At 32.7% G+C, this 115,343-nt stretch carries 122 protein-coding genes and 1 riboswitch (2 of these 123 running past the window's edge); of the genes, 119 read left to right on the top strand and 3 right to left on the bottom strand.

What is annotated here, in order from left to right:
• From CLOST_RS09000 to CLOST_RS08465, 109 genes are all read left to right on the top strand, one after another.
• A protein-coding gene (locus tag CLOST_RS09000; RefSeq protein WP_013361991.1) for a PhoH family protein crosses the window boundary here: on the top strand, positions 1-834 show its 3' portion. Its footprint begins 192 nt before the window's first position; the window shows 834 of its 1,026 coding nt (coding positions 193-1,026); the start codon falls outside the window, past its left edge; its stop codon occupies positions 832-834.
• Positions 835-1,308 carry an rRNA maturation RNase YbeY gene (gene ybeY / locus CLOST_RS08995; protein ID WP_013361990.1) on the top strand — a complete coding sequence of 158 codons (474 nt, stop codon included), beginning with the start codon at positions 835-837 and terminating at the stop codon, positions 1,306-1,308.
• Positions 1,309-1,323: 15 nt separating this feature from the next.
• Positions 1,324-2,025 (top strand): diacylglycerol kinase, encoded by a 702-nt coding sequence (locus CLOST_RS08990; RefSeq protein WP_013361989.1) that lies wholly within the window; start codon positions 1,324-1,326, stop codon positions 2,023-2,025.
• Between the two features lie 28 nt (positions 2,026-2,053).
• Positions 2,054-2,446, top strand: a complete 393-nt coding sequence (cdd, locus tag CLOST_RS08985; protein WP_013361988.1) for a cytidine deaminase — start codon at positions 2,054-2,056, stop codon at positions 2,444-2,446.
• An 11-nt stretch (positions 2,447-2,457) separates the two neighbouring features.
• Positions 2,458-3,375: a GTPase Era gene (gene era / locus CLOST_RS08980; RefSeq protein WP_013361987.1), complete on the top strand. Its 918-nt coding sequence runs from the start codon at positions 2,458-2,460 to the stop codon at positions 3,373-3,375.
• An 8-nt stretch (positions 3,376-3,383) separates the two neighbouring features.
• On the top strand, positions 3,384-4,130 hold the full coding sequence (gene recO, locus CLOST_RS08975) for a DNA repair protein RecO (RefSeq protein ID WP_013361986.1): 747 nt from the start codon (positions 3,384-3,386) through the stop codon (positions 4,128-4,130).
• 12 nt (positions 4,131-4,142) lie between these two features.
• Positions 4,143-4,649, top strand: coding sequence for a DUF4342 domain-containing protein (locus CLOST_RS08970; RefSeq protein WP_013361985.1), 507 nt, complete (start codon positions 4,143-4,145; stop codon positions 4,647-4,649).
• Between the two features lie 142 nt (positions 4,650-4,791).
• Positions 4,792-5,676: a glycine--tRNA ligase subunit alpha gene (gene glyQ / locus CLOST_RS08965; protein WP_013361984.1), complete on the top strand. Its 885-nt coding sequence runs from the start codon at positions 4,792-4,794 to the stop codon at positions 5,674-5,676.
• The gene (gene glyS / locus CLOST_RS08960) at positions 5,669-7,732 is read left to right on the top strand and encodes a glycine--tRNA ligase subunit beta (protein WP_013361983.1); all 2,064 of its coding nucleotides are present in this window, start codon (positions 5,669-5,671) and stop codon (positions 7,730-7,732) included. The genes glyQ and glyS overlap by 8 nt, the downstream gene beginning before the upstream one ends.
• Before the next feature lie 267 nt (positions 7,733-7,999).
• Entirely contained in the window at positions 8,000-8,644 is a 645-nt protein-coding gene (gene ccpN, locus CLOST_RS08955; protein ID WP_013361982.1) for a transcriptional regulator CcpN, read from the top strand.
• A gap of 17 nt (positions 8,645-8,661) precedes the next feature.
• On the top strand, positions 8,662-9,489 hold the full coding sequence (locus CLOST_RS08950; RefSeq protein ID WP_013361981.1) for a pyruvate, water dikinase regulatory protein: 828 nt from the start codon (positions 8,662-8,664) through the stop codon (positions 9,487-9,489).
• Positions 9,490-9,519: 30 nt separating this feature from the next.
• Positions 9,520-12,165, top strand: a complete 2,646-nt coding sequence (gene ppdK / locus CLOST_RS08945; protein WP_013361980.1) for a pyruvate, phosphate dikinase — start codon at positions 9,520-9,522, stop codon at positions 12,163-12,165.
• 128 nt (positions 12,166-12,293) lie between these two features.
• The gene (tkt, locus tag CLOST_RS08940) at positions 12,294-14,279 is read left to right on the top strand and encodes a transketolase (RefSeq protein WP_013361979.1); all 1,986 of its coding nucleotides are present in this window, start codon (positions 12,294-12,296) and stop codon (positions 14,277-14,279) included.
• Between the two features lie 336 nt (positions 14,280-14,615).
• The gene (locus tag CLOST_RS08935) at positions 14,616-15,050 is read left to right on the top strand and encodes an ACT domain-containing protein (RefSeq protein ID WP_013361978.1); all 435 of its coding nucleotides are present in this window, start codon (positions 14,616-14,618) and stop codon (positions 15,048-15,050) included.
• 82 nt (positions 15,051-15,132) lie between these two features.
• Positions 15,133-15,223, top strand: a riboswitch (THF riboswitch).
• Between the two features lie 79 nt (positions 15,224-15,302).
• Positions 15,303-15,872: an anthranilate synthase component II gene (locus CLOST_RS08930; protein ID WP_041487457.1), complete on the top strand. Its 570-nt coding sequence runs from the start codon at positions 15,303-15,305 to the stop codon at positions 15,870-15,872.
• Positions 15,872-17,227, top strand: a complete 1,356-nt coding sequence (gene pabB / locus CLOST_RS08925; protein WP_013361976.1) for an aminodeoxychorismate synthase component I — start codon at positions 15,872-15,874, stop codon at positions 17,225-17,227. Before CLOST_RS08930 ends, pabB begins: the two co-directional genes overlap by 1 nt.
• The gene (locus CLOST_RS08920) at positions 17,211-18,317 is read left to right on the top strand and encodes an aminotransferase class IV (RefSeq protein WP_013361975.1); all 1,107 of its coding nucleotides are present in this window, start codon (positions 17,211-17,213) and stop codon (positions 18,315-18,317) included. The genes pabB and CLOST_RS08920 overlap by 17 nt, the downstream gene beginning before the upstream one ends.
• Before the next feature lie 39 nt (positions 18,318-18,356).
• Positions 18,357-18,950 (top strand): GTP cyclohydrolase I FolE, encoded by a 594-nt coding sequence (gene folE, locus CLOST_RS08915; RefSeq protein WP_013361974.1) that lies wholly within the window; start codon positions 18,357-18,359, stop codon positions 18,948-18,950.
• A 15-nt stretch (positions 18,951-18,965) separates the two neighbouring features.
• Positions 18,966-19,766 (top strand): dihydropteroate synthase, encoded by an 801-nt coding sequence (gene folP / locus CLOST_RS08910; protein ID WP_013361973.1) that lies wholly within the window; start codon positions 18,966-18,968, stop codon positions 19,764-19,766.
• Position 19,767: 1 nt separating this feature from the next.
• On the top strand, positions 19,768-20,139 hold the full coding sequence (gene folB / locus CLOST_RS08905) for a dihydroneopterin aldolase (protein WP_013361972.1): 372 nt from the start codon (positions 19,768-19,770) through the stop codon (positions 20,137-20,139).
• Positions 20,133-20,621, top strand: a complete 489-nt coding sequence (folK, locus tag CLOST_RS08900; RefSeq protein ID WP_041487171.1) for a 2-amino-4-hydroxy-6-hydroxymethyldihydropteridine diphosphokinase — start codon at positions 20,133-20,135, stop codon at positions 20,619-20,621. The genes folB and folK overlap by 7 nt, the downstream gene beginning before the upstream one ends.
• Positions 20,611-21,384: a 3-deoxy-7-phosphoheptulonate synthase gene (aroF, locus tag CLOST_RS08895; RefSeq protein WP_013361970.1), complete on the top strand. Its 774-nt coding sequence runs from the start codon at positions 20,611-20,613 to the stop codon at positions 21,382-21,384. Before folK ends, aroF begins: the two co-directional genes overlap by 11 nt.
• Before the next feature lie 130 nt (positions 21,385-21,514).
• Positions 21,515-23,257, top strand: coding sequence for a DNA primase (gene dnaG / locus CLOST_RS08890; RefSeq protein ID WP_013361969.1), 1,743 nt, complete (start codon positions 21,515-21,517; stop codon positions 23,255-23,257).
• 53 nt (positions 23,258-23,310) lie between these two features.
• On the top strand, positions 23,311-24,441 hold the full coding sequence (gene rpoD / locus CLOST_RS08885) for an RNA polymerase sigma factor RpoD (RefSeq protein WP_013361968.1): 1,131 nt from the start codon (positions 23,311-23,313) through the stop codon (positions 24,439-24,441).
• A 154-nt stretch (positions 24,442-24,595) separates the two neighbouring features.
• On the top strand, positions 24,596-25,324 hold the full coding sequence (locus CLOST_RS08880; RefSeq protein WP_013361967.1) for a tRNA (adenine(22)-N(1))-methyltransferase: 729 nt from the start codon (positions 24,596-24,598) through the stop codon (positions 25,322-25,324).
• Entirely contained in the window at positions 25,290-26,075 is a 786-nt protein-coding gene (locus tag CLOST_RS08875; protein ID WP_013361966.1) for a Nif3-like dinuclear metal center hexameric protein, read from the top strand. Before CLOST_RS08880 ends, CLOST_RS08875 begins: the two co-directional genes overlap by 35 nt.
• A gap of 19 nt (positions 26,076-26,094) precedes the next feature.
• Entirely contained in the window at positions 26,095-26,820 is a 726-nt protein-coding gene (locus CLOST_RS08870) for a zinc ribbon domain-containing protein (RefSeq protein ID WP_013361965.1), read from the top strand.
• Positions 26,804-28,090: an ATP-dependent sacrificial sulfur transferase LarE gene (gene larE / locus CLOST_RS13780; protein ID WP_013361964.1), complete on the top strand. Its 1,287-nt coding sequence runs from the start codon at positions 26,804-26,806 to the stop codon at positions 28,088-28,090. The genes CLOST_RS08870 and larE overlap by 17 nt, the downstream gene beginning before the upstream one ends.
• A 15-nt stretch (positions 28,091-28,105) precedes the next feature.
• Entirely contained in the window at positions 28,106-29,236 is a 1,131-nt protein-coding gene (locus CLOST_RS08860; RefSeq protein ID WP_013361963.1) for a THUMP domain-containing class I SAM-dependent RNA methyltransferase, read from the top strand.
• Between the two features lie 29 nt (positions 29,237-29,265).
• Positions 29,266-30,726 (top strand): putative glycoside hydrolase, encoded by a 1,461-nt coding sequence (locus tag CLOST_RS08855; protein WP_013361962.1) that lies wholly within the window; start codon positions 29,266-29,268, stop codon positions 30,724-30,726.
• Positions 30,727-30,856: 130 nt separating this feature from the next.
• Positions 30,857-31,912: a spermidine/putrescine ABC transporter ATP-binding protein gene (potA, locus tag CLOST_RS08850; RefSeq protein WP_013361961.1), complete on the top strand. Its 1,056-nt coding sequence runs from the start codon at positions 30,857-30,859 to the stop codon at positions 31,910-31,912.
• On the top strand, positions 31,905-32,747 hold the full coding sequence (locus tag CLOST_RS08845) for an ABC transporter permease (protein WP_013361960.1): 843 nt from the start codon (positions 31,905-31,907) through the stop codon (positions 32,745-32,747). Before potA ends, CLOST_RS08845 begins: the two co-directional genes overlap by 8 nt.
• Positions 32,741-33,532 carry an ABC transporter permease gene (locus CLOST_RS08840; protein WP_041487169.1) on the top strand — a complete coding sequence of 264 codons (792 nt, stop codon included), beginning with the start codon at positions 32,741-32,743 and terminating at the stop codon, positions 33,530-33,532. Before CLOST_RS08845 ends, CLOST_RS08840 begins: the two co-directional genes overlap by 7 nt.
• Before the next feature lie 39 nt (positions 33,533-33,571).
• Positions 33,572-34,609 carry an ABC transporter substrate-binding protein gene (locus CLOST_RS08835; RefSeq protein WP_013361958.1) on the top strand — a complete coding sequence of 346 codons (1,038 nt, stop codon included), beginning with the start codon at positions 33,572-33,574 and terminating at the stop codon, positions 34,607-34,609.
• 255 nt (positions 34,610-34,864) lie between these two features.
• Positions 34,865-35,257 carry a flagellar basal body rod protein FlgB gene (gene flgB, locus CLOST_RS08830; protein WP_013361957.1) on the top strand — a complete coding sequence of 131 codons (393 nt, stop codon included), beginning with the start codon at positions 34,865-34,867 and terminating at the stop codon, positions 35,255-35,257.
• Positions 35,257-35,697 carry a flagellar basal body rod protein FlgC gene (flgC, locus tag CLOST_RS08825; protein ID WP_013361956.1) on the top strand — a complete coding sequence of 147 codons (441 nt, stop codon included), beginning with the start codon at positions 35,257-35,259 and terminating at the stop codon, positions 35,695-35,697. The genes flgB and flgC overlap by 1 nt, the downstream gene beginning before the upstream one ends.
• Positions 35,698-35,709: 12 nt before the next feature.
• A complete protein-coding gene (fliE, locus tag CLOST_RS08820) occupies positions 35,710-36,009 on the top strand; it encodes a flagellar hook-basal body complex protein FliE (RefSeq protein WP_013361955.1) in 300 nt (99 codons plus the stop codon).
• A 22-nt stretch (positions 36,010-36,031) separates the two neighbouring features.
• Positions 36,032-37,597 carry a flagellar basal-body MS-ring/collar protein FliF gene (gene fliF, locus CLOST_RS08815; protein WP_013361954.1) on the top strand — a complete coding sequence of 522 codons (1,566 nt, stop codon included), beginning with the start codon at positions 36,032-36,034 and terminating at the stop codon, positions 37,595-37,597.
• A gap of 12 nt (positions 37,598-37,609) precedes the next feature.
• Complete coding sequence (gene fliG / locus CLOST_RS08810; protein ID WP_013361953.1) at positions 37,610-38,632, top strand: flagellar motor switch protein FliG; 1,023 nt, start codon at positions 37,610-37,612, stop codon at positions 38,630-38,632.
• Complete coding sequence (locus CLOST_RS08805) at positions 38,616-39,422, top strand: FliH/SctL family protein (RefSeq protein ID WP_041487168.1); 807 nt, start codon at positions 38,616-38,618, stop codon at positions 39,420-39,422. Before fliG ends, CLOST_RS08805 begins: the two co-directional genes overlap by 17 nt.
• Complete coding sequence (fliI, locus tag CLOST_RS08800) at positions 39,419-40,729, top strand: flagellar protein export ATPase FliI (protein WP_013361951.1); 1,311 nt, start codon at positions 39,419-39,421, stop codon at positions 40,727-40,729. Before CLOST_RS08805 ends, fliI begins: the two co-directional genes overlap by 4 nt.
• An 11-nt stretch (positions 40,730-40,740) precedes the next feature.
• Entirely contained in the window at positions 40,741-41,181 is a 441-nt protein-coding gene (gene fliJ, locus CLOST_RS08795) for a flagellar export protein FliJ (RefSeq protein ID WP_013361950.1), read from the top strand.
• Between the two features lie 12 nt (positions 41,182-41,193).
• A complete protein-coding gene (locus tag CLOST_RS08790; protein ID WP_013361949.1) occupies positions 41,194-42,459 on the top strand; it encodes a hypothetical protein in 1,266 nt (421 codons plus the stop codon).
• A 17-nt stretch (positions 42,460-42,476) separates the two neighbouring features.
• Complete coding sequence (locus CLOST_RS08785; RefSeq protein ID WP_013361948.1) at positions 42,477-43,910, top strand: flagellar hook-length control protein FliK; 1,434 nt, start codon at positions 42,477-42,479, stop codon at positions 43,908-43,910.
• A 9-nt stretch (positions 43,911-43,919) separates the two neighbouring features.
• On the top strand, positions 43,920-44,306 hold the full coding sequence (locus tag CLOST_RS14255) for a flagellar hook assembly protein FlgD (protein ID WP_013361947.1): 387 nt from the start codon (positions 43,920-43,922) through the stop codon (positions 44,304-44,306).
• A gap of 37 nt (positions 44,307-44,343) precedes the next feature.
• Complete coding sequence (locus tag CLOST_RS08775; RefSeq protein WP_013361946.1) at positions 44,344-45,600, top strand: flagellar hook protein FlgE; 1,257 nt, start codon at positions 44,344-44,346, stop codon at positions 45,598-45,600.
• 11 nt (positions 45,601-45,611) lie between these two features.
• Complete coding sequence (locus CLOST_RS08770; RefSeq protein WP_013361945.1) at positions 45,612-45,821, top strand: flagellar FlbD family protein; 210 nt, start codon at positions 45,612-45,614, stop codon at positions 45,819-45,821.
• A gap of 3 nt (positions 45,822-45,824) precedes the next feature.
• Complete coding sequence (locus CLOST_RS08765; RefSeq protein ID WP_013361944.1) at positions 45,825-46,607, top strand: motility protein A; 783 nt, start codon at positions 45,825-45,827, stop codon at positions 46,605-46,607.
• Positions 46,607-46,738 carry a flagellar motor protein MotB gene (locus CLOST_RS14100; RefSeq protein WP_013361943.1) on the top strand — a complete coding sequence of 44 codons (132 nt, stop codon included), beginning with the start codon at positions 46,607-46,609 and terminating at the stop codon, positions 46,736-46,738. The genes CLOST_RS08765 and CLOST_RS14100 overlap by 1 nt, the downstream gene beginning before the upstream one ends.
• Positions 46,701-47,351 carry an OmpA/MotB family protein gene (locus CLOST_RS08760; protein WP_013361942.1) on the top strand — a complete coding sequence of 217 codons (651 nt, stop codon included), beginning with the start codon at positions 46,701-46,703 and terminating at the stop codon, positions 47,349-47,351. Before CLOST_RS14100 ends, CLOST_RS08760 begins: the two co-directional genes overlap by 38 nt.
• Positions 47,352-47,372: 21 nt before the next feature.
• Entirely contained in the window at positions 47,373-47,798 is a 426-nt protein-coding gene (locus CLOST_RS08755) for a flagellar basal body-associated FliL family protein (RefSeq protein WP_013361941.1), read from the top strand.
• A gap of 15 nt (positions 47,799-47,813) precedes the next feature.
• Entirely contained in the window at positions 47,814-48,812 is a 999-nt protein-coding gene (fliM, locus tag CLOST_RS08750) for a flagellar motor switch protein FliM (protein ID WP_013361940.1), read from the top strand.
• On the top strand, positions 48,802-49,965 hold the full coding sequence (gene fliY, locus CLOST_RS08745; RefSeq protein WP_041487167.1) for a flagellar motor switch phosphatase FliY: 1,164 nt from the start codon (positions 48,802-48,804) through the stop codon (positions 49,963-49,965). The genes fliM and fliY overlap by 11 nt, the downstream gene beginning before the upstream one ends.
• Before the next feature lie 19 nt (positions 49,966-49,984).
• Positions 49,985-50,347, top strand: a complete 363-nt coding sequence (locus CLOST_RS08740; RefSeq protein ID WP_013361938.1) for a response regulator — start codon at positions 49,985-49,987, stop codon at positions 50,345-50,347.
• On the top strand, positions 50,347-50,628 hold the full coding sequence (locus CLOST_RS08735; RefSeq protein WP_013361937.1) for a flagellar biosynthetic protein FliO: 282 nt from the start codon (positions 50,347-50,349) through the stop codon (positions 50,626-50,628). The genes CLOST_RS08740 and CLOST_RS08735 overlap by 1 nt, the downstream gene beginning before the upstream one ends.
• Positions 50,618-51,406: a flagellar type III secretion system pore protein FliP gene (fliP, locus tag CLOST_RS08730; RefSeq protein ID WP_013361936.1), complete on the top strand. Its 789-nt coding sequence runs from the start codon at positions 50,618-50,620 to the stop codon at positions 51,404-51,406. Before CLOST_RS08735 ends, fliP begins: the two co-directional genes overlap by 11 nt.
• Before the next feature lie 11 nt (positions 51,407-51,417).
• Positions 51,418-51,687, top strand: coding sequence for a flagellar biosynthesis protein FliQ (gene fliQ / locus CLOST_RS08725; RefSeq protein ID WP_013361935.1), 270 nt, complete (start codon positions 51,418-51,420; stop codon positions 51,685-51,687).
• 11 nt (positions 51,688-51,698) lie between these two features.
• Complete coding sequence (fliR, locus tag CLOST_RS08720) at positions 51,699-52,487, top strand: flagellar biosynthetic protein FliR (protein WP_013361934.1); 789 nt, start codon at positions 51,699-51,701, stop codon at positions 52,485-52,487.
• 3 nt (positions 52,488-52,490) lie between these two features.
• Entirely contained in the window at positions 52,491-53,582 is a 1,092-nt protein-coding gene (gene flhB, locus CLOST_RS08715; protein WP_013361933.1) for a flagellar biosynthesis protein FlhB, read from the top strand.
• A gap of 8 nt (positions 53,583-53,590) precedes the next feature.
• Entirely contained in the window at positions 53,591-55,618 is a 2,028-nt protein-coding gene (gene flhA, locus CLOST_RS08710) for a flagellar biosynthesis protein FlhA (RefSeq protein WP_013361932.1), read from the top strand.
• Entirely contained in the window at positions 55,618-56,844 is a 1,227-nt protein-coding gene (gene flhF, locus CLOST_RS08705; protein WP_013361931.1) for a flagellar biosynthesis GTPase FlhF, read from the top strand. Before flhA ends, flhF begins: the two co-directional genes overlap by 1 nt.
• A 1-nt stretch (position 56,845) precedes the next feature.
• A complete protein-coding gene (locus tag CLOST_RS08700) occupies positions 56,846-57,739 on the top strand; it encodes a MinD/ParA family protein (protein ID WP_013361930.1) in 894 nt (297 codons plus the stop codon).
• A complete protein-coding gene (locus tag CLOST_RS08695; protein WP_041487165.1) occupies positions 57,739-58,377 on the top strand; it encodes a flagellar brake protein in 639 nt (212 codons plus the stop codon). The genes CLOST_RS08700 and CLOST_RS08695 overlap by 1 nt, the downstream gene beginning before the upstream one ends.
• A 1-nt stretch (position 58,378) precedes the next feature.
• Positions 58,379-59,452 carry a protein-glutamate methylesterase/protein-glutamine glutaminase gene (locus CLOST_RS08690; protein ID WP_013361928.1) on the top strand — a complete coding sequence of 358 codons (1,074 nt, stop codon included), beginning with the start codon at positions 58,379-58,381 and terminating at the stop codon, positions 59,450-59,452.
• Position 59,453: 1 nt separating this feature from the next.
• Complete coding sequence (locus CLOST_RS08685; RefSeq protein ID WP_013361927.1) at positions 59,454-61,544, top strand: chemotaxis protein CheA; 2,091 nt, start codon at positions 59,454-59,456, stop codon at positions 61,542-61,544.
• Between the two features lie 20 nt (positions 61,545-61,564).
• Positions 61,565-61,984, top strand: a complete 420-nt coding sequence (locus CLOST_RS08680; RefSeq protein WP_013361926.1) for a chemotaxis protein CheW — start codon at positions 61,565-61,567, stop codon at positions 61,982-61,984.
• Positions 61,985-62,011: 27 nt separating this feature from the next.
• Positions 62,012-62,635 (top strand): chemotaxis protein CheC, encoded by a 624-nt coding sequence (locus CLOST_RS08675; protein WP_013361925.1) that lies wholly within the window; start codon positions 62,012-62,014, stop codon positions 62,633-62,635.
• Entirely contained in the window at positions 62,628-63,113 is a 486-nt protein-coding gene (locus tag CLOST_RS08670) for a chemotaxis protein CheD (protein ID WP_013361924.1), read from the top strand. Before CLOST_RS08675 ends, CLOST_RS08670 begins: the two co-directional genes overlap by 8 nt.
• A gap of 35 nt (positions 63,114-63,148) precedes the next feature.
• On the top strand, positions 63,149-63,460 hold the full coding sequence (locus CLOST_RS13975) for a hypothetical protein (RefSeq protein WP_013361923.1): 312 nt from the start codon (positions 63,149-63,151) through the stop codon (positions 63,458-63,460).
• A gap of 17 nt (positions 63,461-63,477) precedes the next feature.
• Positions 63,478-64,221 carry a sigma-70 family RNA polymerase sigma factor gene (locus CLOST_RS08660; RefSeq protein WP_013361922.1) on the top strand — a complete coding sequence of 248 codons (744 nt, stop codon included), beginning with the start codon at positions 63,478-63,480 and terminating at the stop codon, positions 64,219-64,221.
• A gap of 14 nt (positions 64,222-64,235) precedes the next feature.
• Positions 64,236-65,648, top strand: a complete 1,413-nt coding sequence (locus CLOST_RS08655) for a FapA family protein (protein ID WP_013361921.1) — start codon at positions 64,236-64,238, stop codon at positions 65,646-65,648.
• Between the two features lie 13 nt (positions 65,649-65,661).
• Positions 65,662-65,994 (top strand): hypothetical protein, encoded by a 333-nt coding sequence (locus tag CLOST_RS08650; RefSeq protein ID WP_013361920.1) that lies wholly within the window; start codon positions 65,662-65,664, stop codon positions 65,992-65,994.
• Positions 65,995-65,999: 5 nt separating this feature from the next.
• A complete protein-coding gene (locus CLOST_RS08645) occupies positions 66,000-66,614 on the top strand; it encodes a hypothetical protein (RefSeq protein ID WP_013361919.1) in 615 nt (204 codons plus the stop codon).
• Between the two features lie 177 nt (positions 66,615-66,791).
• On the top strand, positions 66,792-67,538 hold the full coding sequence (gene rpsB / locus CLOST_RS08640; protein ID WP_013361918.1) for a 30S ribosomal protein S2: 747 nt from the start codon (positions 66,792-66,794) through the stop codon (positions 67,536-67,538).
• A gap of 55 nt (positions 67,539-67,593) precedes the next feature.
• Positions 67,594-68,508 (top strand): translation elongation factor Ts, encoded by a 915-nt coding sequence (gene tsf / locus CLOST_RS08635; RefSeq protein ID WP_013361917.1) that lies wholly within the window; start codon positions 67,594-67,596, stop codon positions 68,506-68,508.
• A gap of 68 nt (positions 68,509-68,576) precedes the next feature.
• Positions 68,577-69,290 carry a UMP kinase gene (gene pyrH, locus CLOST_RS08630; RefSeq protein WP_013361916.1) on the top strand — a complete coding sequence of 238 codons (714 nt, stop codon included), beginning with the start codon at positions 68,577-68,579 and terminating at the stop codon, positions 69,288-69,290.
• A 2-nt stretch (positions 69,291-69,292) separates the two neighbouring features.
• Positions 69,293-69,850: a ribosome recycling factor gene (frr, locus tag CLOST_RS08625; RefSeq protein ID WP_013361915.1), complete on the top strand. Its 558-nt coding sequence runs from the start codon at positions 69,293-69,295 to the stop codon at positions 69,848-69,850.
• Positions 69,850-70,053, top strand: a complete 204-nt coding sequence (locus CLOST_RS08620) for a hypothetical protein (RefSeq protein ID WP_013361914.1) — start codon at positions 69,850-69,852, stop codon at positions 70,051-70,053. The genes frr and CLOST_RS08620 overlap by 1 nt, the downstream gene beginning before the upstream one ends.
• A 51-nt stretch (positions 70,054-70,104) precedes the next feature.
• Positions 70,105-70,833, top strand: a complete 729-nt coding sequence (locus CLOST_RS08615; protein ID WP_013361913.1) for an isoprenyl transferase — start codon at positions 70,105-70,107, stop codon at positions 70,831-70,833.
• A gap of 10 nt (positions 70,834-70,843) precedes the next feature.
• On the top strand, positions 70,844-71,620 hold the full coding sequence (locus tag CLOST_RS08610; RefSeq protein ID WP_013361912.1) for a phosphatidate cytidylyltransferase: 777 nt from the start codon (positions 70,844-70,846) through the stop codon (positions 71,618-71,620).
• A 34-nt stretch (positions 71,621-71,654) separates the two neighbouring features.
• Entirely contained in the window at positions 71,655-72,824 is a 1,170-nt protein-coding gene (locus CLOST_RS08605; protein WP_013361911.1) for a 1-deoxy-D-xylulose-5-phosphate reductoisomerase, read from the top strand.
• Between the two features lie 22 nt (positions 72,825-72,846).
• Entirely contained in the window at positions 72,847-73,842 is a 996-nt protein-coding gene (gene rseP, locus CLOST_RS08600; RefSeq protein ID WP_041487450.1) for an RIP metalloprotease RseP, read from the top strand.
• A gap of 11 nt (positions 73,843-73,853) precedes the next feature.
• Positions 73,854-74,900 (top strand): flavodoxin-dependent (E)-4-hydroxy-3-methylbut-2-enyl-diphosphate synthase, encoded by a 1,047-nt coding sequence (gene ispG, locus CLOST_RS08595; RefSeq protein ID WP_013361909.1) that lies wholly within the window; start codon positions 73,854-73,856, stop codon positions 74,898-74,900.
• 67 nt (positions 74,901-74,967) lie between these two features.
• A complete protein-coding gene (locus CLOST_RS08590) occupies positions 74,968-79,221 on the top strand; it encodes a PolC-type DNA polymerase III (RefSeq protein ID WP_013361908.1) in 4,254 nt (1,417 codons plus the stop codon).
• A gap of 202 nt (positions 79,222-79,423) precedes the next feature.
• Complete coding sequence (locus CLOST_RS08585; protein ID WP_013361907.1) at positions 79,424-79,882, top strand: ribosome maturation factor RimP; 459 nt, start codon at positions 79,424-79,426, stop codon at positions 79,880-79,882.
• Positions 79,883-79,906: 24 nt separating this feature from the next.
• Entirely contained in the window at positions 79,907-80,980 is a 1,074-nt protein-coding gene (gene nusA, locus CLOST_RS08580) for a transcription termination factor NusA (protein ID WP_013361906.1), read from the top strand.
• An 11-nt stretch (positions 80,981-80,991) separates the two neighbouring features.
• The gene (rnpM, locus tag CLOST_RS08575; protein WP_013361905.1) at positions 80,992-81,267 is read left to right on the top strand and encodes an RNase P modulator RnpM; all 276 of its coding nucleotides are present in this window, start codon (positions 80,992-80,994) and stop codon (positions 81,265-81,267) included.
• The gene (locus tag CLOST_RS08570) at positions 81,254-81,577 is read left to right on the top strand and encodes a L7Ae/L30e/S12e/Gadd45 family ribosomal protein (protein ID WP_013361904.1); all 324 of its coding nucleotides are present in this window, start codon (positions 81,254-81,256) and stop codon (positions 81,575-81,577) included. The genes rnpM and CLOST_RS08570 overlap by 14 nt, the downstream gene beginning before the upstream one ends.
• Positions 81,564-83,603: a translation initiation factor IF-2 gene (infB, locus tag CLOST_RS08565; protein ID WP_013361903.1), complete on the top strand. Its 2,040-nt coding sequence runs from the start codon at positions 81,564-81,566 to the stop codon at positions 83,601-83,603. Before CLOST_RS08570 ends, infB begins: the two co-directional genes overlap by 14 nt.
• Before the next feature lie 22 nt (positions 83,604-83,625).
• Complete coding sequence (gene rbfA, locus CLOST_RS08560) at positions 83,626-83,988, top strand: 30S ribosome-binding factor RbfA (RefSeq protein ID WP_013361902.1); 363 nt, start codon at positions 83,626-83,628, stop codon at positions 83,986-83,988.
• 4 nt (positions 83,989-83,992) lie between these two features.
• Positions 83,993-84,973, top strand: a complete 981-nt coding sequence (locus CLOST_RS08555) for a DHH family phosphoesterase (protein ID WP_013361901.1) — start codon at positions 83,993-83,995, stop codon at positions 84,971-84,973.
• The gene (truB, locus tag CLOST_RS08550) at positions 84,957-85,850 is read left to right on the top strand and encodes a tRNA pseudouridine(55) synthase TruB (RefSeq protein WP_013361900.1); all 894 of its coding nucleotides are present in this window, start codon (positions 84,957-84,959) and stop codon (positions 85,848-85,850) included. Before CLOST_RS08555 ends, truB begins: the two co-directional genes overlap by 17 nt.
• A gap of 18 nt (positions 85,851-85,868) precedes the next feature.
• Positions 85,869-86,801: a bifunctional riboflavin kinase/FAD synthetase gene (locus CLOST_RS08545; RefSeq protein WP_013361899.1), complete on the top strand. Its 933-nt coding sequence runs from the start codon at positions 85,869-85,871 to the stop codon at positions 86,799-86,801.
• Between the two features lie 106 nt (positions 86,802-86,907).
• A complete protein-coding gene (gene rpsO, locus CLOST_RS08540) occupies positions 86,908-87,171 on the top strand; it encodes a 30S ribosomal protein S15 (RefSeq protein ID WP_013361898.1) in 264 nt (87 codons plus the stop codon).
• A gap of 102 nt (positions 87,172-87,273) precedes the next feature.
• On the top strand, positions 87,274-89,373 hold the full coding sequence (locus CLOST_RS08535) for a polyribonucleotide nucleotidyltransferase (RefSeq protein WP_013361897.1): 2,100 nt from the start codon (positions 87,274-87,276) through the stop codon (positions 89,371-89,373).
• A 288-nt stretch (positions 89,374-89,661) separates the two neighbouring features.
• Positions 89,662-91,863, top strand: a complete 2,202-nt coding sequence (locus tag CLOST_RS08530) for an FtsK/SpoIIIE family DNA translocase (RefSeq protein WP_013361896.1) — start codon at positions 89,662-89,664, stop codon at positions 91,861-91,863.
• A gap of 29 nt (positions 91,864-91,892) precedes the next feature.
• Positions 91,893-92,936, top strand: a complete 1,044-nt coding sequence (mnmH, locus tag CLOST_RS08525; protein WP_013361895.1) for a tRNA 2-selenouridine(34) synthase MnmH — start codon at positions 91,893-91,895, stop codon at positions 92,934-92,936.
• The gene (rimO, locus tag CLOST_RS08520) at positions 92,937-94,265 is read left to right on the top strand and encodes a 30S ribosomal protein S12 methylthiotransferase RimO (RefSeq protein WP_013361894.1); all 1,329 of its coding nucleotides are present in this window, start codon (positions 92,937-92,939) and stop codon (positions 94,263-94,265) included. It begins immediately after the preceding gene.
• On the top strand, positions 94,262-94,780 hold the full coding sequence (gene pgsA / locus CLOST_RS08515) for a CDP-diacylglycerol--glycerol-3-phosphate 3-phosphatidyltransferase (RefSeq protein ID WP_013361893.1): 519 nt from the start codon (positions 94,262-94,264) through the stop codon (positions 94,778-94,780). The genes rimO and pgsA overlap by 4 nt, the downstream gene beginning before the upstream one ends.
• A gap of 76 nt (positions 94,781-94,856) precedes the next feature.
• Positions 94,857-95,909 carry a recombinase RecA gene (recA, locus tag CLOST_RS08510; protein ID WP_013361892.1) on the top strand — a complete coding sequence of 351 codons (1,053 nt, stop codon included), beginning with the start codon at positions 94,857-94,859 and terminating at the stop codon, positions 95,907-95,909.
• A 180-nt stretch (positions 95,910-96,089) separates the two neighbouring features.
• The gene (rny, locus tag CLOST_RS08505; RefSeq protein ID WP_041487447.1) at positions 96,090-97,631 is read left to right on the top strand and encodes a ribonuclease Y; all 1,542 of its coding nucleotides are present in this window, start codon (positions 96,090-96,092) and stop codon (positions 97,629-97,631) included.
• Positions 97,632-97,709: 78 nt separating this feature from the next.
• Positions 97,710-99,491, top strand: a complete 1,782-nt coding sequence (locus CLOST_RS08500; RefSeq protein ID WP_013361890.1) for a DEAD/DEAH box helicase — start codon at positions 97,710-97,712, stop codon at positions 99,489-99,491.
• 203 nt (positions 99,492-99,694) lie between these two features.
• Positions 99,695-100,378, top strand: a complete 684-nt coding sequence (locus CLOST_RS14095; RefSeq protein WP_013361889.1) for a hypothetical protein — start codon at positions 99,695-99,697, stop codon at positions 100,376-100,378.
• A gap of 30 nt (positions 100,379-100,408) precedes the next feature.
• Complete coding sequence (locus CLOST_RS08490; protein ID WP_013361888.1) at positions 100,409-101,299, top strand: thermonuclease family protein; 891 nt, start codon at positions 100,409-100,411, stop codon at positions 101,297-101,299.
• A 14-nt stretch (positions 101,300-101,313) separates the two neighbouring features.
• Positions 101,314-101,697, top strand: a complete 384-nt coding sequence (locus CLOST_RS08485) for a hypothetical protein (protein WP_013361887.1) — start codon at positions 101,314-101,316, stop codon at positions 101,695-101,697.
• A 241-nt stretch (positions 101,698-101,938) separates the two neighbouring features.
• Positions 101,939-102,679 carry a hypothetical protein gene (locus tag CLOST_RS08480; protein ID WP_013361886.1) on the top strand — a complete coding sequence of 247 codons (741 nt, stop codon included), beginning with the start codon at positions 101,939-101,941 and terminating at the stop codon, positions 102,677-102,679.
• Between the two features lie 106 nt (positions 102,680-102,785).
• A complete protein-coding gene (locus tag CLOST_RS08475) occupies positions 102,786-103,061 on the top strand; it encodes a hypothetical protein (protein WP_041487163.1) in 276 nt (91 codons plus the stop codon).
• A gap of 18 nt (positions 103,062-103,079) precedes the next feature.
• Positions 103,080-104,651, top strand: coding sequence for a lipase family protein (locus tag CLOST_RS08470; RefSeq protein ID WP_013361884.1), 1,572 nt, complete (start codon positions 103,080-103,082; stop codon positions 104,649-104,651).
• 25 nt (positions 104,652-104,676) lie between these two features.
• Complete coding sequence (locus CLOST_RS08465; protein ID WP_013361883.1) at positions 104,677-105,216, top strand: DUF2179 domain-containing protein; 540 nt, start codon at positions 104,677-104,679, stop codon at positions 105,214-105,216.
• A gap of 194 nt (positions 105,217-105,410) precedes the next feature.
• Here CLOST_RS08465 and CLOST_RS08460 read toward each other — a convergent pair whose 3' ends face one another.
• Positions 105,411-106,358 carry a metal ABC transporter substrate-binding protein gene (locus tag CLOST_RS08460; protein ID WP_013361882.1) on the bottom strand — a complete coding sequence of 316 codons (948 nt, stop codon included), beginning with the start codon at positions 106,356-106,358 and terminating at the stop codon, positions 105,411-105,413.
• Positions 106,359-106,506: 148 nt separating this feature from the next.
• On the opposite strand from CLOST_RS08460, the gene CLOST_RS08455 reads away from it, so the two are divergent.
• The 3 genes from CLOST_RS08455 (at position 106,507) to CLOST_RS08445 (ending at position 108,028) form a co-directional block, all read left to right on the top strand.
• Positions 106,507-107,232, top strand: a complete 726-nt coding sequence (locus CLOST_RS08455) for an energy-coupling factor ABC transporter permease (RefSeq protein WP_013361881.1) — start codon at positions 106,507-106,509, stop codon at positions 107,230-107,232.
• Positions 107,216-107,503: an energy-coupling factor ABC transporter substrate-binding protein gene (locus tag CLOST_RS08450; RefSeq protein ID WP_013361880.1), complete on the top strand. Its 288-nt coding sequence runs from the start codon at positions 107,216-107,218 to the stop codon at positions 107,501-107,503. Before CLOST_RS08455 ends, CLOST_RS08450 begins: the two co-directional genes overlap by 17 nt.
• A 96-nt stretch (positions 107,504-107,599) precedes the next feature.
• Positions 107,600-108,028: an exported protein of unknown function gene (locus tag CLOST_RS08445; RefSeq protein ID WP_013361879.1), complete on the top strand. Its 429-nt coding sequence runs from the start codon at positions 107,600-107,602 to the stop codon at positions 108,026-108,028.
• 133 nt (positions 108,029-108,161) lie between these two features.
• On the opposite strand, the gene CLOST_RS08440 is transcribed toward CLOST_RS08445, so the two are convergent.
• Complete coding sequence (locus tag CLOST_RS08440; RefSeq protein ID WP_013361878.1) at positions 108,162-109,892, bottom strand: phospho-sugar mutase; 1,731 nt, start codon at positions 109,890-109,892, stop codon at positions 108,162-108,164.
• Positions 109,893-109,984: 92 nt separating this feature from the next.
• Positions 109,985-110,899: a tRNA modification radical SAM protein MnmL/YtqA gene (mnmL, locus tag CLOST_RS08435; protein ID WP_013361877.1), complete on the bottom strand. Its 915-nt coding sequence runs from the start codon at positions 110,897-110,899 to the stop codon at positions 109,985-109,987.
• 121 nt (positions 110,900-111,020) lie between these two features.
• On the opposite strand from mnmL, the gene CLOST_RS08430 reads away from it, so the two are divergent.
• From CLOST_RS08430 to rapZ, 7 genes are all read left to right on the top strand, one after another.
• On the top strand, positions 111,021-111,494 hold the full coding sequence (locus CLOST_RS08430) for an NADH-quinone oxidoreductase subunit NuoE family protein (RefSeq protein ID WP_013361876.1): 474 nt from the start codon (positions 111,021-111,023) through the stop codon (positions 111,492-111,494).
• Positions 111,495-111,525: 31 nt separating this feature from the next.
• Complete coding sequence (locus tag CLOST_RS08425) at positions 111,526-112,014, top strand: MogA/MoaB family molybdenum cofactor biosynthesis protein (protein WP_013361875.1); 489 nt, start codon at positions 111,526-111,528, stop codon at positions 112,012-112,014.
• 32 nt (positions 112,015-112,046) lie between these two features.
• Positions 112,047-112,997 (top strand): GTP 3',8-cyclase MoaA, encoded by a 951-nt coding sequence (moaA, locus tag CLOST_RS08420; RefSeq protein WP_013361874.1) that lies wholly within the window; start codon positions 112,047-112,049, stop codon positions 112,995-112,997.
• Between the two features lie 22 nt (positions 112,998-113,019).
• Positions 113,020-113,451 carry an MOSC domain-containing protein gene (locus CLOST_RS08415; RefSeq protein ID WP_013361873.1) on the top strand — a complete coding sequence of 144 codons (432 nt, stop codon included), beginning with the start codon at positions 113,020-113,022 and terminating at the stop codon, positions 113,449-113,451.
• A gap of 98 nt (positions 113,452-113,549) precedes the next feature.
• Entirely contained in the window at positions 113,550-114,458 is a 909-nt protein-coding gene (gene murB, locus CLOST_RS08410) for a UDP-N-acetylmuramate dehydrogenase (RefSeq protein WP_013361872.1), read from the top strand.
• Complete coding sequence (locus CLOST_RS08405) at positions 114,448-115,182, top strand: PHP domain-containing protein (RefSeq protein ID WP_013361871.1); 735 nt, start codon at positions 114,448-114,450, stop codon at positions 115,180-115,182. Before murB ends, CLOST_RS08405 begins: the two co-directional genes overlap by 11 nt.
• A 3-nt stretch (positions 115,183-115,185) precedes the next feature.
• On the top strand, positions 115,186-115,343 hold the beginning of the coding sequence (rapZ, locus tag CLOST_RS08400) for an RNase adapter RapZ (protein WP_013361870.1). 700 nt of this gene lie beyond the right edge of the window; 158 of the gene's 858 nt are visible here — the first part of the coding sequence; it begins with the start codon at positions 115,186-115,188; its stop codon lies beyond the right edge, outside the window.

Genomic DNA, 115,343 nt, shown 5'->3' with positions numbered 1-115,343 from the left:
AAATTAGTTCAAAAAGGTGAAAAACTAAGTCCTCAGACTATATATTATTCTATGGATTTGGTGTCCACTAAATCCGAAGAAAAGCTATCGGATTTATCTGATGATGTAATAGTACTTTCTGCAAAAGGAAATCCTATAAAACCTAAAACTCTAGGTCAAAAGGAATATATCTCTAATATAAGAAATAATGATATCACAGTATGTATCGGACCAGCTGGAACTGGAAAAACATATCTAGCTGTAGCTATGGCAGTAATGGCTTTTAAAAGAGAAGAAATAAGCAGAATAATACTTACAAGGCCAGCAGTAGAAGCAGGTGAGAGCTTAGGTTTTTTACCAGGAGATTTAAAGGACAAGGTAGATCCATATCTTAGACCTTTGTACGATGCTCTTTTTGATATAATGGGAGCTGACAAATTTGCAAAATACATGGAAAGAGGTATGATTGAGGTTGCTCCACTTGCCTATATGAGAGGAAGAACCTTAGACAACTCTTTTATAATTTTAGATGAGGCGCAAAATACAACTCAGGAGCAGATGAAGATGTTTCTTACAAGACTTGGATTTGGCTCTAAAGCTGTTGTTACAGGAGATGTTACTCAAATAGATTTGCCGGGTGTAAAGAAAAGTGGTTTAATTCATGCAACAGAGGTGCTAAAGGATGTAAAAGGAATAGGCATTTCAGCGCTTAACGAAAAAGACGTTGTAAGACATGAATTAGTACAAAGAATCATCAAAGCTTATGAAAAGCATGAAAAAAAGGTGGCCTTTAAAGAGCAAGAAAAACAAGCAAACAAATCAAATGCTTTCAAAAATAAGCGAGGTGGACAGTAAATGCTTCAGCTTTTATTTGAAAATGATTCAAATTACATTCCAGCAAATGATTTATTAAAAATGCTCGAGAGCGTTATGCTAAAATCTCTAGAGCTTGAGGGAGTTGCCAAGGAAGTAGAAATTTCGCTTACCTTCACTACTGATGAGCTTATTAAAGAGATAAATAGCAAACATAGAAATATCGATAAAGCCACAGATGTGCTTTCATTTCCAATGTATGAAAAGCAAGAGCTTTCTGACATTAACACAAGTATTTCTAATTTTCCTGTTGCACTAGGGGATATTGTGGTATCAGTAGAAAGAACATTTTCACAAGCAGAGGAATATGGACATTCATTTGAAAGGGAAATGGCATTTTTGGTTTGTCATTCTATGTTTCATCTTTTAGGCTATGACCATATGACCAAACAAGAAGAAGGCTTGATGATGGAAAAACAAAATAAGGTACTAGAAGCTCTTGGCATTAATAGATAGCAAGGAGGAGATGTCTTGGAAAAAAACACAAACCTCATAAAAACATTTAACTATGCTATTGATGGTATAATATATACTCTAAAAAGCCAAAGAAATATGAAGATTCACTATGCAATAGCTATATTGGTATTATTTCTTACGCTTTTTTTGAACTTGAGCAGAATAGAAATTATAGCAGTGTTTTTTTCTATTTCACTTGTCATCTTGTCCGAAATGTTCAACACTGCCATAGAAAAAACTGTGGATTTAGTAACGACAGAATACAGTCCCCTTGCTAAGATAGCAAAGGATGTAGCGGCTGGAGCAGTACTTGTTTCTGCACTTAACTCTATCATGGTAGCGTATTTAGTATTCTTTGATAGATTAAATCCCTTTACCTTATCTTTATTAATCAAGATAAAAAATCAAGATGTCCATGTGACTATTATAGGTATAATTATTACTCTGCTTTTTGTAGTGGCAGGAAAAACACTTTCACCAAAGGGAAGCCACGTACAAGGTGGAGTAGTAAGTGGACATGCAGCGTTATCTTTTGCACTAGCGACCTCTATAGGATATATTTCTGAAAATGCGTTAGTAGCAACTCTTTCATTTATGCTAGCTTTATTAGTAGCTCAGAGCAGAATTGAAGGGAGAATTCACACCTTAAGAGAAGTGATTTATGGAGGGGTTTTAGGAATCCTTGTTATAACACTATTATTTAAGGTAGTTTTTTAATCAAAAGTAACTAGGAGATGATATAAATATGGAGAATTTTAAATTACTTGAACTTGCAGAGCAGGCAAAAGAAAATGCCTATGTTCCATATTCAAAATTCAAGGTAGGGGCAGCTCTTCTTACAAAAAATGGCAAAGTATATACTGGCTGTAATGTTGAGGTAGCATCTTTTGGAGCGACAAATTGTGCTGAAAGAACTGCTATATTTAAAGCTATATCTGAAGGAGAAACTGAGTTTGAAAAAATAGCAGTGGCTTCTTCAAATGATGATGAAACTTTTCCTTGTGGTATTTGCAGGCAGGTTATAGTTGAGTTTAGCAAGGATTTAAAAATAATACTAGGAAGTACAAGTAAAAATATAATAAAAGAATACACTATAGATGATTTGCTACCGCATTCATTTACAAGTGATGATTTATAAAAAAGGATGGTATGATGAAAAATAACTCAAGTAAAAAGAATTTTAAATCTGGATTTGTAAGCATTATAGGAAGACCTAATGTAGGGAAATCTACATTGATGAACTCTCTAGTCGGAGAAAAAATTGCTATCATGAGCGATAAACCTCAAACTACTAGAAATCAAATCAGGGCTATTTATAACGATGATGAAATGCAGATAGTATTTATGGATACACCAGGAATCCAAAAGCCACAAAACAGACTAGGCGATTATATGCTCAAGGTCTCACATTCATCTATGAGAGATACTGATGTAATCTTATTTGTAGTAGATGATTCAAAATCTATAGGCAAAAAAGATTCAGATATAATTGAAACCTTAAAAACAAACAAATCGAAAAAAATACTAGCTATAAATAAGATAGATAAGCTTTCAAAGGAAGAGCTGATGGATCTTATCAACATGTATTCAAAAATTGGCATATTTGATGAGATAGTACCAGTGTCTGCGCTTAAAGGAACTAATAACAACACTCTGATAAAAGTGCTTGCAAAGTATATGGAAGCTGGACCTCTTTATTTTCCAGTAGATATGATTACTGACCAGCCTGAGAAGGTTCTAGTTTCAGAAATAATAAGAGAAAAGCTGCTTATGTATACTGACCAAGAGATTCCTCATGGAATAGCAGTTGATATAGAAGCTATGAAAAAGCGTAAGGATAAAGATATAATTGATATTTCCGCTGTGATTTACTGCGAAAGAGAATCTCATAAGAAAATAATAATTGGAAGTCAGGGAAGAAAAATTAAAGGAATAGGTAAGGCTGCAAGAGAAGAACTAGAGATGATTCTTGGAAGCAAAATATTTCTAGAGCTTTGGGTAAAAGTTAAAGAAAACTGGAGAGATAGAGAAAACTATATTCGCTCATTTGGATACGAAGATAAGTAGGAAAAATCATGCAAATAGAAACAGAAGGTATAGTAGTAAAAACAGTTAAATATGGCGAAGCTGATACAATACTCACTATAGTGAGCCAGAAGCTAGGCAAAATTACAGTGTTTACGAAGGCTTCGAAAAGAGTGAAAAGTCCTCTTATGTCAGCTTCTCAGATATTTGCATATTCAAATTTTGTGTTAACTCATCAATCTGGCTCATATAGACTTCAAAGAGTAGAACTTATAAAAAACTATTATAAAATTTCTACTGACTTAGATAAATTTTTTTATGCCTCTTATTTTATGGAACTATCTGAAAAACTTATGATAGAACATCAAACCAATATAAAATTATTTAATTTATTAAAAGACACTCTAGATATACTGCTGGAGCTAGATACTCAAAAGCTAGAGCTTATGCGAATTGTTTATGAATTAAAGATTTTAGAGTGCTCAGGTTTTAAACCTGAAGTTTTAAAGTGTGCAAATTGTGGTATCATACAGTTAGAGCGTTCTAGATATTTCAGTATAATTGAAGGTGGAATCATCTGTAAGGATTGCAGTAGTAAAGTAAAGCCTTTGATGGAGTTTGATAAGACAACCATCAGGTTTGTAGAGTATGTATATTCTAATGACATGAGCTTAGCTGTAAATGCAAAGGTGTCAAAAATCATACTCGCTGAACTAAAACGACTGCTACATCATTATATTGAAGAATATCTAGGGACATTAAATTTAAAATCTATAAATTTTATTGATAATTATTAAGGAGGTTTTAAAATGGTAACATTAGAAAAAATTGATCAAGTTGTAGACAGAACAGGTGTGACATATGAGCAGGCAAGAGATGCACTTAATGCTTGTGAAGGCGATGTTATAGATGCTATCATCTATTTAGAAAAAAGCCAACACAGTTTTATGGAAAATATCAACATCAAAAGCAGTGAAGTTACAGACACACTAAAAGACCTTCTTAAAAAAGGCAATGTAACAAGAGTTCTAGTGGAAAAAGACGGAGAGGTTTTACTTAATCTTCCAGTTACTGTAGGGGCTATTGGTCTTGTTATGGCTCCAGTTGTTGCTATGATAGGAGTAGGTGCAGCTTTTGTAACTAAATATACTATTAAGATAGTAAAGGAAGACGGAGAAGAAATAGATGTAAATAAAATGACAGAAGAAAAAGTTGCTGAAGTAAAGAAAATGGTAGATGAAAAAATGGGTAAAAAAGATTCTGCTGATGTGACTGAAGAAGTAATAAAAGAAGAAGAGGAAGATAAAGAAATTTAATTTCATAATCTATACTTTGCAAAAAGACCTTATTCTAATGAGATAGGGTCTTTTTTTGTATGCAATGGTTGACTAGAGCCTCTGATTTGTTCTATATTAATAATATTAACCTTATAAACTAATGCAAATGGGGGCATATAAAATGAATTTTCAGCAAATGATATTGAAACTTCAAGAATATTGGTCAAACCAAGGCTGTATCATAATGCAAGCGTATGATAGCGAAAAAGGTGCAGGAACTATGAATCCAGCAACCTTTTTAAGAGCACTTGGGCCAGAGCCTTGGAAAGTATGCTATACAGAGCCGTCTAGAAGACCAGCAGATGCAAGATATGGCGAGAATCCGAATAGACTATATCAGCATCACCAATTCCAAGTAATAATGAAGCCATCACCAGATAATATTCAAGATATTTATCTTAAATCACTTGAAGCTATAGGAATTAATCCTAAAGAGCATGATATTAGATTTGTGGAAGACAACTGGGAAAACCCTACCTTTGGAGCATGGGGGCTAGGCTGGGAAGTTTGGCTTGATGGAATGGAAATTACCCAATTTACTTATTTTCAGCAAGTAGGTTCTATTGACTGTGAGCTTGAATCTGCTGAGCTTACCTATGGATTGGAAAGAATCGCTCTATATCTGCAAGAGAAAAACAATGTCTATGATATAGATTTCACTGATGAAATTAAGTATGGAGAAGTATTTAAAAAAGCTGAGTACGAGCATTCTGTATACAGTTTTGAGCTATCTGATAAGGATATGCTTCTTAATATGTTCAATACCTATGAAAAAGAAGCTACTAGACTTATTGATGAGGGCCTTGTAATGCCTGCCTATGACTATGTACTTAAATCATCTCACGCCTTTAATTTATTAGATGCAAGAGGAGCTATCGGAGTAAGTCAAAGAGCTCTTTATATAGGAAGAGTTAGAAATATGGCTAGAAAAATTGCATCAGCATATGTAAAGCAACGTGAAGAGATGGGCTTCCCATTACTAAAAGGTGGTGATATCAATGAATAAAAAGCTATTATTTGAGATAGGAACTGAGGAAATTCCAGCTAGATTTATTGCAAAAACAAAAGCTGATATGAAGGGATATCTAGAAAAAACACTTAAAGAGCTTCATATTGAATATAAATCTATAGAACTAAAATGTACACCTAGAAGATTTGTGGTAGTTATAGATGAGCTAGCAGAAAATCAAGCTACTGTTGAGGAAGAACTAAAAGGTCCAGCTAAGAAAATTGCTTTTGATGAAAATAATAACCCAAGCAAAGCTCTTCTTGGATTTCTAAAGGGCAAAGATATCAGTCCAGAGGAAGTATACTTTAAAACAGTGGGTAAGGATGAATACGCTCATATTAAGCTTACAAAAGAAGGGCAAGCTGTAAAAGGCCTGCTTAAAGATATTTTTGAAGGAATGATAAAATCAACTACCTTCCCTAAATCTATGAGATGGGGTGGCAAAAATATCCGTTTTGTAAGACCGATAAGATATTTCGTATGCCTAATGGATGAAGAAGTAATTGATTTTGAAATTGAAGGCATTAAAACAGGCAATATTACAAAAGGACATAGATTCTTAGGCAGCAGTGAAATAGTAATTAATACTCCTGATGAATATGAAGCTAAGCTTAAGGAAAACTTTGTAATTCTAGATGATGAGCAAAGAAAATCACTAATATTAGAGCAGTGTAAAGCTGTAGCTGATTCTCTTGGTGGAACTCTTATGATGGATGAGGATTTATTAGAGGAAGTAAATTATATTGTAGAGTATCCTACAGCTTTTTATGGAGAGTTTGACGAGAGCTATCTATCGCTTCCAAAGGAAGCAATCATCACTCCTATGAAAGAGCATCAGAGATATTTCCCTGTACTTGACGCAGATGGCAAGCTTCTAAATAAATTCATAACTGTAAGAAATGGCGATAGCTATGCGATAGATAATGTTAAAAGAGGAAATGAAAAGGTACTGGATGCTAGACTTAGTGATGCTCTATTTTTCTATCATGAAGATACTAAAAAGCCTCTAGAGGCTTATGTAGAAAGATTAGATACTATAGTTTTCCAACAAAAACTAGGGACTATACTAGATAAAACCAAGAGAATTCAAAACCTATCAGAAAAAATTGCAAAAGCTCTAGCTTTAACTTTGCCAAATCTAGATAGAGCGGCTTACCTTTCAAAAGCAGATTTGACAACTGCTATGGTTTTTGAATTTACAGAGCTACAAGGTATAATGGGAAGATACTATGCGAATCTTTCAAACGAGCCAAGTGAAGTAGCTGAGGCTATATATGAGCATTATCTTCCTAGATTTGCAGGAGATGAGCTTCCATCTACAAATGAAGGTATAATTCTGGCACTTTCAGATAGATTGGACTCAGTTGCTGGCTTCTTTGCTATAGGTATTCAGCCTACAGGCTCTCAGGATCCATATGCTCTTAGACGTCAGGCTCTTGGCATACTTAATATTATGATGGAAAAGAAGCTAGATGTGAGATTGTTCGACCTACTTGATTTAGCTCTAGAAAATTTTGATTTTGAGGATATGGACAAGCAGTCAGTTAAATCTGACCTTATGTCATTCTTTGAGCTTAGACTTAAGAATCTATTCACTGATATGGGTATACGCTACGATGTAGTTGATGCAATTATTAATATAGAGGATTCTAATCCATTTGATTTATTAATAAGAGCTAAGGATTTAGATGCTTGGGTTAAAAATAATAGCGTAACTGAGGCTCTTCAGACTTTTAGCCGTATATCAAACATTTCCAAGGAAGCAGTTGCTGGAAAGGTAGATGAAGCTTTATTTGCTCATGATAGTGAAGCAAAGTTAAATACTGCATATAATAGTATTAAAGCTGAGGTTGAAGCTATGCTAGCAAGAAGAGAATATGTTAAGGCTTTAGAGTTATTAATCTCTATTAAGGATAGTGTAGATGCATTCTTTGACAGCGTAATGATAATGGACGAAAATATGGATATTAGAGCAAATAGACTTGCTATGCTATCAAATATAAGAACTACAATGGAATCTGTTGCTGATTTATCAAAAATTGTGAATGCATAATAAAATGAATATATAATATAGAAAAAACATGACAACCTTATCAGAGGCTGTCGTGTTTTTTTATTTCAAGAAAAAGTAAAATAATTGTTGGATTAGTGACTTTTATTATTTTAAGAAATTATTATTTTATAAGATATTTATATTATTTAGGTAAGGTATCGAAAATTATGGGTAAATAATAGTAACTGGAATTTTGATAAAAATCTAGCATTTAATATATTGACACCAAGAACAATATGACATACTATATGTATATAATATGTCACAATGGAGGTGAGGAAAATTCAAATTACTGAACGCCAGCAAAAAATCATTGATATTGTAAAAGCTGACCAGCCCATTACAAGTGAGCAGATTGCTAGTAAGCTAGGACTTACTAGAGCGACTCTTAGACCAGATTTATCCATACTTACAATGAGCGGACTTTTAGACGCACGTCCAAAGGTAGGATATTTTTATACAGAAAATGCAATAAAATCATATAGCATAAGAGAGATAAGCAACAAAAAAGTTGCAAATGTAATGAGTATACCAATCATCATAGAGGAAAATGTATCTATTCACAGTGCGATAGTAACTATGTTCCTAGAAGATGTAGGCTCGATATTCATCACATCTAATAAATATCTTAGTGGAGTGGTATCCAGAAAGGATTTATTAAAAAGTGCAATAGGAAATGGAGATATATCTTCTATACCAGTTAGCATGGCAATGACAAGAATGCCGAATATCATTTGTGTCAAGGAAAATGAGACCGTAGAAGATGCACTTAGAAAGCTAATAGAGCATGAAGTAGATAGTCTGCCTGTGGTTCAAATTGAAAAGGATGGAAATAACGAGCAGTATGTTGTTGTTGGAAGATTTTCGAAAACTACGGTAGCCAGATTATTTATGGAAATATTACAAAACTAATCTAACGGAGGATGCTAATGAGCATATTATCAGTATATATAATATCTGATTCTCTAGGAGAAACAGGTGAACAGGTTGCAAAAGCAGCTATATCTCAATTTGAATTGGATGATTATGAGATAAAAAGATTTCCTTATGTTCTTAATTTAAAGCTTCTTAGCGAAATATTAAGTGAAGCTTCTAACGAATCAAATTCAGTACTTTTTTATACATTAGTAGATAAAGAATTTATTGACTACATAAAAGATTATTCAGCTGAGTCGGGACTTATTGCAGTGGATTTACTTAGCCCTCTTATATCAGCAATAAAAGAATCTACTCACTTAGAACCAGCTAGAGAGCCTGGAACAATAAGAAAACTTGATGAAGCTTATTTTAAAAGGGTAGAGGCTATTGAGTTTGCTGTAAAATACGATGATGGAAAGGACCCAAGAGGTCTTGCTAAGGCAGATGTAGTTATTCTTGGTATATCTCGTACATCTAAGACTCCCCTTTCTATGTATCTTGCAAATAAGAATATAAAGGTAGCAAATATTCCTCTTGTGCCTGAGTCTGTTCCGCCAAAGGAAATATACGAGGTTCCGGCTAAAAGAGTTATAGGGCTTACGAATTCTCCTACAAAACTAAATGAGATAAGAGAAGAAAGATTAAAGGCTCTAGGACTTCCTAAAGGTTCTAGCTATGCGAGTATGGAAAGAATATTAGATGAAATAGATTATGCAGAAAAAATCATGAAAAAAATAGGATGCCCGATAATAGATGTTTCGAATAAAGCTATTGAAGAGACAGCAGAGCTTATTATTAGTATTTTAAAACGTAATGGAATAAAGGTTTTTAAAGATTAATTATGATATATGCATGGGAGGTTAATTAATATGGATAATAAATTTGTATATAGTTTTCATGAAGGTTCAAAAGAAATGAAATCACTACTTGGTGGGAAGGGTGCTAATTTAGCTGAAATGACTAATATAGGACTGCCTGTTCCTCCAGGATTTACTATAACTACAAAGGCTTGTATTAATTTCTACGATGAAGGAAAAACTCTATGGCCATCACTAATAGATGAAATTAAGCTTCATCTTGCTGAGGTAGAAAAAACATTAAATAAAAGGTTCTCAGATGAAGAAAATCCACTTCTTGTTTCTGTTCGCTCTGGAGCAGTTTTCTCAATGCCTGGAATGATGGATACTATACTTAACCTTGGACTTAATGACAAAGCAGTAAAAGGTCTTGCTAAATCTACAGGTAATGAGCGTTTTGCTTATGATAGCTATAGAAGATTTATTCAGATGTTCTCAGATGTAGCTATGGAAATTCCAAAGGTTAGGTTTGAATCCTTACTTGAGGAAATGAAAGAAAATAAAGGAGTTCATAACGATACAGACTTAAATAGTGAGGATTTAAAGGCACTAGTTGAAATGTACAAAAAAGTATATTTCGAAGAAAAGCATGAAGAGTTTCCGCAAGATCCAATGAAACAGCTAGAGCTTGCAATTAAAGCTGTATTTGAGTCTTGGAACAATCCTAGAGCTATGATATATAGAAAGCTTAATGATATTCCACACGATTTAGGAACTGCAGTAAATGTACAGTCAATGGTGTTTGGAAATATGGGAGATAAGTCTGGAACAGGTGTTGCATTTACTAGAAATCCAGCAGATGGAGAAAATAAACTCTTTGGAGAGTTCTTGATAAATGCACAAGGAGAAGATGTAGTTGCAGGTATACGTACTCCAAATGAAATCTCTGAGCTAAAAGATATTATGCCAGAAGTTTACAGTCAATTTGTGGATGCAACTAAAAAGCTAGAGCACCATTACAAGGATATGCAAGATATTGAGTTTACTATAGAAAATGAGAGATTATTTTTACTTCAAACTAGAGCTGGAAAAAGAACTGCTCATGCAGCAATCAATGTTGCAGTTGATTTAGTAGATGAAAATCTTATTTCTAAAGAAGAAGCTATTATGAGAATAGAGCCTAATCAATTAGATCAGTTACTGCATCCAATGTTTGAGCCAAAAGCTTTAGCAGATGCTCAAATTATTGCAAAAGGACTTCCAGCATCTCCTGGTGCTGCTTCTGGAAAGATTTATTTCCATGCAGATGATGTAGTTGCAGCGAAAGCTAGAGGAGAAAAATCTATCCTAGTAAGACAAGAGACATCTCCTGAGGATATAGAGGGAATGGTAGCGGCAGAGGGTATTCTTACAGCTAGAGGTGGAATGACATCTCACGCTGCAGTTGTTGCAAGAGGTATGGGTAAATGCTGCGTAGCTGGATGTAGTGAAATAAGAGTTGATGAGACTTCTAAAATTATTAAAGTTAAGAATGAAATTATAAAAGAGGGAGAATTTATTTCTCTTGATGGAAGTGCTGGAACAGTATATAGAGGAGAAATTATTAAGATTCAACCAGAGCTAAGTGGAAATTTTGAAAAATTCATGACCTGGGTAGATGAATTTAGAAGATTGAAAGTTAGAACCAATGCGGACACTCCTAAGGATGCAGCTCAAGCAGTAGTGTTTGGGGCAGAAGGAATTGGACTTTGCCGTACTGAGCATATGTTCTTTGATGAAAAAAGAATTCCAGCTGTTAGAAGGATGATAGTGTCTACTACTTTAGAGGAAAGAAAAAAAGCTCTTGATGAACTTCTTCCTATGCAAAGGAAGGATTTCTATGAAATCTATGAGGCTATGGGAGAAAGACCTGTTACAGTAAGACTTTTAGATCCTCCACTTCATGAATTCTTGCCACATGGTGATGAAGATATTAAATCTTTAGCGGAGTCTATGAATATAGCATTCGAAGATTTAAAAGATAGAATAGAAGATTTGGCTGAATTTAACCCTATGCTTGGGCATAGAGGATGCAGACTTGCTGTTACCTATCCAGAAATATACAGAATGCAGACAAGAGCGATAATCGAAGCTGCTTTAGATATAAAAAAATCTGGAATGGAGTCTATACTTCCAGAAATAATGATACCTCTTATAGGAGACGTTGTTGAGCTTAAATATGTTAAAAAAGAAATAGAAGAAGAAATTCAGTTAGTATTTGATGAAAGAAATGATAAAGTAAACTACCTAATAGGAACTATGATAGAGGTTCCTAGAGCAGCAATAACAGCAGATGAAATAGCTACTGAAGCAGAATTCTTTAGCTTCGGAACAAACGACCTTACTCAAATGGGATATGGCTTCTCAAGAGATGATGCAGGTAAATTCTTATCTGATTATGAGTCTAAAGGTATTTTTGAAAAAAGTCCATTTGAAGTGCTAGATCAAAAAGGTATAGGAAAGCTTATGGAAATAGCTGTTGATTTAGGAAAGAAAACGAGAGCAAATATTAAGCTTGGAATCTGTGGAGAGCATGGCGGAGAGCCATCTTCTGTAGAGTTCTGCCATAGATTGGGCCTAGATTATGTTTCTTGCTCGCCTTATAGAGTCCCAATAGCTAGACTTGCAGCTGCTCAGGCAGTTATAAAAGAAAGTGTAAATGTAACTAGAGATAAGTAGCAGTTAATCAAAATACAATGGGATATTTATCTCATTGTATTTTCTTTGAAGCGATTTTTTATCAAAAATGAATATATTATGGTAAAATAATAAAGTAAATAAAACGAATTTTAATTGGAGGTTTTAAAGTGAAAAAAATCGATGAAAGAGCTATAAACTCGATAAGATTTTTATCTATCGATAGCATCAATAAAGCTAACTCTGGCCATCCTGGATTACCAATGGGTGCAGCACCAATGGCATATACACTATGGAGCAAATTTTTAAGAATTTCTCCTCAGAATCCTACATGGGAAAATAGAGATAGATTCGTACTATCGGCTGGGCACGGCTCAATGCTTCTTTATTCACTACTTCATCTATTTAACTATGGATTACCTTTAGAAGAGCTTAAAAACTTTAGACAATTTGATAGCAAGACTCCAGGGCATCCTGAATATGGTCATACTGTAGGCGTGGAAACTACTACAGGACCACTAGGGCAAGGCTTTGCAAATGCGGTGGGTATGGCTATAGCAGAAAGACATTTAGCTGGAAAGTTTAATACATCTAAATTTGACATAGTAGATCACTATACCTATGTACTTGCTGGGGACGGCGATATGATGGAAGGAATCACATATGAAGCAGCATCACTTGCAGGAACGCTTAAGCTAGATAAGCTAGTTGCTCTTTATGATGATAATAAAATTACTATAGATGGAAGTACTGATATTTCTTTTAGCGAAGATGTAAAAAAGAGATTTGAGGCAATGCACTGGAATGTTATCGTAGTTAAGGACGGTAATGATGCTGGTCTTATAAGAAAAGCTATAATAAAGGCTCATAAGTCAAAAGGCAAGCCTACACTTATTATGGTTAAGACCATAATAGGCTTTGGAAGTCCTAATAAAGCAGGTACTTCTAAAGTTCATGGTTCTCCACTTGGCAAGGACGAAGCTATGCTAACAAGAGAGGCTCTTGGATGGAATGATTATAGCGAGTTTGAAATCCCTGAAGATGTAAAAGACCACTTTATGAGACTTAGCAAGAAAAAAGAAAAGACTTTTAAAGAGTGGCAGTCAAAGCTTGTGGATTATGCAAAGGAAAATCCAGAGCTTTATAGAGAATGGAAAAGATATAATAGCAATGAGATTTCTAAGGAATTGTATGAAGACAAATCTATATTTGAAACTTCTAGTGATAGTATGGCTACTAGAGCTTCAGGTGGAGATATACTAAATAAAATCGCAAAATATGTTCCAAATATAGTAGGAGGGTCAGCTGACCTAAATGAATCTACAAAGACTTATCTTAAAGAAAAAGGTGATTTTTTAGTAGATGATATGGGAGCAAATATATTCTTTGGTATCAGAGAACATGCCATGGGAGCTATAGTAAACGGTATAGTACTTCACGGAGGACTAAGAGCTTATGGTTCTACTTTCCTTGTTTTCTCTGATTATATGAGAACACCTATTAGACTGGCTTCTCTTATGAATATACCGGCTATGTTTATTTTCACTCATGATTCAATAGGAGTAGGAGAAGATGGACCGACTCATCAGCCTATAGAGCACGTTTCAAGCTTAAGAATGATGCCAGGACTTAGCGTGTGGAGACCAGCAGATTACATGGAGACAGGTTTTTCATATGTTGCGGCATTTGAAAAAACTGATGGTCCAAGCGTTATGGTTCTAACAAGACAAAACCTTCCAAAGCTAGATGGAGTAAATGAAAATGTTAAGAAGGGTGGATACATCCTATCTAAAGAAGAAAAAGCTACTCCTGATGCAATTCTTATGGGTTCTGGCTCTGAGGTTTCATTACTAGTTGAAGCTAAAAAAGTATTAAAAGAAAAAGGTCTGGATGTAAGAATAGTATCAATGCCAAACATGAATGTGTTTGAAATGCAATCTAAAGAATATAAAGAAGAGGTACTTCCTAGCGATGTAGAAGCGAGAGTATCTGTAGAAGCTGGAGTTACTATGCCATGGTATAGATACCTAGGGAATAAAGGAACAGCAATAGGAATAGATACCTTTGGGGCTTCTGCTCCTATAGAAAAATTAATGAAGCATTTTGGTTTTAGTGTTGACAACGTAGTAGATAAAGTTCTTGAGGTAGTTAAATAGTATTGTAATAAAAGATTAAAATATAATATGAATTTTATAGTTAAAAAGCTGGAATAGACGATTCTTCATCTAAACTGGCTTTTTAATTTTAAATTAATTATAATTTTTTATTTAGAAATAATCAATTTTATAAATAATAAATTTTATAATTGCTTAAAACATTACAAATGCTTAATTTCAGATAAATATGCATGCTTTACATCTTGAATGAAGGTATGCTATAATTTTTAAGATGTATACTAATTTTGAGTTATATTTTTTATGCATGGTCTAAAATGTCAAGAAATTATAATTTAGATATAAAATAAACTAAAGCTGTAATTAGGGGGCAAGACAATGAAGAAATTTCTCATTATAGATAGCACAATTCTACCTTCAGTGTATGAAAAGGTAGTTGAGGCTAAGGAGATGCTCAGAACAGGCAAAGCAAAAGGGATAACAGATGCAGTAAAAAAGTTAGGCATTAGTAGAAGTACTTTTTATAAATATAAAGACCATGTATTTAATGTATCTGAAGGAATGATAGGAAATAAGGCTACTGTGTCATTTTTATTAAACCATGAGCCTGGTGTACTGTCCTCGATATTAAGGATATTAGCAGAAAATAAAGCCAATGTTTTGACAATAAGTCAAGACATCCCTATAAATAAAATAGCTAATTTATCAATCACATTTGATATGTCCAGTATGGAGCTTGAAATGGATGCATTTTTAACTATTTTAAAAAGAATAAGTGGAGTTGTGAGAGTAGAGCATATAGCTATGGAATAATTAAGATTTAAACAAATGTTTTTTGGTTGACAAGAAATTAACACTAAGGTTATAATTATGAATATATATACATAAAGCTTTACGCAGAGTAAATTTGCAGCGTTAAGTGTTAAAGGCTGGGAAGTCGCCTTTAAACGAAGGTAGTACCGCGACTGTAAATTGCATCCGCTGCACAGCGAAGACTAATCACCTTTTCTGTGGGGAAGGTGATTTTTTGCGTACACAATTTGGGAGGGAATTAATTTGATCTTGATGATTGATAATTTTGATTCTTTTTGTTATAACATCTATCAGTATCTAAGAGAATTAGGCGAAGATGTAGAAGTAGTTAGAAATGACAGCATTTCAGTCAAACAAATACTAGCAAAAAATCCTGAAATTTTACTAATATCACCAGGGCCATGCTCTCCTAAAGAAGCAGGAATTTCTTTAGAAGCAATTGATTATTTCAAAGACAAGCTACCTATTCTAGGAGTTTGCTTAGGACATCAAGCAATTGGAGAAGCTTTTAAAGGAGAAATAATAAAAGCTAAAAGACCTATTCACGGTCATGTACATAGAATAAAGCACGATGAAAAAGGAATGTTTAAAAATTTACCTAATCCACTTGGCGTTACTAGATATCACTCGCTAGTAATAAATGAGCAAAATTTTCCAAGTGAATTAGAAATATCAGCACAGACTATAGATGGAGAGATTATGGGGGTAAGACATAAGCGATATCCTATCGAAGGTGTTCAATTTCATCCTGAAGCTATACTTACAGAGCATGGGCATGATTTATTTAGAAATTTCATAGAAAATGCAAGAGGGTGCAAATAATGATAAAAGAGATAAAAAAATATATTGAACCTATTGAAATTTTTGAACTAATAAAAGATGAACCTCATAGCTTTATACTTGAAAGTAGTCTTTACCACGATGAATATGGTAGATATAGCATAATAGCCTCGAATCCATTTGAGGTAGTAAAGTACTCAAACGATCCTGAGTGTATAGACAAATTCAGAACTATAATGAATAAATATTCTTTTGCAAGTAATAATGATACGAAATCTTTACTTCCCTTTAATGGAGGTGCAGTTGGTTATCTTTCATATGACTTAGGCAGATATATTGAAAAAATAGAGAATAAAACTATAGTTGATATGGAAGTTCCGGATTTATATTTCGGATTGTACGACTGGGCTTATGTAGTTGACCATAAAGAAAGAAAACTGTATTTAGTCTCTGTAGATTTGGATAAGGATAAGGAAGAAAAGCTTATCGTAGAAAAAGAAGAGTTGATTCTAAATCATACACCTGCTGAAAAACTAATTCCAGTAGATGAAGAAGTTCAGCTAAAATCAAATTTTAATAAACAGGAGTATATAGACAGCATAGAAAAGGTAAGACAATATATTAGAAGCGGAGACATATACCAAGCAAATTTAACTCAGAGATTTGAGGGTGAAACAAAGAGAAGCGCTTTTGATATATATTCAGAGCTGAGAGAAGTTGGACCTACTATTTTTGGTGGGCTTCTAAATTTTGAAGATGTGCAGGTAATTTCGAATTCTCCTGAAAGGTTTATTAAGGTAGAAAATAGAAAAATCCAAACTAGACCTATTAAAGGAACTAGGCCAAGAGGAGACAACCCTGAGCAGGACGAATTTTTCAAAACTGAACTTTCAAATAGTGAAAAAGACAAGGCTGAACTACTTATGATAGTAGACCTAGAGAGAAATGATTTAGGAAGAGTATCAGAGATAGGAAGTGTCAAGGTGCCAGAGCTATTTAAAATAGAGGCCTATGCTAATGTATATCATTTAGTCGCTACGATAGAATCAGAAATAGACAAGGACAAAGATATCTATGAGGTTATCAAAGCAACATTTCCAGGAGGTTCTATAACTGGGGCTCCCAAAATTAGAGCTATGGAGGTCATAGAAGAGCTTGAGCCGACTAGAAGAAATGTATATACTGGCTCGATTGGATATATAGGATTTGATGGTTTAGCTGACTTAAATATAGCTATAAGAACTATAGTAAAAAAGGATGATAGAATTACTTTTCAAGTAGGCGGTGGAATTACTTGGGATTCAAATCCAGAGGATGAGTACATGGAGACTCTTCACAAAGCTAAATCTATCATGAAAACTTTAAGAGGATATATTCAAGATGATACTTCTAAGTAGAGGGGTCTTAAACTGGGATGATAAAGCATTAAAGTTTGGGCTTGGTATATTTGAAACTCTTCTTATTAAAAACAAGCAAGTATACTTTTTAGAAGACCATATTTATAGACTCTTAGCTTCTAGTGAAAAGCTTGACATAGGAAAAAGCTTTGCTAAGCAGGCAGTACATGATTTAAAGCAAATTTGCTCAGATTTAAAAGAGGATCAGATTATAAGATTAACTTTATGTGACAGTGGATACAGCATAGAATCTAGAGAGCTGACCTACACCCTAGATAATTATAAAAATGGATTTAGCTTGGAGATATATCCCTATAAAAGAGGGGAAAATCCTATGCTCAGGTTCAAAACTACCTCGTATATAGAAAATCACATAGCTAGAGAAAATGCAAAAAAAACTGGCTTTGACGATGCTGTTTTTTTAGATTATAAATCCAATATTCTAGAAACAAGTATAGCTAATATAATTTTTAGAAAAAAAAATACATTTTATACCAATGGTGAAAATGCTTTCATATTAAGGGGAATAGCCCAAAAAAATATACGAGGAATACTTAGCTTTGAGTTGGGGTACAAGCTAAGTGAAGAACCGTTAAATATAGAGGAACTAGAAGCATTTGATGAAGCCTTTATTTGCAATAGTGCTATGAATATGATGCCAGTTAAATCAATAGGAAATCTAAGCTATAACGTTAATACTGACTTGGCAATAACTGTAAATAATCTGCTAGAAGTACATAGCAGATATGAATTATCTCACGATGATGTAATAAAGTTTGTGAGGACACATTATTTATCAGATGAGGATATCAAATACATATTTATAACAGGGTCATCTAAAAGGCTAGGATATAGCAAGGAAAGAGATGTCGATGTATTTGTATTTGATAACGATACTAAAGAGCAAAATAGAAGCTTAGTTAGGCATCTTGGATATGACTGGGATATTAACATATTCTCACTTGAACTAGTAGAAAAAATGATGCATGAGAATATTGAGTTTTTAGTAAAAGCTATAACGGAATCCACTTTAATATACGGAGACGAAGGGGATTTTGAGAATTTTAAAAAAATAATTTCTATTTCTTAAAAAGTAAAATTTATTTGTAACTCTAAGGAGGAGTATAAAATGTCAAATGAAATTAAAGCTGTTGAAAAAATGGATAAGGATAAGATAAAAAGAGCAGTGAGAGATATTTTAGAGGCTATTGGAGAAGACCCAGATAGAGAGGGACTAGTTGATACTCCAAAGAGAATTGCAAATATGTTTGAAGAAATATTTGCAGGTCTTCATCAAGATCCTAGAGAGCATCTTCAAATATTTTTCCAAGAAGAAAATCATGAAGAAATGGTTATAGTTAAGGATATATCTTTTTACTCAGTATGCGAGCATCACCTAGTACCGTTTTTTGGAAAAGCTCACGTGGCATATATACCTAAAGGTGGAAAGCTAACAGGGTTATCCAAACTTGCTAGAGTAGTTGAGACTGCTGCAAGAAGACCTCAGCTTCAAGAAAGAATTGCAAAAACGGTAGCAGATTCAATAGTAGAGGTTCTTGATCCATATGGAGTAGTAGTTATTCTAGAAGCTGAGCATATGTGTATGACTATGAGAGGAATTAAAAAGCCTGGCTCAAAAACAATAACATCAGCAGTTAGAGGAATATTTGAAAAAGATGTAGCAGCAAGAGCAGAGGCTATGTCGCTTATAAATATAAAATAGCAAGGAGAATATACGATGATGGAATTTGGAAAGAAAACTTATATCATGGGTATATTAAATGTCACTCCTGACAGCTTTTCTGATGGAGGAGAATTTACAAATGTAGATAACGCTATTAAGCATGCTTTAGAAATGGTAGAGCAAGGAGCAGATATTATTGATATAGGAGCAGAGTCTACAAGACCAGGATTTATTGAAGTTGATGCAGATACTGAAATTAAAAGACTGATTCCAGTGATAGAAGCATTAAAAATTAAAACAAATGCACTTATTTCAGTGGATACTTATAAATCTGAGGTAGCGAGAAAAGCTATGCAAAGTGGAGCTGATATAATCAATGATGTTTGGGGATTTCAAAAAGACACTAAAATGGCAGAGGTAGCAGCTGAATTTAATTGCCCTGCAGTTGTAATGCACAATCAAACTGGAACGGATTACAGTATAGAGATAATGCAGAGCATAAAGGATTTTTTTGAAAAAACCATTGAAATAGCTTTAAAGGCTGGAATGAAAAGAAACCAGCTGATTTTAGATCCGGGAATAGGGTTTGGAAAAACACCTGAGCAAAATATGTATGTTATGAAAAGACTAGAAGAGCTCAAATGCTTTGGACTTCCAATTTTACTTGGTACATCTAGAAAATCTATGCTTGGAAAAATTCTTGACCTTCCTCCAAAAGAGAGGGTGGAAGGAACTATAGCTACTACAGTTATGGGAATCATTCAAGGAGTGGATATTGTTAGGGTTCACGATGTAAAAGAAAACCTAAGAGCGGCGATGGTTACAGATGCTATATATAGAAAGGAAAACCAATAAAATGGATAAAATACTTCTAAATAATATGGCGTTCTTTGGCACTCATGGTGTCTTGCAGGAAGAAAAAACTCTAGGACAAAAATTTTTTATAGATGCAGAGCTTTATTTAGATTTGAAAGATGCAGGAAAAACTGATGATTTAACAATGACAGTAAGCTATGCAGATGTTTATGAAATTATAAAAACCCACGCACAGGATAAGTGCTATGATCTCTTAGAGGCTCTAGGAGAAAACATTTGCAATTGCATTTTAAAAAATTATAAAACCATTAAAGAAATTAAATTGACTATTAGAAAACCAGAAGCACCTGTAAGGGGAATATTTGATTATATGGGGATAAGCATAACCCGAAATAGGGAGGATATATGGTAAAAGCGTTTCTTTCTTTAGGGAGTAATATGGGGGATAGATTAGAATATTTAAGCAAAGCTATAGATAAGATTGCAGAAATTCAAGGCTGTAATATTTTAAATAAATCAAGCGTATATGAAACTGAGCCATGGGGATATGAAAATCAAGAAGCATTTTTAAATTTATGCATTAGCATAGAAACATCCTTATCTCCTTATGAACTGCTTGAAAGCCTCCAAGCTATAGAACTAGAGCTTGACAGGGTAAGAAAGATACACTGGGGACCTAGAACTATAGATATTGACATACTTCTGTTTGATGATATAATTTGTGAGGACGATAAATTGACTATTCCTCATCCTAGGATGAGAGAGAGAGCATTTGTACTGATTCCTCTGTATGACATTGAAAAAAATCTAATTATTGACGGGATAAAGCTTGAGGATTTGATTAATAAAATTGATACAAGAGGAATAAAGGAGTATAAGAAAAATGATTTCTAAAATATTGAATAAGGTTGATGCTCCGTTTGACGAAAACGTAATAGATATCGAAAAAGAAAAGCTGATAATAGCTGGACCTTGTGCTATAGAATCCTATGACCAGCTACTGGAAACAGCTAGATTTATAAAATCAAAAGGCGTTAAAATCCTTAGAGGAGGAGCTTACAAGCCAAGAACTTCTCCGTTTGCTTTTCAAGGAATGAGAAAAGAAGGCCTTGAGATTTTAAAAGCTGTGAAAAAAGAAGTAGGCATTATGGCGGTGACAGAAGCTATTGATGAAAAAAGCTTAAGTGAAGTCTATGAAGTATCAGATATGATTCAAATAGGTTCGAGAAATATGCAAAATTTTTCTCTACTTGTAGAAGCTGGAAAACAAGATAAACCAATTCTTCTTAAAAGAGGAATGTCAGCGACTATCAAGGAGTGGATACATGCAGCTGAATATATAGCAAAGCAAGGAAATACCAAGATAATTATGTGTGAACGAGGCATAAGAACTTTCAATGACTATACTAGAAATACTATGGATATAGCAGCCATTCCTATAATAAAACAGGAAACTGGTTTAAAAGTTATTGCTGATCCAAGCCATGGAACTGGAAAAAGAAATCTTATTTTGCCAATGTCTTTAGCATCGCTTGCAGCAGGAGCTGATGGACTTATTATAGAGGTTCATCCTCAGCCAGAAGATGCACTCTCAGACGGAGATCAATCTTTAAATTTTGAAGAATTTTCAAATTTAATATCAGTTATAAAAGGATGAGAATTCTCATCCTTTTTAGTCTTTTTAATCAAACATATAAATTTTAGAATTTTCAGATGAAGGAAAAAAACTTTTTATATAGAATAATATCTTATATGCCTCTTTTATCTATTTGGGAGATGTGATGTCTATGATAGACGATAATTTTATTGAAGATGTAAAAGCAAGGATAAATATTTTAGATATTATTTCCTCCTATGTTGAACTTAAAGGTAATGCAGAAAGCTATAAAGGTCTATGCCCATTTCACAACGAAAAGTCGCCATCTTTTATGGTAAATGAAAAAAAACAGATATTTAAATGTTTCGGTTGTGGTGAAGGTGGAGATGCAATAGCTTTTATTATGAAAAAGGAAAATTTAGACTTTATGGATGCACTGAAGGTATTAGCTGAAAAAGCCAATATACCTTGGCCAGAAGATAAAACCATTACTTTGCAGCAAAGGCAGACTGCAGAGCTAAGGGAAAAATTACTTCAGATACATTTGATTGCAGCTAGATATTACTTTCAGATGCTTTGGAATAATGTTGATAAATCTTTAGACTACATAAAACGCAGGAATTTAAGCGATAAAACCATAAAAAAATTTGGTTTAGGATATGCGCCTAGAAGCACAGCTTTACGGGAGCATCTATTATCTAAAGGCTACATCGAAAAGGAACTTATAGAAAGTGGGCTATTTGTCTCTAGAGGAACGCAGATAAAGGACCGTTTTTTTGGACGAATTATGTTTCCGATTTTCGACATAAGGGGAAGAGTGATTGCTTTTGGAGGAAGGGTAATTGATTCTAGTTTACCTAAATATCTGAACTCATCCGATACACTTATTTTTCATAAAAAAAATCATTTGTATGGCTTAAATATAGCAAAAAATAATTTGACTAGAGATATTTTTCTAGTAGAGGGCTATATGGATGTCATAGCCATGCATCAATATGGATTTTCTTCAGCAGTTGCATCCTTGGGTACTTCACTTACTGAGCAGCAGGCTCAAAGTATAAAGAAATATTGTAATAATGTATATTTAGCCTACGATAATGATGAAGCTGGAATAAAAGCTACTCTTCGGGGGATAGATATACTAAAAATCAATGAACTAAGTGCTTTTGTTTTAGATTTTTCTCCGTGGAATGATCCAGATGAATATCTGAGCAATAATTCCACTGAAGAATTTGAAAAAATTATTAGCAATTCAAAATCAAGCCTACAATTTCAAATTGAACAGATACAAAAAAAGTATAGTTTGGATATGGAAAAGGATAAAATCACTTTCATAAAAGAAGCATCATTTGTTTTGAAAAAGCATAGTAGTCCTGTGGAAATTGAAACTGAAATTATAAGACTGTCAGATATTACTGGGCTATCTATTAAATCTATTGGAAGTGAGGTGTATGGGAAATATTTCAGTCCAAAACAGTTTGAAGTTCAAGGAATGAAAAAATCAAATAAGGTTACTGAAAAAAATGATATAAAAATACATAAAGATGAAGAAGCTTGGCTTATTACTGAGTTTTCTTTTTTAAATTATTTAGTCAATCATATTTCAGAATATGATGTGATAAAAAATATGCTTTCAAAAGAGGATTTTTCAAATGAAGAAAGCAGAGAAATTTTTGATATGTTATCAGATAAAAATTTATCTGATGTAGTCAAAGAGAAATTTAGGGGTAAAAATATAAAGTATGAAGTTATATCTTCTGAACAGATTTATAATTTGATGCTTATAATTAAAAAAAATTCATTAAAAATGAAGATAAATCATTTGTTAGAGGAACAAATGAAATTGGATTCTAGCAATGAGAAAGACCAGCGTAGATTAATAGAAATAGGTATGAGTGTAATGGAATTTACTAAGGAATTAGATAATCTATAGATTAGAAGCTTAGGATTTTAGGTTATATTTATAGCTTGAAGGAGTTGATTTTTTTGGATAATGAATTGAAACAAGAGAAAAAAATAGCTGTAAAGAGTTTGATTGATAAAGGTAAAAAAGATGGGTCATTAACTTATGAACAAATAGGTGAAGCCCTAAGCGAGATGGAGCTTGACAAAGAACAAATTGAAAACATATATGACACCTTTGCTCAATTGGGTATAGATATTTTAGATGAAAATATAAAGGACGACACTGTTATTTTCAATAAAGAGTTTAATAAGAATCCTGATGCTGAGACTGAGGATGAAGATGAAGATGCATCTAAGCTGGATTTATCAATTCCTAAAGGAGTGTCAATTGACGATCCTGTAAGAATGTACCTTAAAGAAATAGGAAAAATCCCACTTCTTTCTGCTGAGGAAGAAATTGATTTAGCTGAGAAAATGGGTTATGGCGATGAAATAGCAAAGAAGAAATTAGTTGAAGCAAACTTAAGATTAGTTGTTTCTATTGCGAAAAGATATGTTGGAAGAGGGATGCTATTTCTTGATCTTATCCAAGAAGGGAATCTTGGTCTAATAAAAGCTGTAGAAAAATTCGATTACAAAAAAGGTTTCAAGTTTTCGACTTATGCAACATGGTGGATAAGACAGGCGATAACTAGAGCTATAGCCGACCAAGCTAGAACTATTAGAATCCCTGTTCATATGGTAGAGACTATAAATAAATTAATTAGAGTTCACAGACAGCTTCTTCAAGAGTATGGAAGAGACCCTAAACCTGAAGAGCTTGCTAAAGAAATGGACATGCCAGAAGAAAAAATTAGAGAAATAATGAAAATAGCTCAAGAACCAGTATCCTTAGAAACACCTATAGGGGAAGAGGAAGATAGCCATTTAGGTGATTTTATACCTGATGACGATGCTCCAGCACCTGCTGAAGCAGCAGCTTACTCTCTACTTAAGGAACAGCTTGAGGATGTACTGTGCACATTAAATGAGAGAGAACAAAAAGTTCTTAAACTACGCTTTGGTCTAGAAGATGGAAGAGCAAGAACATTGGAGGAAGTTGGAAAAGAATTCGATGTTACAAGAGAAAGAATCAGACAAATTGAAGCTAAAGCTCTAAGAAAATTGAGACATCCTAGTAGATCGAAAAAATTAAAAGATTATTTAGATTAATATATAAAAGATTCGCATCAGCGAATCTTTTATTATGAATAGGCCAAGATTTCATAGAGAGTGAAACAAGTTATATAAGATTTTGAAAATATGGGTATAAAATAAATTTAAGATTACTATGAAAATGAGATTTTTATAAAGATGGGTGATTATTGTGATAAGTAAAAGATTAGAGACTATACTTAATTTGATTCCACAATCTGAAGTTTTAGCAGATATAGGAACAGACCATGGATACATTCCCACTTATGCTGTAAAAAATAATATAGTCAAAAAAGCGATTGCCGCGGATATTAGTAAAGGCTCTTTAGAAAAGGCTATTATAGAGATTAAAAATAATAATTTGCAGACAAAAATTGAAACAAGATTAGGAAGCGGGTTAGAAATATTAGAGGTTGATGAGGCTGATATAGTAGTAATAGCTGGTATGGGTGGAATTTTAATTTCTGAGATTCTAAATGAATCCTATCATAAAAAATATAAAGCAAAACATCCTATTTTAATTTTTCAGCCTGTACAATTCCCCGAAAAATTGAGACAATATTTATATAAAAATAATTTTGATATCTTAGATGAAGAACTTATAGAAGATGAAGGTAAATTTTATCATATAATAGTGAGTAGATACTCATTAGAAAAGGTATTAAAAACTATAGAACCCCCATTTGATGAGATAGGAAATATAAATTATAGGAAAGCAAATGAAGTTTTATTTAAATTACTTCAATCTAAAATTAATACTAATAAAGCAATAATAGAAAAAATTAAAGAAAGTCGTAGTGAAGAAAATAACGCAAAAGTTGAAGAATTATCCTTGAAGATAAAATGCTATGAGGAGATGATAGAAGATGCAGCTAGAAAAACTCAAAATAAAACTAGATGAACTTTTAAATCCAAACCTAGCATATGATTGGGATAATGTTGGACTAAGTATTGGCGATAAGACGGCTCATGTAAATAAAGTGCTTATAACCCTTGAAATTAACGAGGCAGTTGTTGATGAGGCTATAAGTAAGGATGTAAAATTAATTATAAGCCATCACCCTTTGATTTTTAGACCTATTAAATCTATAACAAATTTTGATGATAAAGGAAGTATACTTCTTAAATTAATTAAAAATTCAATAGGCGTTTACGTAGCTCATACAAATTTTGATATTATAGAAGGCGGCTTAAACGATTATATTTCAAATTTATTATCTCTTAATAATATAAATAAATTAGCCTATGAAAATTCGGATATAGATGCAATAGGAAGATATGGTGAGTTAGAAGAAGAGATGAGCGTTGAAGAATTCATTTCTTTTATAAAAACTAAGCTTAATTTGATGAACTTGAGAATGGTTTATGGAGGAAATACTAGAATTAGAAAAGTTGGTCTAGTAACAGGCTCCGGCATTGAGTATGCAAAAAATGCTTTTGAGGCTGGATGTGATGTTTACTTGACGGGAGATATAAAATACCATGATGCCCAAGATTGGCTTGGCAGAGGAATGAATATATTTGATGTGGGGCATTATGGGAGTGAAATTCACTTTAAGGAAAATATGCTTAGAATTCTAAGAAATAAATTGGGTGAGGAAATTGATTTTGTTGTTTCGGATGCTTTAAAAGATCCGTTTAGGGCTGTATAAACGCCTAAGGAGGATTGTTTTGGAGATTTTGAAAAGAATAGATAAAGGCTATAGACTGATAGAACAAGCTAAAGACAAAAGTGAAAGACTTATGAATGTTGAATCGATAAAACGCTTAAAACATGAGTTGGATTTGATTTTAAATGAAGAAAATGAGATAAGAGTTCAAGTTGATCAAGCAAGAACAGGGCTTTTAATAAAAGAAAAACAACTTTCAGATATAGACAGACAGCTTTTATCGATTTTAGAAAAGTTGTATGAATCGGAGCATCAAAACTCTAAAATTTTGCAGGAATTAAAAAAACAAGAAACTATATTAAAGGATAAGAAAACAAATCTTGAAGATGAAATAATGAAAGAATTTTATATAATAGAAAAATATTCAAAAGAATTAAATCTTTTTAAATCTAAATATAACAAGGTAGAGAAGCTTTATAACTCAAAAAAAATAAGTCAGAATGAAAAGGTTGCTTATTTAGAGGATAAAATTAAATTGATGGAAAAAAAGATTAGAAAACTCAGAAAGTCTGCTGACCCTAATTTGCTTAGTTTATATGATAAAAAAAGGCAAACTATGAAGGTTGTTTTTGCTAAAGCAGAAAACGGAGTTTGTGAAATATGTCATATGACATTATCTACATCCCTAATTGAAAAAGTTGAGAACTGCTCGGAAATAATTGAATGTGATTGTTGTAACAGAATTTTGTACTTGGAGGAAACAAAAGATAATGATGAGACTTTATAGTGACGGAGGCTCAAGAGGAAATCCTGGAGAAGCCGCTATAGGATTTGTTATTTATGATGGAGATAAAATAGTTTATGAAAAAGCGAGACCAATAGGGATTGCTACCAATAATATAGCAGAATATACTGCTCTACTAGAAGGCGTAGAGGCTTTGATTCGCCTGGGAGTTCAGGATGTAGAGGCTTTTTTAGATAGTGAGCTAGTGGTAAAGCAAATTAAAGGGGAATATAAAGTAAAAAACCAAGAACTAAAAGTTATTTTTGATAGAATAAAAGATAAAATTAATAACTTTAAATCTTTTAGTATAAATCATGTAAAAAGGGCCTATAACAAGGAGGCTGACAGAATATTAAATATAGCACTTGATACAATGACAACCTTTGAAAATGGAAGTTTAATAAAAGGCTTATCTAGCGTAAGTAAAGGTCCAGTAGAGGAGAGTAATAATGCTTTTAGACTTGATACTATTTATGGAGCTTTAATAAAAAAAGTTGAAGACATAAAAAATTACATAAAAAAAGACAAGAAGGTTGTAGTGGCATTTTCTGGTGGAGTAGATAGTAGTCTATTAATAAATCTATGCAAGGAAGTACTAAAAGATGAGGTAGTAGCTGTTACGGTAAAAGGCCCACACATACCAGAAAGCGAATTTAATGAAGCTGTTAAGTTAGCAAATGCTATAGGAATTAAACATGAGATAGTGGAAGAAGATATTTTATCCATTAAGGAAGTTAGAGAAGGGGATTTGAGACGATGCTATTACTGCAAAAGCTTCGTGTTTAAGTATATAGATGATTATGCTAAAAAAATAGGAGCTAGTGCAGTTTATGATGGAAGTAATATTGACGATTTATCTGACTATAGACCAGGGATGCAAGCACTAGAGGAATTACATGTCAAAAGTCCATTTTTAGAAACGAATTGGACAAAATCGGATATTAGAGAATACTCAAAGCTATTAGGTTTGAAAACTCACGATAAAGAAGCCGCGGCTTGCCTTATTTCGAGAGTTTCTTACGGACAGACCATTACTAAAGAAATGCTAACTAGGATTGATAAAGCAGAAGCTTATTTAAAGTCTAAGGGTCTTAGAAATGTAAGAGTAAGAGTACACGATGACCTAGCTAGAATAGAGATGAATAGTGATGATTTAAAGCCGTTTATAAATCTCGATTTGTTTAAAGAAGCTAACGAATATCTTAAAAATCTAGGCTTTAAATATGTATCTCTTGATTTAGGTGGATACAAAACAGGAAATATGAATAAATAAATTAAGGAGAAAAATATGAAATATGAAGCAATAGCACCTTGTCTTTTTGGAATGGAAGCAACTGTGTCTTTTGAACTTAAAAACATGGGCATTAAAGTATTAAACGTATCTGATGGAAGAGTTACATTTGAAGGAGATGCTTTTGAAATTGTAAGAGCAAATCTATCACTTAGAACTGCTGAAAGAGTACTAATTAAAGTAGGAGAATTCAAGGCATATAGCTTTGAACAATTATATCAAGGAATATTAAAGCTTCCTTTTGAAAGCTATATTCCAAAGGATGCAGAGTTTCCTATTTCTAAAGCTAAGAGCATAAATAGTAAACTTTTTTCTAAATCAGATATTCAATCTGTAGCTAAAAAAGCTGTAGTTGAAAGATTGAAGCAAAAGCATAAAGTTCAAACTCTTCCAGAAACAGGTGCACTTCACCCTATTATTATTTTCATTAATAAAGATGTAGTTGAAGTAACTATTGATACAACAGGTCCAGCTCTACATAAAAGAGGATATAGAGAAAAATCTGGTGGGGCACCTATAAGAGAAACACTAGCTGCATTTATGGTAATGCTTACTCCTTGGAAAGAAAATAGAACACTAGTGGACCCAATGTGCGGGTCAGGAACTATTTTAATTGAAGCAGCTCTTTATGGTGCAGGAATAATGCCTGGAATAAACAGAAACTTTACTGGAGAAAATTTGTCTTTTCTGCCAAAACATGTTTGGCAGACTGAGAGAAACGAAGCTCTATCGCAGGAAAAGGACGTGCAGTTTAAGCTTAAAGGCTATGATATAGATGAAGACGTAATTGAACTAGCTAAAGAAAATGCAGAGCTAGCAGGAGTTGGTCATCTTATAGATTTTGAGGTTAAGGATATGACCAAGTGGGAGACTGATGAGGAGTATGGATTTATAATAACTAATCCTCCTTATGGAGAAAGATTATCAGCAGAAGAAGATATTACTGGATTTTATAAAGAAATGGGAAAAATATTCAGGAACTTAAAAAACTGGTCATATTATTTAATAACGACATTAGAAGATATAGACCAGATTATGGATATACCGTTTCAGAAAAAAAGAAAATTATACAATGGTATGCTTAAGAGTTATTATTATCAATATTTGGGGCCAAAACCACAAAAATAATTATAAATTTTATAATCAGGAGGAATTCAATGCTATTTAACAAAAAAATGACAAAGTTTATTACTCTTATTATTTCAACAATGTTATTATTTTCAGCTTGTTCACAAGGTAGCTCAACTAAAAATGAGGAAACAAAAGATGAAGCTAATAAACAGGTTCAAACTGAAGAAAAGCAAGCTACAGATAATGAACAAGAGGCAGCACAGGCTAAGAACGATGAGTCTATTAGATATATAAGTGCGTCAAAATTAAATGTAAGAGAAACTCCTGATTCTGCAGGGACTATTTTAGATAGTTTGCTTAAAGGTAGTAAAATTAAAGTATTAAGTGAATCAAAAAATGAAGCTGGAGAGTTATGGTATGAAGTAGAATATAGAACCTTTGAAGGTAATAAAAAAGGACATTTATCAGCAGAGTACACGGTTTCTAAAAGAGAAGAATTACTAGATGAACACTTAAGAGGCCTAGATTTTTCAGCTTTTGAAAAAATTGAATATAAGAACAATAAGAAAGTAAAAGTCAAAGGTGTTTATGTTACCGTTAATTCAGCAGCTGGAGCTAAATTAGATTCGTTAATTAAGCTAGCTGAAGAAACAGAAATTAATGCTTTTGTTATTGATGTCAAGGATGATTTTGGAAATATGCTATTTAAAACTAAAGCAGCTGAAAAATATGCACCATCAGCTAATGAAAAAGCACCTATAAAAGACATTGATGCACTCATAAAAAAGCTAAAGGCAAAAGATATCTACACTATAGCGAGGATAGTGTCGTTTAAGGATCCTACTTATGCTCAGTACAATACTGACAAAGTAATTATTAATAAACAAACGAATCAACCATTTGTAAATAAGGATGGAATCATCTGGGTTTCTCCTCACGATAGAACATTATGGGATTACAATATCGCTGTGGCAAAAGAAGCTGCTATTGCTGGATTTAATGAGATTCAGTTTGACTATGTTAGATTCCCTGCCTCAGATGGAGGTAAGCTTGATGAAATTTTAGATTATAGAAATGAAAAAGATGAAGGCAAGGCTGAGACGATTCAAAATTATTTAAAGCAAGCCTACTCAGTAATATCTAAAGAACAAGCTTATATTTCGGCTGATGTTTATGGACTAGTTGGAAGCGTTCCTGATGATATGCATCTTGGGCAGTACTGGGAGGCAGTCAGTAATTACACAGATTATATATCTCCTATGATGTATCCAAGCCATTACGCCAATGGAACCTATGGAGTAGCCGTGCCTGATGCAGATCCTTATAATACTTTGCTTCAAGGTGCCAAGGATGCAGTTGTTAGAAATGAAAATCTAGAAACTCCAGCTCAGATTAGACCTTGGATTCAAAGTTTTACTGCTTCTTGGGTTAAGGGATATATAAAATATGGCCCAGAGCAAGTTAGAGCTCAAATAAAAGCTCTTAACGATGCTGGGATTGAGGAGTACCTTCTTTGGAGTGCTAGTAATAATTATGATATAAAGTAGCTTTATGACTGATAAGTCTCAGTTTCATTATTACATTTTCTTGACAAACGCAATATTGGAAACTAGAATTATAAATTGGGCTTATTAATTTTAGAATATTAAATTTTATATAGATAAAGAGGAGGTAGCTATGACACCATCGATAATTGAACTGAAAAATGTCTCAAAAATATTTGATGAAAAAGAAGCATTAAAAAGTATAAATTTAGATATAAAAGAAAAAGAATTTGTAACGCTTCTTGGTCCAAGTGGATGCGGAAAAACAACTACACTTAGAATTATTGGAGGATTTGAGACAGCTTCCAGTGGAGAGGTGTTTTTCGATGGAGTCAATATTAATTCTATACCTCCCTATAAAAGACAAATAAACACAGTGTTTCAAAAATATGCTCTTTTCCCTCATTTAAACATATATGAAAATATAGCTTTTGGATTAAAAATTAAAAAAGTAGATAAAGCTACAATAGATAAAAAAGTAAAAAAAATGCTATCATTAGTTAATCTAGAAGGCTTTGAAAAAAGAGATATAAATTCGCTTTCTGGTGGACAGCAACAAAGAATTGCAATTGCAAGAGCACTTGTTAATGAACCTAAGGTGCTTCTTCTAGATGAACCTCTAGGAGCTTTAGACCTTAAGCTTAGACAAGACATGCAGTATGAGCTTAAAACCATGCAACAAGAGCTTGGGATTACATTCATATATGTTACACATGATCAAGAAGAGGCTCTTACGATGTCTGATAGAATTGTAGTTATGAGTGATGGAAAAATTCAGCAAATAGGAACACCTGAAGATATATATAACGAACCAGTAAATAGATTTGTAGCTGATTTTATTGGAGAAATCAATATGGTTACAGCTACTATGATAGAAGACTATAAAGTAATGTTTAACAATAGAATTTTTGAATGTGTAGATAAGGGCTTTAAACCTAGCGAAAAGGTAGATGTTGTTATTAGGCCTGAGGATATAAATATAGTATCAAAAGAAAATGGAAAGATTACAGGACTAGTTACGGATGTAGTTTTCAAAGGTGTTCATTACGAAATTATTGTAGTCGACCAGCAAAATAATAAAGAGTGGATTATACACACTATCCATCAGACTCAAGTAGGAATTGAAGTCGGTCTGGATTTTACATCTGAAGCCATTCATGTTATGAGGATGGAGGCTATAGATGAATAAAAAAAATATCTTAGCTGTTCCCTATGTTCTATGGGCTATACTATTTACCATAGTTCCGCTATTTATTGTTATGCTCTATTCTTTCACAAAGAGAGATGCTTTTGGGGGAATGATTTTCTCATTAACCTTTGAAAATTATAAAATGTTCTTTGAACCAATTTATTTAAATGTACTTTGGAGATCTCTAAGATTATCATTATATAGTACAATTGCATGTTTTGTGGTTGGATATCCAATGGCATATATAATTTCGAAATCCGATATAAAGAAACAAAGCTTGATGATTATGCTATTTATTTTGCCTCTTTGGACAAACTTTCTTCTAAGGACATATGCTTGGATGGTAGTACTAAGAGAACAAGGTGCATTAAATGAACTACTGTTACTTTTAGGAATAATAGATGAACCACTTCAGCTACTTTATACTAATGGAGCTGTTATAATGGGTATGGTGTATAACTTCTTGCCTTTTATGGTGCTACCTATATATTCAGTATTATCAAAAATAGATAAAAGCTTACTCGAAGCAGCTCAGGATTTGGGAGCAAATTCATTTAGTACATTTATAAAAGTTATATTCCCACTTAGCTTTCCAGGCGTTGCATCTGGTGTTTTGATGGTATTTATGCCTGCGATATCAACTTTTGTAATATCGGACTTACTAGGCGGAGGGCAAACTATTTTACTGGGGAACCTGATTCAGAACCAATTTATGATGGCTAGAAACTGGCAGTTCGGATCAGCTATATCTATGATTATGATGGTTATGATTGTGATTTCTATGGGTTATCTCACTAAGCATAGCTCCAAAGAAGGAGGGACAGGTCTATGGTAAAAAAATACCTCTCCCGAACTTATGCTTTTTTAGTATATTTATTTTTATATATGCCGATATTTCTATTGATTCTATTTTCATTTAATGATTCTAGATATGGTGGTAGATGGCAGGGTTTTACTTTTAAATGGTATACTGAGCTTTTCTCTGATGGAAGTATTATGGAATCGCTTTACACTACAATAATAGTTGCAGTGATCGCTTCTATTATATCTACAGTAATAGGAACAATTTCAGCTATTGCAATCCACAATATGTCTCCAAGAAAGAAAGCTATTCTTACAAATTTAAGCTATATACCTATGGTGAATCCTGACATAGTAATAGGAATATCACTTCTTTCGTTTTTTTCGATACTAAATTTAAAATTAGGGTATATAACTTTAATACTAGCTCACATTACATTTAATATTCCTTATGTAATATTTGCAGTATTACCAAAGTTACAGCAGCTTAACCCAAATATTGAAGAGGCGGCCCTCGATTTAGGAGCTACGCCTATACAGGCTTTTTTTAAAGTTATCCTTCCTGAAATTATGCCAGGAATAATAACTGGGTCACTACTAGCCTTTACTTTGTCTTTAGATGATTTTATAGTAAGCTTCTTTACAACAGGCTCTGGAGTTAGCACCCTTTCTATAAAGGTTTATTCAATGACAAAAAGAGGAATTAGCCCTAAAATTAATGCATTGTCTTCTCTTATGTTTATAGCAGTGCTTGCACTCATGCTCTTGCTTCAGTTAAGAGATGCAAAAAATAAATCGCAAAGTGATAATGTTAGGTAATTACTTATATTATTTTATTTATAAAGGAGTGTTGATAATTTGAAAAAAATATTTATGATTTTACTTATGGCAACAATGGTGTTTACTTTCGCAGGATGTGCTTCGGATTCAAAATCTACTACGCTAAATGTTTATAACTGGGGAGACTATATAGATCCAGAAGTAATCAAGGATTTTGAAAGTGAATTTGATATTAAGATAAACTATGAAGAATTTGCAACAAATGAAGAAATGCTTGCTAAAATTCAAGCTGGAGGAACTTCGTATGATGTAATTTTTCCATCTGAATATATGATTGAAAGTATGATTCAAAGAGGACTACTACATGAATTAGATTTTAGTAAGCTAGATAATATGAAAAATATTGGGAGTCAATATCAGAATCTTGAGTATGATAAGGATCAAAAATATTCAGTTCCTTATCTTTGGGGGACAATGGGAATAGTATACAACAAAACAAAAGTTTCTGACTCTGTGGACAGCTGGGATATACTATGGAATCCTAAATATGAAGGCCAAATTATAATGCTTGATTCTCCTAGAGATACAATAGGGATAACACTAAAAAAACTAGGTTATTCTTTAAACACTAAAAATCCAGCTGAGCTAGAAGAAGCTAAACAAGCATTAATAGAGCAAAAGAAATTAGTTCGCTCATATGAAGTTGACACATACAAAGGGCAAATGATTGCTGGAGAAGCAGCTATGTCACTTGCTTGGTCAGGAGATGCTATGCTTCTTATGTCTGAAAATGAAGATTTGGCGTACGCTATACCAAAAGAAGGGACTAATCTTTGGTTTGACTGTATGGCAATACCAACTACAGCAGCACATAAAGAAGAAGCTGAAATATTTATTAACTTCATGATGAGACCAGACATAGCAGCTAGAAACTCTGAATATATTAAATATTCAACTCCAAATGAAGCAGCTTTAGAGCTTCTTCCAGAAGAAGAGGTAAACAATGAATATCTTTACCCTAAAGGAGACTTGAATAAATTAGGTGAAGTATTTACAGATTTAGGCGAGTTTACAACAGAATATGATAGAGTTTGGACGGAAATCAAATCTTATTAATAGAGCTAAGACGGCATAAATGATTATGCCGTTTTTTTGTGCTAAGGCTATTAATGCACATTAGCTTAGAAAAAATGACACTCAAAAAATAAAGTTGTAGTCCAAAAGACTTATTTTAGATAATAAGTATTTCGAAAAGGTTACAATAATAGTACAATAGAGTGGTTAAGATATTTTTACAAGTTGAAGTTGGATATTTAATGATAATAAAATAAAGTTGTTTGACTAAAAAAACATTTAAAAGGAGGGGAGTTTATGGATTTTTCTAACATCAGGAATATGCACACAGCTTTAAATGCTTACAATTTAAGAAATGAGACAATAAATAAAAATCTTGCGAATGTTAATACTCCTAACTATAAAAGAGAAGTTGTTAGCTTTGAGGAGTATTTGGATAAATCTAAAAACAACTATATCACAGGTTTTAAAACCAATAATAAACACATCGATATTCCATCAAATAATCCTTCTGTACCGTACACAATTAAAAGAGATATGTCAGTTAGTACAAGAGAAGATGGAAATAATGTAAATGCTGATGTAGAGGCAGCTAATCAAGTTAAAAATACTGTTAACTACAATGCCGTAATTCAAAGAATCTCATCTAATTTCCAAACGTTAAAAACGGCTATAAAGGGAGGAAGCTAATGTCTATTTTTTCTAGTATTAATATAAGTGCATCGGCTCTTACCGCTGAAAGAACTAGAATGGATGTAATTTCTAAGAACCTAGCAAATGCAAATACAACTAGAACCCAAAGTGGAGATCCATATAGAAGACAAGTTGTAGTTTTTAAAGAAGCTGATGAAAAACAATCGTTTAAAAGTATTTTTGAGAGCAAGAAAAGCAAGGACGGAGATAAAGGAGTAGAAATTGTCGGAATTGTTGAAGACAAAACCCCATTTAGACAGGTATATAACCCTGGACATCCAGATGCTGATGAAAAAGGGTATGTTACTATGAGCAATGTAGATACGATAACAGAAATGGTAGATATGATAAGTGCTACAAGATCATATGAAGCGAATGTTACAGCACTTAATACATCTAAGAGCATGCTTTTAAAAGCTTTAGAAATTGGAAAATAGGGAGTGGAGTAAATGGATATAAAGGTTGGAGGGCTATCATATACTAGTCCGATGAGATTGACAGATACGGCTGAAAAAATAGAAAAGCCGGAAATGCCTTTTTCTGAGTTTTTGAAAAACTCAATTTATAATGTAAGTGATAGTCAAAAACATACTCAAGAACTAACAGAGATGCTTATAGCTGGAAAATTAGATAATCTTCATGATTTAACAATTGCAGCAGAGGTTTCCAGTGTGAACTTTCAGGCCTTAGTTGAAGTGAAAAACAGAGTGATAGATGCATATAAAGAAATAATGAGAATACAAGTATAGAGGCTGAAAGAGGTGCACTATATTGGACTTTTTTAATGATATTAAAGATAAAACTGGTAAGCTTTCTGAAAAATATTCAAATAAGCAAAAAATAATGTTAGGAGGTTTAGCGGTAGGGTTAGTTGTAATCACAACAGCTATGATATTCTACTTTACTAGACCTAACTATGTGACTCTATATAGAGATATTGATTTAAAAACAGCCTCTGAGGTTACAAGTCAATTAGATGAATTAAAAATACCATACAGGCTGAATCAAGATAACTCTATTAGTGTTCCAGATACATACATAAATAAGGCTAAGGTTGATTTGGCAGGGGCAGGACTCCCTGAAGCAACCTTCGATTACAACGATTTAATTAACAGAAACTCGATGTTTATGAGTGATGATGAAAAAAATCAAGCTAGAAATTATGCTCTTCAAAATGAGATAGCTAACGTAATTCAAAGTATTCCGGGAGTAAAAAAAGCTTTTGTAAATTTGAGTATTCCTAAAACTCAAGAATTTATTTTGCAAGAAAATAAAATAGATGCAAAAGCAAGCGTCTTCTTGAATCTAGATGATAAAATAAGTTTAGATCAAACTAGCATTCAAGGAATAACTATGTTGGTTGCTAATTCGGTGGAAGGACTTAAGCCTGAGAATGTAACTGTACATGGACCCAATGGACAGGTATTGAACGAAGATAGTACTGATACTAATAATATTTTGGTTTCACAAACTAATTTAGAACTTCAAAACAAGGTTAAATTAGATGTAGAAAAAAGCCTTAACAATTTCTTGGCTCCTATATATGGATACGGAAATGTTTCTGTAATGGCTAGTGTAAAGCTTAATTTTGATACGGATAATACACAAAGCAAATCATTTGCTCCTCCAATTGAGGGGGAGACTGATGGACTAGTAAGGAGTCTACAGGAAAATATAGAAAAAGTTGAAAATTCTCAAGAAGCTGTTGGAAATCCTGGAGTGGATGCTAATGCTGAAGAGGAAGTAGTTGACTATGCAACTCTTGACCCGAATGCATTAAATTCTAACTATGATAAAAATGAGAGAATAGTAAACTATGAACTAAATGAAATTGTAAAAACAGTCGAAAAAGCTAAAGGTCAAATAGAAAACTTAACTGTTGCAGTTGTTCTAAATAAAGACTCTTTAGAAGGTGGAGAGCTTACAGAAGAACAAAGAACAGAGATTGCATCACTTATAAATGCTGCAACAGGCTTAGAAACGAAATCTGTTGAGATTTATGCTCAGTCGTTTAATCAAGATATACAAAATGCACTATCTGATACGGCAGGACAAGAAGGGATTCCTATATGGATGTGGATAGCATTTGCTGTTATAGCTTTAATACCAATTCTTGCAATAGGAATATATATGATTATGAAAAGAAGAAAAGAAAAGAAAAAAGAAGCAGAAAAACTTTTGGAAATCCCACAAGAATCTGCAATATCAAAAGCGGCTGTAGAACAAATAGAGCTTGAGATTAAAGAATCTGGAAGAAAGAAAAGTATCGAGAGCCTTATTGATACAAATCCAGAAATAGTAACGCAATTATTAAAAACATGGCTAGACGAAGACTAGGGAGGGTAGTAAATGTCCAAGACGACAGCGAAAAAAACTGAATTATATGGTAAACAAAAAGCTGCTATTCTTCTTATAACATTAGGACCTGAACATTCAGCTAAAATTTTTCAACATCTTTCTGATGAAGAAATAGAAGAGATGACTTTAGAAATTGCAAATGTAAAAAAAGTTGACCCTCTAGTAAAAGAAGAAATACTGGAAGAATTTTATGAGATGTGCGTAGCTCAGGAATATATATCTGAAGGCGGGATTGGCTATGCTAAAGATATACTTGAAAAATCATTAGGTAAAGATAAAGCGTTTGAAGTAATAAATAGACTTACAGCATCACTACAAGTTAAACCATTTGATTTTGCTAGAAAAGCAGATGCATCTCAACTTGTTAACTTCATTCAAAATGAGCATCCTCAAACTATAGCACTTATTCTTTCGTATTTAGAACCAACTAAATCAGGCCAAGTTTTATCCTCGCTATCGCAAGAAAAGCAAAGTGAAGTAGCAAAAAGAATAGCTACTATGGATAGAACATATCCTGAAGTTATTAAAGAAGTTGAACTTGTTTTAGAAAAGAAACTATCTAATATCGTTACTCAAGACTACACTAAAGCTGGTGGAGTTGGCTCAGTTGTTGAGATACTTAACTCAGTTGATAGAGGAACAGAAAAATATATTATTGAGAATTTAGAGCTTACAGATCCAGAACTTGCTGAAGAAATTAAAAAGAGAATGTTTGTATTCGAAGACATTATCAACCTTGATTCTACTGCAATTCAAAGATTTATTCGTGAGATTGAAAACCAAGAACTTACTATCGCCCTTAAAGGAGCAACTTCTGAAGTGTCAGATTTGATATTCTCAAATATGTCTAAACGTATGGCAGAAATGATAAGAGAAGATATGGACTTTATGGGACCAGTAAGACTTAGAGATGTTGAAGAAGCTCAACAAAATATTGTTAATACTATTAGAAGATTAGAAGAGGCTGGAGAAATTGTAATCTCTAGAGGTGGAGGAGATGAAATCATTGTATAAAGTGATTAAATCCACTAGAGTTGATTTAGAAGAAGAAGTTTGTATATCTGGATCATCCTCTGATGAGATGCCAGATACGGAGCTCTCTGAAGAGGCAAATGGAGAAGCTAATTCTAGAGAAAACTCTCTTGAAAATGCAATTAAGTATAAATTAAAAATGGAAAAACAAGCGAGACAAATCTTAGCGGATGCTAAAATTCAATCAGAAGTCATGGTAAATGAAGCTAGAAAAGAAGCCGAAACTATAGTTAAAGAAGCCAATGATGATGCTGACAATCTAAGAACTTCTGAATCTCAAAAAGGCTACAACGAAGGTTATGATAAGGGCTATAACGAAAGTATTCAAAAATATAATATGCTGATTGAACAAGCAAACCAAATTATAGACGAAGCTGAGAATTATAAAAAGCAATCTATCGAGTCTTTGGAGCAAGAGATAATTCAAGTTGTACTAGCCTCAGTTGAGAAAATAACTAGAAAGATTCTTGATGAAAATGACGATATAATATTAGGTATTATTAAAAATGCAATTGAGACCATGACATTTAGAGATTATCTAATTATAACCGTGTCTAAAGAGGATTTTGAAATAGTAGAATTTGCTAAAAACAAAATATTAGCAACATATCCAGGAATCAGCAAGATAGAAATTAAAGTAGCTGATAATTTTAAAAAAGGTGATGTAGAAATAGAGAGTGATTCAGGAAGTCTTAATCCATCTGTTTCCCACCAAATTAAGAAGTTGATTGGAGAGTTTAGTAAATTGATAATGAGCAGTGATAATATATGATTGTAAACCTAAAAAAATATCATGATAGGCTAAACGAGATATCCTTATATCAATATAAAGGAAAGGTATCTAGAGTTATAGGACTTACTATCGAATCGAGAGGCCCAGCGGTTAGGCTTGGAGAAACTTGCCATATATATCCTATAAAATCAAAAGAGCCTGTATTAGCAGAGGTTGTAGGGTTTAAAGAAGACACTGTTCTTTTGATGCCACTTGGCGAAATGGAAGGGATAGGGCCTGGCTCGATGGTGGTTGCAACTGGGAATACTCTAGAAGTAGATGTTGGAGAACAGCTGCTCGGAAGAATACTTGATGGAATGGGAAATCCTATAGATGATTTTGAACCTCCATCACTTAATTATTCATATCCAGTAAATAACCAACCACCAAATCCGCTTTCTAGAACGAAAATATCCGAACCATTACCTCTGGGAGTTAAAGCTATTGATGGTTTCTTAACTTGCGGAAGAGGACAAAGGATAGGTATCTTTGCTGGTTCAGGAGTAGGTAAATCTACTTTACTTGGTATGATAGCAAGAAATACCTTGGCTGATATAAACGTAATTGCACTTATTGGAGAGCGTGGAAGAGAAGTTAAGGAATTCATAGACAATGATTTAGAAGAAGAAGGCTTAAAAAAATCTGTAGTAATAGTTGTTACTTCTGATCAGCCACCTTTAGTTAGAATGAAAGGAGCCTTGCTTGCGACATCTATAGCTGAATATTTTAGGGATTGTGGCAAAAATGTCGTTTTAATGATGGACTCACTAACTAGATTTTCCATGGCTCAAAGAGAAGTTGGACTTGCTATAGGAGAACCCCCTGTTACAAAAGGATATACTCCATCGGTTTTTGCAGTTCTACCCAAATTGCTTGAAAGAGCAGGAAATTCTAGTAAAGGTTCAATCACAGGTCTATATACAGTTCTTGTAGATGGAGACGATATGAATGAGCCAATTGCAGATGCTGTTAGAGGTATACTAGATGGACATATTGTTTTATCTAGAAACTTAGCAAATAAAAATCATTATCCAGCTATAGATATTCTAGCTAGCGTAAGTAGAGTAATGCCTAATATAGTTGATAAAGAACATATTGACATCGTAGGTCGAATAAAGGATTTGATGGCAACTTATAGAGACTCCGAAGATTTGATAAATATAGGAGCTTATATTAAAGGGACAAACAAAAAAGTAGATATGGCAATAGAAAAAATAGAAATCATCAATGAATTTTTAAGACAAGGAATTCATGATAGATTGACCTTTGATGAAATTGTAGAACTATTAAGAGGTATCTTAGATTAGCAGGTGATGATATGGGGTTTAGATTTAAACTTCAGAGAATTCTTGATTTGAAATTAAAACAAGAAGATGAAAAAAAGAACCAAATTGCAACATTAATGCAAGCTATAAAAACTAAAGAAGATGAATTAGAAGCCTTAAAGAGTGAAAAAAAACATAAAGAATTCAGCTTGAATGACAGTAGGAAAAAAGGTATTTCAATATTAGAAATAAGAAATATAAATCAATATTTGCTTTTTTTAGATAAGAAAATCAATACAGTGAAATTCGAAATTAGTTCATTAGAATCGAATTTAGAACAAAAAAGATTAGAATACCTAGAGCTTCAAAAAGAAAGAAAGACCTTTGAAAAGCTAAAAGAGAAAGATTATGAAAAGTATCTTTATAGCGAAAAAAAAGAAGAAGAAAAAATGATAGATCAAATTGTAACATTTAATAAAAATAACACTAAGTAGGAGGCTGGCTTTGTGAGCGATGAAGCAATCATACAAGATGACTTAACAGCAAAAGAATCTAGATTTGGAGCATTAAAAACAGCGATTCTTGTCGTGTTAGGGCTATTGATAATTGGTATAGTATCATCAACTATTTTATATTTCACAAATAGTGGTGTAAAAACAAATATTGATGCACTTGCAAAGAAAGCGGGACTTTTTCAGCCTAAGGCAGAGTCAGAGTTACAAGTCGATACGAGAATAAAAGAATTGTCTTCGTATTATCTTTCGCTAGATATACCTAGAGCAGCTGACAAGTTATATGCTTTAAAACAAGAGGATAAAAAGCTTTACGAAGAATTATTTTCTTATATGATAGGAGAAAATTCGTTAAAGTCATCTAAGATTAGAGATGAAATAAAGCTTAAAGAAGCTAAAGTAGACACGCTTCAAAGGGAATATGAGTCAATGCAAACCGAAATAAGCGCACAAAGAAGTGCAGACTCAACACACTATGCATCATTAGGTGTAAGAGGAGCCATAAACGCTATTGAGGAGTCCTTGACCTATAACATGGATTTTACTACAATGGCCAAAATTTTGGAAACAATGCAGCCAAACTTTGTAGCTAAGCTGCTTCACTATATGAACCCGACATACTCAACTGAACTAGAACTATCATTAAGCAAAGAGTTCTATGATTCTGTTAAGAAAGAAAAAGAAAAATATGATGAGTTTTTAAGAAAAAACACATCAATGGCACAAGTGTATAATAAGATGGATACAGTTTTGGCAGCCACCAAATTAGAAGAGCCTACAGAATTTAATTTAGACGACTTAGGATTGATTTTTTCTAAAATGGATTATTTCAAAGCATCAGAAATTCTAAATGGATTTTCTGATGATGGATATGTTTCACAAGTACTTGAAAGTATTAAAAACTATGAAGATTTGGAATCTACTTTTGAGGGAAGTTTATCTACTGTAATTTCGGATTCGCTTAGAGTTTTAGAAGAGTATGAAAGAGATACTACAAATCTAAGAAAAGCTTATGAAAAAATGCAACCTGCAGATTTAGCAGATATTGTCGATACAATGACTAACCAAAATCCTTCATATAAAGAATATATGATTGATGATGTAAGAAAGTTTAGAATAACTGAGCAAGATATGCTAGTAGAAGTACTAAAACAAGCTAAACCAACTGTTGTTTCAAATTTGTTATCTGAACTTAAAAACACTGACAGAACTCAAAAGGCAGCGTTACTGAGCAGAGAACTAGGAATACCAAATCCATAATAAAAGGAGGTAATTAAATGAACAAAGTTGATACTGTGTCTTTAGTAAATATGATTCTACCAAAAACTGACAATTCAAAAGGTTCTTGGGGAGATTCAGCATTTAAAGATATATTTTCTATTAATAACTCAAGTAATAGTAAATCTAATAATAAACCTAATAAATCAACCAAAGATATATATTCAGACAATCAAAGCGCAGATAAAAATTTACAAACTTCAAAAAGAAAAGATATTAAGCTAGAATCGCCTATTAAGCCCAAAGAAGTAAATGATAAGATACAAGATGACTCAAATAGTAATAAAGTAGAAAATGAAAAACAAGTGAGTGAAGCTGAGAACCTTAACAAAACTTCACAAGTTGAAAAATCTGATTCTAATGAGATTGAAGCTTCTGGAAAAATTGAATCTGAAGCACCTATAAATGAGCAGGTGAACCAAACTACTTTAGAGATGCCCGCGCAGGTGGTAGAGTTAATTCAAAGCTTAATGAGTGTTGAACTTAATTCTGAACAGTCAGATAAGATTGTAGAAGCTATAAAAATGCTTCCAGAAGATATTAAAGCTTTAATACAAGAAAATCCAAAAATGGCACTTGATTTTCTTAAAGATAATTTGAATTTTTTAGCAAAAACAATTGATTTATCAAAAGAACAGCTTAAAGCTATAGAAAATAGCTTAAACACATTATTGGAAACAGTTGGTTCCGATGAAGACATAAATTTAGATAAGCTTATATTTTTACAAAAGTCTCAAATACAAAACCTTAATTCAAATGTTAAAACTGAGCCTAGACGAGAATTAGCTACAGGAAATTTGGAAGATATTAATATGGAGCTTAATTCACTTAAGGTTCAACCGAATGTTGTATCACAACCAAATTCTATGTCATCAAATGTTTTTTCTGATAGTCAAAGCGAAAACCTTGAGTTTATGCAGACGGATAAGATAGAAGGATTTGATTTAACTGGAGGGAAAATTTTCTCGAATACTATGCTTATGAACTCAGTAAAAAAGGTTGATGTAAGAAATAATCAGTTTATGCAAATGATATCAAAGATAGCTGATGAGATAAGGCTAACTGTAGATAAAAATAAAAACGAAATGACTATAAAACTTCAGCCTGAGACTCTCGGTAAACTAACAGTTAAAATAAGCTCGGAAAACGGAGTGATGAATGCATCGTTCTTTGCTGAAAATGATAAAGCAAAAACAATGATTGAAAATAATATGATAGAGCTTAAAAATTCACTAGAAAAACAAGGGATTCAAGTTCAGAATTTAACTGTAACAGTAGACCAGAATCAAGACGAGCTTTCCAAACATAGAAATATAATGGAAGCTCAGAAATATAATAAAGCTCAAATAAGCGTGGCAGATTTTGAACTAATGGAAAGAGATAGTATAGATAACCCGTATGTCCTTGAGGATATATTTTCAGAGTTGATTTAGGAGGTTAACATGAGTACAAATACTACTAATACAGTGAATCCTACCCCAATAACAAACACAGGCACAGAAAAAAACTATACTAGACAAGTAAATTCTGAGCTTGGAAAAGATGCATTCTTAAGACTGCTAACTACCCAACTTAGTCATCAAGATCCACTTAATCCTACTGATGACAAAGAATTTTTGAGTCAAATGGCAAGTTTTTCATCATTAGAGCAAATGCAAAACTTAAACACTAGTTTTGCAGGACTAGATAAAACAATGCAAGATACACAAAAAGCTTTATTTGACACAATTAAAATGTTTAATAACAACTATGTAGATGGACATAAAGAATTGGTAAAAAAAATTGAAGAGTTGTCTCTAGCTATAAAAGAACTAAAAGAAAATGATTAATTAACTATTTAAAGGATATAATGAGGAGGAACAGCTTATGATGAGATCAATGAACTCAGCGGTATCAGCTCTTAGAAACCACCAGCTGAGAATGGACGTTATCGGTAATAATATAGCGAATGTTAACACAATTGGATATAAGTCAAGTCGTGTAACATTTAAAGATTCACTAAGCCAAATGCTTAGAGGAGCAAGTGGCCCAGATGCTAGTAGAGGTGGAACGAATCCTCAACAAGTAGGGCTAGGAATGGATTTATCTTCTATAGATACTCTATTTACAACGGGAGTACCTGATAGAACAGATAGAGGACTCGATGTAATGGTAAATGGAGAAGGCTTCTTTATGGTTTCTGCTGATGGCACTGACAACGGAATGTACTATACAAGAGCAGGAAACTTTGATATTGATGAAGATGGAAATCTTGTAAATGCAGATGGACTTAGAGTACTAGGATATAAAACAGATGATGCTGGTAATGTAGGTAATGAAGTTGGAGGGATAGTGGTTCCTTTAGCTGATAGCATACCTCCGATTGCAACTACAAATGTAGTGATGGAAGGAAATTTAGATGCTAGAGCTGTTTTAACGGGTTCAACTACTCCGCCAACTATAGAAAGACAAACGGAAATTACAGTAAATGATTCATTGGGAACAAGTCATAAAATTAGATTAGAGTTCACAAAAACAGCAGCTAATACATGGAATGTGACTCCAACTCCTATTACTACTCCACCGAGCCCAGCTGGAACGCCTGTATCTATTGCTTTTGAACCATCTACTGGTAAATTAACTGCAGCATCTGTTAAAACATTAAATATGACTTTGACACCTACTAATGGAGCATCGCCAGTTACTTTTGATGTTGATTTATCAGCTTTAACGCAGTATGGAACAGATTCAAGTGCGCTAATGCGTTCTCAAGATGGTTCTCCTGTAGGAGTACTTACTTCATATGCAATAGGTCAAAAAGGAGAAGTTGAAGGTGTATTTTCAAATGGTAGAACAAAAATTCTAGGACAAGTAGCTACATCTATTTTCGCAAATCCAGCAGGACTTGTAAAAATGGGCGGGAATCTATATAGAAGCTCTGCTAACTCTGGAGACCCTCAGGTAAATAAGCCTGGAACAGGTGGAAATGGTGGATTACAACCTGGTGCATTAGAAATGTCAAATGTTGATTTAGGTAAAGAATTTACAAATATGATAGTAACTCAAAGAGGCTTCCAAGCTAACTCTCGTATCATTTCAACTACTGACCAGATGCTTGAAGAGCTTGTTAATCTTAAGCGTTAACGGAGGCTTTTATGATAAAAGTATCTAGATTAAATGGTGAAGAATATGTTCTAAACAGTAGTTTGATAGAGACAGTTGAAGCTAATCCTGATACAGTTATATCTCTAACGACAGGTCATAAGCTTGTCGTTAGAGAATCAGTTGATGAAATCATAGATAAGGTAATAAAATATAGTGCTTTAGTAAATGCAGCAATTAAAGTCATTCAAAGTGAGGTGTAGACCGTGGATTTATCCACTATTATTGGTATAGTTTCGGGTTTGATATTGATTATAGTTTCGATTATGCTTAACGGAAGCATAGGGGCCTTCCTTGATCCTGCTTCTATTATGATTGTTGTAGGGGGTACACTTGCAGCCACATTAGTTGCTTTTCCTATACCTCAAGTAAAAGATATAATAAAGCTGACTCAAAAAACATTTGCTAATAGGGACTCTAATCCAAGTAAAATAATTAATGATATTATTACATTAGCAAATAAAGCTAGAAAAGAAGGATTATTATCTCTTGAAGAAGCTACTGAAGCTTTGGATGATGAATTCTTAAAAAAAGGGCTTATGTTAGTTGTAGATGGAACTGATCCAGAACTAGTTAGGAACCTTCTTGAAACGGAACTTGATTTTATCGAGCAACGTCATAAAGCAGGTCAAGGTTTGTTTGAATCAATGGCAACAGCAGCACCGGGATTTGGTATGATTGGTACGCTTATCGGTCTTATAAATATGCTTGGAAGTCTGGATGACCCATCAACTATAGGTCCATCAATGTCGGTAGCTTTAATCACTACACTGTATGGATCACTTATAGCCAACTTATTTTTTACTCCTATGGCAAATAAGCTTAAAGTAAAAAGTGGAGAAGAAATATTAGAAAGAGAAATAATGGTTGAAGGACTTTTATCTATTCAAGCTGGAGAAAATCCAAGAATTATAGAAGAAAAGCTTAAAGCGTTTTTACCACCTTCTATGAGAGTTGGAATAGGAGCTGGAAATGGAGGAGAAGATTAATGGCTAAGAAACAAAAGCCAGAAGAGTGCAAGCAAAAAGTTGCCGAATATATGCTTACATACGGAGATATGATGACCTTGCTTCTTTGTTCTTTTGTTCTCTTTTTCATCGATAGATGCCAAAAAATTTGAAGCGATAATTCAATCATTTAGTGGAGCTTTAGGAGTGCTAGACGGAGGAACGACAGTTCAAAATGCTCCGATGCTTGATAGTGGATTAATGGATGAAAATACATCGAGCGAAGTTCTTGAAATGCAAAATTTTCAAAAGTTAGAGGATACTATCCAAGAATACTTAGATAAAAATCAGCTTTCAGAGAGTGTTACAGTTTTGGAAGAGGAGGCTGGACTTTTACTTAGATTTCAAGATAATATACTTTTTGATTCAGGAAGCGCAGACTTGAAACCTGAATCATTAGAGATAATGAGTTATATAGCTCAACTTCTTAACGCTGAAGATTTCAAAGACAAGTTCATAAGCATTGAAGGTCACACGGATGATGTTCCTATGAATAGCCCGAGATACCCTTCGAACTGGGAACTTTCTGTAGGAAGATCTAGCAATGTGGTTAGATTTTTAGTTGAAAATAATAATATGGACCCTAAGAGGATTTCGGCATCTGGATATAGCGAGTATCATCCTGTAGCACAAAATGATACTGCTGAAAACAGAGCAAAAAACAGAAGGGTTGATATATTGATTTTAAAGACTGTTCATTATAAAGATTCTTCAAAAAACCAATAAATTCTCTTAGGAGGTGAACTAATGGACAATAAAAAACTTGCAACATTTTCGATAGCTGTATTTGTGGTATCAGTTTTGGTTTTTGCTACAACTTTGTATTTAGTATTTTTTAGAGCGCCAGCTCCTTCGGACAGCTCTCCAAAGAAAATCGATACGTATAAATATGATTTAGGCGATTTTTCTACAAATATAGGAAGCTCTGGAAGATATTTTAAAGGCAAGATTGTAATAGAAACTACAAACAAAAAGACACCAAAATTGATAGAGCAGAATGTAGAGCCTATAAGAGATTATATTCTTTCTGTTTTAATATCTCAGGATGTTAAAACTATGATGAGCGAAAGTGGCATTGAAAATATTAAAAAGGACATTACTAAAAAAGTTTCTGAAATAATTGGAACTAATGATATTAGCAATGTGTATTTTACGGACTATATTATACAGTAAGAGAGGTGAAGACATTTGGCTGATATATTATCCCAGAGTGAAATAGACTCCTTACTGTCGGCGCTTAGCTCAGGTGAAATAGACGCTTCCGATATTAAGGAAGAGACAAAAGAAAGTAAAATAAAAAAATATGATTTTAAAAGCCCTAAGAAGTTAGCTAAAGATCAGCTAAAGACTCTTCACATGATTCATGAGAATTTTTCTAGAATTTTAAATACATATTTATCCGGGTACTTAAGGTCTATAACTCAGATAGATGTAATATCAGTAGAAGAGCTTTCGTATTATGAATTTAATAATTCAATATCTAATCCTGCATTAATATCTGTTATAGATTTTATGCCTTTACCAGGCCAGATAATATTCGAAATGTCTAATAGGTTAGCTTTTACTATGATAGATAGAATTTTAGGCGGAAATGGAAAATATGAATCTGAAAGTAGACCATTTACTGAGATTGAAACTACTATACTAAATAAACTGATGGCAAATGTCTCTAGACTACTTATAGAACCTTGGGAGAATGTGATTGAGCTTGATCCTGAGCTAGATAAAATAGAGACCAATTCTCAATTTGCTCAGATTGTATCTTCAAATGAAACAGTAGCACTTATTACTCTTAGGGCTAATGTTGGAGATATTGAAGGGCTAATGAATATTTGTATGCCTCATATAGTTTTAGAACCGATTCTTCCAAATCTTTCTACAAAGTTCTGGTTTTCAACAGTAAAAAAAGAACTTAATGAAGATGATAAAGGATATTTGGAAACTAGGGTAAAAAGAGCTAATATTGATATTAATGCAGTTGTAGGAGATACGTACATAACAGTTGAAGAATTTATTTATCTTCAAGAGGGTGACGTAATTAAGCTTTCTAGAAAAATTGATGAAGATTTAGAACTACATGTTGAAGGAAAAACTAAGTACCTTGGAAGACCAGGGACACTTAAAAATAATATGGCATTTAAGATTACAAAAGTGGTAGAAAAGGGTGATGAAGACTATGATGAATGACATGCTTTCTCAAGAGGAAATTGATGCGCTAATGACTGGTTCCGACTCTAAGAGCGATGAACCAAAAAATGAAAGCCTAAATGATATGGAAATAGACGCAATAGGGGAAATTGGTAATATTAGCATGGGAACTGCTGCCACAACTTTATTCACTCTTTTGGGCCATAAAGTTCAAATAACTACGCCGAGAGTAGAAGAGACGACAATAGGAGCTATCGCAAGCAGTTATCCTCTACCATTCATAGCTGTTCAGGTCAACTACAGAATAGGTATTGAAGGTATGAACTTACTAATTCTTAAGGAAGATGATGTGAAAATTATTACTTCATTAATGTTAGGAGGAGATGGTAAGTCAGATATTCCTGAAGAGCTTAACGAAATTCATCTTAGTGCAATAAGTGAAGCTATGAACCAAATGATTGGCTCGTCCTCCACCTCTCTATCAGAGATGTTAGCTAAGAAAATTGATATAACTCCACCTATTGTTTCAAAAGTTAATTTTTCAGATAGTCAATTAGACCCTGAATTATTGTCAGCTGATGAACCTATAATATGTATATCCTTTAGAATGACTGTAGGCGATTTAATTGATAGCACAATAATGCAAATCCTACCTATTGATTTTGCAAGAGCATTGGTTAATAGAATGCTTTATGGAGAATCAGAGGAGGAAGAGCAAGTAACTGAAACAATCGAACCTCAAGTCGCTAAACAAGTTGAGCCACAAGTTCAGGAAGATTACTCGGATGATATTGAAGATGATGAATATTATGAAGAGGATGATGATGACAGTTATTATGAGCCTCAAAAGCCGCCTAAAAAGCAGAAGAATGTAAAAGTTAAACCAGCAGCTTTTGCGAGCTTTGATTCACCGAATAAGAGAACAGGAAATGTACCTGAAAACATTGATCTTATAAAAGATGTATTACTAAAAGTAACTGTAGAACTAGGAAGAACAACAAAGCCAATTGATGATATTCTTCAATTTACACCTGGAAGCATTTTAGAATTAGATAGACTTGTAGGAGAACCTCTTGATATAATGGTAAATGGAAAGAAAGTTGCTAAAGGGGAAGTCGTTGTAATTGACGAGAATTATGGAATAAGGATAACAGATATTATAAAAGCAGAAAAAAGACTTAGAAGTATATGATTTTAAGGAGGAAAATAAAGTGGCAAAAGGAATATTATTAGTTGATGATGCAGCATTTATGAGAATGATGCTAAAGGATATTTTAGTAAAAAATGGGTATGATGTTCTTGGTGAAGCAGAAAATGGTTTAAAGGCGTTAGAAAAATATAAAGAGCTAAATCCTGATTTGGTAATTATGGATATTACTATGCCAGAAATGGATGGGATTGAGGCTGTTAAAGAAATAAAAAAAGTTAATCCTTCCGCAGCTGTGATAATGTGTTCTGCTATGGGGCAACAATCAATGGTTATTGAAGCTATTCAATCAGGAGCAAAAGATTTTATTGTAAAGCCATTTCAAGCTGATAGAATCATAGAAGCTGTTAGAAAAGTAATAGGATAATGGATTTGTTTTTGGAGATACTAAGGATAATAGTTTCTCTAGGCATTTTTATTGCGATATTATTTGGAGCAAAGTATGCTACTGTTTATTGGGCAAAGAGGAACCATTTTATAAATCAAGAAAAACAGATTAAAATTGTTGAACAGGTTCCTCTAGCCAGAGATAAGGCTATTTTCCTTGTAAAGTATAAAAATAATGAATACTTAATAGCTACAACTCAGCAAAATGTAGAAATAATTGATAGGATTAAAACAGAGGAAATGGATAATTATGGCAATTAAATCGAAAAGACTTTTTTTATGTTTAGGAATTTTTTTTGTTTTTTTTATATTTAGCTTTAAATTTGTATATGCAGAAAATCTGACAACTAATATACCTGACATCTCTTTAGAGATAAATGGATCAGAGAATCCACGTGATTTAAGTAATTCGATAGAGATGTTAATGCTATTTACAGTTCTAACATTACTTCCAAGTATTTTAATTATGATGACTTCGTTTACAAGAGTAATAGTGATTTTATCGTTTTTAAAAAATGCTATGGGGGTGCAGCAAGCGATACCTTCTCAAGTAATAGTAGGGCTTTCGCTTTTTTTAACATTCTTTATTATGGCGCCAGTTGGAAGTGAGGTGTATTCAGAGGCTCTAAGACCTTATTTTGATAATGAAATAACTCAAGAAGAAGCATTTGAAACTGCAATGGTGCCCGTTAGAGAGTTCATGATGAAGCAAACTAGAGAAAAAGATATTAAGTTATTTATGGATTTGTCGAAGAATGAAGAACTGGCAAATAGTGAAGACCTTGTTCTTGAAAATATTCCAAATACTGTAATTATTCCAGCATTTATAATTAGTGAGCTTAAGACGGGTTTTCAGGTTGGATTTTTATTGTTTATACCTTTCATTGTTATAGATATGGTTGTTGCAAGTACACTTATGTCAATGGGTATGATGATGTTGCCACCTATGATGATATCACTTCCATTTAAGATTTTACTTTTTGTTTTAGTCGATGGTTGGGATATGGTTATCAAGTCTATAATAGTTGGATTTAATTAGGAGGGATAATAATGGACATGGATCTTGTTGTTGGGATAATGCAACAGTCGCTAACGATGGTATTATTACTCTCAGCTCCTATGTTAATAATTGGTTTGCTAGTTGGTCTGATAGTAAGTGTTTTTCAAGCAACTACCCAAATACAAGAAGCTACACTGGCTTTTGTTCCTAAGATAGTTGCAGTGATGTTATCGATGGTAGTTTTTGGCCCGTGGATGATGTCTTCTATGGTCAATTTTACTCAAAATTTATTTGAAAATATTGATAAATTTATTAAATGATTGGATAGCATATGATAAACGAATTATTCACTACAGTCATTACTTCGATAAATGTATTTTTACTAATCCTATCTAGAGTTATAGGGTTTATATCAGTTGCACCTGTATACGGAAGAAACGGAATTCCTTTGTACGTAAAAATCGGGCTCAGTATAATAGTTTCTTACATAATATTACCTTTCTTAGTTTTTGAGATTTCGACTCCAATAGGATCGCCTGAATTAATATTTATGTCATTTAAAGAAGTCATAACTGGGTTGGGTTTAGGTTTAATCGCTCAGCTCTTTTTTTCTATTTTTGCATCTGCTGGAGCAATTATTGATATGGAATTAGGTCTTTCTATGTCACAAGTATATGATCCTCAAATAGGAGGTCAAGTCACAGTTACATCGAAATTTCTAGATATTTTTGCATATCTGATATTTCTTTACATTGATGGTCATCATTACCTTATGAGAGCCATAATTAATAGCTTTTACATACTGCCACTTGGAAGTGCCCAAATATCTAATGATAATTTTATAAATTTTACGTCGAAGCTAGTAAGCTATATATTTGTAAGCGCTATTACAATAGCAATACCTATTATTATTAGTATCTTTTTGGGAAACTTACTTCTAGCATTTATGGCGAAAATTATGCCACAGATGAATGTATTTATAGTCGGTATGCCATTTAAAATTTTTTTAGGACTTATAATTTTCATAATTTCACTACCTTATATTGGTGAAGTAATAAGAAAAATACTGATGAATATATACGAATATTTATATTTATTTTTAGAGGTTGTTAAAGGATAAAATATGACTGATGTAAAACTAATTATTGATTTACAATTATTCACAGAAGAAAAAACTGAAAAAGCATCACCTAAGAAAAAACAAGATTCTAGAAAAAAAGGCCAAGTGATGCAAAGCAGAGAAATAAATACTGCAGCGGCATTGATGGCTTCAGTTCTTGCGCTTAAATATTCAGGTGGCTTTATGTTTCGAACAATAACAGAAGCCACTTATTTTTTTAGAGATTTATTATATACAGATATACTAAATGAAAGTATAGGTGGATATAAAATTTTAATTTATATGATAATGTATGTAACTAAGGCTGTAGTGATAGTAATAGGAGTTGGATTTGTAGCAGCTTTCATAACATCAAAAATTCAGGTTGGAAATTTATTTACTACAGAGACGCTAAAAATAAAACCTGAAAGATTAAATCCAATTGAAGGATTTAAAAGAATGTTCAGCATGAGGTCATTTGTAGAATTAGTAAAGTCATTATTAAAAATTGGAGTTGTTGGTTTTGTGGGATATAGTTATCTTGCAAAAAATATTGGACTTGTTTTAAAAAGTCAGCAGCTTAAACCTATTCAGTTTTCATATATGATATTCGAATTATCAATTAATCTTGCTATAAGAATGACATTTGCAATTACTGTAATTGCTATTTTAGATTTCTTCTATCAAAGATACGATTATGAGAAAAACTTAAAAATGTCAAAGCAAGAGATAAAAGAAGAATACAAGCAATCAGAAGGAGACCCTCAGATTAAGTCTAAAATTAAAGAAAAGCAAAGGCAAGCTGCAATGCGAAGAATGATGCAAGAAATTCCTAAAGCAGACGTTATTATTACAAATCCTACTCATTTTGCTGTGGCTATAAAATATGATGAGGATAAATTTGAAGCTCCATATGTTGTTGCGAAAGGAAAAAATTTGATTGCTCAAAATATTAAGCAAAAAGCAAGAGAAGTGAATATACCTGTTGTTGAAAATAAGCCATTAGCTCAGGCATTATATAAAGAAGTAGAAATTGGACAAATGATTTCACCACAGCTCTATGAAGCTGTAGCAGAAATTTTGGCATACGTTTACTCACTAAAAGAAAAAATATAGGAGGCTCTATGAAATCAGGGGATATAGCAATAACCATTGGAATAATTTTTATAATATTAATGATTATTATTCCAATACCATTATTTTTAGTAGATATACTGTTGAGCCTTAACATATCCTTGGCTCTTCTTATTTTACTTATTTCAATGTATAACAAAGAAGCTTTAGATTTTTCTGTTTTTCCATCTCTTCTATTAATTACAACATTATTTAGACTTTCATTAAATATTACTACAACTAGGTATATTTTGTCTGAGGGTAATGCAGGACAAGTTATAGAAGCTTTTGGAAATTTCGTTATGGGAGGAAATCCTGTAGTAGGATTTGTCGTTTTTATAATTATTGTAATAGTACAATTTATGGTTATAACTAAAGGTTCAGAGCGTGTAGCTGAAGTAGCGGCTAGATTTACGCTAGATGCTATGCCAGGAAAGCAGATGGCAATAGATGCAGATTTAAATACTGGTCTTATTGATGAAAGAGAAGCAAAAAATAGACGATTAAAAATTCAAGGTGAAGCTGATTTTTATGGCGCTATGGATGGAGCTTCGAAATTTGTAAAAGGAGACGCTGTAGCTGGAATTCTAATTACTCTAGTTAATGTAATTGGAGGATTTGTTATTGGGGTATTAATACAAGGAATGCCAATGGCAGAAGCATTATCTAGATTTACGATTTTATCAGTTGGTGACGGACTTGTTTCACAGATTCCAGCATTACTTATTTCTACTGGAACAGGTATAGTAGTTACCAGGGCTACATCTGAATCTAACCTTGGTAGAGACTTTATAGATCAGCTTTTTAATAACTACAAAATAATGTTTATTATATCTGGAGTTTTATTCTTCTTAGCGCTTACTCCACTTCCATTTATTCCATATATGTTGTTATCATTGGTATTTTTGGGTTCTGGACTAAACATGCTAAGAAGATCTAGAATTGAAGAGCGTACTCCAGAAATAGGAGAAGAACAAGATAACGTCGAAGAAATTAGAAGACCTGAAAATGTGCTTCCATTACTTAATGTAGATCCTATTGAACTGGAATTTGGGTATGGAATAATTCCTCTTGCAGATAAATCTCAAGGTGGAGATTTATTCGATAGATTAGTCATGATAAGGCGCCAATGCGCATTAGAATTAGGTATTGTAGTCCCTATGATTAGATTAAGAGACAACATACAACTACAACCTAATCAATATGTAATAAAAATTAAAGGAGTAGAGGTTTCTGGAGGTGAAATACTATTTGACCATTATTTAGCTATGAATCCAGGTATTGCTGATGGAGAAATAAAAGGTATAGATACAATTGAGCCGGCATTTGGACTTCCTGCAAAATGGATAGATGAGAAAGAGCGTGAAAGAGCAGAAATATTTGGATATACGGTAGTAGACCCACCATCGATTATATCTACTCACTTAACTGAAGTTATTAAAAAACATGCACATGAATTAATAGGAAGACAAGATGTTAAAATGCTTCTTGACAATCTTAAGGAAACGCATCCTACACTTGTTGATGAAGTTATACCATCTTTACTATCTATTGGTGATATACAAAAAGTTTTATCAAATCTACTTAGAGAAGGAGTTTCTATTAGGAACTTCAGTAATATTATGGAAGCATTAGCAGATTATGGACAAGTTACTAAAGACACAGATATGCTTACTGAATATTCTAGGCAAATGATGTTTAGATCCATAACGAAACAATTTATTTCTCGAGATGATGCAAAAGTAATAACACTTGACCCTGATCTTGAAAGAATAATTATGGAATCGCTTCAAACTACAGAAACGGGTACATATATGGCTCTAGAACCTAGTATATCTCAAAAACTAGTTACTAGTTTAGGAAAAGAAGTTGAGAAGGTATTATCTATAGGGGAGCAACCATTAATTGTTACTGCCCCTGTAGTAAGATTTTATTTTAAAAAATTTGTAGAACAGATAAGTGATGATATAATAGTCTTATCATATAATGAAATAGACCCAAAAACAAAAATCCAGTCTATAGGGACGGTGAGTGTGTAGTGCAGATAAAAAAATTTGTTGGAGAGAATGTAACACAAACTATGGCATTAGTAAAAAAAGAAATGGGTAATGATGCTATAATATTACAGACTAAAAAAACAAAATCAAAAGGATTTCTAGGATTTTTTAAGAAAGATATGGTCGAAGTTCTTGCTGCTATAGAACCTGATAAAGCTAGTTCTAAAGTAACTAAAACTAAATCTACAGAAACATCGCCGCCTAGATTTGAATCTGCTAATACAAGTATTGAAAATATTAAAATCCCAACATATATAGATGGAAAAAATGATAAAAATGATGTATCATTTAAAGAAGTAAATAAAATTTATCAAAAACCGATGCAGGTTAATAAGGTAAGTAGCAATGCCGACATAACAAAAGACATAGATGAAATAAAGACTGTGATAAAAGACCTAAATGAGAGATTTGTTCAGACATTTAAAACAGAAGAAGATGAAGTAATTCATGAGTTAAAAACAAAGCATTCAAATAAACTGGTAGAAAAAGGGATATCTAGTTTACTTTCGGAAGAAATAGTCAATGAAGCATTATCAAAGTACAATGATTGTAATCGAGACAGTATATTTAAAGTGATCAATGAAAGATTTAATAATTTTAGTGAAAATAACATGAAATTCTTAAAGAAATATAACGTGTTTGTTGGACCAACGGGAGTTGGTAAAACAACTACTCTTGCAAAGATAGCATCAAATTTAGCTATTGAAGAAGGCAAACGTATTGGGTTTATGACTCTAGATACATATAGAATATCTGCAGTAGAGCAGTTGAGAACATACGCAGAGATATTAAATTGCCCTATAGAGGTTGCATATGATAAGGCTGATGTATCTGAAGCTGTTAAAAGACTTGAAAGCAGAGATTCAATATTCATTGATACAGCAGGAAGAAGTCATAGAAACAAAGTCCACATGATTGAATTAGAAGAAATAATAGAAAGTATTGATGAAAAAGAGGTTTTTCTTGTTCTAAGTGCGAATTTTAATAAAGAAGATATAAAAGATATATTAGAAGCATATAGTTTTATTGATGATTTCAGCATAGTAATTACAAAGATGGATGAAACATCTAGAGAAGGATTAGTTTTTGATATTATAAATGCAGCAAATAAACCAGTTTCTTACATTACCTATGGACAGAATGTTCCAGACGATATAGAAATCTTTGATTTTAATAAGTTTGTAAATGAATTTTTAAGGGAGATCTAGGATGCAGAATTTCGATCAAGCTCAAAGGCTTAGAGAAGCAGTTGTGTTTAAAAAAAATTCAGAGCGAAATGAAAAAATAAATAACTCATCTACTAGAGTGATATGTATATCTAGCGGAAAAGGTGGGGTAGGGAAAAGTAATTTCACAATTAATCTTGCTATTGCTCTTCAATCTCAAGGGAAAAAGGTAATAGTAATAGATGCAGATTTAGGTCTTGCTAATGTCGAAATACTTCTAGGTATTATGCCAAAGTTTACTTTACTAGATGTTATAACAAAAAACACAAGTATTAAAAATGTCATAACCAAAGGACCAATGGAAATTGGTATAATTTCTGGAGGATCAGGAATACAGTCTATGGCAGAATTATCATTTTATGATATGAATAAATTATTAAATGAAATAAATGGACTTAAAGATATGGCTGATTATATTTTAATAGATACTGGAGCAGGTATTTCAAAATCAGTTACAGCATTTATTGAAGCATCCGAGGAACTTATAGTAATAACGACTTGTGAACCGCCAGCAATAGCTGATGCTTATGCACTAATAAAAATAATATCTAACATTGATAAGCAAAAAAAAATTAGTTTAGTAGCAAATAGAGCTGATGACATTAATGAGGCTGAAAATGTATATATGAAGTTAAGTTCAGTGTCAAAAAAGTTTTTAGATATGAATATAGAATATTTAGGTGGAATTTTAGATGATGATAATGTTACTAAATCTGTAAAAAAACAAGTTCCTTTTTATCTTAATAACCCTAAAGCCAAAGCAAGCCAAGGGATTCATAGTATTTCAGAAAAACTTCTTAATATGCCAGTTTCTCAGAAAGGCTTCAATAGCTTTATTAAAAAGCTTAAAGGACTATTTGTTGGAGGAGGTGCATGATGAAAGATAAAAATTTTCCCCAAATTGGTCAAAAATTAATAATAATAAGAATTAAAATGACTGGCGAAAAAGTTGAGTATGTAAGTCAACTTATGGATGTTGATGTAAATGGAGAACTTGCAGTTGCAGTTCCTATAAAAAATTCTCAATTAGTAACTCTATTAAATGGGACAAAAATTACTATAATATATAATAATAACGAGAGTGGTATGTTAGAGTTTGAAGCAGAAGTTGTTAGAAAAATCACTGGAAAAGTTCCTTTAATGTATATTAAAAAAATAAGTGAAATAATCAAAGGGCAAAGAAGGAATTATTTCAGACTAGATTTACTTGTTCCAATTCAAATAATTAAATCAAATGATGATACTATGCATTCTGGCTTTACTAAGGATATAAGCGGTGGAGGCCTTAGAATGATAACGGATGCAGATTTAAATGAAGGAGAAATCATCCATGTAAGCTTTGAACTTGAAGATAGAACTTACAATCTTAAATCCCAAGTTAGAACAAAATTTAACTCAATTGACAATAAAAATGAAGTAGGCATTGAATTTTTGGATATAATTGAAATAGATAGAAATGATTTAATTAAATATTTATTTCTTCAGCAAAGAATGCTTATTAAAAGAGGGATGTAGAATGCAAAGTATTAAAGTATTAATTGTAGATGATTCTGCCTTCATAAGAAAAATGTTGAAAGACTTATTAGAAATTGACGCATCTATTAAAGTAGTTGCAGCGGTTAAAAATGGAAAAGAAGCTATTGAATTTTTAGAGTCTAGCTATGTTGATGTAATCACACTTGATGTAGAGATGCCTGTAATGGACGGTATAGCAACTCTGAAAGAAATTATGAGAGTAAGGCCGACTCCTGTTGTCATGTTGAGCTCATTAACAAAAGAAGGAGCGGAGATGACATTTAAAGCATTAGACCTAGGAGCTGTGAATTTTTTAGCTAAGCCAACTAATATTTTCAAAATCAGCTCATCGGCAGATATTCAAGATAGCATAATTGATAAAGTTAAAGAAGCTTCAAAAGTTAGAGTAAATAAAATAGCAGCGATTAGACCAAAAGATAATAAAATAAGTTATACTGAATCAAGTAGTATGAATTCAAGCATCAAAAATAGTGATATAAAAAAAATTGTTGCAATAGGGACATCTACAGGAGGACCAAGAGCTTTACAAGAAGTGATTAGCAATCTATCAGGCAGTTTTCCTGCACCAGTATTAATAGTACAGCACATGCCAAAAGGCTTCACCAAATCGTTGGCTGATAGACTTGATTCTATTTCTAGAATCAGGGTAAAAGAAGCTGAAGACAACGAAATAGTTGAAAATGCTACTGTATATATAGCTCCTGGAGATAGGCATTTAAAGATTGAGGCTTTCTCAAAAAATAAATACCGAATAAGACTCGATGATGGACCAAACGTATCAGGACATAAACCATCTGTTGACGCATTGTTTTATTCGTTATGTGATGTTCCAACTAATGATATAATAACTGTAATAATGACAGGGATGGGGGCTGATGGAGCTAAAGCCATGGAACAATTAAAACTTATAAAAAAATCTACAACGATAGTTGAAGATGAGTCAACTTGTGTAGTGTTCGGAATGCCGAAATCAGCTATAGCAACAGGTAAAGTTGATAAGATTTTGCCACTTAATAAGATAGCCGCTGAGCTTAATAAAATGTTGGGGGTGTAATATGCTAGATTTTGAACAATATATTGATATATTTATAGACGAATCTAAGGAACATTTACAGAATTTGAACCAGTGCTTAATGGATTATGAAGCAAACACTGAAAATTTAGAGACAGTAAATGAAATTTTTAGAATAGCGCATACATTAAAGGGCATGTCTGCGACAATGGGTTTTGAAACAATTGCTTCACTTACTCATAAAATGGAAAATATTTTAGATGGAATAAGATCGCATAAACTTCAGACAACCTCTGAAATGGTGGATATATTATTTGAAGGGCTTGATATTTTAGAAGAAGAAGTTAAAAGCATTGAAACTACAGGAAAAGAAAAGAAAATTGATATAAAAAATATAATAGCAAGATTGGATGATATTGAAAACCAAAGAGGAGGTTCTACAAAAGCTTCTGATCAACCCAAAAAGGACTTTGATAATAATCATGACATAGAAATCAGTGAGGAAGATCGAGATACCATAATTAGTGTAGCTACTGAGATGGCTGAAAATGGATTTAAAGTATTCAAACTATGGATAAAATTAGAAGACGGGTGTATGTTAAAAGCAGCTAGAGCCTTTCTAGTATTCAAGTCTCTTGAAAGTAAAGGCGAAATAGTTTATTCTAGTCCATCTTCCGATGATATAGAAGATGAAAAATTTGATGATAACTTTACAGTTTTATATTCAAGCAAGTTATCGTCTGATGAAGTTCAAAAAATTGTTATGGAAGTTTCTGAAATTGAAAAAGTTGAGATTTCTCTATTTGATATATCAAAAGAAAGTATAGGAAAATCATCTGCTTCAGAGTTAATTGAAGCTCAAGGTGATAATCAAAACCAGTTTGAAGACATAAAACAAAGTCAAATCCATGAAAATAAATCCGATGCTAAAAATGGAGCAACTCAAGAAAAACAAGCAGAAACAGACTCTTCTTCAAAGAAAAACAAAACCGGTAAAACTGTAAGGGTTGATATTGATAGATTAGATAATTTAATGAACCTTGTAAGTGAACTAATAATTGTTAAAACTAGACTAGAAGACGATGAAATAAGCTCAAATCAACAGAATATGAATGACGCAGTTGAATATCTTGAGAGAATAACAACTAGCCTTCACGATGCAGTTACAAAGGTTAGAATGGTTCCTGTTGAAAGAGTATTTAATCGCTTTCCAAGGATGGTAAGAGATTTATCTAAAGATTTAAATAAGGAAATAGAGCTGTTTATGTCAGGCGAAGAGACAGAAGTAGATAGAACAGTTATAGATGAAATTGGAGATCCATTAATTCACTTATTAAGGAACTCAATTGACCATGGAATTGAGATTCCAGAAGTAAGGCTTGAAAAAGGTAAAAGTGAAAAAGGTAGAGTTAATCTTAATGCATATCCTGATGGAAACACTGTTGTTATTGAAGTATCAGATGATGGGGCAGGAATTAATGTTGAAAAGGTTAAGCAAAAAGCCATAGACAAGGGATTAATAACAACTGAACAAGCGAGAGAAATGGATGCCAACAAAGCTGCAGAGCTTATATTTGCACCTGGCTTTAGTACAGCTGATAAAGTATCTGATATATCTGGACGTGGAGTTGGATTGGATGTTGTTCTAACTAAAATCGAAGCTCTCGGAGGAAATGTAGAAATTGAGACAGAAAAAGATAAAGGTTCAAGATTCATAATCAGACTTCCGCTTACCCTTGCTATAATTCAAGCTTTACTTGTAATAGTAGGTGAAGAAAAGTATGCGATTCCTCTTAATAACATAAAAGAAATAACAGACATAAACATTGAGGAAATTAGACTAATAGAACAAAAAGAGGTTATACTTTATAGATATAATCCATTGCCTCTATTAAGACTTTCTGAAGTACTAGATTGCAAAGAACAAAAGAGAACTCAAGGTGAAGCAACAGTTGTTATTGTAAAAAAAGGTGACAAAGAAATAGGCCTTATCATTGATTCATTGATTGGGCAGCAAGAAATAGTTATAAAATCTCTTGGAAGATACTTGAACTTTGTAAAAGAAATAGCTGGAGCTACTATTCTTGGTAATGGTGGAGTAGCACTGATTATAGATACAAATTCACTGTTTTAATTTAAGGAGGTGAAAGGTTTATGAATGATAATCAATTTGTTATTTTTAGATTAGCAGATGAATACTATGGTATCAAAATTGAAAATGTAGAAACCATTGAGCGAATAATGGAAATAACTAGAGTCCCTAAAACTCAAAACTATATAAAAGGTGTAATTAACCTTAGAGGTGAAATTGTTCCAATTATTGATTTGAGAGACAGGCTTGGTCTTCCAGGTAAAGACTACGATTCTGAGACAAGAATAATAGTTAATAAAAAACAAGACCTAATGATAGGGTATATTGTGGATTCAGCTTCTGAAGTAAAAGATATACCTCCGTCATCTATTAGTTATGGAACTTTTGAAGAGAACTTGTCAGATACATTCGTAAAAGGTATAGGGAAAGTAGAAAATCAAATGATAATATTGTTAGATGTAGATAAGATATTGGAACATTAAAACTTACATCTTAGTTGGGAGAATATTATGGATTTTAGTATGGATAATATTAACGGCTTATATTTAGATGTTTTAAAGGAAATAGGGAATATAGGCTCGGGGAATGCAGCGACTTCACTTTCAAAGATGATAAATAAATCAGTTAACATGGAAGTTCCAAATATTGAAGTAATTGAAACTGAAAAAGTTGTGGAAATTTTTGAAGATGAAGAAGAAATAACAGTTGGTGTGTATATTAACTTCAACGGAGATATTAATGGAACAATTCTAACATTACTAGATAAAGCATCTTCTGATAACCTAGTTAGAATACTTTTTGGAAAAAAACCAGAGAGTGATATTTATAATGAAATAGAGTCATCAGTTATTCAAGAGCTTGGCAATATAATGTCTAGTGGATATGTGACATCAATATCAATGATGACATCACTAAATATAAATATTTCAGTTCCAGCAGTTAATATCGATATGGTGAGTTCAATTCTAAGTGTACCTGCTGTGGAATATGGACTTGAAAGTGATAAGTTAATATTAATTGAAAACAAGCTAGAAATTGATGATGAAAAAATTAAATGCTACTTCTTCTTTATGCCAGACTTGACATCGTTTGACACCTTATTTAGAAGCTTAGGGGTGCTAGGGAATGGATAAAAATATTAAAGTAGGCATGGCAGACTACAAAGTTGCTTCGGGAGAAGAAGTTTTAATAACATTAGGATTAGGATCTTGTGTTGGAGTCATTATATATGATTCCTCAAAAAAAATAGCTGGAATGGCTCATATAATGTTGCCTTCCAGCTTGGAAATAAAGAATAATTCTAATAAAATGAAGTTTGCTGACACCTGCATAGATTTAATGATGGATGAACTATTAAAGCTAAAGGTATCCAAAACATCTCTTAAAGCAAAAATAGCTGGAGGAGCTCAAATGTTCAGCGTTTCGCTTAATACAGAAAGCTTAAATATAGGGAAACGAAATGTAATAGCGGTTAAAGAAAAGCTTAAATCCTTAAATATACCAATAATTGCAGAAGATGTTCTAGGAAATCATGGTAGAACTATCAAATTTGATTGTAATAACCAACAGCTAAACATAAAAAGTATTGGTAAAGGGGAGCATATTATATAAAACTAATAAAATCAAAAGGTTTCGAAGGAGCTGTCATGGGAAAATATTTTATGCTGTGGATATTACTAAATTATATATTGTCTATGACTATTTTATTTATATCTTTGCTCAAGCATTGGAGCCTATTTATATTTTTAAAAAACATACTATTTTTAGCTGTTGGAATTAATTTAATAATATTGATAATAGGACTAATAATTAAAACATTAAAAAATAAAAAAGAGGATGAAAGTATCATAGATTTAGTTGTACCTACAGAATCGGAAGAAGAAATTAAACAGATTTTAAAGGAAGCGTCTTCATTAGATGCGGATGATGAATTTAAGGACTGGACCCCAGATAATTGAGAAAAGGGGGATTGAAAATGACTAGGCAAATTGATATGTGGGAGAGATTTTCACAAGAGGAAGATTTGGAGAAAAAGAAAGAAATTAAAAAAGTAATTATAGAGGAATATATTAATCTCGTGAAGATAATTGCAGGAAAGCTCTATAATTATTATGCAAGCAATATTGAATATGATGATTTAATGAGTTATGGAGTGATTGGGTTAATAGATGCTATAGATAAGTATGATCCTACTAAAAATATTAAGTTTGAAACATATGCATCTATTAGAATAAGGGGATCCATAATTGATCAAATTAGAAATTTAGACTGGATACCTAGGTCTATTAGGCAGAAATCTAAAATTTTAAAAGATGCGAATGAAGCTTTAGAGTCTAAGTATGGAAGAGAAGCTTCATATCAAGAAATTGCAAAATATTTAGGCAAATCAGAACAAGAAGTTCTCACATTAATTGAGGAGACTTCAGTATATAATGTTCTATCTATAGAAGATGATTTTAATGAATCTTTCAAAATTCAGTTAAAAGATGAAAGTCTAGAATCAAGCCCAGAGGATTTGACTGTTTATAATGATACAGTAAAGGAATTAGAAAGAACAATTAGCGAGCTTAATGAAAGAGAACAGCTTATTATTAACTTATATTATTATGAGGGATTGACCTACAAGGAAATTGGAGAAATATTAAATATTTCTGAATCAAGAGTCTCTCAAATTCACAGCAAAGCTATATCTAAAATGCGAAAGCAATTTCAGCACTAAGGAGGCAGTGGTTAATGTTTCAGCGAATTAATTTTGATAAAATAATAGATGACTACACCCTTAACTTGGTTGTAACAAAAGATTATATGAAAGCATACCTGGAAATTTCTCTGGATACTGATGAAATTCCTGACAAAAACCTGACTATTGAGGATATTGAAAGCTTCTTGAGAGAAAAAGAAGTAGTGTATGGAATACAGAGAAATATTATTCAAGATATGATAGATTCTAGAGTTTATCAAAAATCAGTTATGGTTGCTGAAGCTGATATGCCTCAAAAGGGTGATGATGGTTATATACAGTATACTCATAGAATAAAAAACTCAATATCCCTTAATCAAGATGATAAAGGGAATATAAATTTTAAAGAATTAGGATGGTTTGTCCAAGTAAATAAAGGCGATGTTTTAGCGAAGAAAATTCCTCCTACTAAAGGCAAGGGAGGTAAAAATTTAAAAGGGGAAGAAATTCCCGCGGTTTCTGGCAAGGAAGCTGTTTTTAAATATGGTAAAAATGTTGTAGAATCCGAAGATAAGACTAGTTTAATTTCAACAAAAGAGGGAAGACTTGAATATGCAGGAGATAAGCTTCAAGTTAACGACGTTCTGAGCATTAAAGGCAATATAGATACTAGCACAGGGAATATTCACTTTGGTGGAGATGTAGTTGTGAATGGGGATATAAAAACAGGATTCGAAGTTAACTGCGCAGGAAGTCTTGAAGTGAATGGAGTAATTGAAGCGGCTAATATAGTAGTCGGAAGAGATTTAGTAGTTAAAGGTGGAATTCAAGGAAATGCAAAATCATCTATAAAAGTAAGTGGAAGCACAATATGTAGATTCATTGAAAACGCTTGCGTATTTTCTGATGGAGATATAATAACTGATTTTGTAGTACATAGTAATATTAGTTGCGGTTCAAATCTAGTTGTAAAAGGAAAAAAAGGACTTATAGTTGGTGGAGAGATAAAAGTTAAAAATGAAATTAATGCACAGGTTATTGGTTCGTATATGGGAACAAAGACGATTATTGAAATTGGGCTAGATCCTTCACAGAAAAATAAGCTTGATGCATATAGAGATGAACTTCATTCAAATGAAAAGAAATTAAAAGATTTACAGCCTACTATTGAGACAGGAAAACAACTGTTGCAAAGAGGTTTAATGGATAACATAAAGAAAATTTCTTTTGTAAAAATGTTAGAAGATTATAATAAGACTGTTCAAAATATTAGTATAGTTGAGACTGAAATTCAAAAAATAGAAAAGCAGCTTAGCGAGATTAGATATGGCATGATGCAAGTTAAAGATAAAATTTATCCTGGAGTAAAAATTACGATAGGTAGATACAGCAGATATATAAAAGATGAAACAGGAGCATCAAAGCTATATGTCCAAGATGGAGATATAGTGATTCACAAGAATTAAATTAGGAGGGAATATGTCGCAAAGTGTAGTTTTAATTTTATTAGGGGTAGCTTTTGTACTTAATATTATATCTTTTTTGATGCTTGCAAAAAAAGACGACACGAAACCTGATGAGGATAATCTTCAGGGAGAACTGATTTTAATTCATCGCTCAACTAATCAGATAATTAGCGAAATTGATAAACTTAAAACTGAACTTCAATCAATTGAAACTAAGCTAGAAACTGATGATGACGTGATAAGCAAATTTTCTAAACAAGGTATGAGCAATATTGATATGGCTAAAGCGATGAATAGAAGCGTTAAAGAAATTGACTTGATTATGAAGATGAGAGGAAATAGATAATCATTATGGAAAAGAAAATAGCTACATATTTACTCGGGGTTGCTATGGGAATTATTATAATGGCATTTTTAAATGTTCTTATCTTTGATACAAGTACTAATGAAAAAGCGTTAATTGATTTAAAAAAAAGCTATGAAAGTCTTTTGGAAGAAAAAACCAATCTTCAAGCTCAATTAGATGTAAAAGCAGAAGAAACAAATAAAAAAGAAGCTAAAGAATTAGCTGGCAAAGATACAAAAGAACCTGCTAAAGCTGAAATAACTATAAATCAAAACGATTCACATGAAGAGATTGCCGATAAGCTTGTAGAGGGGAACATTTATCCTCATAAGAATGATATAATGCTTATTTTAGAGATATTAGAATACGATAAGCTAGAAGCTGAGAAATATCTTGTAGATTATGGAATAGTTCCAAAGCATACAAATGCACTTAAATTATACGATGAAAAAAGCCTTAGAATTAGAGAAGTTTTAGCTAAAGAAAAAGTAATTGTTGATGAAGATGCTTTTGAAAAATTTCAATATATGATTGACAGGAGTACTAAAATTAAATCTGGGACTAAAAGCTTTAAAGTAAATAGTTCACTTAGAGAAATTGTAGACGTGCTATCAAATTAAATATTAAAATGCCGTAATTTTATTATACATATATAAATTATTCTTGATTTTGTTTCAACTTTCCTATATTATATTAGAGGAATTAAATCACACACGTTCCTTAATTTTTGAGGCGGTGCCGAAAGGCTTCTTGAAAAGATGAAAGGGACGGAGGTAAAAAACCAAGGAGGAAATTAAATGTCAGTAGTAAGTATGAAGCAATTGTTAGAAGCGGGAGTTCATTTTGGTCACCAGACTAGAAGATGGAACCCTAAAATGTCAAGATTTATATTCACAGAGAGAAATGGAATATACATCATTGATTTACAAAAAACAGTAAAGAAAATTGAAGAAGCTTATAGCTTTATCAGAGAAGTTGCTGAAACTGGAAAGCCAATTCTTTTCGTTGGAACTAAAAAGCAAGCTCAAGATTCTATCAAAGAAGAAGCTGAAAGATCAGGAATGTACTATGTAAATGAAAGATGGCTAGGTGGAATGCTAACAAACTACCAAACTATCAAAAAAAGAATAGATAGATTAAGAGAGCTTGAAAAAATGCAAGAAGATGGAACTTTTGATGTACTTCCTAAAAAAGAAGTAATCCAACTTATGAACGAAAAAGAAAAACTAGAGAAATACCTTAACGGTATTAAAGATATGCCAGAAGTTCCAGGCGCTATTTTCATAGTTGACCCTAGAAAAGAAAGAATAGCTGTTAAAGAAGCTCACAAATTAGGAATTCCAGTTGTTGGTATCGTAGATACAAACTGTGACCCAGATGAAATTGACTTCCCAATCCCAGGAAATGACGATGCAATCAGAGCAGTAAAACTTATTGCGTCTACTATTTCACAAGCTATTATCGAAGCAAAGCAAGGACAAATTGAAGAAACTACATCTACTGAAGAAGCTGCTGTAGAAGCAGAAGTAGTAGAAGCTGAATAATATAAATTGGGTAAGGGCAAGCCCTTACCCTTACTAATGTACAGGAGGAGATATTATGGCTATTACAGCAGGTATGGTTAAAGAGTTAAGAGAAAAAACTGGTGCTGGAATGATGGATTGCAAGAAGGCATTAACTGAAGCAGAAGGTAACATGGAAAGAGCTATAGATATCCTAAGAGAAAAAGGACTTTCTCAAGCGGCTAAAAAATCAGATCGTATTGCAGCTGAAGGATTAGTTGGAATGATGATATCTGAAGATGGAAAAAAAGCTGCCATGACTGAAGTAAATTCAGAAACAGATTTCGTTGCTAAAAACGAAGAGTTCCAAACTTTTGTAGCTAATGTTACTAAAGTTGCAATGGAAAAAGAGCCTAAAGATTTAGAAGCACTTCTTGCGTCTGAGTATGCTGATGGAGTTACAGTTGAAGCTGAGCTTACATCTAAAATTGCTAAAATCGGTGAAAATATGAACGTAAGAAGATTCTCAGCTCTATCAATAGAAGCTGGAAGAATTTCAGGTTATGTTCACGGAGCTGGTAAAATAGCAGTATTAGTTAAACTAGAAGCTGCAAGTGATTCTGAGAAATTAGATGAACTAGGAAAAGATATAGCAATGCAAGTTGCAGCTATGAATCCAAAATATATTTCTCGTGACGATGTAGACCAAGACTACATTAGCCATGAGAGAGAAATTCTTATTCAGCAAGCTCTTAATGAAGGAAAACCACAGAACATAGTTGAAAAAATGGTTGAAGGAAGATTACAAAAGCAACTTAAAGAAGTTTGTCTACTTGAGCAGACATTTGTAAAAGACTCTGACAAAGCAGTTAAAGATGTTGTTGCAGATACTGCAAAAGCTTTAGGCGTTGAAATAAAAGTAGTAGCAGTTGAAAGATTCGAGGTTGGAGAAGGCCTTGAAAAGAAATCAGAAAATTTTGCAGAAGAAGTTGCTAAGCAATTAGGTAACTAATATTATAATCTAAAAGAGAACACCCGTTGTGTTCTCTTTTTTCAAAACCGGTTCTTTGGGAGGAATTTATGACAAGTACACAATATAAAAGAGTTCTGCTAAAACTAAGTGGTGAAGCATTGGCTGGAGATAAAGGCTATGGAATAGAAAATTCTGTACTTAATTCTATAGCTAAATCTATAAAAACCTTGATGGATATGGGTGTAGAAGTGGCAATTGTTGTTGGTGGAGGAAATATCTTTAGAGGCCGAAGCGGTGAAGGTATGGATAGAACAACAGGTGATTACATGGGCATGCTTGCAACTGTGATTAACTCTCTTGCACTTCAATCATCTCTTGAAAATGAAGGCGTAGTGACTAGAGTGCAAACTGCAATAGAAATGAGACAGATTGCTGAACCTTATATTCGTAGAAGAGCTATAAGACATCTTGAAAAGCAAAGAGTAGTGATTTTTGGAGCAGGAACAGGCAATCCATATTTTTCTACTGATACTACTGCAGCACTTAGAGCAGCAGAAATAGAGGCGGATGTAATTCTTTTAGCTAAAAAAGTTGATGGCGTTTATGATAGTGACCCAGTGCTTAATCCAGATGCAGTTAAATTTGACGAGTTAACTTATATGGATGTTTTAAACAAAGGGCTTAAAGTAATGGACTCAACAGCGACATCATTGTGTATGGATAATAATATTCCTATTAGGGTATTTTCACTTGAAGATCCAAATAATATAATAGAAGTGGTTAAAGGAAAAAATATTGGAACTATAGTAAAGGGGGATTAAGTATGAAACTCGATATCCACAAGAAACTTGAAGAAAAAATGGAAAAAACGATTGCTGTTTTAAAAGATGAACTACTCACTATTAGAGCAGGAAGAGCAAATCCAAATATGTTAGATCGTGTGATGGTTGATTACTATGGAACTATGACTCCGCTTAAGCAAATGGCTGGAGTATCATCACCTGAACCTAGAACTATACTTATTCAACCATGGGATAAAAGTGCTATGGGAAGTATTGAAAAAGCTATTCTTAGTTCAGATTTAGGCTTCAATCCTACAAATGATGGTAATTCAATTAGAATTAACATACCGCAGCTTACTGAAGAAAGAAGAAAAGATCTTATAAAACTAGTAGCTAAAACTGGAGAACAAGCTAAGGTTGCGATTAGAAATGAAAGACGTGAAGCAAACGAAGCAATTAAAAAAATGGAAAAAACTTCTGAGCTAACTGAAGATGATTCAAAAAAAGCTCAGGATGAAGTGCAAAAGCTTACTGATTCTCATATCAAGATGATAGATGATATGCTGGCAAAAAAAGAGAAGGATATAATGGAGGTTTAATGGACAATATTTGTCATAGACTTATTGGTAAATCTAAATTATATATACTGGACTATGCGAAAGAAAATAATCTAGTTGTTAGTTTTTCACACACAAAAGGTCATAAAGATTCAGACATCTTAACTGAAGAGTATGCAGTAAAAGCAAATTACGATAATGGTGAAATACAGGTGGTTTTGTCCTATTTTAAAACTGCTATATAAAAAACCCCGGCCTTTTGGTCGGGGTAACTTCATATTAAAGGAATGATATCTTTGAGTTATTATGATAAAATAGATAAAAGTAATATACCTAGCCATATTGGTATAATAATGGATGGAAATGGACGTTGGGCTAAGAAAAGAATGCTTCCAAGAAGCTTTGGCCATAAAGCTGGAGTGGAAACAATAAGAGATATTGTAAAGGCTTGCAACGAGCTTAAGGTTGAATATTTGACCCTGTATGCTTTTTCCACTGAAAACTGGAATAGGCCAGAAGAGGAAGTAAGCGCTCTTATGAAGTTATTACTTGAGTACTTAAAAAAAGAAACAAAAGAGCTAGATAAAAATAATGTTAGAATAAATGCAATTGGGGATTACTCAAAGCTACCAAAGCTAATTTATGATGAACTTTGCGAATCTATTGAAAAAACTAAGAATAATACTGGTGTTGTAATGTCGCTTGCTTTGAATTATGGAAGCAGAAATGATATTATGACAGCTGTAAAAAATATAATATTAGAGGAAAGAGAAAAGGGTATTGATATTGATAGTGTTGATGAAGACTTTATGAGGAATTACCTAAGCACTAGATTGTTACCAGACCCTGATTTAATTATAAGACCAAGCGGAGAATTAAGACTTTCTAACTTTTTAATGTGGGAAGCAGCCTATGCCGAATTTTGGTTTTCTGACATAAACTGGCCAGATTTTAAAAGAGAAGATTTATATAAAGCAATTTTTGATTATCAAAATAGAGATAGAAGATTCGGCACCATAAGTTAGGAGGGGTATTTTGAAAGTCAGAATTATATCTGCACTAGTTCTTCTTCCGATATTTTTCTTCGTTATCATATATGGAGGACTTGTAACAAAGCTAGCAGTTTTACTTGTTGCATTAATATCAATTAAAGAATTTACAAATGCATTTGCAGAATCGGGGATTAAACCAACAAATGCAATTTTATATATTATAACAATATTATTTTTAGTTCCTAGCTGGCTAAATATATGGTCGGTGCTACCTGTTTTGCTATTTATACTTGTAGTGGGCGAGAGCATCCTTCTTATTTTTGGAAAAAAAACAGTAGAGGATATTTCGGTAAGCATCTTAACTTTTGTTTATATAACGGTTGCTCTTAGCAGTGTGATTGTTGTTAGAGAGGCATCGTTTGATTTCATTTGGTATATTTTTATTTTTGCATGGGCAACAGATACCTGTGCTTACTTTGCAGGTTTTGCTTTTGGAAAGCATAAACTTATGCCAAAGGTTAGCCCTAAAAAAACTATAGAAGGGGCTATAGGAGGTATAATTGGCTGTATTATAATATCGACTGTATATGCTTATTTCGTACATCCTGAGTATATCTTGCTTATAGGAGTCTCAGCGCTAATAGGAAGCGTAATATCTCAAGCAGGAGACTTATTTGCATCTTCTTTTAAACGTAAGCTAGGTGTAAAAGATTATGGAAATCTTATACCTGGACATGGAGGAATGCTAGATAGAATAGACAGCATTATATTCACAGCGCCATTTACTTATATAGTGATGTTTATTGCAAAGCTGATATAAAATATATAAAAATTAATTAAAAGCAGGTGTAACCATGAAAATAATATCTATTCTAGGATCGACTGGTTCTATTGGAACCCAGACTTTAGATGTTATAAGAAATCATAAAGATAAATTTGAGGTATTTGGATTATCAGCAAATAGTAGCGTAGATATACTTATAAATCAAATAATAGAATTTAACCCTAAAATTGTATGTATTTATGATGAAGCTAAATATTCAGATTTAAAGTCTAAGGTTGATAAGCTGGATTTAGATTACAATATAGAGCTTTGCTATGGGATAGATGGTTTGAATACAATTGCTGATGCAAAGCAAAATGATATACTTCTTACATCGGTAGTAGGCATGATAGGACTTATTCCCACGCTTACTGCTATAAAAAGAGGAACTACTATCGCTTTAGCAAATAAAGAAACACTAGTAACTGCTGGGAAACTAGTTATGGACGAAGCAAAAAAACACAATGTGGCTATTATTCCTGTAGATAGTGAGCATAGTGCTATTTTTCAGTGTCTAGTGGGCGAAAACACTAGCGATATTAATAAAATTATTCTAACAGCTTCAGGAGGACCATTTAGAGGGCTGGATAAAGAAACTATATCGCAGATGACTAAGAGCAATGCTTTAAAACATCCAAATTGGAGTATGGGGCAAAAAATAACAATAGACTCAGCCACTCTTATGAATAAAGGTTTAGAAGTAATAGAGGCAAAATGGCTATTTGATTTAGACATAAAAAAAATAGAGGTTCTTGTACACCCACAAAGCATAATACATTCCATGGTTGAGTTTAAAGACAAAAGTATAAAAGCTCAGCTAGGTACTCCAAATATGAAGGGACCTATTCAATATGCTCTTGGCTATCCTCAAAGATTAGATTCTCAAGAAGATGGACTGGATTTTATAAAGTATAATAATCTCACGTTTGAAAAACCAGACTACCAATGCTTTCCATGCTTAAAGCTTGCATTTGATGCTCTTGAAAAAGAAGGAACCTATCTGTCTGTTCTTAATGCAGCGAATGAAGAATTGGTATATGAATTTTTGAATGATAAAATAAAATTTTATGATATATCAAACATAATAAGCGAAGCACTTTCTTCTCATGATTCAATCAATAATCCAGATTTGAATCAAATACTGGAAGCAGATAAATGGGCAAGACGATATGTTAATAATAAAATTTCAAAGTTGATATAGAAAAGGTGAAATAATGAATTTAATGACTATAATAATTGCACTGATAGTTTTTGGAGTCATAGTTACAGTTCATGAAATGGGACATTTTTTTACTGCAAAGTATTTTGGTGTTACTGTACATGAATTTTCTGTAGGAATGGGGCCAAAGCTATATAGCAAAACAAAAAAAGAAACAGAATATTCCTTAAGAGCACTTCCGCTTGGCGGATATGTAAGAATGGAAGGAGAAGATAGTGAAAGTGAGGACCCAAATAGCTTTAACAACAAGCATCCTCTTAAGAGAATGGCTATAATATTTGCTGGTCCATTTATGAATTTTATTCTTACAATTGTATTAATGTCATTTTTATTTATGATGATTGGAGTTCCAGTAAATAAAATCGGAGCGCTTGTAGAAAATATGCCAGCTTCTAATTCTGGATTGGAAGTCGGCGATAAAATTATAATGATAGATGATAAGAAAATAGATTCATGGCAGTCTGTTACAGATGCAATACAAAGCTCTCCTGACAATGATTTAGAATTTACAATTGAGAGGAATAATGAGCAGAAAGTTATAGATGTAGATGCAGTAGAGCAAGCAGGCAGAAAGGTAGTAGGAATATCACCTGCTTCTGAAAAAAGCCCAGGAAAATCTTTAGTATTTGGAACAAATCAAACTATACTCATGCTTACTGACATGTTAAGCTTTTTAGGAAAGCTCTTCACTGGACAAGCTGGTGACGAAGGTGTAGTTGGACCAGTTGGAATAATAAGCGCAGTAGGCGAAGCTGCTAGAACTGGTTTTGCCAATGTAATATCATTAGCAGCTATAATAAGCTTGAATTTAGGGCTAATAAATCTACTTCCAATACCTGCTTTAGATGGTAGCCGTATTGTATTTCAAGCAATAGAGCTTGTAAGGGGCAAAAAAATAGACCCAGAAAAAGAAGGCTTTGTTCATATGATAGGGATGATACTACTTTTAGCATTAATGCTATTTATAACCTCTAAGGATATCTTGAGGATATTTGGTTAAGGAGAATACTAATGCAAAGAACAAAAACAAAGAAAATATATGTTAAAGATATTACAATAGGGGGAGATTCGCCTATAGTAATTCAATCTATGACAAATACAAAAACCTCAGATGCCAAGGCGACTATAGCTCAAATAAAAGCACTAGAAAAAGCTGGTTGCGAGCTTGTCAGAGTATCTGTGCCTAACAGTGAAAGTGCTCAGGCTATTGGTGAAATAATTTCAAATGTAAATATTCCAGTAGTTGCAGATATTCATTTTGATTATAAATTGGCACTTGAATCTATAAAAAATGGAGTTCATGGACTTAGAATCAATCCTGGAAATATCGGAAATGAAGAAAAAGTTATTCAGGTTGTAAATGAAGCTAAGAAAAGAAACATAAAAATTCGAATTGGAGTTAATGCAGGCTCTTTGGAAAAAGATCTTTTAGATTCTATGGGAAGAACTCCTGAGGCTATGGTAGAAAGTGCTTTTAGACATATAAAAATACTAGAAAAATACGACTTTTACAACACAGCTGTGTCCTTAAAAGCAAGCGATATTGAAACTACTATAAAAGCCTATGAGCTGTTTTCAAGCAAAAGCGATTATCCTCTACATTTAGGGATAACTGAAGCAGGAACTTTAAAAGCAGGAACTGTAAAATCATCTATTGGAATTGGTTATATGCTTCTAAATGGAATTGGAGATACTATAAGAGTTTCATTAACTGCTGATCCAGTAGAGGAAATATATGTTGCAAAAGAGATACTAAAGTCTATCGGACTGGATAATGAATCTATAAGAATTATTTCTTGTCCTACCTGCGCTAGAACTGATATAGATATCATAGGCCTTGCCGAGAAGGTTGAGAAAGCAACAGCTAACATTAAGAAGAACATATCAGTTGCAATCATGGGATGTGCAGTCAATGGACCAGGTGAAGCAAGGGATGCTGACCTTGGAATAGCTGGCGGAAAATCTGAAGCCCTGTTATTTAAAAAAGGTCAAATAATTAGAAAAGTGGATGAAGCTTCTATAATAGAAGTTTTGCTAGAGGAAATAGATAAATTCTAAGTTTAAACTTAGAATTTATCTATTTACGGATATAACTAGTTGATTTAGATATAGGAGATGATTTAAATTGGAGAGTTTTAAATTTATAAATCTTGAAACTATAGATGCTAAAGTAGAATTGGATAACATAGTATATTTCAAGAATGAGAAAAAATTAAATCTTTATTTTAAAACAGATAAGATTATCCCTATGCCTAAGCTAATAGAGTCTGAAAGTAATCTCAAGCTTCAATTCAAGTATCTAAGTAGGGTATCATTAAAACCAAGATATAACTTGACTTCCGATGTGGGAAATTTACTTATAGAGTACGTAGAAAACATAAAATATAAAATAACAGAAGTATGTCCATCCACTTCATATCTACATAAAGACGCTCTGAGCTTAGATTTTAATCAAGCTGAACAATGCTTAAATATCTATGTTAAAGATAAATTTGTTCTAAAAAGGCTTACTTCGAAAAACCTTGAATACTCTATAGGTGCAATGATTCAAGAAGAACTAGGCCTCATGTATAAGGTCAACATTATATCATCAAGTACAGAGCTTGACATGAAATTATACAACCAAGCTAAAGAAGAAGATACAAATTACATTATAAGCAATCTGGATAAAGTTACTAGAGTATCTAGCACATCAAAGGAAAAGGCAGAGAAAAAACCATCAGATAAATCAGCTTATATCAAAAAAAGCAAGAATGCTAAAGATGCCAATGAAGAAATATTACCAATAAAAGATTTAAAAGGAAACGAATATGCTATCTCAGTAGTAGGAGATGTATTTTCGATGGAAAAAAGAGAGTTGAAAAATGGCAAAAATCTTTTTACATTTGCAGTTACAGATTATACTGGTTCTATTTTCTGCAAGGTTTTTTCAAAGGATGATGAAATTTCTATAAAAGTAGGCGACTATGTAAGAATCAGCGGAGATGTGAACTACGATGCCTTTGCAAAAGAAATTGTAATAATGACAAAGGATTTTGAACCTAAAGCAAAAAAAATTAGAAAAGATATAAACACTCAAAAAAGAGTGGAGCTACATGCACATACTAATATGTCAGCAATGGACGCAATACCAGGAGTTAAAGCTCTTATAAAAAAAGCCAAGGAATTTGGTCACAAAGCAATAGCCATCACAGATCATGGAGTAGTCCAAGCTTTTCCAGAAGCTATGGAAGTTGGCCAAAACGAAGGTGTGAAGATACTATATGGAGTTGAAGGCTATCTCGTAAATGACATGTCAAAGATTGTAACGATTGACACTGAAGGAGATTTTGAAGATGAATATGTAGTCTTCGATATAGAAACTACGGGATTTTCAAATACTTCAGATGAAATAACTGAGATAGGCGCGGTAAAAATAAGAAATAAAGAGATAATAGATAGCTTTGGAGAGTTAATAAATCCCCATATGCCTATACCTTTAAAAGTTCAAGAACTCACCGGTATAACTAATGACTTAATAAAGGATAAGCCCTCAATAGATGAAGTTCTACCAAGATTTTTAGAATTTGTTGGAAGTAGCATTTTAGTTGCTCATAACAGTGATTTTGACATGGGCTTTATTAGAGCAAAAGCAAAGCGATTAAACTTAGCTTTTGAAAACAAAGATATAGATACACTTAAATTATCTAGAATATTGCTTCCTAATTTAAAAAGACATAAATTAAACTTAATAACTAATCATCTTGGAATCAGCCTTGAGAATCATCATAGAGCAGTAGATGATGCTAAAGCAACAGCACTAGTTTTTATCAAGTTTATGGAAATGCTAATAGATAAAGATATAAACACTTTTGAGATGGTAAATGATAAACTAGGCAAGCTAGATTATAAAAGCATTCCTAGCAATCATATAACAATTATAGCCAGAGACTACACGGGCCTTAAAAATCTTTATAAGCTTATATCTGCTTCTCATATAGATTATTTTTATAAAAATCCAAGAATACCAAAAAGCCTTTTGATAAAGCATAGAGAAGGGCTATTGATAGGAAGCGCATGTGAGGCTGGCGAGCTTTATCAAGCAGTTCTTAGAAGAAAATCAGATGAAGAAATTGATGAAATAGCTAGTTTTTATGATTATGTTGAAGTTATGCCTACTTCTAACAATAACTTTATGATAAGGAAAAATTCAGTAAAAGATGAAATTGAGCTACAAACTATAAATAAGACAATAATAGATATAGCTATTAGAAATAATAAAATACCAGTGGCAACATCAGATGTGCATTTTATAAATCCAGAAGATGAAGCATATAGAACAGTGCTTAAGCACTCATTAGGATTTAAAGATGCAAATGAAAGCACTCCGCTTTATTTCAAAACAACACAGGAGATGCTTGATGATTTTTCTTATTTAGAACCTGAACTTGCAAATGAAATTGTAATTGAAAATACAAATAAAATTGCAGATATGATAGAGGATATACTTCCAGTCCCAGACGGTACATACCCTCCTAGAATTGAAGGTTCCGATGAAGAATTAAGGCAAATGTGCTTTGACAAGGCAAGAAATATTTATGGAGATAATTTGCCAGAAATAGTAGAAAAAAGATTGGAAAGAGAGCTAGGCTCTATTATTAGCAATGGTTATGCAGTAATGTATATAATAGCTCAAAAGCTTGTTACTAAATCAATGCAGGACGGATACCTTGTAGGCTCAAGGGGCTCTGTTGGGTCTTCATTTGCAGCTACTATGAGTGACATAACTGAGGTTAATCCTCTTCCTCCACATTATGTGTGCAGTAATTGTAAATATAGCCATTTTATAACTGATGGCTCTTATGGAAGTGGAGCGGATTTACCAGATAAGCTTTGTCCTGATTGCAATACAAATCTTACCAAGGATGGGCATGATATTCCGTTTGAAGTGTTTTTAGGATTTGAAGGAGATAAAGAACCCGATATAGATCTTAATTTTGCAGGGGAGTATCAACCTAACGCTCATAAATATACTGAAGAATTATTCGGAAAGGGATATGTATTTAGAGCAGGGACAATAGGTACGATAGCTGAAAAAACTGCATATGGGTTTGCAAAAAAATATATTGAAGAAAATGAAATTGAGGCAAATGGAGCTGAAGTGGAAAGGCTTAAAAGCGGATGCACAGGTATAAAGCGTACATCTGGACAACATCCTGGTGGAGTTATGGTAGTGCCTGACTACAAAGAAATTTTCGATTTTTCTCCTATCCAGTATCCTGCAAATGATTCTTCTTCTGGAGTTATAACCACTCATTTTGATTATCATTCCATAAGCGGAAGGATCCTTAAGCTTGACATACTAGGACACGACGTTCCTTCAATTATAAAAATGCTTGAGGATTTAACAGATACAAATGCAACTAAAATTCCCCTTGATGATAAAGATACAATGTCATTGTTTACATCAACGCAAAAGCTTGGATGTGATTTATCAGCTATAAACTGTACAGTTGGAAGCTTGGGTATACCCGAATTTGGAACAAAATTTGTAAGGCAAATGTTGATTGACACTCAGCCTACTACCTTTGCAGAGCTTGTGAGAATCTCTGGACTTTCCCATGGTACAGATGTATGGATAAATAATGCTCAAGAGCTTGTAAGAAATAAGGTTGCGGAGCTTAAGGACGTTATTTCGACTAGAGATGATATTATGAATTATCTTATACTGATGGGCTTAAAACCAAAGACGGCATTTAAAATAATGGAAAATGTAAGAAAAGGTAAAGGCCTAACAGATGAACATATCCAAGATATGAAAGAAAAAAATGTGCCTTCTTGGTATATAGATTCATGTAATAAAATTAAGTATATGTTTCCAAAAGCCCATGCGGCAGCTTATGTAATGATGTCATTTAGAATAGCTTATTATAAAGTGCATCATAAGGAAGCATTTTATGCTACTTACTTTACTACTAAAGCAGAGGACTTTGATATAGCGCTAATTTCAAAAGGAAAGGACGCTGTTTTAGAAAAACTAAAAGAATTAGAATCTCTAGGAAATAAGGCTACAGCTAAAGAAAAAAATATTGCCACTGTGCTTGAGGTGGCTTATGAGATGTTTAGTAGAGGAGTAAAGCTCGATAGACTTGACTTATATAAATCTCATTCAAAGGTATTTAAACTTTCATCAGACAAAGCTCTGATTCCTCCACTAATATCTATGCAAGGACTAGGCGAAACTGTAGCTATTAATATTGCAAATGAATCATCGAGAGAGTTTATGTCAATTGAGGATTTTAGGCAGCGCACTAAAGCAACTAAAACCGTAATAGAAACTCTTATAAGTTATGGATGCCTTAACAGCCTTCCTGAAACCAATCAACTTTCGCTTCTTTAGGTTGCTTGTATATAAATAATCTGTTATAATGAGAATGTGCGTTATTTTATGAAATGTATTTGATAAGGTGCTCCCCTTTAGGTGTGAGAATCTTAGTAGATTAGCTTAATCAAGAAATCTCAGCAAGAGTGGGTGAACTAATACCCACTCTTTCATTTTATCTTTTCGCAATGCACATTACAACTTAATAGGAGGTGTTATTATGGCTAGTAAATTAGAACTTTTAATTGAGGGAATAGTAAGTGATATGATTACTGACCCTTTTGAACTAGTTGATGTAGAATATGTCAAAGAAGGTTCTTTGAAGTATCTTAGGATATATATCGATAAGCAGGGAAAAATGTCTTTGGATGATTGTCAGCACTTTAGCCATCTGATAAGTGAAAAACTAGATGAGCTTGACCCAATTGAAGAAAATTATATGCTTGAAATTTCTTCACCAGGGCTGGACAGACATCTTAAAAAAGAAAAAGACTTTATAAGAGAAAAAGGAAAAGAAGTAGAGCTAAAGCTATTTAAAGCTATCGATGGGGTGAAAGAGTTTGAAGGCACTTTAGTAGGCCTAAGCGAAGATAATGAAATTGAGGTACAGACTTCAAAAGGATTAATGAAATTTCCTAAAAAAAATGTGGCGGTTATTCGCCTAATGATAAAAATATAAAGGATTCATCAAGGAGGAAAAAAAATGAACGCTGAATTTATTGCTGCCTTAGAACAAATTGAAACGGAAAAAGGCATAAGCAAAGAAATTCTATTCGAAGCTTTAGAATCGGCACTACTTAATGCTTATAAAAAGAATTTTGGAACATCAAGTAATGTTAGAGTAGAAATGGATAAAGACAAAGGTGAAGTTAAAGTCTTCAGCAGAAAATCAGTTGTTAACAAATATGAATATGATTTGGGCGAAGGGGAAATTAGCGTTGAGGAAGCTCAGGAACGCTATGGACCAAACTACGGAGATGGAGATGTAATAGAAGAAGAAGTTACTCCAAAAAATTTCGGAAGAATAGCAGCTCAAGCAGCTAGACAAATGGTTATTCAAAAGATTAAAGAGGCTGAAAGAGACATCGTCTACGAAGAATTTTTAAACAGAGAATCTGAGATTATAACTGGAGAAGTATCAAGACAAGGAAAAGGAAATGTGTATGTGAATCTTAGCATTATAGGCAGCAAGGATATCACTATATCTGCAGAAGCAGTACTTCCTCCTTCTGAGCAAATACCTTTTGAAAACTATATGCCAGGAGCTAGAGTGAAGGTTTATGTTCTTGAGGTTAAGAAGAACAACAATGTACCACAAATTTTAGTTTCTAGAAGTCATCCAGGGTTAGTTAAAAGATTATTTGAAAGTGAAGTACCTGAAATATTTGATGGTGTAGTTCAAATTAAATCTATATCAAGAGAAGCAGGCTCTAGAACAAAAATGGCAGTGCATTCTGTAGATGAAAATGTAGATCCTATAGGAGCATGTGTAGGGCCAAAGGGACAAAGAGTTAAAAACATAGTTGATGAGCTAAAAGGTGAAAAAATAGATATAATTATATATAGCGAGGATCCAAAGGAATTTATATCTGCTTCTCTTAGCCCTTCTAAGGTAATATCAGTAGATGTAAATGAAGATGACAAAAGCGCAAAGGTAGTAGTACCTGATGACAAGCTATCGCTAGCTATAGGTAAAGAAGGTCAAAATGCTAGATTGGCAGCAAAGTTGACTGGATGGAAGATAGATATAAAAAGTGAAAGTCAGGCCGAATTATAGGAGGGATAGGAATGAAGCAGAAGAAAATTCCTCAAAGAAAATGTATAGCCTGTAATGAAAGAAGCGACAAAAAAGCATTAATAAGGATAGTTAGAAATAAAGATGGAGAGATTTTCTTTGATCCAACCCTTAAAGCGAATGGAAGAGGAGCTTATATCTGCAAAGAGATGGCATGTCTCGAAAAAGCCATAAAGACAAAAGCCCTGAACAGAGCATTTAAAACAGAAATTTCACAAGAAGTTTATGAAAAATTAAAATTGGAGCTGGAAAAACTTGAATCTAAGTAAAGTATTAACACTTATAGGATTTGCTTACAAAAGCAGGAAAATGGTATCAGGAGAAGGAATCACTCTCGAAGCTATAAAAAAGAATAAAGTAAAATTAGTTTTTTTAGCCAGTGATGCTTCTGAAAATACCAGAAAAAGAATCAAAGACAAATGTAGCTACAGAGATATCCCAGTAAGTGAAGAACTAGATAGACAACAAATAGGTAATGCAATTGGAAAAGACGAAAGAGTAGTAATAGGGATAACGGATGAAGGATTTTCACAAAGCATGTTAAAATTACTAGGAGGTGGAGCCTATGCAAAAGACTAGAGTATATAAACTTGCACAGGAACTAAACATGACCAGTAAAGAACTAATTGAAAAGCTGGAAGAATTAGATATAAAAGTTACAAATCATATGAGTTCTCTTTCGATGGAAGAAGCAGAAGTCATCATTGAACTTTTGGGAGATAAAAGAGAAGAGAAAGAGGAAAATATGACAAAAACAGAAGTAGAAGATATTAAGGACATAGAAAACATTGAAGAGCAACCTAAACAAGAAATTGAACCAGAAGAAATAGATTTTGAAGAGGAAGACGCTTATGACTCAAACGCTATAATAATAGGTGACACTATTGTTGTGGGAGACTTAGCAAAAAAACTAGATATAGCTGCATCTGAAGTAATTATGAAGTTAATCAAGCTAGGTATCATGGCAAATATTAATCAAGAGATTAAATTTGAAACAGCTGAAAAAATAGCTTTAGATTATGATATTTCGCTTGAAAGAGAAGAAAAAGAAGAAGAAGCAGCTGATATAATTATCGAAGAAGACGAGGCAGAAGATTTAAAACCTAGACCTCCTATAGTAACTGTTATGGGACACGTTGACCATGGTAAAACTTCACTTCTTGACTCAATTAGAAATACAAGAGTTACAGATAGAGAAGCAGGAGGAATCACTCAGCACATCGGAGCTTCTGAGGTAACTGTAAACGGTAAGAAAGTTGTATTTTTGGATACTCCTGGCCATGAGGCTTTTACTGAAATGCGTTCAAGAGGAGCGAAGGTTACAGATATAGCAATATTAGTTGTTGCGGCAGATGATGGAATTATGCCTCAAACTGTAGAAGCAATAAACCACTCAAAGGCAGCTGGCGTTCCTATAATAATTGCCATTAATAAAATAGATAAGCCTTCTGCTAATATTGAAAGAGTGAGACAAGAATTATCAGAAAAAGGCTTACTGGTTGAAGAATGGGGCGGAGATGTTATAGACGTACCTGTTTCAGCTAAAACAGGCGAGAATATAGACACTCTTCTAGAGATGGTACTATTAGTAGCGGAAATGGAAGAGCTAAAAGCCAACCCTGATCGTAATGCTGTAGGTACTGTTATAGAATCAAACCTAGATAAAGGTAGAGGCCCTGTTGCTACAGTAATAATTTCAAATGGAACGCTTAAAGTAGGTGACCCTATTGTCGCAGGTTCATCTTACGGAAAAGTTCGTGCTATGATTAACGATAAAGGAAAGAGAATTAAGAAAGCTCCTCCATCAACTCCTGTTGAGATATTAGGACTAAATGAAGTTCCTAATGCAGGAGATCAATTTGTTGTTCTAGCAAGTGACAAGGCAGCTAGAATTATTGCAGAAAACAGAAAAGAAAAGATTAGAGATGAGCAAATGAAAGCTAGCTCTAAGATTTCTCTAGAGGACTTATTTGAAAAAATGCAGCATGGAGAATTAAAGGAACTTAACATCATAGTTAAAGCAGATGTTCAAGGCTCTGTTGAGGCTGTTCGCCAGTCCATAGAAAAACTTTCTAATGAAGAAGTCTCAGTAAGAGTAATTCACGGAGGAGTAGGAGCAATAACAGAATCAGATATAATGCTAGCATCGGCATCTAATGCAATAGTAATTGGATTTAATGTTAGACCTTCAACTGGAGCGAATACTCTTGTAGAACGTGAAAAAGTTGATATGAGAACCTATAGAATTATATATGAAGCTATAGAAGATATAGAAAAAGCAATGAAGGGTATGCTTGACCCTGAGTATGTTGAAGAGGAGCTTGGAAAAGCAGAGATAAGATTGCCATTTAAAGTGCCTAATGCTGGAATGGTTGCTGGGTCATATGTAATCAGTGGTAAAATTCTTAGAAATGCAAAAGCTCGTCTTGTAAGAGATGGAATAGTTGTTTACGATGGAACAATTGATTCGCTTAGAAGATTTAAAGACGATGTAAAAGAAGTTGCAACAGGCTACGAATGTGGTATAGGACTTACAAATTTCAATGACATCAAAGAAGGCGACATCATTGAGGCATATATAATTAAGGAAGTTGAAAGAAAATAGCTAGATATGGTAGGTGATATAAATGAGCTATGAAAGAACAAGAAGAATCGGAGAAGAAATAAAAAAAACTATTACTGAACTTTTAAGAGATCAGAGAATAAAAGATATAAGAATAATTGATAGCAGATCTCTTATTTCAATAACTACTGTAGATGTGGTAAGAGACTTAAAGTATGCATATATCTATATTAGCGTACTAGGAAATGACTCTGATAAAGTATTAGAAGGATTTAAAAGTGCATCGGGTTTTATAAGAAAAGAATTAGGTAAGGATATAAAATTAAGATATACTCCTGAATTAGTATTCAAAATTGACGATTCGATTGAAAGAGGAGTTAATATGTCTAAACTCATCAATGATTTGAATATAGAAAGTGGAGAGTAATTTTATGAACCAAATTATAGATGTAATTAACTCAAGTAAAACATTTATAATAACTAGTCATGTTGCACCTGATGGTGATAATGTAGGTTCTAGCTTAGCGCTTACGTGGTTTTTAAGAGCTATGGGAAAAGAGTCATACTATGTTTTAAATGATTCTTTTCCACAGAATCTAGCTTTTTTATATGGCAATGAAAAAATACTAGAATCAAGTGAATTATCTAAGCAGATTTTAAGCTCAGAGTATACTTTAATCGCACTTGACTGTGGAGATATAAACCGCCTTGCTATAGGAAAAGATATCATTAATACTGCTAATACATTATTAAATATAGATCATCACCAAAGCAACAATGAGTTCGGTGACTATAATTATGTAGTTACAGATGCATCTTCAACTTCAGAGCTAGTTTATAATTTGATTTCTAAGATAGATGATAATCTTATCAGTCCTAAAATAGCCCAAGCTCTTTACACAGGGCTTGTAACTGATACAGGAAGATTTCAGTATGACAATGCAAATAAGAGTTCTTTTTTGATGGCAGCGGATTTGCTATCAAAGGGAGCAGATAAACAGGAAGTTACTCGAAGCATCTATCAGAGTGACTCGTTTGATTATGTAAAGCTCTCTGCTGAAACTGTATCTACTTTAGAAAAAGAGGGTATATTCTCTTATATGGTTCTAGAAACTAAGATGCTGGAAAAATATGGAGTAAGCTATGAAGATACAGAGAATCTAGTTAACTACACAGTGAATTTAGATGGTGTAGAGCTAGGAATCCTATTTAAGGAAAGAGGATCTAACCAAGTTAAAGTGTCATTTAGGTCCAAACAATTTATAAATGTAAATGAAATAGCTTCAAAATTTGATGGAGGAGGACATATGCGTGCAGCAGGCTGTACTATAAATAATTCTCTGCCAGAAGCTGTAGCTATGGTTCTTAACTATATAAGGGAGTATCTAAAAGAGCATGGATGGAATCATTAATATTTTAAAGCCAAGTGGGATGACATCACATGACGTTGTTTCATTTATAAGGAAAAACCTTAATATTAAAAAAGTAGGACATACGGGGACTCTAGATCCAAACGCTGCTGGAGTGCTTCCTATTTGCATAGGAAAAGGAACAAAACTAAGTCAGTATATCATGCAAAAGCAAAAAAAATACAGATGTGAAATGATTTTTGGAAAAAGTACTGATACACTAGACTCCTATGGAAAAGTAACCGATGTTAAGGAAACAGAAGATATAGAATTTGACAAAATAAATAGTATTTTAGACAAATTTCATGGAGAAATAGAGCAAGTTCCTCCAGCCTATAGTGCAATAAAAATAGATGGAGTTAGATTGTATGAAAAAGCTAGAAAAGGTCAGGAAATAAAAGAAATACCATCTAGAGTAGTTACAATCTACAATATTGAGGTTGTTGATTACGAGTTTCCAAGACTTATGATTGATATCACTTGTTCAAGTGGTACGTATGTAAGGAGTCTAGTAAGAGACATAGCTGAAGATTTAGGAACTGTAGCATATATGAGCTTACTTATAAGAACTAAATCAGGCGAATTTGATATTGAAAATTCGATTACTTTAGAAGAAATAGGAAGCTGTGATTTAGAGAAAAATCTAATTTCGATATCAGACTTAAATCTAGGTATGGATGATGTGGTTATAAAATCTACAGCATCAGTTGCATATATTAATGGATGTGAAGTTTCCTATAAAGGACTTTTAACTGATATAAATCCATATGTAAATCAAAAAGTTAGAGTTTTTGATGATTCAGGCCGGTTTATGGGTATTGGATTTATTAAGAATAAGGACACAGAAAACTTCCTAAAAAATGATACTCTCTTTATATAAATTATGGAGTGATTTAATTTGAACATATATTCCAGCTTAGACAACATAGCTTTTGATAAACCTACAGCTGTTACTATTGGAAATTTTGATGGAGTCCATCTAGGGCATAGAGAACTAATAAACAGAACCATTGCTATCGGTGAAGAAAAAGATATTTTACCAGTTATGTTTACTTTTTCGAATCATCCGCTAGAGTTTTTATACCAAAAACAGATAGATTATCTTACAAGCTTTGAGCAAAAGGTTAAGATAATAGAGCAAATGGGAATTAAAGATTTAGTTTCAGTGCCATTTGACTACACTATCAAAGATATGAGCACTGAAGTATTTGCAAAAGAAATTCTGCTCAGTAAGCTAAATGCTACTGACATAATAATGGGATTTGATTCAAAGCTTGGGAACGGAAGACAAGGCAGTGTAGATTATCTATATGAGGTTGGTAAGAAGCTAGGCTTTGATGTTCATATAGTACAGCCTGTTATGATAGAAAATATGAGGGTTTCTAGTTCTTTTATAAGAGAACTGATAAAAACCGGAGAAGTTAAAAGAGCAGATTTTTTTTTGGGACGAAAATATATGCTTGAAGGCAAAGTAGTTCATGGAAAAAAATTAGGACGAAAATTGGGTTTTCCAACTGCAAACTTAGAAGTGAATCAGGATATACTGCTTCCTAAAAGAGGAGTGTATTATTGTAAGATAGAAATAGAAGATAAAATATATGATGCGGCTGTAAGTATTGGTTACAATCCTACGATACAGTCAAATAAGCCGTTCCAAGAAATATTTGTGGAAGCCCACATATTAGAGTTTGAAGACGATATCTATGGTAAGTCAGTCAAACTTTATTTTATGGATAGATTAAGAGATGAACTTAGGTTTAACTCTTTAGACGATTTAATAAGACAGTTAAATAGAGATGTACTCAGAATAAAAAATTATATCTTTACTTGATTTGTCCTATATGTTACAATAACAGATGGTTAAATAACCTATGCTGGGTAATTGGGTACCGTCCACTACTTGGCATCAGGCGTTTATATTATTGGAGGTGTTTTACATGTTAAAAGAAAGAAAAATAGAAATTATCGAGAAATTTGCAACACACGAAGGAGATACAGGTTCTCCAGAAGTTCAGGTAGCTCTTCTTACAGAAAGAATCAACGAGCTTAACGGTCATCTTAAGATTCACAAGAAAGATCACCACTCAAGAAGAGGACTACTTAAAATGGTAGGACAAAGAAGATCACTTCTTAGATACCTAAAAGCAAAAGATCTAGGTAGATATAACACACTTATTCAAAGTCTTGGACTAAGAAAGTAATCAAAAGAGCGGGAATATCCTGCTCTTTTTCTATAATAGCTTTGAAAAAATTAATTGTGTTTTATAATATATTAAAGAATAAGGTTTAAATAGGAGGTAAATATGAGCAAAATATACGAAACCTCTATTGGCGGCAGAAATCTGTCAGTAGAAATAGGTAAAGTTGCAGAGCTTGCTAATGGCGCATGTATTCTTCGCAGTGGAGATACCGTAGTATTAGTTGTAGCATCAAATTCAGAAAAACCAAGAGAAGGTATAGATTTCTTTCCTCTAAGTGTCGATTATGAAGAAAAAATGTACTCAGCAGGTAAAATTCCAGGCGGCTTTATAAAAAGAGAAGGCAGACCTTCAGAACGTTCAATTCTAACATCAAGACTGATAGATCGTCCTATTAGACCTTTATTTCCAAAAGGATATAGAAACGATGTACAAGTAGTAGCTACAGTATTATCAATGGACCAAAATTCTAATCCAGATACAATGGCTATGATAGGCTCATCTATAGCTCTTTCAATTTCATCAATTCCTTTTAATGGACCTACTGGATCTGTTTCAGTTGGATTAATAGATGGAGAATTTATAATCAACCCAGATTTAGACCAAAGAGCAAAATCTCAAATGTATTTAGTGGTATCAGGAACAAAAGAAGCAATAATGATGGTCGAAGCAGGTTCTAGTGAAATTTCAGAAGATACAATGCTAAAAGCAATACTATTTGCGCATGAAGAAATTAAAAAAATAGTTGGTTTTATTGAAGAAATTGTTAATGACATTGGAAAGCCTAAAGATGAGGTTGTACTATTTGTACCTCAAGAAGAAATTTTAAGCGCAGTATCTGAATATGGAAAGCAAAAGATGAAAGATGCAATCCTTACTAAAGATAAGCAAGAAAGACTTGAGAATATGGATAAAGTGAAGAAAGATATCCTAGAGCACTTTGTTGATATTTATCCTGACAACATGAAAGACGTAAGTGAAATTATTTATAAGCTTACTAAGGATGGCGTAAGAGAGCTTATATTAAAAGATAAAATTAGACCAGATAATAGAATGCATGAAGAAATTAGACCAATCTGGAGCGAAGCTGGTGTGCTACCTAGAACTCATGGCTCTGCGCTATTTACAAGAGGACAGACTCAGGTAATGAGTATCACTACACTGGGAGCTTTAGGAGATGTTCAAATTCTTGATGGCTTAAGTGAAGAAGAAGAAAAGCGTTATATGCACCACTACAATTTCCCAGCATATTCTGTAGGAGAAGCAAGACCATCTAGAGGCCCTGGAAGAAGAGAAATCGGACATGGAGCACTTGCAGAAAGAGCGCTAGAGCCTATGCTTCCAAGCAAAGAAGATTTTCCTTATGCTATTAGAGTAGTATCAGAGGTTCTTTCATCAAACGGATCAACTTCTCAGGCGAGCGTATGTGGAAGTACTTTATCACTTTTAGATGCTGGAGTTCCGCTTAAGGACATGGTAGCAGGTATTGCTATGGGTCTTATAAAAGAAGGCGATGATGTAGCTATACTTTCAGATATCCAAGGTATGGAAGACTTCCTTGGAGATATGGATTTTAAAGTTGCAGGAACAGAAAAAGGTATAACTGCAATTCAAATGGATATTAAAATAGCTGGTATAGATGAAGAAATTCTAACTAGAGCTTTAGAGCAGGCTAGAGTAGGAAGACTTCATATACTAAACGAAATGAAGAAAACTTTAAGTGCTCCAAGAGAAGAAATCTCTGAGTATGCACCTATGATTATCACAATGAAAATTGATCCAGATAAAATCAGGGATGTAATAGGACCTGGCGGAAAAGTAATCAATAAAATCATAGAAGAAACTGGCGTTAAAATAGATATAGAAAATGACGGAAACGTATTTATTGCAGCAGTTGCTAGAGATATGGGCAAGAAAGCTAGAGCGATGATAGAAAATATCGTCAAAGTTCCTGAAGTAGGACAAAAATACATGGGTAAAGTTACAAAGCTAATGGCATTTGGAGCTTTCATGGAAATCTTACCAGGAAAAGAAGGCTTGCTTCATGTATCACAAATTGATGTGAAAAGAGTAAATAAAGTAGAAGATGTGCTTTCTGTTGGAGACGAGTTTGAAGTTCTTCTTACTGAAATAGACGCTCAAGGCAGAATGAATCTTTCAAGAAAAGCTTTATTAAAGCCAGAAGAACCTGCAAAAGGAGAATAAAAGCCCTATAAATGTAATAAAGATTGCTTATATTCAAAGCTAATTTTGTTAAATTTACAATAAGCAAAAAAAATCAGATGGAAAATTCCAGCTGATTTTTTATTGTATTAATCATGATAATCTGTGAACCAGATGGATGTGCTTTGAAATGGAGAAATGATGTTGAGAAATAAGCAATCTTTGATAATTAATAGTTAAAATAGTATAATAATGTAAGACATGTGAAAATACTAGCTAAGAATAAAAGTACATAATTATTAAAAGTATCTGAAAGTAGTGGATGAAAGTATGTCGAGAGTAAAGCGAAAAACACGAAAAAAGAAGAAACCTAGTCAAATAAATGAAAATCTACTTGCAGTAGGCTACATTTTTTTTGGTATTTTTATGACTTTGTCAGTTAGAACGGAATCAATGGGTATAGTTGGACAGAGCATAAAGTATATACTGCTAGGCTTGTTTTCGAAGCTATCTATATTAATAGCATTCATCTTAATATTTTTAGGGGTATACAAGCTCATATATCCTGAAAAAATTCAATACCAAAAAATACCTAAGCTTCTGTCCTTTATTTTGACAACAGTTGTTGTCCTTATGTATGGCTTACTGCAAAAGGATTTTTTGCCTAGGACTACACCTCTTAGCCTTGAGAATAGCAGATTGATATTTTCTATGGCTCAAAGAGGAGAAGGCTCAGGGCTTATAACTAGCATAATTACATATTATTTTCACGGATTGCTTGGAACTGCAGGAACCAGTTTACTTTGCATATCTTTAATACTCTTTGTTCTAATCTATTATTTTAAGATTGATCCTGCGAAATTTTTTGAAATATTTAAAACAGGACCAGCATATATTAAGGAATTTATAATAAACACAAAAGCAAAGATAACAGATTTTGTGCTAGTAGACTCTGATGAGGATGAAGATAAAAAAGTTATAAAGCCACGAAAAAAACCTATTCAGCTTCAAGTTGAAACCGATAATATCGAAATTATTCATGAGACTAAAGAAAAAATAGATAAGCCTGAAATACTAGAAAGTGAGTTGGATTTAGAAATTCCAGCAGTAATGAAAAGACCTCGAAAATTAAGTGATGACTCTTATGTATTTCCAGGGTTAGAGCTATTAAACAGCCGTGAAAAAAATCCTAAAAAAGATTCTAGTAGCAAAATGAAAAATTCTAAGACGCTAGAAAGTACTTTACTTAACTTTGGAGTAGATGCAAAGGTAAAAAGCATTTCTCAAGGGCCAACAATAACTAGATATGAACTAGAACCAAGACCAGGAACTAAGGTGAGCAAGGTAACTAATCTTACCGAGGACTTAGCTTTAGCTCTTGCGGCTCAAACAATAAGAATAGAAGCTCCTATCCCCGGAAAATCACTGATAGGTATCGAAATACCAAATGATACAAGTGAGGTAGTGAGCTTTAAAGATATAATAGAAAGTAAAGCTTTCAATACATCAAATGTAGATATAGCTTTTGGAGTAGGAATGGATATTGGTGGCAATGTAATAGTAGCAGATATAGCAAGAATGCCACATATGCTAGTAGCTGGAGCAACAGGCTCTGGGAAAAGTGTATGTATAAACACCTTAATTTGCAGTATACTATATAAGTACTCGCCTAAAGATGTAAAGATGATTATGATAGACCCTAAAATGGTTGAGCTTTCAGTTTACAATGATATACCCCATCTTCTCATACCAGTTGTAACAAATATGAAAAAGGCGCCTAATGCTTTAAACTGGGCAGTAGCTGAGATGAATAGAAGATATAAGCTGTTTGCAGAATCAAAAGTAAAGGATATAAATGGATACAATGAGAAGTTTGAAGAAAGACTTCCTAGAATCGTTCTTATAATAGATGAGCTTGCAGATTTGATGATGGTGAGCCCAAATGAAATTGAAGATGCAATATGCAGGCTGGCACAAATGGCTAGAGCTTGTGGAATCCATCTTGTTATTGCAACACAAAGACCATCAGTAGATGTAATCACAGGACTTATTAAGGCTAATATTCCATCCAGAATAGCATTTTCTGTATCTTCACAGACAGATTCGAGAACCATTTTAGATACTGGAGGAGCTGAGAAACTACTAGGAAGAGGAGATATGCTTTACTATCCTATGGGAGCAAATAAACCAGTGCGCATCCAGGGAGCTTTTATTTCTGAGAATGAAGTAATCAAAATTACTGACTTTATAAAAGAAAAAAATAGCGTGGACATTGATAACACTGAAATAATCCAAGAAATTGAAAAGATAAAAGAGCAAGCAGATAATCCAGAGGATGAATTAATAACAGAAATTCTAGACTTTATTAAAGAAAAAGAGCAAGCCTCAACATCACTGCTTCAAAGAAAATTCAGAATAGGCTATAATAGAGCCTCTAGAATAATAGACGACCTTGAACAAAAAGGTATAGTTGGGCCAAGCGATGGAGTAAAACCAAGAAAGGTCTATATAGAAAACATTAAAGAAAAATAGATGGAATTTAAACGCAGGAAGGTGTAATTTTGAAAGAAATCAATATAGAAGAAGTATTAGAATTACAAAATTCAATAATTGTAGATGTTAGAACACCGAAAGAATATGAGGAAGATCATATCCCTGATTCAATCAATATTCCAATATTTGATGATGATGAAAGAGCTATAATAGGAACCTTATATAAACAAAAGGGAAAGGAAATTGCTGTAAAAACAGGAATAGAAATAACCTCTCCTAAGCTTCAAGATTTCTACAACAAATATTTGACTCTATCTAAGCAATATAATCAAATAATACTATATTGCTTTAGAGGAGGAATGAGAAGCGGTTCACTTGTAAATTTTTTAAATGAAATGGGTCTAAATGTTTTAAAAATTAGTGGTGGGTATAAATCCTACAGAAACTATGTATTAGATTACCTTGAGAATTTAGGTATGAAGCATCAATTTATTGTGCTTCATGGGCATACAGGGACAGGTAAAACTCAGCTCCTAGAAGCACTTGAAGAAAAAGGCTGCTGTGTACTTAATCTAGAAGCCTTGGCTCAAAATAGTGGCTCAGTATATGGCGAAATTTTTTATTCAGGTAAAGCTCCTACCCAAAAATGGTTTGATTCACGAATTGTAAAGATATTGAGAGAGTCAAAATTCAAAAATGTGCTTATGGAAAGTGAAAGTAAGAAAATAGGAAAAGTTACTTTGTGTAAAAGCTTTTGGGATACAATGACAGATGGAAAGCATATTTTAGTAAATTCCTCTGTTCAAAATAGGGTAATAAGATTAGTAAAGGATTATACGAAGTATAATACTAAGGATGATGAGTACTTAAAAAAATCAACTGCAAGATTAAAAGATACTATTGGAACAAAAGCTGTAGAGGACTTAATTAACAAAATAGAAAACAAGGATTACGAATATGTAGCGCATTTTTTAATTCTAAATTATTATGATAAATTATATAGTTATTCTATAGATAAATACAAATATGATATGTCAGTTTCATCAGATGAAATTGATTTGGCTGTAAGTAAAATCTTAGAATACTATGATAATGCTGAAAAGGAGATATAAATGAATAAAAGTGTTTTTATTTCAACGCTTGGATGCTCAAAAAATCTAGTTGACTCAGAGGTCATGCTAAATATATTGCTAGAAAATGGATTACAAAAAGTGGACTCTCCTCAGTTAGCTGATATAGCTGTAATTAATACCTGTGGATTTATAGAATCAGCAAAAGAAGAATCTATAAATGAAATACTGGAAATTGCAAAGTATAAGCAAATTGGAAAGCTAAAGCATTTAATTGTTACAGGATGCTTATCACAAAGATATAGCGAGGAGCTTAAAAAAGAACTTCCAGAAGTGGATTCGTTTTTAGGAACCACTAGCTTTGAACATATATATAATATAATTCAGGGATTGGAGCTTGGTGAAAATAACAGCTTGATTTTAGACATCAATCACGATTTAAAACCAGATTCAAAGAGAAGCTTGCTTACTGAGAAGTACACAGCTTTCTTAAAAATAGCTGAAGGATGTGATAACCTGTGCACCTATTGCATAATTCCCAAGCTTAGAGGTAAATACAGAAGCAGAAAGCTAGAGGATATAGTAAAGGAAGCAAAAGTGTTAGCAGCTAGTGGGGTAAAAGAGATCATTGTCATAGCTCAAGACACAACGAAATATGGACTCGATATTTATAACGAAAAAAGCTTGCCTAGACTGCTTAGAGAGTTAAATGCAATTGAAGATTTAAACTGGATTAGATTCTTGTACTCTTATCCAGAAGATATAGATTTAGACCTTATACTTACAGTCAAAGAATCTGACAAGGTATGCTCTTATTTTGATATGCCAATTCAGCACAGTCATGATCAAGTTCTAAAAAGAATGAATAGAAAAACTACTGGAAAGCATATCGAAGACACAATAGCATTAATCAGAGCTCACATTCCAGAAGCTGTACTTAGAACGACGCTAATAACAGGTTTTCCTGGAGAAACAGATGAGGAATTTGATGCCCTTTATGATTTTGTCAAAAAAATTGAATTCGATAGACTTGGAGTATTTGCATATTCTAAAGAAGAAGGAACACCAGCTGCTATTATGAGTGGTCAAGTTGCAGAAGAAATAAAAGAAGAGAGAAAAAATAAAATAATGCAGTTACAGCAAGAGATTTCTTTAAGGAAAAATCAAGCACTTATTGGTAAAGATTTCGAAGTTATAATAGAAAAAGAAATCGAACCAAATTTATATGAAGCTAGAAGCTACAGGGATGTACCAGAAATAGACGGAATTATATATGTCAAAGCTTTAGCTTCACATAATGAAGGTGAATTTATAAAAGTAACTATAAAAGATGCTATGGAATATGATTTATTAGGAGATGAAATAATATGAATATAGCAAATAAGTTGACTCTTTCCAGAATAATAATGGTGCCCTTTTTCTTGGTAGCAGTATATTTCGAAAAAGACTCTCCGGTTTTACCTATTTCAGCTATTATATTTGCTGTTGCATCATTTACAGATTTTTTGGATGGATACTTGGCTAGAAAGTATAATTTGATTACTGATTTTGGAAAGTTTATGGATCCTCTAGCTGATAAAGTTTTAGTTGTTGCAGCTCTTGCGGTATTAGTAGAAATGAATTTGATTCCAGCATGGATGATTGTTCTCATTATAACTAGAGAATATGCTGTGAGCATACTTAGAGCTATAGCTGCTAATACTGGCCAAGTAATTGCGGCTTCACAAGGTGGAAAAGCTAAAACAGTATCTCAGATAATTGCAGTTTTAATGCTTTTATTAAATATAAAATATGGAATATATGTAATGTGGATTGCTGTAATCCTTACATTTGTTTCTGGAATGGACTATTTAATGAAAAACAAAAAACTTATATCCCAAAAATAAACCATTAGTTGACGAACATATATTTGTGATATATAATCATATTAGAACTTATGTTCGATAGAAAGGTGGAGTATAAATGGATGAAAAACGTATGGAAGAAAAACGTAAAGCATTAGATGCAGCTATAGCTAAAATAGAAAAAGACTTTGGAAAAGGCTCTATAATGACCTTAGGCGAAAACGCAAAAATGAATATAGAAACTATATCTACAGGGTCTATTGGCCTTGACGTAGCAATTGGTATTGGTGGTCTACCAAAAGGTAGAATAGTTGAGATATATGGACCAGAATCTTCAGGTAAAACTACTGTAGCTCTTCATGCAGTAGCTGAAGCTCAAAAACTAGGTGGTATAGCTGCCTTTGTAGATGCAGAGCATGCTCTTGATCCTGTATATGCAAAAGCATTAGGTGTAGATATAGATAAGCTGATAGTATCACAGCCAGATACTGGGGAGCAGGCACTTGAAATTACAGAATCCCTTGTTAGAAGTGGTGCTATAGATATAATTGTTGTAGACTCGGTAGCGGCTCTTGTACCGAAAGCCGAAATCGAAGGAGAAATGGGCGATTCTCATATAGGACTTCAGGCTAGACTTATGTCTCAAGCGCTTAGAAAACTAGCTGGATCTATCAATAAATCCAAAACAATAACTATTTTTATCAACCAGCTTAGAGAAAAAGTAGGCGTTATGTTTGGAAATCCAGAAACTACAACAGGAGGAAGAGCACTAAAATTTTACGCCTCTGTTAGATTAGATGTAAGAAAAATAGATATTATCAAGCAAGGCGATACTATGCTTGGAAGTAGAACGAGAGTTAAGGTTGTCAAAAATAAAGTAGCTCCACCGTTTAAACAATGTGAATTTGATATCATGTACGGTCAAGGAATATCTAAAGTTGGAGAGCTTGTTGACATAGGAGCAAACTTAGATATTATAAAAAAATCTGGTGCTTGGTATAGCTATAATGAAGAAAGATTAGGACAAGGAAGAGAAAATGTTAAGCAATTCTTCATGGAAAACCCAGAACTTATGAACGAAGTTGAATCAAAGGTAAGAGAGTATTTTAATATTAACACTTCTCCTATTGAGATTGCAAAAACTGATGTTGACGATTCAAAAGAGGAGTAATCGAATAATTATATATTCTATATTGCTTTAATTTAATACTCAACTAATCAAAAAAAGCTCCAGATGGAGCTTTTTTGCATATCCTGCAAAATAGTGCATTCTTGACACAAAGCCATATAAATATTAAAATTAGAGGTGATATACACCTTAAAAAATATAAAAAAGGAGGTGGCTATAATTATAACTATAACAAACGCAATACTAATTGCACTTGTAACTGCAATCATAGCAGCATTTATAGGATATATGGCCAGAAAGAAAATTGCAGAAGGCAAGATTAACCAAGCCGAAATAGTAGCTAAAGAAATTGTTGAAAAAGCTGAAAAAGACTCTGAAACTGTAAAAAAAGAAAAATTAATTGAGGCAAAAGAAGAAGTTCACAAAATGAGAAATGAATTTGATCGTGATTATAAAGAAAGACGATCTGAGCTTCAAAAATTTGAAAAAAGACTTATCCAAAAGGAAGAGCATTTAGATAAAAAAATAGCTCAACAGGAAGATAAGGAAACAAAATTATCAGAGAAACTGAAAACTATTACTGAAAAAGAAAACCAAATTGAAGAAATCAAAACTCAGCAGCTAGAAAAATTAGAGGGAATTTCTAATTTGACAACTGAAGAAGCTAAAAGCCAAATTTTAGCTAATGCTGAAAGAGAAGTAAGACATGATTTAGCTCTAAAAATTAAAGAGCTAGAGCACGAAGCTAAGGATGAAGCAGACAAAAAAGCTAGAGAAATAGTAGCTTATGCTATTCAAAAGTGTTCTGCAGATCACGTAGCTGAAACAACTGTAAGTGTTGTGAGCCTACCAAATGATGAAATGAAAGGTAGAATCATAGGAAGAGAAGGAAGAAATATAAGAACCCTTGAAACACTTACTGGAGTTGATTTAATTATTGATGATACTCCTGAAGCTGTAGTATTATCAGCATTTGATCCTATAAGAAGAGAGGTAGCAAGAATAGCCCTTGAAAAGCTTATAGCAGATGGAAGAATTCATCCTGCTAGGATTGAAGAGATGGTAGAAAAAGCTAAAAAAGAAGTGGACAACATAATCAAGGAAGAGGGCGAGAAAGCCGTTTTCGAAACTGGAGTATATGGACTTCATCCTGAACTTGTTAAGCTACTTGGTAGATTAAAGTACAGAACAAGCTATGGACAAAACGTATTGAAACATTCTATTGAGATTGCTCATCTATGTGGAATCATGGCAGCTGAAATTGGGTCAGATGTAAAGCTAGCTAAAAGAGCTGGTTTACTTCATGATATAGGAAAAGCAGTAGACCATGAGATGGAAGGAACACACGTAGAAATAGGAATGGATCTATTAAGAAGATATAAGGAGCCTAAAGAAGTAATCCACGCTATGTCTACACATCATGGGGATTATGAACCTCAATCAGTAGAGGCAGTTCTAGTGACTGCAGCAGATGCAATATCAGCAGCTAGACCAGGAGCAAGAAGAGAAACTTTAGAAGCTTATATCAAGAGACTTGAAAAACTTGAAGAAATTGCGAATTCTTATGAAGGTGTAGAAAAATCTTATGCGATTCAAGCAGGAAGAGAAGTTAGAATCATCGTTAAGCCAGACAACGTTACTGATGATTTCCTACCACTATTAGCAAGGGATGTAACCAAGAAAATTGAAAGCGAAATGGAATATCCAGGGCAAATAAAAGTAAGTATAATTCGTGAAACAAGAGCAGTTGATTACGCTAAATAAATATGATTTCAATAGGGACTCGCAAGAGTCCCTTTTTTAGTGTAAGATAATAGAAAGCGAGCAATCAGGAGGAGATATATGAAACTTTATTCGAGTAATATAATATCCGACGTTGAAGCATTAAGAGTAAAAGACAGTGAGAGAGAGTTCTATAAACATCTTAAAAATAAGCTTTCAGGGATTGGCATAACAAAAATAACGCCATTTGAGAACTTCTATGCAGACTTATATTATGAAGAAAATGGACATGTTTTATTTATAAAATTTATGGACACACAAGAAGAGACATTTTCAATACTTGAAGAAGAGCTCATTGAGATTATGAAGGAAGAGCACGATTACTTCATAAGCAAAATAAATGGGTTATACAAAAATTTATATGTGAATTATATATATATAATGCCATATGTAGACTTATCCTCTTATAAAGACGATTTTGCAAAAGCGCATATAGTAGATTCAAATATATTTTCTTTGCTAAAAGAAGATAGTATTGAGCTGAAAAAATATTATTCTAAGAAGAATGATGATATTCAATCGAATTTACTTAGGTATAGTATTGCGAGAGAATACCATGTGATAAAAAAAGAGGATGATAAAAGAATTTTAAATAAAGAATTTAAAAAGATTATTTTTAATTATAAGGACCATGAATATCAAGCAACTTTCTTGACTGATAAGCAAATCACTAGAGTGAATTCAATTAGATATGGAAATGCTCTTTTTATAGGGCCTGCCGGTTCAGGTAAAACAACTACACTTATAGCAAGGCTGATTAAATTATCTAGGATATATGATAAAGATAGATTTCTGTTTTTGACTTTCAATAAACAGCTGATGCAAGACATTAGATCGACCTTAGATATGATGGGATTAAAGCTAAACAATGTTGAAATAATAAATTTCCATAGCTACATTCTAAATTTATCTAAAAACTATGGTCTGAAGGTAGACAAAAATAATCCAAAATCTTTTGATGAACAATTTGAAACCATATTTACAAAAACAAGCCAAATTTATAAAAGCCAGCATATCTATAAAGGAATTATTATTGATGAGGCTGAAAATTTCAAGGAAGATTATATCCATTTTCTTAAAAATTTACTTTATAGAACTAAGCATTTTTTTATGATTTCCTCTGATAAAGCAAAGGATATAAGAGGATTTATGAATAACTTTACTGGTGGCTGGGAGAACTTGGAGTATGCAGAAATAGCAGAATTTAATAAAAATTATAGATGCACGAAAAATCTCTCGGATTTTACGAACAACTTTATAGATAATGTAACTAAATATATAGATGAAAAGAATTTGATTTTGCCTGAAGACTACTATATCAAGAGCACATCCCTAAGGCATAAAGGACAAACAGCTAATATAATTAAATGTGATACAGTAGAGGATAAGCTTAAGCATATAACTGAGCTTATATCAAAGCTCACAGATAAGCGCATAAAATACAGCGATATCTGTATTATCTATCCATTTAACAAAAGAAGGACAAAAAATAAATCTGTTATATACTTTCAGTATCTTTTAAAGATGGCTTTAGAAGAGGCTGGAATTGCTTTTATGATAGCAAATGAGGACTTTACTAACCTGACCTATAAATCAGGTATAACAATATCAAACATATTTTCTATAAATAATTTAGAATATAAGGTTGTAATTCTTTGCGAATTGGAAATGCTTTACGCTCACAGCTTAGCTAATGAGTATTCATATACGGATGCTTTGTCATTTATAAAAAATATAAATATGGTATATACTGCCATAACTAGGGTAACAGAGGAACTCTATATTTTCACTTTAATGGAGGACTCAGACAGCACTATATTATCATTGTTAAAAAAACCATAAATTCTATTCTTTTTAATTGAATATTTATAAAATATCGCCTAGAATTAAATAAAAGTAGTATTTTGCTTAAAAAATAATGATTTAGAATGTTATTTAATATAGTTTATATTTAGAAATGTATTAAAATAAAATTTAATAGATAGTTTAGCAAATAAAATAATCGAATTGCTTAAAATTTAAAAAATAAATAAGGGGGAATTATTGTGAAAAAAAGAATCTGTTTGATAGTCTTATCCATTATTTTATTATCAACTGTACCTAGTTTAGCTCATGGGGGTAAAACTGATTCAAGTGGTGGACATAAAGATAATAAGAATAAAAGTGGCTTAGGATATTATCATTATCATTGTGGAGGGAATCCTCCTCATTTACATAATAATGGTTCTTGCCCATATTCAGGTGGCTCTTCAAGTTACCAAACTACAACGCCACAAAAAACTGTTATTGCCACTCCAAAAGCAATGATTCCTAATTTTTCAGTGAAAATAAATGGAACAGAAATAAATAATACAAGTTCTGAATATCCTGTTTTAAATTACAATAATATAACTTATATTCCACTTACATCTGATCTCCTAACTTATCTTGATATATCATATGATTGGAATAATCCAAACGGGATAATTGTTAATAGAACTTCTCAAGCAGTAAATAAAGGAGCATTCGTTTCTGCGTTTAATAGCGGATACTCAGTTAAAGGTCAAAGTAAATCAATTTCAAAAGTGGGCAAAGCTATGATAGTAAATGGCACAACTGTTGACAGTAGTCAATATCCAATTATAAATTTTGCTGGAGTAAATTACTTACCTTTAACTACTGATGTTCTTAATAATTTAGGGTTAAAATCTTCTTGGAGTGAATATGAAGGGTTCTCACTGTATAATTAAAGGTTAGTTATTAGATTTGGAGGTTTAGACATGGAATCTTTGTTAAGCATTATTGCTATAGCTTTATTTGTTTATTCTATGGTTAACTTTTTCAAACTCATAAAAAACAGAGATAAATCTTATTTTAAAAAAGCATTAGCTCTTTTTATATCTTCATTTATTGTAGTTATGCTTATTCCAATTGCTCCTGTCAAAAGCGAAGAGCATCAGATACCTTTAAATGCAACGGAAGAAAATAAAAATAGTAACGAAATAGTAGCCGAACAAACTTCAAATCAAGAAGCATCTAAAACTGAAAAAACAGGTGCTAAGCTTTATACTGTAACACGAACTATTGATGGAGATACTATAGAAGTTCTAATTGATGGTAATACAGAGAAGATAAGATTAATTGGAATTGATACACCTGAATCAGTTCATCCTGACCAATCTAAAAATGTACCTGAAGGAAAAATGGCTTCAGAATTTACTAAAAGTAAGCTTGAAGGTAAACAAATTGCTCTTGAGCTAGATGTTGAAGAAAGAGACCGATATGGACGACTTTTAGCTTATGTGTGGATTGATAATGTAATGTTCAATAAAACATTACTTAGCGAAGGGTTAGCCCAAGTTTCAACATACCCTCCTAATGTTAAGTACACGAATGATTTTCTAGCTTTAGAAAAACAAGCTAGAGAAAATTCTGTAGGTTTATGGAGTCAGCAAGTTGCCACTACTGCTCCAGTTTTTTCAGAACCAAAGCCTCAAGCTTCAACTGTTAATAATGAAATGACATTTATAGGAAATAGAAATACTAAAAAGTTTCATTATCCTACTTGCAGCAGTGTAAATCAAATGAACGAATCAAATAAAGTTTCATTAAGCTCAAGAGAAGAAGCTATCAATGGGGGCTTTATTCCATGTAAAAGATGTAATCCATAAGGAGGATTATATTAATGGGAAAGAAATTGATTGTGTTTATTTTAATATTACTATTTATTACAGGTTTCATAATATATTCAACTTTTATAAGATTACCAAATTCGTATAGTTCAGTAGCTTTGAATTCATACAGTAGTAATTTAGAAGCAGATACAACTTTAACTTATGATGAAAATATATCAATGATAGATGAAGAAATAAGTATTAATTTAGAGAGTCTTGAAGAAGAGGTACATGAACTAGAAGAAGAAAAATATGAGTTAGAAAATCAAATAATGAGACTGGAAGACGAGAACAATTATATAAAATCGACTATAATAGAGTTATTAGAAGCTGAAGAACTAAGAGCAATATCTTATGAAGAATTAAAAGATGAGTTATATTTTTTAGCGAATTAATGTCAATATATATTTTATAAAAGCCTTTTGGCTTTTATTTTTTTATATTGGTGAGCATATAGTGTCATGTATTATAAAGTTGATATGAAGAGATTATAATTTAATCATAACGTAAATTGTGGAAAAATATTTATAGAATAGTTTAATAATTAAGGGAAAATGCAAATAAAAAATATCAAAATGCTACAAAGCCTGTATTTTTTAATAAAAAATACAGGAGATTTGTTAAGGGAGAACTATAATGTTAAAAAAGATATTAATAACTTTTATTGAGAACTCTGAAATAATTAGAAATTGGATTACTTTTGCATCAGATATTTCCATATTATTAATAACGTTATACACTTTCAGACTTACTTTTATTTCAAAAAAAATAAAAGTCTTAAGTTATGGTACTACATGTGATAAAGATGGAAATTCATATAATTTAATAATTGAGAATAGGTCATTATCTCCAATAGTAGTTAAGAGTGTAAGTATGATTGTAGATAAAAAGTGGAAGCTAGGTATAATAAAATATAAAAAACCTTTAATTGTTAATCCATTTTCAACAGAATATATTGAAAAAAATAAGTATGGATATATTGAACATGAGGAAGAATTTAGATTTGAAGATGTTGTTTTTGAAATAGAGACTTCTAAAGGGAAATATTATATACCTTTTAATAAAAGATTTTCCAAAATATCAAAAGAATTAAAAAAGATAACTAGTAATGTTAATTGCTTTAATTATATGTATAATAATAAGATTATATTACCAGAAGCAAAATACATAGTAGATATTTATAAAAATAAAGATTTTGTAGACACTATTTTTATATTGAAATCTGGTTTAATGACAGATAGTTTAAATGGAATTGATAAAATATCTATCAAAAATATTGATAGTAAGAGTGAAGTCGTTGAAGAAATCGAAAGAATAATAAGTGAAACTGATTACTCTGTAAAAATTTCGGATGTAAACAAATTTTTGATTACCTAAAATATTTTCTTAGAAAGAATATTTAATAAATGATTTATGACAATTAATAAACGTATTATAAAAGTAGAAATACAAAGCTGAAGTCTTTACCCAATCTGATATATTGGTGCTCTATTATAAAACGAAAAAAAGCACGGGTGGTGCATATAATATAAATGCAGTTAACTTTATAAAGGATAAGAACAAAATTTTTATTAGAAAAAATCTCTTGTCAGAAAACAATTCATTAGGCTCTATAGGAGGATATGAAATAGCCTCTGGAGTAAAAAACTGTTATTTAGAAAAAACAGGCGATAACTATAAGTTTGTGGTAGAATTAATTGATAATAATTTTATATATAAAAAAGAAATTTATATAGATAAAACAAATAGTGATATATAGCTATGGAGATGGAAAGCTTTGAAAAGAAAAATAAGTATAGTTATTTCCTTGATACTCATCCACAATTTTTTGTTTATAGATATAGCAGTTGCTAGTGATAGACCATATATTACGATTGGTGACAGAGAATTTATAGTAAATTATGAGGATTACACTAGGATTAATAATCAGTTTGAGGGATACAATCCCAAGCTGAGTTATCCCTTAGCTCAATTCTCTGCATACTTAGCATCACAAAGCTATAGAAACCCTGTTGAATTAAGAGAAGCTGGCTTGGTTGATTCATCGAATAAATATTTTGGTGAGATACTTAAAAAAAATAATTTCCAAGATATCAAGCTAGTACATAATTACGATAATGCAAGAATCTATATGGATACATTTCTAAAAAGCTATGGTGGCCTATGGAGATTTATAAAAAGAGGGAGCAGTGGAGAGATTGATATAACTGACCCTAGGATTCAGACTCTTGCAAAGGCATCAACTCAGGCTATAGTTGGCTACAAGTGGATTCATGCAAAGGGAAAGAAAAGAAGAGTGATTTCTATTACATTTAGAGGGACAGAAGGACTTAATAATATAAGAAAGCTACATGAAGATTGGTTAATTAGTACTTTATCAAAAAAAATAGATTTTAATGGAAAAGGAAAGGTTCATAGAGGCTACTATGCTTGTGCATTGGAGTTTGAGAAAATGGAGTCTAAAATTTATTTTGATAATAAATCTCTGAAAGAAATAATCGATAATGCAAATCAAACAGGAGACTTAATTGTTTTGTCAGGGCATAGCAGTGGAGGAGCGATAGCTTCTATTTATGCTGCTATGCTTATTGATAAAGAAAAAAATAGTTTTCCAAGAGATCAAATTCAAATTTATAGCTTTGGAGCGCCGCCTTTCTCGGACAAAGCCTTTTCAAAAATTTATTCATCCTCAGCAAATGCTGACAAGCTACTTAACTTGCATAGAATAGTTGAAAGATATGACATAGTTCCATATTCATCTAGAGGTGCAAAGCTTAAATCATATACTAAGGATATATTTGCAGGAGCGGTATCTGAAAATGAAGCCTTGAGAAAGTCAAAGCTTTTAAAAAAGCTATTTAAAACTGAAAGCCCTGAATTTAAACAAATAGGCTATTCCGAGGAATATAAAAACGGACAAAAAATACCTTCAGATGATACGGATGACACTAGTATGACTACAAGAGATAAGCTTTATTTTTTCATGGAGGAAGTTAATAGCAGAAAGTTATCCCATCATACTATGTCTTGGTATATATCAGTATTGAATAAGGAAGCTTTAAAGCACAAAAGAGGCGATTTAGGAAAACCAGAAGTTTTTTATAAATATAAAAATAATAAGGTATTTATCTATACATTAGAAAAATCAGAGATATATTACTCATTTGATACAAGCGCACCTTCTATGAAAAGAACCAATAAAATAAATACAAGTGGGTATGTAGATATTAAGGGGAATATATTAACGTTTTTTGCAATTGATGAGTATGGAAATATGAGCTCGATAAAAAGTGTAGGACTTAGAAATCCAAGCTTAAGTAAACGACACTACGAGAAAGTCGAGCAATAATTATTTAGAAACTAGGAGGTTTATTATGGCAACTGTTATTCTTAACATGATACTAATTATTGTATTAAGGATCTGTGATGTTTCACTTGCAACTACAAGGACAATTCTACTTACTAAAGGAAAATCCAATATAGCAGCATTAATTGGTTTTTTTGAGGTAATAGTATATATGAAGGTTTTGGGGGACGTAGTAAGTCAGCTTGATAAGTGGTGGTATTTACTGGCTTATGCTACTGGTTTTTCACTTGGGAATCTCATTGGCGCAAAGCTAGAACATAGACTTGCTTTTGGAGATGCACAAATGAGATTAATAATAAGAGAAGAGTATAGATATATAGTAGATGAGCTAAGAGAAAAGGGTTTTGGTGTGACAGTTTTTAAAGGAGAAGGTCGAGAAGGTGAAAGACTTATGGTTCTTATAACTCTCAAGAGAAAACGAGTAAAAGAAGTTTATGACTATATAAAAGAAAAAGATATTAATGTTTTTGTTTCCGTAAATGATATAACCTCGTATTCTGGAGGCGTTATGCATCCGAGGGCTGTGAATCCAAACAACAGAGTTTAGGTTTTAAAATAATTGACATTGTTTTATTCACAATAGAAAAGGACTGCGAACTAATCATTTAATGCAGCATATTGTAGCTTAAAATTAACCTCGATATGCTGGATTAAATGATTATTTTGCAGTCCTTTATGAATTTCTTTATATTTTGAATTGTTTAGATATATGAGGTTTTAGCTATTATGATTGCTAATCCATTACTCGACAGCAAGCTTTAGCTTACTTAAATTTAATCTCATTTTTGAGAAATAATCTTCTCCAGCATTTATTTCATCGTCAGTCATGCCCTCTATGGTATATAGAATGTCTGATTCTACACCAGTTTCATCGGCAATAGTATTTATGATTTTATCATTTGCTAGCTCTTCGAAAAATAAAACTCTTATACCTTCCTTATTTACTAAATCAGTTATTTCAGACAGAACTTTTAAGCTAGGCTCGTTTTCAGGCGATATTCCAGACAAACTGTGAAATTCTAATCCATAACGCTCGCCTAGATAAGAAAAAGCGTTGTGAGATACCACGATTTCCTTTTTATTTTGAATAGCTTCTAGTTGCTTATACTCTGAATCGAGAGTTATAAACTCATCCTTTAGATTTTTTAAATTAGTTTCATAAACAGCTTTATTTGTAGAATCTAGCTTTGATAAATTTTCATAAATTATTTCACTCATTTGCGAAGCTCTAAGAGGGTCAAGCCAAATGTGTGGGTCATATTCTGAGTGGGAATCCTCATCTTCTTCTTCACCATGTGAGTGCTCTACATATGGAAGTGGATTTACCTCTTCCCCAAGACTGATTATCTTGGAGCTTAGAGATTCTGGCAAAGAATCAGCCCATGGTTCAAAATCCAGACCATTTAGAAGTATCAAATCAGCATTTTCTAACTCAGCCAAAGTTTTAGCGCTTAGCTCAAAACTATGAGGCTCTGCTCCAGCAGGTACAATAAGCTTTAAATCTATAAAATCTTCTGCAATTTTATTTGTGAAATCATAAATTGGGTAAAATGAAGCATATACAGTTAACTTTGAATCCTCGGTATCATCAGTAGAATTCGTATCTGAGCTTGATACAGAACTACTGCATGCAGATAATACAACCATCATAATGAGAAGCAATGAAATTAAACCAGTTTTTTTTGTCATGATTTCCTCCTGTATTCTTAAAAAAGAACTTTATATTTTTAAATTATAATGCTATAATATTAATGCAAATGATTTGCATTAAATACCTACATTTAATATTATACCATAATAAGGTATTTGCTAATCAAAAAATTGAAAGGAGAACAAAATGAAAAAGATTAAAATTATAAGTTTCTCAGTTGCATATTTAATTCTTCTTACACCTATTTATGCGAGTGCAATGCATATTATGGAAGGGTTTCTTCCTCCACTTTGGGCGGCTATATGGTCAGTAATAAGCTTACCTTTTATAGTAGGAGGATTCTCTAAAATAAAAAAAATAACAGATGAATCTCCAAATATGAAGCTTCTTCTTGGACTTGTAGGAGCGTTTGTATTTGTACTTTCAGCTTTAAAGCTTCCATCAGTTACAGGAAGTACATCTCACCCTACTGGAGTAGGTCTTGGAACGATAATATTCGGACCTCTTCCTATGGCAGTAATAGGACTTATTGTATTAATATTTCAAGCATTACTATTGGCTCATGGGGGAATAACTACCTTAGGAGCAAATGTTTTTTCGATGGCTATAGTTGGACCTTTTGCAGGTTATTTTATTTTCAAAGCTATAAAAGACAAAAATAGAAGCCTTGCAGTATTTTTGGCAGCCATGTTAGCAGATTTGATTACCTATATAGTAACTTCACTACAGCTTGCATTGGCTCATCCTGATGCAGTTAACGGAATTGTAGGCTCATTCACAAAATTTATGGGTATATTTGCAATAACTCAGATTCCACTGGCTATAGGAGAAGGGATATTAACTCTTATCGTCTATAACCTACTAGTTGAATATCAAAAAGAAGGAGGTTTTAATCTTGAAAAAACACATTAATCAATTTCTTCTTTTTATACTAGTTATTATCATGTTTACACTTCCTCTTATATTTTTAAAGGATGCTCCATTTGAGGGAGCAGATGGAATGGCAGAAGAAGCAATAACTGAAATCAATCCTGAATACGAGCCTTGGTTTAGCTCGCCGATTGAACCAGCGAGTGGAGAAATAGAAAGCTTGCTATTTTCTTTGCAGGCAGGGATTGGAGCAGGATTCATTGGATATTTCTTTGGATATATGAGAGGTAGACGAAAATCTGACAAGTCATAGATTTATAACATATATTAATTTAAAAAAATTAGGCATAACTATTTATTTTTGGTATAATGTATCTTGTCAAATATATAGTTAAGGTGGGATGCACTCTTGGAAAGTCAAAAAAGAAAAGTCATGCTTAGAATTGCTGCGATGATTGCTGCATTTTTAGTGCTTATTGCAGGTGCTATTTGGTTTAAAAGCTGGTGGATTAAAGCTCCACTTATAATACTAGCAGCGGCGCTAGGAGCATTTTTAGTAAGAATAGCTATATCTTACAAGCGAAAGAAGTTTTATTTTGAAGGTAAGGTTTTATCAATTGTTCCGCCAAAAGGAAAATTTGGAAAAACATCTGTTATTATGAAAAATGGAAAAGTTTCTAAAAAATTATTTTCTCTTCAAAAACTAAATATGAAGGTTGGAAATGATTATGGAGTTTATTTCGAGGATAAATCAAATGAAATAATTCAATATCAGCCTATAAAGCCTCAGGTTATGAGACCGACAAAAGGTCAACAATCAAAGCTTCCAATCAAATAACATATTGTAGATATGCAATATAAATTAAAAAATCCGACATTTGTCGGATTTTTTTAATTTAACCTTATATAGCAAGAGTTACACAACTGAGTATAATTTTTTTTAGTCTACAATCACATCTATATTGATATTATTATTTTATGCTGTGAAGCTTTTCTAGTATTAGGGTTTCAAATTCAATTAATTTATTTGATGCCTCTTCTAATGAAGGTGCTTTTGAATAAAGATAAAGCTTAATTTTTGGCTCAGTTCCAGATGGTCTAAGAGCGTACCAGCAGCCATCATCAAATATAAATTTCACTGCATCAGTTTTTTCTATATCTATTGTTAGGGATTCGTCTGTTAGTAAGTTTTTAGAAAGCTGCTTTTCGTAATCCACCATTTCAGTTAGATTAGAAGAACCAATAGCTGTAGGATATAAATCCCTATATTCTTCCATCATACGTTTGATTCGTTTTTGACCTTCTACACCTTCTAAAACCAATGAAATTGTTTTTTCTTGATAATATCCATATTTTTCAAAAAGCTCATTTAGGACATCAACAAGGGTTTTGCCCTGCTCTTTGTAATAGGCAGCAGCTTCAGCTAGCATCAATGAAGCAGAAACAGCGTCTTTATCTCTTACAAAGGTTCCTATAACGTATCCTATACTTTCCTCATAACCAAAAATAAAATTCTTTTCCTTTGTCTTATCATATTCATTTGGAAGAGCGCAAATATTCTTAAAGCCAGTTAGAACGTTAATCATTTCCACGTTATAGTCTTTTGCTATAGCAGTTCCCATATCTCCAGTAACAATGGATTTAACTATAACAGGATTTCTAGGAAGCAGTCCTTTCTCTGTCATGGCTGAAAGTATATAGTTAATTAAAATTACGCCGGTTTGATTTCCATTAAGAGGAACAATTTTATTGTTATGCTTTACTTGAACTGCCAATCTATCACAATCAGGATCAGTTGCGATTAGTAAATCTGCATCTACATCTTTTGCTAATCTTTCAGCATATTCAAAGGCTTTTAAATCCTCAGGGTTAGGATATTCAATTGTTGGGAATGTTCCATCAGGATTTTCCTGCTCTTTTACAACATAAACTTTATCAAAACCCTTTTCTTTTAGCACTCGTCTTACAGGAATATTTCCAGCTCCATTTAGAGGTGTATATACTATTTTGATTGATTTATCAATTTCCTCGTCGCGTAGAGAAACGTTCATAACTTCGTTGATATAGCTATCGTCTACTTCCTTTCCTATATCTATCAGTAAGCCTTTTTGTCTTGCTTCTTCCTCTGATATAACGGGAATGTCAGCAAAGGATTTGATTTTTGAAATCTCTTCCAAAACTAAATTTGCTATGTCTGATTTGATTTGTGAACCTTCTTCCCAGTAAACTTTATAACCGTTGTAGTCTTTAGGATTATGGCTTGCTGTTATATTTATTCCAGAGCTACAACCATAGTATCTTATGGTATAAGATAGCTCTGGGGTAGGTCTTAGTGATTCAAAAAGATAGGCTTTTATTCCATTGGCAGCCATTACAAGTGCACTTTGCATAGCAAATTCAGGAGAAAAAAGTCTGCAATCATAAGCTATAGCTATGCCTTTTTCTACATATTCAGGCCCATGTTTTTTTATAACCTGAGCTAAAGCGTGAGTAGCTCTGGATATAACATAAATGTTCATTCTGTTAGTACCAGCGCCTATTTTTCCTCTTAGTCCTGCTGTTCCAAATTCAAGCTCTTGATAAAATCTATCTTCGATTTCTTCAGGTTTATTTTCAATAGATTTTAACTCATCTTTAGTAGTTTGATCTATAAAATCATCATTCAACCATTCTAAATAGCTATTCATAATATTGTTATCCATAAAATTGCCTCCTCAATATTTAACATAAAAATATAATACCTTAATTATAAATGCAAGCAATAGAATTCTCAAAGCTTAAATTATTAAAAAGCTTATAAATTACACCCTTGAGTTAAATTTCTTTTTGCAAGTTCTTTGTTAATCCCGTTTAATATATATCTTTTGTTTGCGCTCCATAAAGGTGCTATTAAATCTTCTTTTGAGCCATCTCCAGTGAGCCTATGTATGACGATTTCTTCAGGTATAATAGAGATTAAATCACAGATTAAACTGATATAAGCATCTGCATCCATGATATCAAAAGGATGAATTTTATAATAGCTTTCTAAATCTGTGTTTTTTAGGATATGAAGCATATGTAATTTTATACCCCATATTTGTTTTTCAACCAAATAATTTAAAGTTTCGATATAGTGCTTTTTTGTCTCATTTGGTAAATTAAGTATAAGATGAGTTACAGTCCTTATATTATTTTGGTTTAAAGCAGAAATTGCTCTGTCAAAAGCCTCTAAACCATAACCTCTTCGAATAAATTCCTCAGAATGCTTATGAATGCTTTGAAGACCTATTTCAACCCAGAGAAAGGTTTTTTCGTTATAAGTTTTTAAAAGCTTAATGACATCTTCATCAAGGCAATCACCTCTTGTAGCTATTGCTAGTCCAACAACATTATCAAACTCTAGAGCTTCATCGTACTTTTCTTTTAGAGTTTTAATATCGGCATATGTATTTGAGAAATTTTGAAAATAAACTATATATTTTGCCTCAGGCCATTTTTCTTTTAGTAGAGATATTTGGTTTTTAAGCTGACTTTTTATAGGTAGAGCCCTATCACCAGAAAATTCTCCAGAGCCTCTAGAACTGCAAAATATACACCCGCCATAGCCTTTGAAGCCATCTCTAGTAGGACAAGTAAAGCCACCATCTACTGACAATTTTATTACCTTTGTCCCGAATACTTTTTTTAATTCATAATCTAAACTGTGATATCTTTTATCAAGCCACATGTATTCTCCTATCTTTATAACTCATGATTTTATCTACCTTCATATGTATACAATGTTATTATTGTGTTATAATAATTATTATAGCAAAGAAATGATAAAAATATCATAAGGAGTGAATAAAATGCCTGCGAGTGTGTTCACACAGGAAAATTTTGCTCGATTAGATTTAGTTATAGCTCAGCATAAAGGTGAGCAAGGAGCGTTAATGCCAGTTTTATATGAAGCTAAAAAAATATTTGGCTTTATAAGTATAGATATTCAAGAGAGAATCTCTAAAGGTCTTGATATTCCACTTTCAGAAATATATGGAGTAGCATCTTTTTATTCTACATTTTCTGATAAGCAAAAGGGTGAGAATATAATTGCAGTTTGCTTAGGAACAGCATGTTATGTCAAAGGCTCTCAAAAAATTATAGACAAGATATCTAAAAAATTAAATATTGAAGTAGGAGATACCACTTCAGATGGAAAATTTTCTTTGGTGCCTGCAAGATGTGTAGGAGCTTGTAGCTTGGCTCCAGTTGTTACTATAAATGCAGATGTATATGGTAAAGCAAAGCTAGATGATATAGATTCTATTTTATCAAACTATTAATAGAGTAATTAAAATCAAGCGAGGTGAAGTTATGTTTACAGCAGGAGTTTTGACTGCAAGTGACAAAGGGGCAAAAGGTGAAAGAGCAGATGAAAGTGGTAAGCTAATTGCTTTAGAGCTTGAGAAACTTGGTTACAACGTTGTTGAAAAAATAGTAGTACAGGATGAAATCGATGAAATAACGAGTGCTCTAGAAGAAATGGTTGATAGAGGAATAAATCTTATACTTACTACTGGAGGAACTGGTTTTTCCAAAAGAGATGTTACTCCAGAAGCGACAAAAATGGTCATAGAAAGAGAAACACCTGGTATCTCAGAAGCAATAAGACATTTTAGCTTTCAAATTACAAAAAAAGCAATGTTGTCAAGAGCAGTTTCTGGAATAAAAAAAGACAGCCTTATCATCAATATGCCGGGTAGTCCTAAGGCTGTGAAAGAAAGCATGGATATAATAATGCCTAGCATAGAGCATGGACTAGAAATATTACTTGGACTCACTGGAGAATGCGCTAGAAAATAGATTTTACACAATAGAAGAAATAGGTGAACGTTATGAGAGACGATTTTAATAGAGAAATTAGCTATTTGAGGATATCTGTGACAGATCTTTGTAATTTTAATTGTGAATACTGTATGCCAGAGGGCATAGAAAAAAAAGACCATAGTGATATATTAAGAATAGAAGAAATTGAGAACATTTGTAAGGTTGCAGCCAGAAATGGAATCAAGAAAATAAGATTAACAGGCGGAGAACCTCTAGTAAGAAAAGGTATTTTGAGCCTTATTAATAAAATTAAAAGTATAGACGAAATAACAGAAGTTGCTATAACTACAAATGGAGTTTTGCTAGATGAAATGGCAAAGGATTTAAAAGCTGCAGGGCTAGATAGAATAAATCTGAGCCTAGATTCAATGGATGAAAATGTATTTCGAAAAATCACAAGAGGACATGAGCTAAGTGAGGTTTATAAAGGATTAGAGTCAGCTTTAGATGCTGGTTTTGAAAATATAAAAATCAACACCGTATTAATTAATAAAGTGAATGACAATGAAATCGCAGACTTTATAGCTCTTACTAAAAATAAATATGAAGTTAGATTTATTGAGCTTATGCCAATTGGAAGCACAGCTCGGTATGCAAAGGAACATTTTTTCAGTGCTGATGAGGTGCTAAAAAGATATCCCCAACTTGAATTGCAAGAAAATACTGACAAATCATCCCCAGCAGCCTATTATAAGCTTCCAAACCATAAATATAGATTAGGGCTTATAAGACCTATCACCTGTAATTTTTGCAGTAACTGCAATAGATTGAGATTGACCGCTGATGGCAAGCTCAAGCCTTGTCTTCATTCAGATATGGAAATAGATATAAAAAAAATAGCTTGCAATGATGAGCTTTTAGAAAAGAGCTTTCTATCGGCAATCTCACAAAAGCCAGAAAAACATCATTTAGATGATGGCAAATACATAATACGAGGAATGTCTAAAATCGGAGGATAATTAAAATCAAGGAGGAAACTATATGGCAAAAGTAATAGCAGTTAATATTAGCGAAAAAAAAGGGACAATAAAAAAGCCAGTTTTACATGGAGAGTTTAAGATTGATCACGGTATGGTTGGAGACGCTCATGCTGGAGATTGGCATAGACAAGTTAGTCTTTTAGGTCAAGAGAGCATAGACAAGATGATAAGCATGGGTGCAAAGGATTTAACTCCTGGGAAATTTGCAGAAAACATAACAACAGAGGGAATATGCTTATATGAATTGCCAGTTGGAACTCAGCTAAAGATAGGTGATACTATTCAAGAAGTGACTCAGATAGGAAAAAAATGTCATCATGGATGTGAAATTAAAAACCTTACTGGAGACTGCATCATGCCTAGAGAAGGTATATTTACAAAGATTATAAAAGAAGGCCAGGTAAAGCCTGGAGACGATATAGTTATAATCTAGACACCCATTTTGGGTGTTTTTTGCATTAAGCAAGAGTGATTACATCAGCATGATAATATGATATAATATCAAGGTTAAAGATAAATTTGGAGGTCATTATGAGAGAAACCTATGATATTTTGAAAAATATAGTAAGTGAACAAGATATATTAACAAAAGAATATATGAAGAATCATACATCGTTTAAAATTGGAGGGAGCGCTGATTTTTTAGTCACCCCTAGAACTGTAGACCAGATTCAAAATCTAATAAAAACCCTGAAAAAAGAAAATATACCTGTATTTATTATGGGAAATGGAAGCAATCTTTTGGTTAGCGACAAAGGGATAAGAGGAGTAGTAATTAAGCTGTCTAAAAACTTCAGTAGCTTTAGCATTTCAGGTGACGAGGTAACAGCTCAGAGCGGAATACTTCTTTCTACTTTGTCAAAATCCATTGTAAATGAGTCTTTGTCTGGTTTTGAATTTGCAAGTGGGATTCCTGGAACCATAGGTGGAGCTGTGACTATGAATGCAGGCGCTTATGATTCTGAGATGAAGAATATAGTAGAAGAAGTTGTGGCTATGGACATGGATGGAAATATCAAAACTTTTACAAATCAAGAGATGAACTTTAGATATAGAAAAAGCAGAGTGACTGATGAAACCTTAGTGGTATTAGAAGCCAAGCTTAAGCTTGAAAAAGGTAATATTGAGGATATCAAAGCAAAAATAGATGATTTCACTGTAAGAAGAACAACTAAGCAGCCACTTACAGCATATAGTGCAGGCTCTACTTTTAAAAGACCTGAAGGATATTTTGCAGGCAAATTGATTGAAGATGCAGGGCTCAAGGGTATAATTATGAGAAATGCGGCTGTTTCTAGTTTGCATAGTGGGTTTGTTATAAACACTGGAGATGCAACCTGTGAAAATATTCTAGAATTAATAGAGTTTATAAAACTGACCGTTTTTTCTAAATTTGGAGTCATGCTCGAAGAAGAGGTGAGGGTAGTAGGTGAACAATAATCTTAAAGTAGTAGCTGATTATCATACACACACTATATACAGTGATGGTAAAGGCACTATTGAACAAAATGTTAAATCAGCTATAGACAAAGGGCTTGAAATCATAGGAATATCAGATCATGGATACAAGCACATGGGATTTGGGGTTAAATATAACCTTTTTGAGAAAATGCGCTATGAAATTGATTTAATGAAGGAAAAGTATCCTCAAATCAAAATATTACTTGGAGTTGAATGTAATATCTTGGATGATAGAGGAAATATTGATATAGATGATAAAATTTTAGGGTATTTTGATTATGTCATGGCAGGCTACCATTTTGGTTCCATGCCTACGAGATGGACAAGAGGAATGAGAAATCATTTTAATAATTATTTCAAACCCTTAAAATCATTAGAAAAAGCATATAATACAAGAGCACTTGTTAATGCGATGAGAAACAATGATATTTTTGTTTTAACACATCCAGGAGATAAAGGGGATGTAGATATAATAGAGGTAGCAAAAGCTGCTCAGGAGACTAAAACCTACATGGAAATTAATTCGCATCATAAAAATCTCTCGATAGAGCAGTTAAGATTAATAAAAAATATTGATGTTGAATATATTTTAGGCTCGGATTCACATCTGCCAAACCATGTAGGAGATTTTACAAATGCTTTGGAAAGAGCAATTTCAGCTGGGGTAGATATCGATAAGATTGTAAATGTCAGGAGGGTTTAGATCATGCATATAGTTATAGTAACTGGCTTATCAGGTTCTGGCAAAAGTGAAGCAATGAATGTCATGGAAGACATGGGCTTTTATTGTGTGGATAACCTTCCACCAGCTTTATTACCTAAGTTTGTAGAGGTATGTTCTTCATCTCAAGGAGCTCTTGATAA

It is taken from the genome of Acetoanaerobium sticklandii, assembly GCF_000196455.1.
In the GTDB taxonomy this organism is placed as follows: domain Bacteria; phylum Bacillota; class Clostridia; order Peptostreptococcales; family Filifactoraceae; genus Acetoanaerobium; species Acetoanaerobium sticklandii.
This window is presented reverse-complemented; position numbering and strand designations above follow the sequence as displayed.

Bases quoted from the DNA above. Each gene is read 5' to 3' on its own strand.
- fliQ (WP_013361935.1), top strand. From the start codon at position 51,418: ATGGACATGGATCTTGTTGTTGGGATAATGCAACAGTCGCTAACGATG.
- CLOST_RS08530 (WP_013361896.1), top strand. From the start codon at position 89,662: ATGTCGAGAGTAAAGCGAAAAACACGAAAAAAGAAGAAACCTAGTCAA.
- CLOST_RS08490 (WP_013361888.1), top strand. From the start codon at position 100,409: ATGGAATCTTTGTTAAGCATTATTGCTATAGCTTTATTTGTTTATTCT.
- CLOST_RS08415 (WP_013361873.1), top strand. From the start codon at position 113,020: ATGGCAAAAGTAATAGCAGTTAATATTAGCGAAAAAAAAGGGACAATA.
- CLOST_RS08935 (WP_013361978.1), top strand. From the start codon at position 14,616: ATGAAGAAATTTCTCATTATAGATAGCACAATTCTACCTTCAGTGTAT.
- fliY (WP_041487167.1), top strand. From the start codon at position 48,802: ATGATGAATGACATGCTTTCTCAAGAGGAAATTGATGCGCTAATGACT.
- infB (WP_013361903.1), top strand. From the start codon at position 81,564: ATGCAAAAGACTAGAGTATATAAACTTGCACAGGAACTAAACATGACC.
- rseP (WP_041487450.1), top strand. From the start codon at position 72,847: ATGACTATAATAATTGCACTGATAGTTTTTGGAGTCATAGTTACAGTT.
- CLOST_RS14255 (WP_013361947.1), top strand. From the start codon at position 43,920: ATGAGTACAAATACTACTAATACAGTGAATCCTACCCCAATAACAAAC.
- CLOST_RS08485 (WP_013361887.1), top strand. From the start codon at position 101,314: ATGGGAAAGAAATTGATTGTGTTTATTTTAATATTACTATTTATTACA.
- folE (WP_013361974.1), top strand. From the start codon at position 18,357: ATGTCAAATGAAATTAAAGCTGTTGAAAAAATGGATAAGGATAAGATA.
- CLOST_RS08500 (WP_013361890.1), top strand. From the start codon at position 97,710: ATGAAACTTTATTCGAGTAATATAATATCCGACGTTGAAGCATTAAGA.
- CLOST_RS08690 (WP_013361928.1), top strand. From the start codon at position 58,379: ATGCAAAGTATTAAAGTATTAATTGTAGATGATTCTGCCTTCATAAGA.
- CLOST_RS08805 (WP_041487168.1), top strand. From the start codon at position 38,616: ATGAAATCATTGTATAAAGTGATTAAATCCACTAGAGTTGATTTAGAA.
- pabB (WP_013361976.1), top strand. From the start codon at position 15,872: ATGATAAAAGAGATAAAAAAATATATTGAACCTATTGAAATTTTTGAA.
- flgC (WP_013361956.1), top strand. From the start codon at position 35,257: ATGTCTATTTTTTCTAGTATTAATATAAGTGCATCGGCTCTTACCGCT.
- CLOST_RS13975 (WP_013361923.1), top strand. From the start codon at position 63,149: ATGGGAAAATATTTTATGCTGTGGATATTACTAAATTATATATTGTCT.
- CLOST_RS08735 (WP_013361937.1), top strand. From the start codon at position 50,347: ATGGATTTGTTTTTGGAGATACTAAGGATAATAGTTTCTCTAGGCATT.
- CLOST_RS08480 (WP_013361886.1), top strand. From the start codon at position 101,939: ATGTTAAAAAAGATATTAATAACTTTTATTGAGAACTCTGAAATAATT.
- fliG (WP_013361953.1), top strand. From the start codon at position 37,610: ATGTCCAAGACGACAGCGAAAAAAACTGAATTATATGGTAAACAAAAA.
- CLOST_RS08425 (WP_013361875.1), top strand. From the start codon at position 111,526: ATGTTTACAGCAGGAGTTTTGACTGCAAGTGACAAAGGGGCAAAAGGT.
- fliI (WP_013361951.1), top strand. From the start codon at position 39,419: ATGATTGTAAACCTAAAAAAATATCATGATAGGCTAAACGAGATATCC.
- cdd (WP_013361988.1), top strand. From the start codon at position 2,054: ATGGAGAATTTTAAATTACTTGAACTTGCAGAGCAGGCAAAAGAAAAT.
- CLOST_RS08770 (WP_013361945.1), top strand. From the start codon at position 45,612: ATGATAAAAGTATCTAGATTAAATGGTGAAGAATATGTTCTAAACAGT.
- CLOST_RS08670 (WP_013361924.1), top strand. From the start codon at position 62,628: ATGGATAAAAATATTAAAGTAGGCATGGCAGACTACAAAGTTGCTTCG.
- flgB (WP_013361957.1), top strand. From the start codon at position 34,865: ATGGATTTTTCTAACATCAGGAATATGCACACAGCTTTAAATGCTTAC.
- glyS (WP_013361983.1), top strand. From the start codon at position 5,669: ATGAATAAAAAGCTATTATTTGAGATAGGAACTGAGGAAATTCCAGCT.
- rpsO (WP_013361898.1), top strand. From the start codon at position 86,908: ATGTTAAAAGAAAGAAAAATAGAAATTATCGAGAAATTTGCAACACAC.
- folK (WP_041487171.1), top strand. From the start codon at position 20,133: ATGGTAAAAGCGTTTCTTTCTTTAGGGAGTAATATGGGGGATAGATTA.
- tsf (WP_013361917.1), top strand. From the start codon at position 67,594: ATGGCTATTACAGCAGGTATGGTTAAAGAGTTAAGAGAAAAAACTGGT.
- frr (WP_013361915.1), top strand. From the start codon at position 69,293: ATGAAACTCGATATCCACAAGAAACTTGAAGAAAAAATGGAAAAAACG.
- CLOST_RS08680 (WP_013361926.1), top strand. From the start codon at position 61,565: ATGAATGATAATCAATTTGTTATTTTTAGATTAGCAGATGAATACTAT.
- fliE (WP_013361955.1), top strand. From the start codon at position 35,710: ATGGATATAAAGGTTGGAGGGCTATCATATACTAGTCCGATGAGATTG.
- fliR (WP_013361934.1), top strand. From the start codon at position 51,699: ATGATAAACGAATTATTCACTACAGTCATTACTTCGATAAATGTATTT.
- CLOST_RS08605 (WP_013361911.1), top strand. From the start codon at position 71,655: ATGAAAATAATATCTATTCTAGGATCGACTGGTTCTATTGGAACCCAG.
- CLOST_RS08695 (WP_041487165.1), top strand. From the start codon at position 57,739: ATGAAAGATAAAAATTTTCCCCAAATTGGTCAAAAATTAATAATAATA.
- rbfA (WP_013361902.1), top strand. From the start codon at position 83,626: ATGAGCTATGAAAGAACAAGAAGAATCGGAGAAGAAATAAAAAAAACT.
- CLOST_RS08755 (WP_013361941.1), top strand. From the start codon at position 47,373: ATGGACAATAAAAAACTTGCAACATTTTCGATAGCTGTATTTGTGGTA.
- mnmL (WP_013361877.1), bottom strand. From the start codon at position 110,899: ATGTGGCTTGATAAAAGATATCACAGTTTAGATTATGAATTAAAAAAA.
- CLOST_RS08920 (WP_013361975.1), top strand. From the start codon at position 17,211: ATGATACTTCTAAGTAGAGGGGTCTTAAACTGGGATGATAAAGCATTA.
- CLOST_RS08645 (WP_013361919.1), top strand. From the start codon at position 66,000: ATGGAAAAGAAAATAGCTACATATTTACTCGGGGTTGCTATGGGAATT.
- CLOST_RS08860 (WP_013361963.1), top strand. From the start codon at position 28,106: ATGAAATATGAAGCAATAGCACCTTGTCTTTTTGGAATGGAAGCAACT.
- era (WP_013361987.1), top strand. From the start codon at position 2,458: ATGATGAAAAATAACTCAAGTAAAAAGAATTTTAAATCTGGATTTGTA.
- CLOST_RS08650 (WP_013361920.1), top strand. From the start codon at position 65,662: ATGTCGCAAAGTGTAGTTTTAATTTTATTAGGGGTAGCTTTTGTACTT.
- rnpM (WP_013361905.1), top strand. From the start codon at position 80,992: ATGAAGCAGAAGAAAATTCCTCAAAGAAAATGTATAGCCTGTAATGAA.
- flhA (WP_013361932.1), top strand. From the start codon at position 53,591: ATGAAATCAGGGGATATAGCAATAACCATTGGAATAATTTTTATAATA.
- CLOST_RS08660 (WP_013361922.1), top strand. From the start codon at position 63,478: ATGACTAGGCAAATTGATATGTGGGAGAGATTTTCACAAGAGGAAGAT.
- moaA (WP_013361874.1), top strand. From the start codon at position 112,047: ATGAGAGACGATTTTAATAGAGAAATTAGCTATTTGAGGATATCTGTG.
- CLOST_RS08555 (WP_013361901.1), top strand. From the start codon at position 83,993: ATGAACCAAATTATAGATGTAATTAACTCAAGTAAAACATTTATAATA.
- CLOST_RS08585 (WP_013361907.1), top strand. From the start codon at position 79,424: ATGGCTAGTAAATTAGAACTTTTAATTGAGGGAATAGTAAGTGATATG.
- glyQ (WP_013361984.1), top strand. From the start codon at position 4,792: ATGAATTTTCAGCAAATGATATTGAAACTTCAAGAATATTGGTCAAAC.
- flhB (WP_013361933.1), top strand. From the start codon at position 52,491: ATGACTGATGTAAAACTAATTATTGATTTACAATTATTCACAGAAGAA.
- CLOST_RS08465 (WP_013361883.1), top strand. From the start codon at position 104,677: ATGGCAACTGTTATTCTTAACATGATACTAATTATTGTATTAAGGATC.
- CLOST_RS08875 (WP_013361966.1), top strand. From the start codon at position 25,290: ATGCAGCTAGAAAAACTCAAAATAAAACTAGATGAACTTTTAAATCCA.
- recA (WP_013361892.1), top strand. From the start codon at position 94,857: ATGGATGAAAAACGTATGGAAGAAAAACGTAAAGCATTAGATGCAGCT.
- recO (WP_013361986.1), top strand. From the start codon at position 3,384: ATGCAAATAGAAACAGAAGGTATAGTAGTAAAAACAGTTAAATATGGC.
- CLOST_RS14100 (WP_013361943.1), top strand. From the start codon at position 46,607: ATGGCTAAGAAACAAAAGCCAGAAGAGTGCAAGCAAAAAGTTGCCGAA.
- ppdK (WP_013361980.1), top strand. From the start codon at position 9,520: ATGGATAATAAATTTGTATATAGTTTTCATGAAGGTTCAAAAGAAATG.
- nusA (WP_013361906.1), top strand. From the start codon at position 79,907: ATGAACGCTGAATTTATTGCTGCCTTAGAACAAATTGAAACGGAAAAA.
- ccpN (WP_013361982.1), top strand. From the start codon at position 8,000: ATGGAGGTGAGGAAAATTCAAATTACTGAACGCCAGCAAAAAATCATT.
- murB (WP_013361872.1), top strand. From the start codon at position 113,550: ATGAGAGAAACCTATGATATTTTGAAAAATATAGTAAGTGAACAAGAT.
- rpsB (WP_013361918.1), top strand. From the start codon at position 66,792: ATGTCAGTAGTAAGTATGAAGCAATTGTTAGAAGCGGGAGTTCATTTT.
- fliP (WP_013361936.1), top strand. From the start codon at position 50,618: ATGGCAATTAAATCGAAAAGACTTTTTTTATGTTTAGGAATTTTTTTT.
- folP (WP_013361973.1), top strand. From the start codon at position 18,966: ATGATGGAATTTGGAAAGAAAACTTATATCATGGGTATATTAAATGTC.
- CLOST_RS08785 (WP_013361948.1), top strand. From the start codon at position 42,477: ATGAACAAAGTTGATACTGTGTCTTTAGTAAATATGATTCTACCAAAA.
- CLOST_RS08620 (WP_013361914.1), top strand. From the start codon at position 69,850: ATGGACAATATTTGTCATAGACTTATTGGTAAATCTAAATTATATATA.
- CLOST_RS08460 (WP_013361882.1), bottom strand. From the start codon at position 106,358: ATGACAAAAAAAACTGGTTTAATTTCATTGCTTCTCATTATGATGGTT.
- CLOST_RS08430 (WP_013361876.1), top strand. From the start codon at position 111,021: ATGCCTGCGAGTGTGTTCACACAGGAAAATTTTGCTCGATTAGATTTA.
- CLOST_RS08455 (WP_013361881.1), top strand. From the start codon at position 106,507: ATGAAAAAGATTAAAATTATAAGTTTCTCAGTTGCATATTTAATTCTT.
- CLOST_RS08970 (WP_013361985.1), top strand. From the start codon at position 4,143: ATGGTAACATTAGAAAAAATTGATCAAGTTGTAGACAGAACAGGTGTG.
- CLOST_RS08950 (WP_013361981.1), top strand. From the start codon at position 8,662: ATGAGCATATTATCAGTATATATAATATCTGATTCTCTAGGAGAAACA.
- pyrH (WP_013361916.1), top strand. From the start codon at position 68,577: ATGACAAGTACACAATATAAAAGAGTTCTGCTAAAACTAAGTGGTGAA.
- aroF (WP_013361970.1), top strand. From the start codon at position 20,611: ATGATTTCTAAAATATTGAATAAGGTTGATGCTCCGTTTGACGAAAAC.
- CLOST_RS08535 (WP_013361897.1), top strand. From the start codon at position 87,274: ATGAGCAAAATATACGAAACCTCTATTGGCGGCAGAAATCTGTCAGTA.
- CLOST_RS08840 (WP_041487169.1), top strand. From the start codon at position 32,741: ATGGTAAAAAAATACCTCTCCCGAACTTATGCTTTTTTAGTATATTTA.
- CLOST_RS08845 (WP_013361960.1), top strand. From the start codon at position 31,905: ATGAATAAAAAAAATATCTTAGCTGTTCCCTATGTTCTATGGGCTATA.
- ispG (WP_013361909.1), top strand. From the start codon at position 73,854: ATGCAAAGAACAAAAACAAAGAAAATATATGTTAAAGATATTACAATA.
- fliJ (WP_013361950.1), top strand. From the start codon at position 40,741: ATGGGGTTTAGATTTAAACTTCAGAGAATTCTTGATTTGAAATTAAAA.
- ybeY (WP_013361990.1), top strand. From the start codon at position 835: ATGCTTCAGCTTTTATTTGAAAATGATTCAAATTACATTCCAGCAAAT.
- CLOST_RS08775 (WP_013361946.1), top strand. From the start codon at position 44,344: ATGATGAGATCAATGAACTCAGCGGTATCAGCTCTTAGAAACCACCAG.
- folB (WP_013361972.1), top strand. From the start codon at position 19,768: ATGGATAAAATACTTCTAAATAATATGGCGTTCTTTGGCACTCATGGT.
- potA (WP_013361961.1), top strand. From the start codon at position 30,857: ATGACACCATCGATAATTGAACTGAAAAATGTCTCAAAAATATTTGAT.
- CLOST_RS08440 (WP_013361878.1), bottom strand. From the start codon at position 109,892: ATGGATAACAATATTATGAATAGCTATTTAGAATGGTTGAATGATGAT.
- CLOST_RS08930 (WP_041487457.1), top strand. From the start codon at position 15,303: ATGATTGATAATTTTGATTCTTTTTGTTATAACATCTATCAGTATCTA.
- truB (WP_013361900.1), top strand. From the start codon at position 84,957: ATGGATGGAATCATTAATATTTTAAAGCCAAGTGGGATGACATCACAT.
- pgsA (WP_013361893.1), top strand. From the start codon at position 94,262: ATGAATATAGCAAATAAGTTGACTCTTTCCAGAATAATAATGGTGCCC.
- CLOST_RS08700 (WP_013361930.1), top strand. From the start codon at position 56,846: ATGCAGAATTTCGATCAAGCTCAAAGGCTTAGAGAAGCAGTTGTGTTT.
- CLOST_RS08855 (WP_013361962.1), top strand. From the start codon at position 29,266: ATGCTATTTAACAAAAAAATGACAAAGTTTATTACTCTTATTATTTCA.
- dnaG (WP_013361969.1), top strand. From the start codon at position 21,515: ATGATAGACGATAATTTTATTGAAGATGTAAAAGCAAGGATAAATATT.
- rimO (WP_013361894.1), top strand. From the start codon at position 92,937: ATGAATAAAAGTGTTTTTATTTCAACGCTTGGATGCTCAAAAAATCTA.
- CLOST_RS08685 (WP_013361927.1), top strand. From the start codon at position 59,454: ATGCTAGATTTTGAACAATATATTGATATATTTATAGACGAATCTAAG.
- CLOST_RS08655 (WP_013361921.1), top strand. From the start codon at position 64,236: ATGTTTCAGCGAATTAATTTTGATAAAATAATAGATGACTACACCCTT.
- CLOST_RS08675 (WP_013361925.1), top strand. From the start codon at position 62,012: ATGGATTTTAGTATGGATAATATTAACGGCTTATATTTAGATGTTTTA.
- larE (WP_013361964.1), top strand. From the start codon at position 26,804: ATGATGAGACTTTATAGTGACGGAGGCTCAAGAGGAAATCCTGGAGAA.